Genomic DNA, 115343 nt, shown 5'->3' on the forward strand with positions numbered 1-115343 from the left:
TCCACTTGGAAACCTTTGTCCTCACACCGTGTCCTCGTCCTTGACTATGGACTTGTACAGGTTTTCCATTCAATTGCGCAACCAAAGGTTTTCCTCAAAGGATTAGCCGCGGGCTCTACCACGGAAAAGAAGGGCGTCTCACCGGCCAGCCGTGTTGTCGTTGAGGATAGCATGCAGGTTCTAGAATCTATCGGAGGTAGTCGCTGCGCCCCGGCCAGCGATCACGTCGCCGGTCGCTCGTTTTGGCACACGCCGGGCGACAAATCTCAAGGAGAAACGATCGGTTCCAGACCCAGATATCCTCTTCCATCCGGCACCCCATCGTGGATTTTGCATCGATAAGAACGCTCACAGGCGAATGCCGAGTTTTCCCGCATGCCGCGTGAGAAGAAGGCGGCCGTTCTTTTGGATTTGCCGCCCAATAACCATAAGCATCATCTAATATATGATATCTCTAAAATTCCCTATGGCTGCTTTGTTCCAACAAAGCAAACATAGGGAGACTTTATAGTGGCTCACGATCCAGCCCGCGGCAAACGCGTTCGAGAGGCTATATCTCGGCGTCAGATCCGGAAAGTACACGCGCTCGCCGCCGAACTAAATGTGTCCGTTGCCGCCGTCTCGCGTTGGCAGAATGGCGGCCATACCTCATTGGAAAGTGCTTGTGCGCTTGCCCAACTGCTGGATGTCTCTCTCGATTGGTTGCTACTTGGGCGCGGTACGATGGAGTGGCACAGGGACAGCACAATTTCCCAGACTGAGCTTCAATGGGTGCTCGCGCTCCGCAGCCGGTCCACGATGATACAGGCGGGCTTCATCAATCTGCTTCAAGCCATCCCACCAGAACAGCCTTACGCTGAGCGCAATTGTGCCCGCATTTTCACCTTCCGCTCAACAGCTTCAGGTTGATTAGATGATGAATATATAAGACATTTCTAATTAGGGTTTCAAACACAGCACCGGATGATCGGACGGAAAGCGTATTCGGCTTGTGCCGCGGGAGAGACCCTTTGCTTCACTCTCAACGCAAAAGGATTGTTGACCATGTCTACATTGCTGACCATCAACGTGAAGAACTACCAGCCGCAGACACAGAGCTTCTACTTCTTCCAGCAGCCGGCTATCTATACCGGCGGCGGGCAGGTCTACTCGAACAGCCTTTATTCGCAATCTCTCGGCAACTACGATGCAACCGGCGCGATCCTGACCTTCCAGGTCAATCTGCAATATTATGCCGGCATCCAGCAGGCGAACACGCCACCGCAGGTTGGTCAATCCTCGGGCTTCGCCTCCGCCAGCCGCGCAATCGACCTTGCCGGCGCCGGCAGCGGCGCGCCGAACGACTGGACGACCGCGACAGTTTCGCCGCTCGGCCTTTCCGCACCGATCAACGGCCAGGGCGTACAACCAGGCGCTTTCCGCATCACGACACCGAGCTTCACCTCGCCGCCCTATTACAATGTCGGCTCGGCGATCGCCGTCAACGGTGGCATCGTGCTCTCCAACTTCGTGCAGGCAAACCCGATGAACAACATCGATTGCCAGCCCATCCTCAAATACTTTGTCCAGACGGGGGCCTATACGCCGGGCAACGTCATGAACTTCTCGCAGTCCAGCGTGAACGCCGCCCTCTCCGATTTTACCGGCGGCTACACCATCTGCAACGTCAGCCTGCAAGCCAACGGCAACTGGAGCACCCAGCTCCAGTAAGCCCGGAGCGGCCGTGCGGGTGGAGAACCGCGCCTCCTCACCTTCACCCGCATGCGCCTGCCATCTGATGTTCGCCGCCAGCCAAGGCGGCGAACAACCTGAACCCAAATGGCCTGAAGCTTAAACGGGATTGTGGGAACATCATGAGCAGTTCGTCCTACCAAATCGTCGTTCGGAATCTCTCGCAGACGGCGCAGTATTTCTACGTCTTTCAGAAAAGAGCCGTGTTCGAGCCGTCCGCGGGTACCATCTACTGCTCTAGCCTCGGCTGCCAATATGTCAGCAATTACGACAACTCGGGCGCGCAGATAATCTTCGGCCTGGATAGACAAATCTACGCGGGCGCGATCAGCACTGCAGTGTCGCCGCCGCCACCGCCGCTGCCTACCGCATCGAACGCGTCCGGAACTTTGCGGCTCCTGGTCAGCAAGGCGACCGCAAAAAAAGCAATCTCGCTGACGACTGACACAGGCAACAATCCGCCGACCAATTTTACGGAATTGACGCTCAGTCCGCTGGGGTTTTCGCCGCCCACCTATCAATCGGGGATCTCGGTTGGAGCTTTTGGCGTCAAGGTGCCGCCCTATACGCCGGCTCCGTATCCCGAGCTCTTTTGCGGCGTCGCTGCATTGTACACAGGCGAGAGCGTTGTCCTATCGAGCTTCGTGGCGCCCGTGCCCAACGCCGTGATGAGTTGCGCGCCGGCGCAAGTCTTCTTCGTCAAGACAGGCTATCAGCCTATCGCGAGCCTCCTGGCCTATGACGAGAGCAACTCGGCGCGATGTGATTTCACTGCCGGCTTCGCCACGATCACCGCCACCTACAATTCAAACGGGACGTTTTCAACGACCGGTGGACCATAGGCCGAAGCTAGCCGGTTTGTCGGGAACGACTGAACGAGGCGCAAACTGCTTGCGCAAGACCACGGCGCGAGGCGCTGCCCCGCCGTTTGCCTGAATGCCCCGAGGCTGCCTACGGGCACCTCCCTGAACACTCACAGACACGGCGGACGGCACGAATTCGCTCACCGCCATACCAGGTCCGGCGGCGCGCGCTGTCGGTCAGCGCTCCCCGCATGCGGTGGGGAACGCTCATCTCCTCCTAGCGAAAAGGAAAACCGTCATGCAAAATACCAAACTACGCAGCCGCATCCTCGCCGCAACGCTCACCGCCCTCGTTGCGCTTGGCGCAACAAGCTCGGCGCATGCCTATTCCATCTATCGCAGTGTCACGGCCGATGCCGCAACGGGAATTGTCGTTTGGACAGCGGTCAACTTTGGCGTCAGTGGAAATCCGCCGACGTTGTCGTTCTACTATTATCCTAATGATGCGGCCGCCCTGCTTGCGATGCCGGGCGCCCAATGCTTCGTCAAGGTGGACCTCGGCAATCTTGTCAATCCTCCGCCCGGCACCCAGATTCCAATCGGAAACGGTATCCAGTTCAATGCGAATGCCGCCGATAATCCCAGGCCCTTCCCCTGGAATGTTGTCTTCGACAATGTACAACCCGGCCATTGGAGCATCGCAAAGACAGAGATCCAAAACCCGACATCGTCCAATAACGCGGCAAGCCGCGTGGCGGCGGTAGCCTTCCAGGCCCTTGCCACGACGGCCGGCTCTGGGACCACCGTCGTCAATGGACAATTGACCAATTGCGCTGCCCAATAGACTTTCCGTGAGAAGGCCCTAATGTTTAAAAACGCAATGATTTTCACCGCCGGTCTTCTTAAAAGTCCGGCGGCTTTTTCACGGGAGAATTCGACATGGCAGTGCTTCATCACGCGTTTCGCTGTGCCGTCACGCCAGGCTTCGAACGGACGGTTCTCGACCTATTGGCAGCATGGGAATCCGCTGACCGGGAAAGACTTTCCACCATGGCGGTTAGCCGTTACGCCGAGCTCGCACAGCGCGAAGATATTAACTCCGCCTTTTATCTCGGCCCGGACGGTGCTGCGTCGTCCTGGCTGCAGCCTGGATTCATCAGCCCCGGGCTTGCCGCCCTGGTGACGCTTGCCAAGGACTTCGTTCCAGTGCCTACCTTGAGCGCCAGCGACGATACGAACCACCATCGGCTGGCAACGCATTTGCCGGCGCTTGGCTGGTCGGCTGACGAGATCGACTTTCTCATCCATGGGCAGCCTATTGAAACGATGCTTCAGCCTTATGCCAGCTCCACCGATCAATTGAAGGAGGGTAAATTCCGCCACACGGGCGGCTGGACGCCTCCCGGCATGACACGAAAGCTGAGGGAGAGCATCGACCGCTTGATCCTTGCTCCGCCTTCGCAGGCCGACGAGGCGGTATGGGCGTGGAACCTACTGAATGAAAGCAAGGCTCTGGACGATGCGCGTGCAATGCTAGCCCCGCTGAACGACGATGACTGGCTCATATTGTCCATTACTCATTGAAAACATGCGTGAATGGCGATGCGAGCCTTGAGGCGAAGTTTCGAACGGGAGCTGAACCATAGCTGAGCGGAAATCGTAAGCGCCGATGCATGCCGTCCGCTCAACGAATACTCGCAGATTCAACCGCTGTTGCGATTATCCGAAGGATTGCGAAGCAAGGGCAAAAACGACCGGAGAACCTGTGTTCTGGCTCCCATAAGAGGCCGCTTCGGAAGAAACCATTGTCGTCACGGTGTCGAAGACGGACATGCCGCTTTGCTGGACAAAACCGGCGAATGAGCCCGTACCGAAATGGGTATCGAGCCGGAGAAAACTGCCGACATGCGCGGCGACATGCGGATGAACGACGGAAATTGCATCTTCCTCGCAATAAGCAACGACGGGGCCGACGACATGACCGCGGCCGAAGCGGCGCCGCATGGAATAAGCCATCAGCTTCCGACCATCATAAAGACCGTAGCAGATGGAGCTCTCGAACAATCGCAGCAGATGCTGGTAGCGTAGTGTGCCGAAAGCAGGCTCATCCAGGGCCGCGACGACATCCAGATCGCTGCGCTCGAGCCGCCGCAGCTGAAGCCCCGGTTTGATATTGCCGACTTCAGGCACGGATAGAACCTCACCCTGACACTGAAAGACCGTCTGTTGCGGTATGAACCCGAGCGTTGCGCACATCCGGCGCGCCGCCCTTGTCGCATTCAGCCTTAATCGTTCATGATGGCATTCGGCCAGCATCCGGTTAACAAGCCACTCCGCCGTACCATTCGTCTGCAGTCGCGGCGCGGTGATCAGCATGCCGAATGTGGCGAAATTCTCTCCGTGTGGAAACCACATGGTCGAGCCCGAAACCCTGCCGATTTCGTCAAGCGCCACGAAGCCGCGGCCGACATCGCGCAGGTGCTGCCAGTCCTGCGATCGATGCGGCCACCCGACCGACATCGAGAGAGCCTGAAGCTGTGACAGAGCGACCTCTGAGATGTCGGCAAAGCGCAGTTCGAATGCATCGACATGCAGTTTTTCGGGTACTTTTGTATCCATTCGTGGTCCAGCCGCCATCCGATCTTCCGGCTGCCATTCCCGCAAGCCGGCATCATGCTTGGCGACCTTAGCCGAGACCGCGCGAAACATTTCACTGCGTATGCAAACGGCGGCGCAAGAATTGACCGTATGCGCCGCGCTTTCGGCAGGTATTCTTCTGGCGGAGGCTTAACCTTCCTTTGATCGAAACCTCGCTTGCACAGGCGAGGATAGCAATCGGAGATTGGCAACAGCAATGCAGGCAGCGGACATTCTGGCAAAACTGGTCGGTTTCGATTCCGTCGTCGGAACGCCGAATGCTGAAATCGTGGAGTGGATCGGTGCCTACCTGAAGTCCTTCGGCGCCACGGTTGATATCATTAGAGGTCCCGAGGGCGACCGGTCGAACCTTTTTGCCACCATCGGTCCTCGCGGCGAGCCGGGTTATGTCCTCTCCGGTCACATGGATGTCGTGCCGGCCAACGAGGCGGGATGGGCGAGCAACCCCTTCGTGCTGCGGGCCGATGGGGAGAGGCTGTATGGCCGCGGCACCAGCGACATGAAGGGCTTTCTGGCCGCGTCTCTGGCGGCGGTGCCGATGCTCGCGGCGAGCCCCCTCAAGCAGCCAATCCATTTTGCCTTTTCCTATGACGAGGAAGCAGGCTGCCGTGGCATACCGTATCTCATCGCGCGCCTGCCGGAGCTTTGCGAAACGCCGCTCGGCGTCATCGTCGGAGAACCCAGTAACATGCGGGCTATCCTCGCACACAAGGGGAAATCAGCCGCCCGCGTCACCCTGAAGGGACGCTCCGGTCATTCGTCGCGGCCCGATCTCGGTCTCAATGCCATCCATGCCGCCGCCGAGGTTTTGCAGGCCGCCATTTCGACCGCACATTCTGTTGCCCAGGGGCCATTCGAAGCAGAGTTCGAACCGCCTTATTCATCGGTCTCGGTCGGCATTATTCACGGCGGGCAAGCCATCAACATCGTTCCGGATCTCTGTACGCTCGAGGTCGAAGCGCGGGCAATTTCCAGCGTAGACCCGGCAGCATTGCTCTTACCGGTGCGCGGGGCCGCTGCCGCGCTTGAGCATCGGGGCGTTCAGATGCAATGGGAAGAGCTGAGCTCCTATCCCGCCCTCTCCCTTCCGCGTGCAGCGCCTCTTGCCGATCTGCTGACGGAGCTGACCGGCATCGAACCACTCGCAGCGGTGAGCTACGGCACCGAAGCCGGGCTCTACCAGCGCGCCGGCCTCGAGGCGATCATTTGCGGTCCGGGCGATATCGGGCGCGCGCACAAGCCGAACGAATTCATCCTCATGGACGAACTCACCGCCTGCCAGGCCATGATCGAGGCTCTCGGCCGTCGTTGCATGGCGTGATACCCGCAAGACCGAAGGATGAATAGCCCATGACGTTCCTCTTCAATTCGGATGCCCGCCGCGGCCATATCTTTCAGCAGGCCTTCGCCCGGGAGCTGCCGGATATCTCGTTTTCCACGGATCCACTGTCGGTCGATCCAGACGCCGTGCGCTATCTGATAAGCTGGACCGTTCCGGACGACTTGCCACGCTACCGCAATCTCGAAGTTCTGTTTTCCATCGGCGCCGGCATCGATCAATTCGACGCGGCACAGATACCCGCTCACGTAAAAATCGTACGGATGGTCGAAGACGGCATCACACGCATGATGCAGGAATATGTGACGCTTGGCGTCCTCGCGCTCCACCGCAATCTACCGGCTTATCTCAGCCAGCAGCGCCGCCAGGTCTGGAATGCCTTGCCACAGGTTCAGGCCGCCGAACGCCGTATCGGCGTGCTGGGGCTCGGGAACCTCGGCAAGGCCGTGCTCGAAAGACTGAAGCCGTTCGGCTTTTTGCTTGCCGGCTGGAGCCGCAATCAACGCGAACTGGAAGGCGTTGCCTGCTTTGCCGGCGAAGCGGGACTCCAGGCCATGCTTTCCGAGACCGATATTCTGATCTGCCTTTTGCCGCTGACCGACGAGACCCGCGGTTTTCTCAACGCCGACCTCTTTGAGAAACTGCCGCAGGGCGCGGGCCTCGTGCATGCCGGCCGTGGACCGCAGCTCGTTTCGGAAGATCTCCTCGCCGCGCTCGACAGCGGTCGGCTTGCCGACGCCGTGATCGATGTCACCGATCCCGAACCGCTGCCGGCCGGACATCCGTTCTGGAACCATGAACGCATCCTGCTGACGCCGCATATCGCAAGCGTCACCCAGCCCCATAGCGCCGCGCGCGCCGTCATCGATAATATCAAGCGGATCCGGGCGGGTGTGGACCCGCTCGGCCTCGTCGACCGTCGCCGCGGCTACTGATTGCCAACCCGAAAGGAACCCGATGTCCCTCCTCAAGACGATTGACCCTAACCCTTCCTTCGCGCCGCGCGAAAATGTTGTCGCTGCCGAGCGGTTGATCTCTGGCGATCCGAAGCTCAAGACCTGGGCACAGGACGTTGCCCGCAACGAGACGGTGCACACCGGCGTATGGGAGGCCACACCCGGTGTCAGCCGTTCGATCAAGGGCGAAACCTTCGAATTCTGCCATATACTCTCCGGCGTCGTCGAACTGACGCCGGAAGGCGGCGAGCCTGTCGTCTATAGGGCGGGCGACAGCTTCGTCATGAAGCCGGGCTTCGTCGGAATATGGAAGACGATCGAAACGGTTCGGAAGATCTACGTGACCGTCACTCCCTAAGTTTTGCTGCCTCGGCACGGCTCCCGAGCCCCGCCCAATCCGGTCCGGCCAAAGAATACGCTGCCGGACCGCCCCAAAACGGGTTTTTCCGCCGCGCCGGCCGACGCGATCGGATCAAGCTACTTCACCGATCCTATAGCATCTCGGTAAATTGACCGGAGATATCATTATGGACCTGAGCTTCGATCCCGACAGTCTTTCGCTTCCCGTCGGGCATTTCATCGGCGGGCATTTCAATGCCGCGAGCGGTGTCATTCCGATGCACCGTCCCTCCGATGGCAAGGCCTATGCCGAATGCCCGATCGCGGACGCCACCGTTGTCGACCAGGCCGTTCAAACGGCCAAGGCCGCATTGAAGGAAAGTAATTGGGGCGGCGTCCGCCCGCGCGAGCGCCTGAATGTGCTGCACCGCTGGGCGGACCTCATCGAGCAGGAAGCCGAAACGCTCGCTCGGCTGGAGGCTGTCGCTTCGACGCGACCCGTCGGCCAGCTTGTCGATGGCGATATCGCGATTTCAGCGGAGCAGATCCGCTTCTTCGCCGAATTCGCCGACAAGGAAGGCAGCGACCTCGTGCCGACCGACGACGGCAATTTCGGCATGATCATGACGGAGCCCTATGGGGTGGTGGGCGCCATCACGCCCTGGAATTTTCCGATCAACATGGCCGCCTGGAAACTCGGGCCGGCGCTGGCCGCTGGAAACGCCGTCGTCCTGAAGCCGTCCGAAATGACGCCGTTTTCATCCATCTATCTGGCTGAGCTCGCCGTGCGTGCCGGCCTTCCCGCCGGCCTGATCAATGTCGTGCTCGGTGACGGCGTGACGACCGGCCAGGCGATCACCGGCCATCCCGATATCGCCAAGATCAGCTTTACCGGTTCGACCCGGGCTGGATCCGCCATCATGGAGAACATCGCCCGCACGGGTGTAAAGCCGATGACGCTGGAACTCGGCGGCAAGAGCCCGCAGATCGTCTTTGCCGATGCGGACCTCGACAAGGCGGCGGCGGCCATTACGGCCAGTATCATTGGCAATGCCGGCCAGGCCTGCGTCGCCGGATCGCGGCTCATGGTGGAAAAAAAGATAGCGGCCGGACTGATCGATGCCATCCGGAACCGGATGAAGGGTGTTGTCCCAGGTCCTACCTGGGATGCTGCGAGCCGGTACTCCCCCATCATCTCGGAAAAGCAGAGACAGCGCATCGATGCGATCGTCTCCGCCACTATCGAAGCCGGGGGAGAATGTCTTGCAGGCGGTACGCTCATGGACGCACCGGGCTATTTCTATGCCCCGACACTGATGGCCGGAGTCGATCAGAACTCTCCGGCTATTACCGAGGAGATCTTCGGTCCCGTGCTGACTCTCCAGACATTCGAGGACGAAGAGGAAGCCCTACGGCTCGCTGACCATCCGAGCTACGGGCTGGCGGCAGGCCTCTTCACCCGCGACCTCTCGCGCGCCATCCGGCTGACCCGCCGTCTGCAGGCGGGCACCATATGGGTCAACCGTTACAGCCGTTCCCGCGACCACATCCTGCCGACCGGCGGCTACAAGCAATCCGGCATCGGCAAGGACCTCGGCCGCGAGGCATTTCAGGCCAATCGCAAGAGCAAGAGCGTTTTGATCAATCTTTGAGGACAGCGAACATGAAAACCTACAAGATTGCTTTGATCCCGGGTGACGGCATCGGTCGTGACATGATCGCCGCCGGCTGGTCGGTTCTGCAAAAGGCGGCGGGCGCCGGCGGCTTTATGCTCGACGGCACCGAATTTCCCTGGTCCTGCGCCTTCTACAAAGAAACCGGCGCTATGATGCCCGCCGATGGCATCGCAACGCTGCGCGGTTTCGATGCCATTCTGCTCGGAGCCGTCGGCTGGCCGGCCGAAGTGCCGGATGCGGTATCCCTGCACGGGCTATTGCTGCCGATCCGCAAGAACTTCGTGCAATATGCCAATATTCGCCCTCATCGCCTGCTGCCGGGCGTCCAGGGGCCGCTCAAGGCGTCAGCCTTCGACATTCTCTGCATCCGCGAAAATACCGAGGGTGAATATTCCGGCGCCGGCGGCCGCATCCATCAGGGCACGCTCGACGAAGTCGCGGTCGAGACGTCGATCTTCACACGCAAGGGCGTCGAGCGCATCTTGCGTTTCGCCTTCGAGCAGGCAAGGACCCGGCGCGGCAAGCTCGCCTCGGTAACGAAATCCAATGCCCAGAAGCATTCGATGGTCTTCTGGGACGAAATCACCCGACAGCTCGCGCAGGATTACCCGGACGTCGAAGTCACGAGCTATCACATCGATGCCATGGCAGCCCGTATGGTCATGGCACCGGAAACCCTCGACGTCGTCGTCGCATCCAACCTCTTCGGCGACATCCTCACGGATCTCGGCGCAGCAATCCAGGGCGGTCTCGGTTTCGCGGCATCGGCCAATATCAACCCCGAGCGGAGCGCTCCGTCAATGTTCGAACCGGTGCACGGGTCCGCGCCCGATATTGCGCATCTCGGCATCGCCAACCCGATCGCAACGGTATGGTCCGGCGCCATGATGCTTCAACATCTGGGCGAGCAGGATGCGGCAAATGCCGTCATGGCAGCGATCGAAGCGACGACCGCAAGCGGCATCGGCACGGTTCCGGGCAAAGACCGGACCGATGCGATCACCGCAGCACTGCTCGCCGCAATCTGAAGTCTTATCGAGGATCCGAACATGCAAAATCTGAAAGTGCCATCTCTGTTCCGCCAGCAGGCGCTGATCGGAGGCGACTGGCTTCCCGCCCGCTCGGGCAAGACCGTTGCCGTCGTCGATCCGGCAACGCAGGCCATTATCGGAACGGTGCCTGATATGGGCGGCGACGAGACGCGGGCAGCGATCGAGGCCGCCGAGGCGGCCTATGGTCCCTGGAAGAAGCGCACGCACGCCGAGCGCGCGGCGCGGCTGGAAGCCTGGCATGATCTGATGCTCGAGCATATCGACGATCTCGCGCTGATCCTGACGATCGAACAGGGTAAGCCGCTTGACGAAGCTCGTGGCGAAATCCGCTACGGCGCCTCCTTCGTCAAATGGTTCGCGGAAGAAGCCCGCCGCATCGGCGGCCAGACCATCCCCTCACCGACGCCCGACCGGCGCATTGTCGTGCTGAAGGAACCGGTCGGCGTTTGCGGCATCATCACGCCCTGGAATTTCCCGAATGCGATGATCACGCGCAAGCTCGCGCCGGCGCTCGCCGCCGGCTGCACGGTCGTCGTGAAGCCTTCCGAATTCACCCCCTACTCGGCTCTAGCGCTCGGCGTGCTTGCAGACATGGCCGGCATCCCGGCTGGAGTCATCAATATCGTCACCGGCATGCCCTCCGAAATTGGCGCCGAGATTCTTGCCAATCCGACCGTGCGCAAGATTTCCTTCACCGGCTCCACACCCGTCGGCTCGCTGCTGATGCGCGGAGCCGCGGCCAGTATCAAGCGGCTTTCCCTCGAGCTTGGCGGCAACGCTCCTTTCATCGTCTTTGATGACGCGGATCTCGATCTTGCCCTGGAGGGAGCGATCATTTCCAAATTCCGCAACGGCGGCCAGACCTGCGTCTGCGCCAACCGCATCTTGGTCCAGGCCGGTGTCTACGATGCCTTCGCCAAGAAGCTCGCCGACCGCGTCGATGCCATGAAGGTCGGGCCGGGCACCGAAGCCGGCGTTGCGATCGGTCCGATGATCAACGAAGCGGCGATCGCCAAGATCAACCGCCATGTCGACGACGCGCTTTCGAAGGGCGCAACGATCGTCACAGCCAAGCGGGATCTGCCGACCGGCCCACAATATGCGGCGCCGATCGTCCTGACAGGAGCAACTGTTGCCATGCAGCTCGCCGCCGAGGAAACCTTTGGACCGGTCGCGCCGCTCTTCCGCTTCGAGACCGAAGACGAGGCAATCGCCATCGCCAATGGCACACCTTACGGGCTTGCGGCATATTTCTATACCGAAAGCCTGAAGCGCGCGTGGCGGGTGGGCGAAGCGCTCGAATTCGGTATGGTCGGACTCAATACCGGCTTGATCTCCACGGAGGTCGCACCGTTCGGCGGTGTCAAGCAATCGGGCCTCGGGCGCGAAGGCTCGCAGCTCGGCATCGAGGAATATCTGGAAACAAAGGCCTTCCATATCGGTGGCCTCAGCTGAACTCCTGCGTTTCAGGCTGAAAAGGGTCGCAAGCGAGACCCTTTTCTTTTTCGCCGATGATTTCGTCAAAACGCGCCGCCGGCTGATATCACTGAAATCTGTCGAGCGTTTTGTAATACAAGCCGACCAGGGGCAGGAACCACGGCTTGCCGAAATGGCCGGGAATAGCCGGCCAATCGAGCCCCTTGAGCGGATTGCGGTCGGGCCTTCCCAGAATCGCATCGGCAATGGTCATGCCGAGATGCGTGGAAAGCTGCGCGCCATGACCTGAATAGCCCATGGCGTACCAGATGCCATCATGATAGCCGGCGCGCGGATAGCGATCCTTGGTGATATCGACGAGACCGCCCCAGCAATAGTCGATCTCGACCCTGGCGAGCTGGGGAAATATGCGGGCGAGGCTTTCGCGCAATATCGCACCGCTCCTGGCGTCGGAACGCTGGTCCGACGTTGCGGAGAACCGGGCGCGCCCTCCAAAGATCAGCCGGTTATCGGGTGACAGGCGCCAGTAGTTGCCGATGTTCATCGTATTCACGCAGGTGCGGTTGCCGGGCATTGCCGAGGCAACTTCTCCGTCCGTCAAGGGCCGGGTCGCGACGATGAAACTGCCGACGGCCATGATGCGGCGGCGGAAGTAGCTGAAATTGGCTGTCGTATAGGCGCCGGTGGCGATCATGACCTGATCTGCCGTGACGGTGCCTCTACTGGTCTTGAGGACGTGCCGGCCGCCGACCTGGCTGCGTTCCGTCACGGCAGCGCCCTCCACGATGACCGCACCGCGTCGTTTGGCAGCCTCGGCCAGTCCGACAACATAGCGGCCCATATGCATCATGGCGCTTTTCTTCGAAAGCATCGCGCCATGGAACGGCGAACCGATCTCGTCCTTGAGATCGGTCGCTGAAAGCAGCGCGGTATCGGGATCGACCTCGGCATGCACTGCTTCGAAATTCCTGGCCAGGCTCTCGAAGTGCTGCGGCTTGGAGGCAAGCTTCAGCTTGCCCGCGCGACGGAAATTGCAGTCGATCCCCTCTTCCGCGATGATCGCTTCGAGCGTGTCGATCGAAGCATCGAATGCGCGATAGAGCGCGATCGCCCGCTCCTTGCCCAATTCCGCCTTTGCCGCGATGTAACTATGCGCCAGACCATTGTTCAGATGGCCGCCGTTGCGCCCGGAGGCGCCGAAGCCGACGGTTTCGGCCTCCAGAACGAGGACCTTCGCGCCCGCCATGGCGAGCTGGCGGGCGGCGCCAAGCCCGGTGAAGCCGCCGCCTACGACGACGACATCATAGTGCCCTTCGACGGGACCGGCAGCCGCACCCGCAAAGCGGGGCGCCGTATCGTGCCAATAAGAGAAATATTTCATCTGGCCGCCCCTTCTCAGAGCCCCACGACACCGGGCAGACCGGAAATGTCGGCGATTTCGACATAGCCGTAATAAGGATTGGCCGGTTCGTGACCGCGGTTGACCCAGACCTTGTTCTTGATGCCGAGATCATGAGCCGACATGAGGTCGTAGCGGAAGGAAGACGAGCAATGCAGGATATCTTCCGGGCCGCAACCCAGCATGTCGAACATGTATTCGAAGGCCTGGAAGCGGGGCTTATAGGCATTGGCCTGCTCGGCCGTATAGACGGCGTGGAAGGGCGCCCCGAGCTTTGCGACATTTGACATGATCTGGCTATTCATCGCGTTCGACAGGATGACGAGCGGAATTTCCTTCGCGACCTTGGCGAGACCAGCCGGAACGTCGGCATGCGGACCCCAAGTGGGTACGCGCTCATAAACCATCCTGGCGTCTTCTTCCTTGAAAGCGACACCGTTGCGCTTGCAGGTCCGCTCGAGCGAATTGTGCACCACGTCCGCATAGGGCTTCCAGTCCCCCATGATCTCGTCGAGCCGGTAAGCGGCAAAGTTCTTGATGAACTGCAGCATCGCCGGCTCATCGAGACGATCGCCATAGAGGTCGCGGGCAGCTTCCGCCATCTGGAAATTGGTCAGCGTGCCGTAGCAATCGAAGGTGATATATTTCGGGCGGAAGGTGGTCATGCGCTTCGTCCTTGCGTGCTGCCCCTCGAGGCGATTGGTGGAGAACAAGATAATAGGATTGCTTTCGGCACCGGAGCCCACTGATTTTGCGAGGTTCGGAGCAGAAAGTTTCGTATAGCGGCGTTCGTTTGGCATTTGCTTGCAGAGGCGATAGATAAAGACGCCTTTCGCTCCCCACCTTCGCGACCGCCGTCAGCGAGGTAACGGCATAAGATGCGGCAAGGGCGAGCAGCTACGGCGAAAGATACCGTCAAGGACATCGCCTTCAGATAATCTTCCGGCACCGACCCTCCGACACTTGGACAAAGAAATGCGAGGAGCGCCATGCAGGAGCGACAGATAGAAATCAGGCCTTTCGGTCCCGAACATTTGGACGTTGCGGTCCGCCTGTCCCAGGAGGCCGGCTGGCCTCATCGCCCGGATGACTGGAAAGTCGCCCTGGACCTGAGCAAAGGTGTCGTTGCGATCGGCGCTGATGATGAGGTCGTCGGCACCACGCTCCTAACACCCTACGGAACCGACTGCGCCACGATCAACATGGTGATCGTCGCTGAAAGCATGCGCGGCCGCGGACTAGGACGCCGTCTCATGGAGGCCGCGTTGGCTCTCGCGGATAATCGTCCCCTGCGCCTCATCGCGACCGCCGATGGTCTGCCCCTCTATGAAAAGCTGGGGTTTCGTCAGACCGGCGCCGTCCTCCAGCACCAAGGCCCTGTCGCGGCAACTGCGAAGCCGGGAAACACCGAAGCGGCGACCATGGCCGATATCCTGGCGATTAAAGCTCTCGACCGCGAGGCTTTCGGTGCCGATCGTTCCGCTCTCATCGCGCGGTTTGCGGATCTGGGTGAATTCGCGGTCATCCGCCGCGACGGCAAAGTCGCCGCCTTCGCCTGCCTTCGTCCCTTTGGCCGGGGCGAGGTCGTGGGGCCGGTCGTCGCCCCAGACATCGAAGACGCGAAATCGCTTCTGTCTCACTTCATGAGCCGGAAAACCGGCGCCTTCCTGCGCGTCGACACCGGCGCGGAAACCGGTCTTGGACCGTGGCTCGCCAGACATTCGCTCTCCCATGTCGGTGGCGGCATCACCATGGCGAACCCCGTTATCAAGCGCAGCAATGCCTCGACCGTCACCACTTTCGCCCTCGCCAACCAGGCGCTCGGCTGATCCGGAGAAGACCATGTACAGCAATTCCCTCATCGAGCTCGATCGTGCCCATCTGGTGCATCCGGTAGCCTCCTATCGCGGCCATGAGCAGCAAGGCGTACGGGTGCTTTCCTCCGCCAAGGGAGCGACGATTACCGATGCTCAAGGCCGCCAGTTGATAGATGGTTTCGCGGGGCTTTGGTGCGTCAACGCCGGCTACGGTCACGAAACGATCGTGGAGGCGGCGGCTCGCCAGATGCGCGAGCTTCCCTATGCGACGGCCTATTTCGGCCTCGGCAGTGAATCGGCCATCCGCCTTGCCGCCGAGCTCGCCGAACGCGCGCCCGGCGACCTCAACCACATCTATTTCACGCTGGGTGGCTCGGATGCCATCGACAGTACCGTCCGCTTCATCCGGTACTACTGGTTTGCGCGCGGCCAACCGCAGCGCGATCAGTTCATCTCGATCGAGCAGGGCTATCATGGCTCTTCGACGGTCGGCGCCGGGCTGACTGCCCTACCCAACTTCCATGCCGGCTTCGGCGTTCCGCTCGACTGGCAGCACAAGATTCCGTCGCCCTATCCTTATCGCAATCCCGTTGGGCAGGATGCAAACGCCATCATCCAGGCGTCTCTCGCGGCGCTCAGGGCGAAGGTCGACGCGATTGGAGCAAACCGAGTCGCCGCCTTCTATGCCGAACCGATCCAGGGCTCGGGCGGGGTGATCGTCCCGCCCAAGGGATGGATGAAGGCCATGCGGGATCTCTGCAAGGAGCTCGATATTCTCTTCGTTGCCGACGAAGTGATCACCGGCTTCGGCCGGACGGGCCCGCTTTTCGCCTGTTCCGAAGACGAGATCGTTCCCGATTTCATCACCACGGCGAAGGGGCTCACCTCCGGCTATGTTCCGATGGGTGCGGTCTTCATGGCGGATCACGTCTATCAGGTCATTGCCGATGGGGCGGGAGCCTCTGCCGTCGGTCATGGCTACACCTATTCCGCTCATCCGGTCAGCGCGGCAGTCGGGCTGGAAGTATTGAAACTTTACGAAGGCGGGCTGCTCGAAAACGGCATAAAGGCCGGCGCGAGGCTGATGGCCGGCCTCGAAAGCCTGAGAGATCATCCCCTGGTGGGCGACGTCCGCGGTCGCGGCATGCTGGCTGCGATCGAACTGGTCGTAGACAAGGCCGCCAAGACGCCGCTGCCGGCGGAGGCCCAACCGTCACGCCGGATTTTCGACCGGGCCTGGGAAAACGGCCTGGTGATCCGTGCCTTCGCCAACGGCGTGCTGGGTTACGCCCCGCCGCTTTGCTGCACCGACGCCGATATCGACGCGATCATCGAACGAACGGAAAGGACGCTTGATCAAACGCTCGAAGATCCCGACGTCCGCCGGGCGCTCAAGGACTGAACCCGCCAAGGCCCGGGACCGATATATCGCGAGCAGGCGTTTTTCAGAATTTTGTGCCGCATCGCTAGTCCGATTCGGCGCAAACAGCGCGGTCGAAGTGCCAAACTTATCCTTAATGAAGGTTCATCCCGGCAAATTCGGGAGCATCAGAAAACAAGTGGGCCTGGGAACAGCATAATCTTCCGCAAGGCGGCCGCCCGGCGCCGCCAGCAAGCAGACTGGGGTAAGACATGACCAAGTCATTGACAGAATTCAAATATATGAGCTTCGACGTTGTCGGAACGCTCATCGACTTCGAAGGCGGCCTGAAAACCTGCCTCAGCGAAATTGCAGCTGAGGCGAATGTGACGATCGACGGCGAGGAGGCGCTAGCGCTCTATCGAGCCGCGCGCTACGCCGACGATGCCGATCTGTTTCCCGATGATCTCGTGCGTGTCTATCTCGCCATCGCCCCGAAACTCGGTTTGCCGGCCGACGAGGTCTATGGTCAGCGCCTGCGCGATTCCGCTAGACAATGGAAAGCCTTTCCCGACAGCGCCGAAGCCCTGGCGCAGCTTGCCGGCAAATATCGGCTGATCGCCATGACGAACGCCCGCCGCTGGGCCTTCGAACATTTTTCGGCGGAACTCGGCCATCCCTTCCATGCTGCCTTCACAGCCGACGACACCGGCACTGAAAAGCCGGATCCGGCCTTCTTTCACAAGGTTTTCGACTTCGTGGCCGACGAGAATGCCAGCAAGGACGACATTCTCCACGTGGCGCAGAGCCAGTATCACGATATCGGCGTATCCCGCCAATTGGGGATGACGAATTGCTGGATCCAGCGCCGTCACGCACAGGCCGGATACGGCGGCACGATCGAACCGGCCGAATTCACCACGCCGGACTTCCACTTCAAATCCATGGCCGAACTCGCCGAAGCCGTGGGGGCGCCGCAGGCGGCCTAACCAGCCAGCACCATCATCGCATCCAATAAAAAGCAGACTGCCAACCAGAAAAAAGGGGAATGACATGAACGACAAGATCATGAACTGGACTGCCTCGGATGACGCAATGGTCGAAAATGCCATTCGCCGAGGCGCCACCCGCCGCGAACTTCTCACCATGCTTCTGGCCGGTGGCGTCGCCATGTCGGCGGGCGGCCTGGTGCTTGGCCGGGCATCGAATGCCGTTGCGGCCACGCCCAAATCCGGCGGCAATCTGAAAGCGGCCGGCTGGTCGTCCTCGACCGCCGATACGCTGGATCCCGCCAAGGCATCGCTGTCGACCGACTATGTGCGCTGTTGCTCGCTCTACAATCGCCTGACCTTCATCGATAAAGCCGGCGTGACGCAGATGGAGCTCGCCGAAAGCATCGAAAGCAAGGATGCCAAGACCTGGACGGTCAAGCTGCGCAAGGGCGTGACATTCCATGACGGCAAGGAGCTGACGGCCGACGATGTCGTCTTCTCGCTCAAGCGCCACCTCGACCCCGGCGTCGGCTCGAAGGTCGCCAAGATTGCCGCGCAGATGACCGGTTTCAAGGCTGTCGACAAGTCGACGGTCGAAATCACCCTGGCCGATCCGAATGCCGACCTGCCGACCATTCTCGCCCTGCATCACTTCATGATCGTCGCCAACGGCACGACCGACTTCTCGAAGGGCAATGGCACCGGAGCCTTCGTTCTCGAAACCTTCGACCCGGGCAATCGCTCGGTCGTGGTGAAGAACAAGAACTACTGGAAGTCCGGCCAGCCCTATCTCGACTCCTTTGAATTCTTTGCTATCAGCGACGATAATGCCCGCGTCAATGCGCTGCTTTCGGGCGACATTCACTACGCCGCTTCGATCAATCCGCGTGCCATGAAGCTGATCGACGGGCAGTCGGGCTTTACGCTGTCGAAAACGACCAGCGGCAATTATACCAATCTCAACATGCGTCTCGACATGACGCCGGGCAACAAGAAGGACTTCATCGATGGCATGAAGTCCCTGGTCAATCGCGAGCAGATCGTCAAGTCAGCCCTGCGCGGCCTTGGCGAAGTTGCCAATGATCAGCCCGTTTCCCCCGCCAATATCTATCACAACAACGATCTGAAGCCGAAGGCCTTCGATCCGGACAAGGCCAAGTTCCACTTCCAGAAGGCCGGCGTGCTCGGACAATCCATTCCGGTGATAGCCTCGGACGCGGCAACTTCGTCGATCGACATGGCGATGATCATCCAGGCGGCCGGCGCCGACATCGGCATGAAGCTCGACGTCCAGCGCGTTCCTTCCGACGGCTATTGGGATAATTATTGGCTGAAAGCGCCAATCCATTTCGGCAACATCAATCCGCGTCCGACACCAGACATTCTTTTCTCACTTCTTTATGCTTCGAATGCACCGTGGAACGAAAGCCAATACAAGTCGGAAAAATTCGACAAGATGCTTATCGAAGCGCGCGGTTTGCTGGATCAGGCCAAACGCAAGCAGATCTACGCCGAAATGCAGGTGATGATTGCTGAAGAAGCAGGGACCATCATCCCGGCCTATATCTCGAATGTGGATGCACTTTCGGGCAAGGTGCACGGATTGGAAGCCAACCCGCTCGGTGGCATGATGGGTTATGCAATGGCGGAGTATCTGTGGCTTGATGCCTAGCGGCCGTTGAACCTCCCCGGACGGCGAAGGCCGTCCGGGGGCTTCCGCCTTGCGAACGCCGTTCGTTTCACAGATCGCCGCAGGAGCATTGCCTTTGAGATCCGAGGTCTCCATTCTTGTCCTAAACCGGCTCTTCATCGCGGTCATCACCTTGCTGATCGTGTCGTTCGCCGTCTTCTTCGCAACCAGCATGCTGCCGGGAGACACCGCCTCCATCCTGCTCGGCCAGGCGGCGACGCCAGAAGCGGTTGCCGGCCTGCGCAAGGCGATGCATCTCGACGAGCCCGCGATCCTGCGATTCTTGCAATGGCTTTTCGGCCTGATGAGGGGCGATCTCGGCACGTCCTATGCCAACAATATGCCCGTTGCGGAGTTGATCGGTCGCCGCCTGGTGGCGACGCTGGAGCTTGCCGCCATCACGACGCTCGTCTCGGTCCCGCTTGCACTCCTGCTTGGCATTACCTCGGCCATGCTTCGCGGCTCCTATTACGATCGGATCGTCACGATCATTTCCATCGGCGTCATATCGGTGCCGGAGTTCATGGTCGCAACGCTTGCCGTACTGCTGTTCGCCGTTTATCTGCGCTGGCTTCCGGCACTGTCTTCCATCAACCAGGCGCATACGGTTTTCGATCTTCTGAAGATCTACGCAATGCCCGTCATCACGCTCACCTTCGTCATCTCAGCCCAGATGATCCGCATGACCAGGGCGGCTCTGATCGAGACGCTGAAGACACCCTATGTGGAAATGGCCCTGCTCAAGGGCGCCTCGCGCGGTCGTATGGTGTTCAGGCACGCATTGCCCAATGCGCTGGGGCCAATCGTCAACGCGGTCGCGCTGTCGCTCTCCTATCTCGTCGGCGGCGTGATCATCGTCGAGACCATCTTCAACTATCCCGGCATCGCCAAATTGATGGTGGACGCCGTAGCGACCCGCGATCTCCCGCTCATCCAGAGCTGCGCGATGATCTTCTGCCTCGGTTATCTCCTGCTGATCACCATGGCCGATATCGTCGCAATCCTGTCAAATCCGAGGCTGCGATGACCACGAACAGCTTGGCTTCCCGCACCCCTTCCCTTCTCGGCTATAATGTCAGCCTTGTAGGCATCGTGGCTTTCGCCATCATTCTTGGCTGGACGATCGTCGCATTGTTCGCACCCTATATGCTTCCCTATTCCGTCGGCGATATCGTCGACACGGACTATTTCGGCCCCATAAGCCGGCAATTGTGGCTCGGCTCGGACTATCTCGGCCGTGACATGTTCTCGCGCGTTTTGATGGGCGCCCGCTATACGGTCGGCATTTCATTGGCCGCGGTCGCGCTATGCTGCTTTTGCGGCGTGACGCTCGGCATGATCGCCGCTGTTGTCGGCGGATGGTTCGACACGATCCTGAGCCGGTTTCTCGATGCCCTGAACTCCATTCCAAGCAAGCTTTTCGGCCTAGTCGTCGTTGCCGCCGTCGGCTCGTCCATTCCGGTGCTGATCATCACTCTCGGCGTCATTTACACGCCCGGTGCCTATCGCTTTGCCCGCGCGCTCGCAGTCAACATCAACACGATGGATTTCATCACGGTTGCCCGCACCCGTGGTGAAAGGGTCGGCTACATTATCGGCTCGGAAATTCTGCCGAACATTATTCGCCCCGTTCTGGCGGATTTCGGCCTGCGCTTCGTCTTTGTCGTTCTGCTGTTGTCCGGTCTTTCCTTTCTCGGCCTCGGCCTGCAGCCGCCCTATGCCGACTGGGGAGCGCTCGTCCGCGAAAATATCGGCGGGCTGCCCTTCGCCGCGCCGGCCGTGCTCGTGCCCTCCTTTGCCATTGCCAGCCTCACCATCAGCGTCAACCTGCTGATCGACAACCTGCCGCGCAGGATCAGGGACAGGAGCGCATGACGATGGCCAATCTCGTTGAAATCAAGAATCTGAAGGTCGAGGCGACGACCGACTCCGGTCGCATCGTCGAGATCATCAAGGGCGTCAGCTTCAATATCGCCAAGGGCGAGATTGTCGCACTCATCGGTGAAAGCGGCTCGGGCAAGACGACAATCGCGCTGACGCTTATGGGACATGCACGCGAGGGCTGTCGCATCTCCGGCGGTACGATCGAAGTCGATGGGCAGGACATGGCCGCCCTCTCCGAAAGCGAACGCTCGAAGGTCCGCGGCACAACGGTCGCCTATATTCCGCAAAGCGCGGCGGCCGCCTTCAACCCGGCGACGAAGATCATGGAGCAGGTGATCGAGGTCACCCGCATTCACCGGCTGATGGCTCCCGAACAAGCGCGCCAGCGCGCGATCGAGCTTTTCCGCGCGCTATCGCTGCCGAATCCGGAGACGATCGGCGAGCGATATCCGCATCAGGTTTCCGGCGGCCAGTTGCAGCGGCTGGCAGCGGCCATGGCCCTGATCGGCGAGCCCAAGCTGGTCATTTTCGATGAACCGACCACCGCACTCGACGTGACGACGCAGATCGACGTGCTGAAGGCGTTCAAATCCGTCATCCGTGCCGGCGATATTGCCGGCGTCTATGTTTCGCACGATCTGGCGGTCGTCGCCCAGATCGCCGATCGCATCGCTGTACTGAAGGGCGGTGAAATCCAGGAACTGGCGGGGACGGAAACAATTCTTGCCCGGCCGAGCCATCCCTATACGCGCGAGCTGCTGGCAGCCTTCGAGCCGAAACAGGCCATTCGCGACAGCAAAACAGGCGGGGCGGCTGCATCTGTGCTGAGGATCGACAATCTCGTGGCGGGCTATGGCGATATCCAGGCCAACGGCCTACCGGCGGTCTGCGCGGTTCAATCCGTGAGCCTTGCGGTGGAGAAGGGTAGAAATCTCGGCATTATCGGCGAATCCGGATGCGGAAAATCAACGCTGGCGCGTGCGATCGCCGGTATATTGCCTGCGGTGGCCGGCACCATCGGCTTCAACGGCAGCGACATGAACCGCGCCGCGAAATTGCGCTCGCGCGATCAGCTGCGGGAGATGCAGATCGTCTTTCAATATGCCGATACGGCACTCAATCCAGCAAAATCGATCGCCGATATTCTCGAGCGGCCCCTGGCCTTCTATCATGGGATGGATCGCAAGGCTCGGGAGGCCAGGGTCGACGAATTGCTCGACATGGTGCGATTGCCGCGTGCTCTTCGCTATCGCTATCCGTCGGAATTGTCAGGTGGTCAGAAGCAGCGCGTGAATTTCGCCCGCGCGCTTGCCGCCGAGCCGCGCCTGATCATTTGCGATGAAATCACATCCGCTCTCGACACTGTCGTTGCGGCGGCGATCATCGACCTGCTCAAGGAACTGCAGCGTGAACTGCATTTGTCCTACATCTTCATCAGCCACGACCTGTCGGTTGTCGAAGCGATCTGCGACGAGATCGTCGTGATGTATGACGGCAAAAAAGTTGAACAGATTACGCGCGAAGCCGCAAATGCGCCCCGCCACCCCTATTCCCAGCTGTTGTTCGGATCCGTTCCGAAGCTTGATCCGACCTGGCTGGACAATCTCGTCCAGGATCCGGAACTCAAGCGTGAATATGGCCATGGCTAGCTGGAAATAGCTGAGACACTCGTTACATGGGAAACAGACTGGTCAGCGGCATGTGCGCCTTGACGATCGGCGACTTGAGCACCACGAAGCTGAAATACTTGTCGATGCCGATATCCATGTCGGTCAGGCGTTCCATGATCGTCTGGTATTCTCCGATACCGGCCGTTACGAACTTCAGCATATAGTCGTAGCCACCTGAGACGAGGTGGCATTCGACCACCTGATCGACCTTCTCCACCGCCGAGAGGAAGCGTGCGAAGTCGATCTGCCGGTGGTTCTTGAGCGTGACTTCCGTAAACACGGTCAGTGTCTGGCCCAGTTTGCCGATATTGATCTGGGCCGAATATCCCTCGATATAGCCTTCCTGCTGCAGCTTCTTGACCCGCATCAGACAGGGGCTCGGCGACAGGTTGACCAGCTCCGCCAATTCGACATTGGTGATGCGGCCGTTCTTCTGAAGTTCGTACAGGATCTTGATGTCGATACGGTCGAGCTTCATCGGCAAATCTTTCCCATATGAGGCAGCATTTTATGCTGCGAATTCTCCAAGATCGAGCATAACACCATGGTCCATCTTGTCTATTTCATTCTGCATGAACCGAGCCGGCACAATCAGCCGCTTGGTTCGTCATGAGCAGAATCTTATGCCGCGTGGCGCGGTTGTGCGGCAGCTTCATGTCCGATCATTTCGCTATGCTGTCGGCTCGATAGGAGACCCGCATCCATGCCTGCACCGCTCACCCTTGTCGAAAACTCTCCCGAATTGCCGGCCTCTGCCGATGTCGTCGTCATCGGAGCCGGGATTGTCGGCGTTTTTACGGCCTATTATCTGGCGAAACGGGGCCTCAAAGTCGTTCTCCTCGAAAAGGGCCGCGTCGGTGCCGAACAATCCAGTCGAAACTGGGGCTGGTGCAGGCAGCAGAACCGCGACGCCCGCGAGCTGCCGATGGCAACGAAAAGCCTCGAGCTCTGGGACCAATTCGCTGCGGAAACCGGGGAGAACACCGGTTTTCGCCGCTGCGGCCTCTTCTATCTGAGCAATCGCGAGGAGGAGCTTGCCGGATGGGCTCGCTGGCGCGACTTTGCCCGCGGTGTCGGCGTTACCACGCATATGCTCGACGGCGCTCAAGCCAGCGAGCGCGGCAAGGCAACCGGACGCAGCTGGAAGGGCGGCGTCTTTTCGCCGACGGATGGCATTGCCGATCCGGCCAATGCCGCTCCGGCGGTCGCTCGCGCCCTGATGAAGCTGGGCGGCTGCCTGCGCCAGAACTGCGCAGCGCGCGGCATAGAAACCGAAGGCGGAAAGCTCTCCGCCATCGTTACCGAGGAAGGCACGATCAGGACCAGGATTGCCATCCTGTCCGGCGGCGCCTGGGCCTCGTCCTTCTGCCGCCAGCTCGGCGTCCGCTTCCCGCAGGCGTCGATCCGTTCATCGATCCTATCGGTCAGCGCCGGCGACGGCGAGCTCCCGGATGCTCTTCATACCGCGTATGTTTCGGTGACGCGCAGAGGCGACGGCGGCCATACGCTGGCGATCAGCGGGCGTGGCCGCGTCGATCCCACGCCACAAAACATGCGGTTCGGGGCTCAGTTTCTGCCGATGTTCATTCGCCGCTGGCGCGCACTTTCCCTGGGCGGGTTCGAGGGCTTTCGCAGCGGCCATGAAAACCTGTCGCGCTGGCGCCTGGATCGGCCGACACCGATGGAGCGGATGCGCATCCTCGATCCGGCGGTCGACAGAGGCACGATCCAGCTTACCTATGACCGCGCGGTCGAATTGCTGCCTGCCATCGCAAGCCGCCGCATTACCGCAAGCTGGGCCGGCTACATCGATTCGACGCCGGATGGCGTGCCCGGCATAGGCGAGATCGCAACCATACCAGGCTTTGTGCTGGCCGCCGGTTTCAGCGGTCACGGCTTCGGCATCGGACCGGGAGCCGGCCACCTGATCGCCGATATCGTCACCGGTGCCGCGCCGATAGTCGACGCGAAACCCTATCATCCCGACCGCTTCCTGCAATCCGCATGGGGCAAGGTCGCCGACTTCTGAAATAGACCGTCCGTGCTAGACTTCGCCGACAACCGAACCAGACAACACGGAATTTCTTGATGCAGGCCCGTCAGCTCGAAGTCTTCTGCATGCTCATGCGATCTGGAACGGTGACCGGCGCTGCCGCCATGCTCAATATTACGCAGCCGGCGCTGAGCCAGATCTTGCTGCATGCCGAAGACCAGCTGGGGTTCAAACTCTTCAACCGCGTGCGCGGCAAGCTGGTCCCCACACGCGAGGCCGAAGAACTATATCCGGAGGCCGAGCGCATCTTTTCCGAGCTCGGCGCGCTTCGGCGCCGAACGACCGACATGCGCTTCGGGCGGACGGGGTTGATCAGGATCGCCGCAACAACGCCGCCTGCCATGTCGATCGTTCCCAAGGCACTTCTCGCCTTCAGGACCACCTATCCGGATATCGTCGTCCGCTCGCTGATCGCGCCGCTGATCAATGTCGTGGACATGATCCGCAATGGCGATGCCCCGCTCGGCATCGTCATGAACAACATTGCGCGCCCCGGCATCGATGTCGAAACGCTCGGATATGCCGAACTCATCTGCATCGTGCCGGAAGGGCACCATCTTGCCGCGCGCGACAGTATAACCTTCGCCGATCTTCAGAACGAGACCCTGATTTCCTACCGCGCCGACACCTTCCCTGGCCAGCTGCTTGCCAATGCCGCGGCAACCGAAAATCAGTCATTCAATCCCGCGATCGAGATCGATATCTCCATTACCGCCTTGCCTTTTGTCCGCAATGGCTTTGGTGTCGCAATCGTGGATGGCCTCCTGCCGTGGGAACAGTTTCCCGGTCTCGTGCGCCGGCCGCTGCTGCCGCGAAAGACGGTACCAATCGCGCTTTTGACCAGCCGGGACCGCCCCTTGACGGGCAGCCATCTTACGATGCGCGACTATCTGCGCCAGGCCTGTGCCGGCGTGCTGAAGGATGGCGACGCCGTGCCGGAGTAAAATCGCGCCCATATGATCAAAGCGAGCCTGGTCACTTCTCATTGATCCAGGGTCCGATCGGCAGCGGACGAACAGGCGCCTGCTCACGCAGGCGACCGACCTCGCAGACGGGGATTCCCGCACGCTCCGCAATCAGTTCGGCGCCGGCGAGCTGACAAAACCGTCCCTGGCATCGTCCCATACCCACGCGCACCATTGACTTCACCCGGTTTGCCTCACTTCCGGCATAGTCGACGCTTTCACGCAGATCGCCGGCGCTGATGCCTTCGCAACGGCAAACCATCGTTTCATCGGAAACGGAGCGGACCATGCCGGCGGGCCAGGGAAAGGCGCGGGCGATGGCGCGAGCAAAGCGTTCGTAGCGGGCGAGCCGCCGGAGATCCCGTGCCGGATTAGGATAAGGTAATCCCATATCGGCAAGGCAGGCGCTTGCGGCAAGCCGTCCTGCAACTTCCGCGCCATCGGCGCCAAGGATTCGCAGCCCGTCCCCGGCAAGATAGACGCCATCGGCAGACCGGCCCATTCGATCCGCCTGCGGCAGCCATTGGGCCCAGCCCGGATCGTAATCGAACCTGCATTGGGCTAGGCCGGCAAGTTGGGTTTCGGCCCTCAAATGCCAACCAATGCCGACCATATCGCATTCGGTGTGGTGGTCGAGCCCGCCAGCATCCCGCCAGCGAACGGCGGCCGGTCCGGTCTCGTCGCTAATGATATCCGTCAGCGTCACACCCGCGCGATATATCAGGCCGAGTTTCATCCGCATCGCCAGGCCCCGCAGGACCAGGACCGGCCTTGCCATCATGCCTGGAAGGGCAAGGATCTGGTTTCGAACGGAAGAGGTATCGAGAACGGCCGCAACATTCGCTCCAGCCTTCAGAAGCTGGATCGCAACGAGGGTCAGCAGCGGCCCGGAACCCGCCAGAACGATCCTTTGCCCCAAGGCGATGCCTTGCGCCTTCAGCGCGATCTGCGCGGCTCCGAGACTGTAGACGCCGGGCGCCTGCCAGCCGGATACCGGCACCAGACGGTCGGTCGCACCGGTTGCGAGTATCAGCCGGTCATAGACGAACTCCCGGCGACCGGCTGGCGTCAGCACCTGCAGCATATTGGCGGCGAGCGCCATCGCTGAGCTTTGCGGATGGTAGTCGACCTCTCCGCGCGCCACCATGCGATCGAAGAGAGAATGAAGGGCAAGGGCTTTGCCGGCCTCCGATCCATAGAGCTGCTCGGCCGACCGCGTAAAACCCTCCGGGGGACGACGATATATCTGGCCGCCCGCCCTCATCCCCTCATCGATGACGACGGGCCGGATACCGGCGGCCACCAGAAGCTCGGCTGCGCGTATGCCCGCCGGACCTGCCCCGACAATCACCGTTGCCTTCTGGTCATTCGCCACCGTCATGGCCAATCTCCCGGCGCCTGGGTCATCAGGGACATGCCGTTGCCGACGAGGGTCGAACAGGCGCGCAGGTGGGTTCCATCCTGTTGCCAGACCCAGCAGTCCTGGCAAGCGCCCATCAGGCAGAAGCCCGCCCGCCCTTCCGGCCCGAATTCGGATTGCCGAAGAACCGGCGAGAATGTCAGCATCGCCGTCAACACCGTATCGCCGACCAAGGCTTCCCGTTCCATGCTGTCAAGCAGGAAGCGGACGGGTTGCCGACCTTTCTCGGCGAGGCGGACGATACGCCCCACTTCTCCAGCCGGACGCTGACCCTTGCTCATTCGGCCGCCTCTTTGACCGGAAGACGAACCTCAGGCATTTCCGGGAACCGGGCGCGAACATCGGCAAAAGCCGCAGCAACGCCCTCACGTCCGGCACGTCCCTTCATTCGGCGAAAAATCTCCGTCTTGGTGAAGAACCGCCAGTGGATCGGAAGACAGGCTAGAATATCCGTGAGCAGGTTGTAGGCAGTGGGTGTCCACTGTGCCTCGTAACCGTCTCGCTCCGCGCCGTAATGGAAGTGGGCAGTCGGACCCGTGCGCGATGCCCTGAGACGGGACGTTTCGGCTTCATCCACTTTGCCGTCACGGATGACCACGCCGTAATCGCGCTCGGCGGCATCAAGGGAAACATAGCCGCGCTCCACATCCTGCAGCACACGCCAGGCCTCGCGCTCAAGCGGATTTCCGCGACCGCCGCCTCCGGCCGAGCGGATCTCAAGCACGTCTCCCGGCTGCAGGACGGCGGTATCGATATTGCCGAGCCGGCGATAATCCTCACGCCCCGGGTTCAGCACCATGTCGGACAGCCCCGCCGCCTTGCCGCCGAGCAGCCCCCAGGGACGGAAGAAACTGCGGTCGCGGTTGCGGGCCGTGATACGGCTTCCGGGCGCGAACACGCGGAACGCCATTTCGGTCGCAAGGCCCCCACGCCAACGGCCAGCACCACCGCTGTCTTTGGCAAGCCCGTATTTGACGAACTCGATCGGCACTTCTGTTTCCGTGATTTCGATCGGCGTGTTCTTCAAATAGGCGGCATCGGCACCCGAACCGTTGGTTCCGTCACGATGCGGCATCCCGCCGCCGCCGCCGACCACCGGATTGACGGCGGCGATTACGCTGCGGCCCGTCCGTTCGTCCGTGGTCATGACGTTGACGATGCAATTATTGCCGGCCGGTGCCGCAGGCAGCAATTCGGGAACCGCCTGACAGAAGGCGCCGAAGATCACGGACCGCAAGCGCGCGCAGGTCAGCGAACGCATGCCGACAGCCGCCGGTGATACCGGATTGAGAACGCTCCCTTGCGGCGCAATGCAGGTGAAGGGGCGGGTCAGCCCCGTGTTGAGCAGGATCTTGGGGTTCAGCGTGTAGAGAATGTAATAGACGCCGACCAGCAGCATGGTGTGGCGCGGATCGCCGCCCGACGGAACGTTCAGCGACGAGCCGAGCTGCGGATCGGATCCGGTAAAATCGAGGATCGCCTCATCGCCCCTGATCGTCAGCGTCAGCTTCAGGCGGCAAGGATTGGCCTCGACGGAATCCTCGTCGGCATAATCGGCGAATTCCCAAGTGCCATCCGGCATTGTCCGCAGGAGATCACGCGCCTGCGCTTCGGCGTGATCCAGAAGCACCTCTGTGCCTTCGAGAAATGCCTGCTTGCCGAATTTCTCGACCATGGCCAGGATCTTGCGCTCACCGGTGTTGAGCGCACCGACCAGCGCCTTGATGTCGCCGATGTTGAGATCGGGTTTGCGGACATTCGTAGCCATGATTTCCAGGATGTCGTCGTCGAAGACACCTTCGTTGACCAGCTTCATCGGCGGAAAGCGAATGCCTTCCTGGTGTATCTCCGTCAACGCGCGTGACAGGGAGGCCGGTACGGCACCGCCCATGTCGGTGTTGTGGATATGCCCGCCGGTCCAGGCGATGATCTCGCCGTCATAAAAAACGGGCTTCCAAAGGTGCGTATCCGGTGCGTGCGTGGCCACGAAGCAGGAATAGGGATCGTTGGTAAAAGCAACGTCGCCCGGCTTGTAGTCCCCGATCATTTCGATGGCCCGGGTATAGGTAAGTCCCGGATACCATGTTGCGCCAAGACCCATCGGAACGCCGAAGGTTTCACCCTTGCGATTGATCAGCATAACGGTGAAATCCTCCGTCTCTTTGACGAAGGCCGAATGGGCCGTCCGCTGCAGCGTATAGGCCATGTTTTCGGCGGCAGCCCTGGTATGGTTGGCAAACACTTGAAGGTTCGAACGGTCAAACATGGGCCGTTACTCCGAAAAGGTGAGATGAAGGTTCAGGTGGCGGTCGATCGTTACCTGTGTGCCGGCCGGAATGGCGAAGGTCGTGTCATCCTGGGCCACGACGGCAGGGCCGCTGAAGCGCCCGCCTGGATGCAACTGGTCCCGCCGGTATAGTCCGATCCATTCGAACGCCTTGCCGGTATAGACCGGTATTTCGCGCTCGGGTTCGGCCATGCCGGCAATCTCCTCGAGGTCGACGGTCGTCCGCAACGCCGGTCCGGCGCCGATGGCAGACAGACGGAGATTGACGATCTCGATCTTGCCGTCCGGGTCGGCAAAATCATAGAGACGGGCGTGCATGGCATGGAACGCCTCTTCCATTGCGGCAAGATCGCCTTCCGCCACCCAGGCCGCTCGCAGCGGAACCTCGATTTCAAAGCTTTGGCCGACATAGCGCATGTCGGCGGAGATCCGCAGTTCGGCAGGTCCTTCGTGCCCCTGCTTGATGAGCCAGCTTCGCCCTTCGGCCGACAGCGCCTCCGAAGCATCGCGCAGCAACGACACGGCTTCCGGCGACAGATGCGTGAAGACCGTTTTGATAAAGTCACCGCGCAGATCTGCGACCAGACCGCCGAGAGCCGATACCACCCCCGGACGCGGTGGCCCGATGACCTTCGCCATGCGAAATTCGCGAGCGAGGAACGCGCCCAGCATGGGGCCGCCACCGCCGAACGGCATGAGGGTAAACTCCCGCAAATCGACTCCGGCCCGCGATGCCAGCTTTTCCACCTCGACGAACATCTCCGAGATCGCAATATCGAGAATGGCCTGTGACACCTCTTCAACCGAGCGCCCGATACGCTCGGCAAGTTTTGCGACGGCTGCACGCGCCAGCCCGGCATCGATCCGTAGCTGACCGTAGGCCATCTCGCTGTGCCCCAACCAGCCGCAGACGGCCATGGCATCGGTCACGGTCGCCTGCGCGCCACCCCGGCCATAACAGGCGGGACCGGGCGTCGAGCCGGCCGATTCCGGCCCTACCCGCAGGACGCCATGGGCGTCGATGCTCGCAATGGAACCGCCGCCGATGCCGATGGAGCTCACCGAAACCGAGGGAATGTGAAGCGGGAACTCGCCGATCAATTCGCCCGTCCCGAATTGCGGCTCGCCATCGATGATCAACGCGAAGTCTGCCGAGGTGCCGCCGATGTCGAGGGTGAGAACATGCTTCTCACCGGCCAGGCGCGCCAGCCAGGCGGCGCCGATCACGCCCGAGGCCGTGCCGGAAAGCAGCATCTGGACGCAGGAACGCTTTCCTTCCGCCGCATTCATCACGCCGCCGTTCGATTTCGTTAGCAGGGCCGGCGCCTTCACTCCGCGCGATGTGAGCTTGTCTTCGAGAGCCGTTAGATAACCCGAAACCCTCGGATGGACATAGCCATTGAGGATCGCCGTCGTCGTCCGCTCGTATTCGCGAATGACCGGCCACACTTCCGAGGACGTGAAAACGAAGAGATCGGGTGCGAGCTTTTCGATTTCGTTCTTGACCGCCGTTTCCTGAGCGTCGTCGCGCCAGGAATGCAGAAAGGATATGATGATGCCCGCCGCACCCTTCGCCCTTGCTGCCGCCACGGCCGCGGTAACCGCCTTCATATCCGGCGCCTGCGCTTCGCTGCCATCGGCCCGCAACCGCGCGGGAATGCCGAAGATCATGTCGCGTGCGATCAGCTGTTCCGGCCGCGAGCAGAAGAGAGAATAGACGTCAGGCATTCGCAGCCGGGCGAGTTCGATGACATCTTCGAAACCGGCATTCGTCAGGAGCGCGAGCGACACACCGCGCCTCTGGATGACGGTATTGATACCGACTGTGGTGCCGTGAACGAAGCGACTGATTGCCTCCGGCTCCAATCCCTCGCGCTTGGCAAGCAACGAAAGCCCGGTCATCAATTCCGCGCCCGGATCATCGGGCGTCGTCAGCACTTTTAGCGACGCAACGCGACCGGAGCGGCTTTCCAGCGCGCAGAAATCGATGAAGGTGCCGCCGATATCGACGCCGATCTTCCAATCCTGCTGCGAAGCCCCTCGAGTTTGCCCTGTCGTGTCCGCCATATTCGTTCCTTTCCTTTGCCTGTCACGAAACTGGCATGGACGGATCGGCAAGGTCCAAGAGCGAAAATGCCAAAGGTCATAAGCCGGACTTATGCTCTGCCGATCGGCAACACCCATAGGCCGGACTTATAGGCGCAGCGTGATCCCGACTTTGACAGCGGCAAGCCGGCTCGGACAAGGTGGAGATTGTTTTCAGTCTCTGGAGATCCTCAATGGATGCTATCGTGCTGGGCGGCGGGCTCATGGGAGCCGCCTCCGCCTTTTTTCTCGCCCGGCGCGGCATCCGCGTGACGCTTATCGAACGCAATCGGGTCGGGAGCGGCGCCACGGTGGCGTCATTCGGCAACATCAGGCGAAGCGGCCGGTATATTCCGCAATTGCCGCTTGCTGACCGCTCGCTTGCCCTGTGGGGACAGGCCGAGGCCATGCTCGGGCGCGACGTGGAATTCCGCGCAACCGGCCACCTGCGGCTGGTGTTCAGCCAGGAAGGGCTTGCGGCGATGCGATCCTTCATCAAGGAGGCTCGACCGTGGGGACTGCAACTGGAAGAGCTGACCGCAAAGGAAGTGCGGTCGCGCTTTCCCGGCCTTGGCCCCGACGCGATTGCCGCATCCTTTTCCCCGAACGATGGAAGCGGCAACCCGCGTCTTATTGCGCCGGCTTTCGCAAGCGCTGCCCAAAAGCTGGGGGCTGCCATCGTCGAAAATGTCGGCATCGGGGCCATTAGAAGACGTGACTACGGATTTCAGGTCGAAACGTCGAAGGGCTCGCATGAGGCCTCGATGTTACTGAACACGACGGGTGCCTGGGGTGCGCGCGTCGCGGGCCTGTTCGGAGAGACGGTCCCGATTACAGCCAGAGGTCCGCAAATGGGAGTGACCGAACCTCTCCCCCATCGCATTCTCCCGGTCGTCGGCGTCTGGGCGCATGATCACGGCGGCGGTTACCTGCGGCAGGTGGAACGGGGCAACATCGTCTTCGGTGGCGGTGCCGAGCGCACCGACGTTCCACTCGATACCGGATATGCCAAGGCGGACCCGACTCGCTTACCGGGCCAGCTTCGTTCGCTGCTGCCGATTTTGCCGGCGCTGAAAGAGGTCGCCGTGATCCGTACCTGGTCGGGTTGCGAGGGCTATGTCGAAGACGGTCTCCCGGTGATGGGGCCGTCGTCGACGACAGCGGGGCTGTTCCACGCATTCGGCTTTTCCGGCCACGGCTTTCAACTCGGACCCGGTGTCGGCGACGTCATGGCCGAAATCATGGCAACGGGCCGAACGGATATCCCATTGCAAGATTTCCGCGTCGAGCGCTTCGCAAAGCCGAATCGCGGGTGCTTGACCGGGCCTTCAACTTAGCTGGAGATTTCACGATCAGGTCGGACGATGCGTAATTTTCTGCATCATCCGGATAGGATGCGCATTGTGGATGTCAATATTCCCATTTCCGTTGAAGCGTGAAAAAGCATAGTTCATGCGTATGACCACGCCTTGTCCGGATCTCAGCAATCAGAACGACAACAAAGTCGTTCTCGAGATTCAACTATCGACATCGCTCCGGCTTAGACCCGCATTTTGCGCAATAGATATCCAAGTAACGCAACAATCCGATCGAGTGACGACCCTGCGCTATGGGTTCGGGGAACACCAATAGATCATTAACATTTCACAACCACTCTAAAAGCTATTCGGAAGGGATGATCACGTAACAACAAGAATTTACAACCATCGGGGAAGCACGTGAAGAGCGCAGATAAGAATGCGGAAGTATTGCTATCGGAAGTTGGTAACTCGAATAGTTTGACAAGCAGCCTGTCTACATCGCTGTTTGGCGCACCCCTCATATTTCTTGGGCCTATTGCAGCCGCCGCCTTCTTGATGGCTTGCTTTCCACATGCATTCTCTCCCTCATGGACGCCCTTGGTCTTGATGGGCGCGAGTATTCCCATAATCGGCCTTGTTCTTTTGCAACGGCGGGAAGAACAGCGAAATAAAATCGGGTTCATGTTCAATCTGTCATGGATTGCTTGGGTCGTGATGAGTTTGGCTACCGTCTCTTACTGCCTGAACGCTGGAACCCGAGAGTTCGGCAACTCGCTGGTGCAACTCAATCCTGGATGGTTGACGCTGATGTTCGGGTGGTTCTTCGCAGCCGCCTGCGGTCGCGTGGCTTTATCAATCAGTAAATTGTTGTATCCATGACTGTCCCGCAACGCATAGGCGAGACGGCGCATAGACAATTTGGAATACATGGAAAGGGCGCCTCCATGTGGCAGATGTTCGACAGGGTTCGGCGATTTATGGCGGTACCGGTCGACAATCCGGAGCTGTTGAAAGCGCAATATCGCGCTTTCTCACGCCAGATGCCGATGATGTATTTCATACTGATGTCGAGCACTTGGGCGGTTGCCGCGACGCACATGATGATTGCGCCGACTTGGCTGACGATTGGAGCTCCTGTTGTCCTCACATTGGCATCCATATTCCGCGTCCGCCATTGGTGGCGGTCACGTCACATGGATCCAACCCCGAAGGTCGCGCTGCATGCTCTAAGGCGAACCAATCGGCTTGCTTTCGCAATCGCTTTTACCTTTACTGCCTGGTCGTTCCTGCTCTTTCCCTATGGCGATGCATATACCCGTTCGCACCTGGCCTTTTATATGGCCATCACGGTGATCTCCTGCATCTTCTGCCTAATGCATCTTCGCTCGGCGGCAATCACCGTAACCGCAATCGTCAATGGCGCCTTCATCATCTTCTTCTGTGCGACCGAACAGCCAACCTTCATTGCGACTGCGATCAACATCGCGTTGGTATCGATTGGCATGCTCGTCATCCTCAACATCAATTATCGCGACTTTGCGCGCATGGTGAATACGCAGACGGAAGCGCATCGACGCGAGGAGGCGCAAAGCCGTCTACTGCGGATGATCGATGACATGCCTGTCGCCGTGATGACGGTTGAGCCCGAGACGCTGATCATCAACTACGCCAACGAGACCTCCAAACACCTCATTCGCAAGATCGAGCATCTACTGCCGATCAAGGCAGACGAGCTGCTTGGCACCTCGATCGATGTTTTCCATAGGAATCCGGAGCACCAACGCCGCATTCTCGCGGATCCGGCAAATCTGCCTCACAATGCCCGTATCAAGCTCGGACCGGAAGTGCTCGATCTCAGGATTTCGGCAATCACCGCCGATGACGGAAGCTTTCTGGGGCCGATGCTCAGCTGGGCAATCGTCACCAAGGAAGTGGAAGCCGAGGGACGCATACGCCAGCTCGCGCATTACGACACGCTGACAGGGCTCGCCAACCGCACCACGTTCAATGCGCAATTTGACGCAAGCCTCGGCAAGGCGGAACATGGTTCCTCGCTATTATTCATAGATCTCGACGGCTTCAAGCTAGTCAACGATACCAAAGGTCATCGTGTCGGCGACGCCCTGCTGAAAGCGGTCGCCGATCGGCTGCGCGCCATTTGCGCAGCGCCGGCCATGACGATTGGCCGGCTCGGCGGCGACGAATTTGCCGTTCTTGTTCCATATGCCGACCCCTTGGGGGTGGCGCAGCTGGCCGGCCGGATCATCGATGCGCTCTCCGTGCCGTTTGATCTCGACCAGGCAAACCAGGTTCAAATCGGCGCATCGATCGGCATTGTGCACGCGCCAATGCATGGGGAAACGGGAGAAGCTTTGCTCGCACGGGCCGACATCGCCCTTTACGCGGCAAAGGCTGCCGGCAAGGGCGCATACAAGGTGTTTTCCGAAGAGATGGAAAATCGCATCCAGGAAAGCATACGGCTTCAAACGACACTGCGGGCGTCCTTGCGGGACGGCCGGGGATTGTTCGTCTTCTATCAGCCGATCGTCGATATCAACAGCAACAAGGTCACGGCACGCGAAGCATTGATCCGCTGGCATCACCCGCAAAGGGGCTGGATCTCACCTGTGGAATTCATTCCAGTCGCAGAGCAGAACGGATTGATCGAACAGCTTGGCGAGTTCGTCCTGAAGACAGCCTGTCGGGATGCCGTCCAATGGGAGGATGGTGCGCGCGTGGCCGTCAATGTATCGGCCTCCCAGCTCGGCAAGAACACGATCGTCTCCACGGTGTTGTCGGCCCTGGCCTCTTCCGGCCTGTCGCCGGAACGGCTCGAAATCGAGGTGACCGAAACAGCGATCTTCCACGATGAGCACGGGGGCATTGGAGATCTGCGGCGTATACATGACTTGGGGGTTCGCGTGGCCCTGGACGATTTTGGAACCGGCTACTCGTCCCTCACCCATCTGCGAGCCTTCCCCTTCGACAAGATCAAGATCGATGGTTCATTCGTGAGGGATGCCGTGAGGCGGCCGGAATCTGCCGCTGTCGTCCGGGCAATTGCCGATCTGGGCAAGCGGCTTGGTGTCACGACCGTCGCCGAGGGTGTCGAGACGGAAGCGCATCTTCAATGCGTTGTGACCGAAGGATGCAGCGAGGTCCAGGGTTATTTCTTTGGTCATCCGGAGCCGAGCCAGAAAGATGCCGATGCCGTCATGGCTCTCAACGCGGCTGCGGCAGGCACAAAAGTCTTCTCGGATGCCTAGCCCTTCCGCCAAAAGAGAACGATAAGCATCCCCCGGCAGATAAAGCTGTTAACGCAGCCCCACCGCTTTCGCGCGCGTATCGCTTGGGCTCTCTCCGAACGTGCTGCGATAGATAATGGAGAACCTGCCCGGATGAAAGAAACCCCATGTCGCGCAAACTTCACGAACGGATTGCCGATTCAATGGGTCGCGCAATTGATCGCGCGCAGCTTTCAGTCTGATAGTGCGCAGATAGGCGCCCGGCGACGTTTTTCTGAATGCCTTGAACCCCATCTGCAGGGCACGTAGCGAAACTCCGACATCATCAGCCACCATCGATATGGTGAAGGGCTCGGTGATATTGGCGTGCATATAGTCTATGGCACGGCGCACATGCCACGGCGCGACCATCGACACCTTGTCCTTGTTCAAATGGCAGGAAAGACGATGCTGGCCAAATCTGATGACGAGGTCGGCAAGCGTTTCGCTCATAGCCGACACGGCAAGTGGGGAGGATAAGAGCGGCCCGTCATTGCGCATGCCCTGGATGATCGTTTGTACCAGGTTGCCGATGAGCTGGCCGGCGGGTGTTGCAAGATCGAGAACGGGCTCCAGATCCAACGATTCGAGGATCGGCGTTTCCAGAAGCGAAGCCAGCATTCGCTTGACGATTGTCCAGTCCAGCACGAGAGCGTCCAGGCTATGCGGCTCGCCCTGAAGCAAGCGATCGCGAGCCTCATGGTTGTTCGCCATGAGAATGTGCCCCGCACCACCTTCGGCGACCCTTCTTCCAATGCTCAGCTGGAGCGAACCCGCGCGAGGTATGTAAAGCCCAAGATGTTGAGGGGTTTCGTCGAGCGTCTGGACTTCCCAGGAACTTTCATATGCCGAGTGGACCGCTGTAAGAGGCCCGCTTCGTCTCAGATCCGCCGCCCAGGCAAAACCCCGGTCCTTACCCAATGGCTTGGCGGCAAAGACGCCGTAGGCTCCTGAAAACGCCTCGACCATCGACTCGAAATCACTGCCCTTATGGGTTGGCGCGAAATCATAAAGTGACGCGTCATGAGAGCGCGCAACGTTGTCGAAGCTCAACGATACCATGCAGCTTGGCTCTTACTCCCCTTGTCTACTCGTCATTCGCGTACCGCATCTCGCCTGAGATTGTCGCACCACCGATATGACGCCCCGAATGCTCCGATGCTGCCTCTTTTGTCGGGCGGGATTGGCGCGATCTCCGCTGGCCGGGTCGATCTTGATGAAGTAAGCAGGACCGGCAAATCAGGGATCGGGTTTCTCAGCTTGACAAAAACAAGGCGCCCTCAAAAGATTCACACTTATAGTGTAAATTAAAATGGTCAGAAAATGAAGTATAATCCGCTAGACCATGTTGCCGTCCATTTTTTGCGGGATCTTCAACCTCCACGCGTAGCTTCCCGGAACGAACGGGACCTGCTGCGGCTGATCTGGAAGTCTCCCGGAATTGAGCGTTCCGAGCTGACCGAGCCGCTCGACCTCACTCAGCAATCCCTGCATCGAATTGTCGGGCGGCTGCATGATCGAGGCATGATTGTCTTTTCCACATCGGAAGCCCGGCGTCCCGGACCGCCAAGCCCTGGACTGACGCTGTGCAAAGACTGGTGCTTGACACTCGGAATCTCAGTGAATGTCGGCTCGATCGGCCTTTGCCTCATGGGTTTCGGAGAGCCTCTGGAAAAGGTGGAAATTCCACAGACGGGCTTCTCGCTTCCGGCAGAATTGGACCGAATCGAAGCCGCGCTCGAAGACCTTCTTATTCGCCGACGCGCCAAGCGCAGCGATATCCTCGGTGTGGGCTTGGCAGTCTCTGGCCACCGCATGCTGGAAACAGCCTTCAATTGTCCGCTGCCGCTGGCTCATTGGTCATTGATCGACCTGGCGCCGATCGTTGGCAAGCAGCTTGGCTTGCCGGTTTGGGCTGATAATGTTGCCAGGACCGCGGCCCTGGCGGAGGCGATCTTTGGCGTCGGTCGCGATGCTCCGGACTTCGCCTATATCGCGCATCTTCATGGTTATGGCGGCGGCCTGGTTTCCGGAGGCATGCCGTTTCGCGGCAGTTTCGGCAATGCCGGCGAATTTTCGGTTCTCTTCGAACGTCAAGGCTATGGCGACCGCCCGGCGCTTGGTGTCTTACTCGAACACCTTCGCACCAAAGGGTATCCCGATCTGACCCTGCGGGATCTCAAACGCGAGGAGCTGCTGAATTGGGATGACGTCGCCGAATGGGTCGATCGCGTGATGCCGGCACATAATCGCGCCATCAACGCGATCTGTGCGGTATTCGACCCCGCTTTGATCGTGCTCGGCGGCGAGCTTCCGCATCGGCTGGCGAGGATGATGATCGAACGGACTGAGATCAACAATCTGCCTCGCCACGGCGCGTTGCGAGACGTGCCTAAGCTCACCGTAGCAGAGATGACCGATTCCCCCGGTGCGATCGGCGCGGCATTGGTCCCCTTGTTCGAGACGGTGTTGTGATGGCCTCCTCGCGGCGATATCGCACGATATTCAAAGCGATCCACCCGAATATTGCGCAATGCCCTAAGTGCGCAGCCCAATGTCAGTAGTTTACCGGCGCTCATGAAGCGAGGCGCCTCCAACGATGGACAGCTCAAAAAAATTTCCGTCCCCTGTCGGAGTTTCCTTCGGTCGGCCGTCTTTGGAGTATCAACCGCTTTCAAACCGGAGGAACATCGTGGAAAATACTCAATCGACCTGGCAGACCGCCGCTATTCTTATCGCCCGCCTGATCTTCGCGGCCGTCTTCCTGATGGCTGTCTCATTCAAGTTCATGGACATGGGCGCGACCGCCGGCTACATCGCCGCCGCCGGCTTCCCGTTGCCGCTGTTCCTGGCCTGGTGTGCAGCGGTCCTTGAGGCGCTGCTGGTCGTAGCCTTCCTCAGCGGTGCTTTCTTCACCCCGGCGGCGATTATCGCAGCCGTCTATGTCATCTTCCTCGGATTCTCATTCCACGGTCCGTCGCACTGGGCGGGTAATCAAGCCGAATTCGGCTCCTTCGTCGATCACTTTGTTTTCGTGGCCGGCCTGCTCTTCGCAGCCGTGCATGGGCCGGGGAGCGTGCTTGCCGCCACGGTAGGCCGGCTGGGCCGAGAAACCGAGTAATCCTTCGTACTCAACGAAGAATAACATGCCGGTTTGCGAAGCGGTCCCAATCGTCAGGCCGCTTTTTCCGGCATGTTCGCCAATCGATAGGCGATCAAATCCTCGATCGTAACCAAAAGCAGACCACGTCGTTCTGCAAATATTTCGAGCTCCGGCAGCCGGGCCATCATACCGTCGTCGTTCTTCCGGATGTTGCCTCGGGGTTATCTCGCTGAAATAAAGCCGCTCGCCGTATCGACATTTCTTCCGAAGGCCGTTCCCGACAGTCTTTTCGGGATATCAACGCAATCTTTGCAACAAGGCCCCCCTCCGTGCAAATCAGCAGGTATGAGCGCCATAGCCTCGCAGGAACATGTCCACGCCCTGTCGTGCGGCAACCTCGATTTCCAGTTCGGTCGGCGTTTCGCCGAACAGAGTCGTCATCTGCAAGTCGGCATTGGTCAACGCGGTGAACTGACGGGCGGCAACGTCGCAGTCGGGAACCTTGAGGAGGCCTTGATGGTGGAGGCGGGCAAAGATGGCGCCGAGTGCCGTGCCGATCTTGCAGGGGCCCTGCTCACGCCAGGCTTCAAAGAGGTGAGGATAGCGAGAGGCTTCGGACTGGATGAGCTTGCGCAGGAACTTGCCGTCCTGATTGTAGAGGCAGTTACGGTTCAAATTGACCGCGAAAGCGATCAGATCTTCCCGCAGCTTCTCCGGCCTGTCGGGAAAGGCGGCAAATGCAGCAAAGACGGCAGCATTGGCCCGCGCGGTCACGTCGGCGACGACTGCGATGAACAGCGTCTCCTTCTCGCGGTAGTGATTGTAGATGGTCTGCCGGGAGACGCAGGCCCGCGCCGCGATTTCGTCGATGCTCGCGCCCAAAAAACCCTCCCGGCAGAAGACTTCGACCGCTGCATCGAGGATGGGGACGCGTTTCAGGCATTGGGCGGGTCTTGTAGATCTTGCCTGCAAGGCAACAGTGTTCCGGCTGTTCATGAAATGAAGATAATGCGCATTGACGATTTGGACAATAGCGTCTAATTTGACGCTTGTGTCCAAAAAAATGGACGAAATTGTTAAAGCCCAATTCTGGCCGTTTTCCTCCCAAGATCGCACGGCTTTCCGGTGGGAACATGGATTTCACTCCCTTCGAGGGAGATGCGGTGCGACGGCAATCCGGCTTTTGCACTCGGAACTTTTTGAAAGATCATCATGACGACGTCTTTCCTTCGCTATGCGATCATCCTCGGCCTGCTTTCGGCCATCGGTCCGTTTGCAATCGACATGTATCTCCCCGCTCTGCCCTCGATTGGCAGGGACCTTGCGGCGGAAAATAATGTCGTTCAGCTCAGCCTGCTGTTCTTTTTCATTCCATTCGCCGTCTTTCAGCTTCTCTATGGGCCGCTGTCGGACATGTGGGGCCGCAAGGCGCCGCTCTACATCGGCATCGGCCTCTTCGCGGTGGCAAGTGTCGGTGCCGCCATGGCCAGTAATATCGAGACGCTGATCGCCTTCCGTTTCCTGCAGGGCATCGGCGGGGCCGCCGGCATGGTGGTGCCGCGCGCCATTGTGCGCGACATGCACACCGGCGTGCAGGCGGCGCGGCTGATGTCGCTGCTGATGCTGGTGTTCAGCATCTCGCCGATTCTCGCGCCGCTGACAGGCAGTGCGGTTATTGCCTTCTATGGCTGGCGCGGCGTGTTCTGGGCGGTGACGGCTGCGGCCGGCATCGGCCTTATCCTGCTGTCCACGCAGCTCGAGGAAACCCGGACGAAGGATGAGCGCTCGGAAAGCGGCCTTCGCAGCGCCATGGCCGCTTACCGTCTGCTACTTGGCGACCGCAATTTCCTGACGCTGACCTTCATCGGCGGTCTCGGCATTTCAAGCTTTCTGGTTTATCTCGCCAACTCGCCCTTCGTGTTGATCGACCATTACCATTTGACACCGACGCAATACAGCCTTGCCTTCTCGATCAATGCCGTCTCCTTCTTCGCCGTGTCGCAGCTCACTGGCTGGCTGGGCGAGCGTTTCGGGCTGGTTCGGGTCATGCGGATCGCGATCACGGCCTTTGCCACCACCATGGCGGCGCTGGCGATCGTCATGAGCCTCGGCTTCAGCCAGTTGCCTGTGCTGGCGGTGTTGCTCTTCGTCGGCTACGGCTTCCTCGGCTTGGTCATCCCGACGACTGCGGTGCTGGCGCTGGAGGATCACGGTGAAATCGCCGGCACAGCCTCGGCGCTGATGGGAACGCTGCAATTCGTCACGGCAGCTGTCGCCATGGTCATCGCCGCCTTGTTTTTCGACGGCACGCCTTTGCCCATGGTTGCCGGCATCGCGCTATGCGCTGTTGCCGCCCTACTGCTGACGCAGGCGACCGTTGCCCGCCGACGAGTAGCCGAAGCGGCGGCGGAATAGAACCCATCCCCCATGAGCATGACCAAGGGATCAGCATGGAAATGCCGCAAGCTCGTTCCTGAAAGGGATCTCCGCATTGGCTGAGCTCAGCGCTCTTCGGCTTTCGTCGCCGTGCCGGGCAGAGCAAAAGCGAAGAGGAGGCTGACGAGAAGGCCGCCGGACGCAAGCCAGAGAGCGAGCTTGATGCCCTCTGCCGTCGCGGCTGCCGACGAGAGGCCGCTCGATCCGGCCGCATAACCGTTGGCTATGGCGATCAGGACGGCCAGCCCGACACAGTTTCCGACGCTTAGCGTCGTGGAAGCCATGCCGGATGCGACGCCCTGTTCATCGTGGTGTACGCCGGAAGCGGCGGCGATCCACATGCCGGTCCAGACGATGCCCTGGCCGATGCCTGAGACGATCAGGCCCGGCACGATGGCAAGATAGGGGCTGTTCACATCGGAGCCCGGAATGAGCAGCGCCGTGCCGACTGTGCCCACGACCATGCCAACAATTAGCGTCGCGCGGGTGGAAAGCCGCGTCGCCAGCCGCTCGCCTGCCTGCGTGCCCGCTGCGATGGAGATGGAAGGCACGAGGAAGGCCCATCCGGTCTGGAGCGCGGTCAGCCCCTGCACGTCCTGAAACAGGACTGTCAGGAAATAGGGCAGCACGCCGCAAGTGCCCATGTAGAGGAAGGTAATTGTCATGCCGGCGATGAGGCTGCGGTTGCGGAACAGACGCGGCGGCATCAATGGGTCAGAGCTGCGCGCCTCGATCATGGCGAAGGCTACGAGGAAGATCCCCGACAGGACCAGCGCCCCGATTACGCCCGATGAAGTCCAGCCGATTTCCGGTCCCTCCACCAGCGCGAAGACCAGCAACGTCGCGCCGGCCGTCACCGTCAGCGCGCCAGGCAGATCGAAGCTACGGCGCTCATGCCGTTGCGGATCCCGCGGAATGGCGAAGAAAGCGGCGATGATGGCGATGCCGGCCAGCGTAACGTTGACATAGAATACGGCCGGCCAGCCCCAGGTGGCGGTTAGAAAACCACCGGCCAGCGCACCAATGCTGAGGCCGCTTGCGCCCGCGCCACCCCATACGGCCAGGGCCCGGTTGCGTTCCGGCCCTTCGGCAAACAGGCGGTTGATGAGCGAGAGGGTGGCCGGAAACAAAAACGCCGCCCCGATGCCCTGCACCGCACGCGCTGCCACGATGACTTCCGGCGACCATGCAAGCCCGCCGGCGAGTGAGGATAGCCCGTATAGCCAGAGGGCGAAGATGAACATGCGCCGCTGGCCGATCAGATCGGCCGCCCGGCCACCGAACAGCAGGAAGCCGCCGCAGAACACCATGTAGGCACTCACGACCCATTGCAGGGTTTGGTTCGAGAAGCCAAGGCCGGCACCGATCTCCGGCAACGCGACGAAAACGATGTTGATATCCAGCGAATAGATGAGTTGAGCGAAGGCGAGCAGCGCGAGGGCGACACCCCTTCGCGCGCCAGTGCCCGATGCCGGCGCGAGGGCGGCATGATCCGATGCAGTCATGTCAAACTCCATTACGACGATTCTTTGTCAATCACTAAAGAATAAGGCCTTGCATCAGCCGGTCAAGCGAATTATTTGTTGATCACTCAATATTGGAGAAAGCGATGGCGGGACGCCCGCGCGAGTTCGATCGGGATGCGGCATTGGCCAAGGCGCGCGACGCCTTTTGGTCGCGCGGCTATGAAGGCGTGTCGATGGCCGATCTGGTGGAGACGCTGGGGATCGCCTCGGCGCGCATTTATGCGGCCTTCGGATCGAAGGAGGCCCTCTTTCGTGAAGCAATCGCGCTCTACGACGAAGGCGAAGGCGGCTTCGCCACGCGCGCGCTGGCGGAGGAACCGACAGCTGCCCGTGCGATAGAGCGCAGCCTGCGCGAAGCGGTCGAAACCTATACCCGCAAGGACCGGCCGCAAGGGTGCATGGTGGTATCAGCCGCGACCAACTGCGCGGCTGAAAATGACGGCGTACGTGAATTTCTAGCCGACTATCGCCGCCGCCGGACCGCCTCGCTTGTCGAACGTTTGAAGCGCGCGATGACGGAAGGCGAACTACGCCCGGATACGGATGCTCCGGCGCTTGGAGATTACTATGCCACCGTCCTGCACGGTCTTTCCGTGCAAGCGCGGGACGGCGTGTCACGAACGCGCCTGCTGGCCATGATCCCGGCGGCCATGCTTGCTATTCAAGCCGTTTCCTCATGACGTTCCGGATCGACATAGACGTTCATGCGCGTTCGGCTCGTCACAGACGTACCGAGGCTGGCCGGCCGACGTGATGTCAGCCTTGCTCGATATCGAGATTCGTCCCTCATGCATTTCCGTCCGGAGCGAAATTGCAGGGTCAAGAAGCGTAGCGGTCGCCTTGCAGGGATCGGAATGAGATTTGTTCCCGCAGATGCGCGGCTTGGCGTGACGGCGCCGCTTGATGCCGTCTGAAAAGGGCCGCTTCCCCATCAGCTTCGGGCTGACCGGGCCGATTAGCAAGACATTTTTCCAATGGCCTCTTTCACCCTCGCCACATTCGGACCTTCCGCTGCTCCCTCATAGTGAGACGCACTTGCGCGTGATCCTCGGCGATACCTGCCCTTTGCATAACGGCCTGCAATTGACCGAAGCGAGAGATCACCCGTTTTGACCTCTTAATACTTGCTGAATTTCCAAATGCCGGCAGTCCAAATGCTGACAGTTCTGCAGGATTCCGAGCTCCGATCATTTATGCAAGCCGCTATCGTTCGCGCTCCAACCAGGGCAAGCTCCGCGAAAAGTGTTCAGCAATCCAGTCAGCGAAGGCCCGCGTTTTGTTGGGAACGTGCTGTGTCGAGGGATGCACGATGTAGATTCCCCCCTCATCAGGCACCGGATAATTGTCGAGAACCGGGACAAGGCGGCCATTGCTGAGCTCACGGGTAACGAGCCAGTCCGTCGCGTAAAGCAATCCATGTCCGTTGACCGATGCAAGCACCAGAGCCTCGGCGTCATCCGATATAAACGGACCGGAAACCGGAACCGAAAGCTGATCGCCGCCGGGCATTATGAATTCCCAGAGGAACGGATTAGGCTTTCCAGAAAAAATCAAACAATCATGTCTCGCGAGATCACCCGGTGTCATGGGTGCCGGATGTCGTTCAAGATACGATCGTGACGCTACAATCATTCGCTTTCTGTCCGCGAGCTTGCGGCTCACGAGTCTCGAATCCGGCAACACCCCAAGGCGTATGGCAAGATCGAACCCCTCCCCGATCAGATCCACGAACCGATTCGAGAACGAAACATCAAGCGTCACGCCATCGTACGCGTCGAGAAACTCGACGAGCAATGGCATCAGCCACATCCGGCCAAAACTACCGGGCAAAGCCAGGCGAAGCCGTCCTCGCGGCTCACCATTCGAATATCGTTCTGCTTCTTGGCCCGCACTCATCAACCCTTGAAGCAGAGGCCGGATCTGCTGAAGGTAAATTTGCCCGACCTCGGTCAGTGCGATGCTGCGCGTGGACCGCTCAAGAAGCCGAACTCCGAGATGCTGCTCCAAGTTCTGCACACGGCGGGAAACCACCGTAGCATCACGTCCAAGCCGCCGGCCGGCCGCATTGAACGATCCGTCCTCGGCGACGGCCACAAACGCCGTTAAACTCTCGATGTCAGGGAGAAAAGATTGCTGCATAATATGCAGATATATACTGCAAATTGCCGGCATTCCATATATTTTCCACAGGAGCGATATTCGTGCAGGTCAAACTCCAAGAAAGGACAACGCCGATGCACGCAATTTCGCTAAATGGACCTTCCTTTGATCACCTGACGAGAACCGAAGTCCCCGACCCTCAGCCGCCGGGGCATGCCCAGGCATTGATCCGAATGCATGCCGCAAGTCTCAACTTCATCGATCTTGCCGTCGCGCTGGGAAAATATCCGGGCATCGATTATCCGCTCATTCCAGTCGCCGACGGCGTTGGCGAGGTGATCGCAATCGGGGACGGTGTCTCGGGCTTTGCTATTGGTGATCGTGTTGCTTTGCACCCGAAAGCTATCTGGTTTGCCGGGCAAGGAACGGCAGAAAGAGCTGGCGTAACCCGCGGTGTAACCTTACCGGGTTCCCTGATCGAGGTGGCAACGGCGGATGCCGGCTCACTCGTTAAAATCGCCGATCATCTGTCCTGGGAGGCCGCTGCAACCACTCCGATCGCGGCGACGACTGCGTGGAACGCACTGGTATGCGCTGATATCGGTCCTGGTTCCACCGCAGTTTTTCTCGGAACAGGCGGTGTCTCGCTTTTGGGTCTCCAACTGGCCAAGACCAGGGGCGCGCGGGTGATCGTCACCTCTTCCTCCGATAAAAAGTTGGAATTCGCGCGCAAGCTCGGCGCCGACGCAACAATCAATTACAGCCGCTCATCGGACTGGGATTTGCAGGTTCTGGAACTGACCAATGGGCTGGGCGCTGATCTCGTCCTCGATACTGTCGGAACTGACACATTCGTTCGGTCGCTTGCCGCAACCCGTTATGGGGGTGTCATCTTCACGATCGGCTTCGTTACAGGGACGAACCTGCAGATCGATCTGATGCCGATCATCGTCAAGGCTCTGCGGGTCCAAGGAAACAATACAGGATCGGCGGAGGACTTCGGCAAGGCTATGAAGGCGATCGACGCTGCCCAGATCGCACCGGTGGTGGCCCAAACATACAGTGTCAACAATGTCGCAGAAGCTTACCGTGCACAGTCCAAGGGGCCTCTTGGGAAACTCGCCATTCGACTGGACTGGTGAGACACTCACCTGTACGGCGGCTCGTTGCCTGGAGCAATCGCCTTTTGAGAATGACTTATGACCGAGACGGGACGATACTCGATCGCGATCCAATCTCGGCCATATAATGTTGCAAGATCTTATCGGTCACGCACGTCCACCGTACGGTAGTGGTGACCGCAGTGCCAATTCCTTAGAAGTCCACGGCCTTCGTGATATGCCTGCGCGCGGACTATAGGAATTTGCGTCCCTAACTCTGATCGCGAAGCGTGTCGGCGATCATTGCATCGAGGCTCTGCGCCTCGACACCAAGGATAGCCTCGGAATCAGAGGAATCAACGAGCAACGGGCTTTCGAACAGATAGCTCATCTCGACTAGCTCATGCATGCCGAATGCCTCCATCTGAGCATGCGAGTAAATGCTGATGTCGGGAAGCTCCTTGCCGAGCATTGCCGCAGTCCTCTGCATGAGTTCCCGAGGTGAGACATGCTGCGACGGAACGTGAAATGCGCGCCCCCACTCTCCGCTATACGAGGAAGCGGCCACCAGAGTCCTGGCTACGTCCTTCGTGAACGTCCAGGCGTGGTTTGCGTCGAGATCGCCCAAAAACGCAACGGGCTTCGAGTCGAGCAGGGAAGGCAGAGCGAGAAGCGAAAAGTAGGTGACCGCTCCGTATCCCAGATAATCGCTGGACCGGATTTCCAAGGCCGGGACGTCAGCACGCAGGGCACGCTGCCACATGATGGTTCGGACCGTTCCCTTGCGCGAGGTCGGATCGAGAGGCTGATCGAAGCGAAGCGGGACAGTGGCATTCGCGCCATATCCATAAACATTGCCAAGGACGAGGAGTTTTGCACCGACGATTTCCGCTGCGCGCACGACTCCGTCCATGATCGGGAAAAAATCAGTTGGCCAACGATGATAGGGGGCCATGGCGCACATGAAAATCGCCTCGGCGCCCTGACTGATCCGGGCTAGCGCTGCCGCATCCGTGGCGTCTGCCTGAACCGTGCGCACATGCTTGAGATCAATCGAGCCAACGCCACGGCTCGTAAGAACGACATCATGCCCCTCTTCCCCAAGGAGACGAGCCGTTTCAACACCCACCGGGCCGGCTCCCACAACAACATAGGTACTCATGTCAATCCTTTCGACAACCGCGATACAGTTCAGTTTGCGAGGCATCGCATTGAAAATCGCGCGGTAATCGCCAAATTGTCAGCATGTTCCGCTAAACATTGAGGCTCCCATGCATGAGCAGTCTGCTGTGCCCGAGGCCAAAGTCGTTACAGTCACGCCATTGCAGATTGAGGCAGGGAGTTTTCAGCTGCCTCGCGCAAATCGGCATCGCGTCCTCATTCACGCCAGCGCGGCGACGCGGTCCTACTGCGGCCAAGCTGGAAGATATTTCGTACGGCGGGCCGGCGACATCGATTTGGTACCAGCTGGCGAAGAGGGAGGATTTGAGGCGGAGACCCGGTTCAATACCCTGGAGCTTGGCCTCTCCTCCGCTTTGATTGAAAACGTCGCGACTGAACTGGGATCTGGACGCCTCGGACGGCTTGAAACGCGCCATCTTCTTCGCGATGAAAGGATTGAGCACCTCGCGCGCGCGCTCGAAAATGACTTCCGGATGGGGTCGCCAAGTGGATCGTTGTTCGCCGACAGCATCGGCGTTGCGCTGGCGGTTCGCTTGCTGGAACTTAAGGAAAAGGGGCCCGAGAGAAGCAGCCGTTTGTCCGATCTCCAGCTGAAGCGTGTACTGGACTTCATTGAAGCCCAAATTCAAACACCGCTTTCCTTGGATACGCTGAGTAAGGTTGCAGGCGTCAGCAATTCACATCTTAGGACCTGGTTCAAGGCTGCAACCGGGCTAACAGTCCATCGCTATGTGCTTCGCCGCCGGATCGAGAAGGCGCGGTTATTGTTGCTGTCTGGCGACTCCAGTATCAGCGAAGTGGCGCATCTGACGGGCTTTGCCCATCAGTCCCATCTGGCTCATTGGATGCGCCGCGAGCTTGGCGAAACACCCCGCAGTTTGAAGCGATCACGATCCTGAGCGATCGCAATCGAAGTCGCCTGACGTCGAATCCGCGCTCCAATGCAGACCTCCTTTATCACTGCAGGGCGCGCCTGGCGGCTCGATTGTCCCTAGCCATCGCCAAATCTCGGCACGGATGCGATGAGTTCGCGCGTATAGGCGTGTTGGGGGCGTTCGAACACGTCTTCGACCGAGCCGGCCTCGACGACAGTCCCGTGTTTCATGACGAGGATGCGATGGCTGACGTGCTGGATCACGCCCAGATCATGCGAAATGAAGATCATCGACAGACCGAGCCTTGCCTGCAGATCGACCAGCAGATCGAGAACTTGCGCCTGCGTGGTGACGTCGAGCGCCGAAATCGGCTCGTCGCAAATCAAAGTTTCGGATGGGCGGCAAGAGCCTGCGCGATCGACACGCGCTGGCGCTGACCACCGGAGAGGGCAGCCGGTCTTCGCCGTCGCTGTACACTGCCGTCGGCCTTGCCATTACACTCGAAATGCCCCGAAAGCCGGCGGGTTACGGCAGGACGGATGATCGAACCTAGAAATTTCAAACAATAAAGGAGCTTAGTAGGAAATTCGCCCATCGACGATAGGCGAGGGTCCCGAGGAAAATTGCTGTTTCAGCACCTGCCTTGCATCGTCGCTGACAATCGACATGGGAGCTGCGACCGCAACTTTTGCTGCGGAGCCCGCCAGGTCCGCCGTTCGGACGGCAGCCATGCCAACTCGATCTGCAAGCGAGACTTGTCCGGTGTCCAACGATTGTCCCGCCAACCGCCGTCCAAGCAGTTGGACCATATCGCGATTGTCCGCAAACGTATTATGGCCGAGCGCATCGTCCGGTTTGACGGAACTTGTATCGATGACCGTGATCCCGAGCTTGGCCAAATCCGCGGCATAGGGCGTCGAATCGAAGCCGCCGACGCGACTGACGCCGCCGGAGAGCCATTGGGAAACCTGCAGCGCCTTATCTTTGGTCGAGGAAAAGATCGTGAAGTGCGGACGTTGCGGCCCCATCTCGATCATCTGCCGGCGAAATACGTCGATATCGATGTCGGGTGATGCCAGGATGACGTTCTTCACCTTTGCCGGAATTGTCTTGTTGCGCATGGCAACGCCACGCAATGCCTCCGCCGTCAGCCAGGATCCCATTGAGTGGGCGAGGATCGTCACCTCCCCGACATCCGGACTTCTAGCGGCTTGCAGGATCAGATCTTCCAGCGCCCGCCGTGAGAAATTCGTACTCTCCTTGTCATAAAGATAGTCGAAGACATTGCCGCGCGAGGGCCAGGTGAAGAGGATCGGGGCAGCATCCGTTCCAGAATCATGCATGATCTGCGCGAAGCGAAAGACGGCATCGGAATAGGTGTTGTTGAAGCCGTGCACGAAAATGACGACCTGCCGCTTGGCGTTGCGGTTCTTGCTGAACCATTCAAAAATATCGCGCTCGGACGCCACCCTTCCGACCTTCATAACAGCGAATTCCTTCGCGGGATTGGCCGGCACATGCGATGGCCATTGCACCTCGCCGATTTTACGGTTTCGATCCGGAGGGATGGAAACGACAATATCATTGAAGGATATCGCCGTTCCGCGCTCGCCGGAATAGAGTTCGCCCGGTTTGTCGGTCGGCCGGCGAGTAGTGGCCGCCATGATATCAACGGTGCTCGCGTCCGGCGTGGCCGCTGCAAGCGGCTGGAGAACATTCTCCAGCCGCCCCGCACAACCCGCCACTACCGATAGGGTCATCAGCACGGCAAAGCCCGTTCTTCCAACCTTCAACATCGGATCCCCTCTTAGGGTTGCGCGCTGTCGCGGGGAATTCGGAACCAGGCAACATACAAGGCGGGGAGGAAGAGCAGCGTCAGGACCGTACCGACGACAATGCCGCCCATCATCGCATAGGCCATCGGTCCCCAGAATATCTCCCTGGAGATCGGGATCAGCGCGAGCGTTGCGGCAGCAGCCGTCAGCATGATAGGCCGCATCCGGTGCTCCGTCGCCTCGATGACGGCCTGCCATGGTGGCACGCCCTCGCTTCGAAGGTGCTCGATCTGCACGATGAGGATCACCGAGTTGCGGATCAGAATGCCGATCAGTGCCAAGACACCCAGGATCGCAACAAACCCCAGCGGCGCATTACTGAGCAATAAAGCCGCGACAACGCCGATCAATGCCAATGGTGCGACGGCGAAGACGAGGAACAGCCTGCTGAAGCTTTGCAGCTGGATCATCAGGATCGTCGCCATGATGAACAGCATCAGTGGTGCGACGGCGACGATCGGCCCCTGCGCTTTCGCGCTTTCCTCGACCGAACCGCCGTCAACGATTTGGTAGCCGCTTGGAAGGCTCTTGCGGAACTCGTCGACCTTCGGCTTCAGTTCGTTGACGATCGTCGCCGGCTGCGTCGATCCGACGACTGCGGCCTTGATGGTGATGGTCGGTATGCGTGTCCGCCGCCAAATCGTCGGCTGCTCCAATTCGTAGTGGAAATTCGCAACCGCAGACAATGGCACAGACTTGCCATTGGAGCCGCCAAGCTGCAGGTTCTGCAGCGTCTCGATCGAACCTCGCTCCGAGGTTTCGGCTCGGCCGATCACATCAACGAGATAGATGTCATCGCGGATCTGCGTGGCCGCGGATCCCTCGACGATGCTATTCAGCGCCGTTGCAATGTCCTGCGACGAGACGCCCAGTTGCCGTGCCTTGTCCTGCAGGACATCGACCTTGACGACTCGCGACGGCTCGTTCCAGTCGAATGTCATGTTGGACAGCAAAGGATGCTGACCGACGATGCCTGCAAATTGATGGGCAATGTCCCGGACTTTCTGGATATTCGGACCGCTGACCCGATATTGCACCGGCTTGCCGACCGGGGGGCCGATGTCGAGCAGCTTCACGAACGCGTCGGTTCCGGGGAAGGTCTTGGTCAAATAATCCTGCAGTTCGCTTTTGACCTTGTCGCGAACGTCGAGCCCCTTGGTGACGATCACGGTCTGGCCAAAGGAGACATCCGGTGTCTGCACGTCAAAGGACAGGATGAAGCGAGGCGCCCCTTGGCCGACATAGCTCGTCCAGTGATCGATGTCCTTGTTGTTCGCCAGCATCTCGCGTTCGAACCTAGCCATCTGCTTGTTCGTCTCCGAAATCGAGCTGTTCTGCGGCAGATTCCAATCGACGATCAGCTCAGGCCGGTCGGAGGACGGGAAAAACTGTTGCTGCACGAGGCTCATCCCGCCGATGGAGACGGCAAACACCGCCACTGTCGCGCCGATGGTTATCCAGCGCCAGCGCAGGGCCACACGCAGGAGCCACGCGAAGGCCCGTGTAAAACGCCCTTTCTGCTCATGATGTGATTTCATGGATTTCGGAAGGATCGAGACGCCGAGCAACGGCGTGAACAGCACCGCAACGATCCATGAAACCAGGAGCGAGACTGCGATGACTACGAAGAGAGTGAAGGTGAATTCGCCAGCAGCACTGGTATTGAGGCCGACGGGGATAAAGCCCGCGACCGTCACAAGCGTGCCTGTCAGCATCGGGAAGGCGGTCGAGGTATAAACATATGTCGCCGCTTTTCTCAGATCATCGCCCACCTCCAACCGGGCAACCATCATTTCCACCGCGATCATGGCGTCGTCGACGAGGAGGCCAAGCGCGATGATCAGCGCTCCGAGCGAAATACGCTGCATGGAAATGTCGCTATAGGCCATCACGAGGAAGGTGATCGCGAGCACGAGCGGAATGGAGATGGCAACTACGAGACCTGCGCGCACGCCGAGGCTGATGAAGCTGATCGCAAGCACGATGACGATCGCCTCGAACAGCGCACGCGTGAAGCCCGACACGGCCTCGTCGACGACGGCGGGCTGATCGGAAACGCGCTGGACGTCCACGCCGATCGGAAGATCGGCCGTGACCTGTTCGATCTCCTTGTCGAGCGCCTTGCCGAATTCGAGCAGGTTTGCTCCGGTCTTCATGCCGATGGCAAGCCCGATTGCCGGCTGGCCGTTATATCTGAACAACGACGACGGAGGATCCACATAGCCGCGTTTGATCGTCGCGACATCGGTCAACGGAAAGAAGCGGTCATTGACGCGAAGATTGATCGACCGAAGGCTCTCCTCGGACGTGAACTGGCCGCTGACCCGCAGGGCGATGCGCTCGGGACCGGCATCAACGAAACCGGACTGGGTAACGGCGTTTTGCGCCTGCAGCGTGTCGATGACGGATTGCTGGTTAAGCCCGAGCGCTGCGATCTTTCGCGTCGAAAATTCGAGATAGATGGCCTCGTCCTGCGCACCGATAATGTCCACCTTACCGATATTGGGAACCGTCAGCACCTTTGCGCGCGCATCCTCGACCAGATCGCGAAGCTGGCGCTGCGTCAGCCCATCGCTGGTGAAGGCGTAAATATTGCCATAGACGTCGCCGAAGCTGTCGTTGAAAAACGGTCCGACGACACCGCTTGGGAAATTCCCCTTGATGTCGCCGATCATGTTGCGGACCCGCATCCAGATGGCATTGACATCCTTGGCTTTGGTCGTCGGCAGAAGTTCGACGAAAATGGTCGTCTGGCCGGCAACTGTCTCGCTCTTGGTATAGTCGAGCGAATCCAGCTCCTCGAGCTTCTTTTCGATCCGGTCGGTGACCTGCTTGGTCACCTCCTCGGCCGATGCGCCCGGCCATTGCGCCTGGATGATCATCGTCTTGATCGTGAAGGCGGGATCTTCCTCGCGGCCGAGACTGATATAGGAAAACGCGCCGGCCAGAATGAAGACGATCATGAAGTACCAGACGAGCGAACGATGTTCGAGCGCCCAGTCGGACAGGTTGAATTTTTTCACGGGGGTATTTCCTTAATCCAGCCTGACGGCCTGGCCGTCGGCAAGCTTGTGAACTCCGGCAACGACGATGCGTTCGCCAGCGCTGATGCCTTCTGCGATCTTCACGGAACCGCCCTCGAGAAGATCTCCATCAATCTTGATCGCGCGAATGAAGACCTTGCGGGCCGTGGTATCGACCACCCAGACATTCGGCTTTCCGTCCTTCATCAAGATGGATGAAGAGGGCAGCAGGATCATCGGATCTGCAACGACAGTCGCGGTTGCGGTGACGACGGAGCCGAGACGAAACGCCGGCGGCGGATCGATGAGCGTGATTTTCGTGCGCCGCGTGCGGGTCGTCGCCTCGGCTTCTGGGGCGATCTCCCTGACGACGCCGCTCGCGCGGATGGTTGGATCCAGCTGGAGAGCGACCTCAAACGGCGACCCCACCTTGAGACCGTCGAAGCTGGCAACGGGTATATCGATGATGACGTCGCGCTGGTCGGGCCGGGCGACAGTGGCAATGCTTTGGCCCGCAGACACGACCTGGCCCACCTCGGCGGACGTTGCCGTCACGACGCCGTCGAATTCAGCCTTGAGCTGCGTGTAGCCCAACTGCTCTTCGGCCTTGTCCAAATTGGCCTGTGCTTTGGCAACCGAAGCACTGGCGCTTTTGCGCCCAAGTTCCGCCTCTTCATAGGCCGCTTCACTTCCCGATCTGCTCTCAAGCAGCGAGCGCTGGCGCTCTTCAGTGGATGCGGCATTCGCCAACTGCGCCTGGGCATTCGAAAGCTCGGATTGCGAGCTCTTAACCGCAAGCTCCAGCGACAGCGGATCGATGGCGGCAACGACATCGCCCTTCTTGACGATATCGCCGACGCTGACCTTGCGCGCTATGACCCGTCCCAGGACCCGAAATGCGAGCTGGGTCTCGATCTTGGCCTCGACCGTCCCCGGCAGGGTCAGCGCGGAAGCCGCGGTTGACTTGACGACAACGGAAAGCACGGGACGCGCCGGCTCGTAATGGACTTCCTCCTGTTTCTGGCAGGACGTCAGCAGCAGTGAGCCGAGGATCGCAAGGCCGGCTGTGATACGGATATTCATTTTGCAGCTTCCTTGTCGTATGTGACGGCTTGGCCGGATCGCAGGAATTTCGTGCCGTCGACGACGACGATCTCGCCCGGAGACACGCCCGTCCGCACTGCGAAGCGGCCTGTCTCATAGCTTGAGACATCGATCTGGCGCAGCGACACGCTCGATGAAGTGGGATCGATAATCCAGACGGCCGGCTTGCCGCTCTTTGAGGCCATTGCCGACCATGGCAATTCGATTGCGTCCCGCGCGGTGGACCGGAACAAGCCGACCACCGGAGCGCCAAGCTGCATGTCTGGAGCCGCTTCGAGCCCCACCTTGACCCTGATCGTCCCGGTTGAAGCATCGATCGTGGGCGAGATTTCGCGCACGGAAGCCTCCATCCTATGAGACGGCGCCGAAAGGGGACTGACGGCAACCTTGTTTTCAAGGTTTCGCCCGAGATAGAGGGATTCGAAGACGTTGAAGACAGCGTCGCGGGGGCCGTCATGTGCAAGCGTAAAGACCAGCTGCGCGGCTTGCGCGACCTGGCCCACTTCGGCGTTCCTGGCGGTGATGACGCCGTCGGCATCGGCGCGCAGCTCCGTATAGGTGAGCGCGTCCTGTGCCGTGTCGAGTTGAGCTTGCGCCGACTTCACGCTTCCCTGGGCAGTTAGCAGCGTTTCCTGGGCTTGATCGAGTGCGGCGCGCGTCGTCACCTGCGTCCTGAAGAGATTTTGCTGACGGTCGAACGCCAATTGGGCCTGTGTCTGCTGCGCGATCGCCGATTGCAGGTTCGCAGTGGCAACGTCGAGATCCGCCTTTTGTTCTTCGGCGTCCATGCGCGCAAGCACCTGCCCGGCTTTCACCGACGTCCCGACGTCAACCAGGCGCTCGACGATACGTCCGCTGACCCGGAAGGAGAGGTCGCTTTCGACGCGGGCACTCACCTCGCCGGTAATGGCATTGCTTTCGACGACCGGCACGACCTTGGCCACGACAGCTTCCACTTTCTTCGGCTTCGTCTCACTCTCGGCCTGCTTTTCGCATGAGGACAGCGCGACCGCGCTCGCACCCAGCCATGCGATGACAAGGATAGTTTTCATGATTTGACCTCTTGCATCCGTTGGCGAGACGAATATTATTGACTGACCCATTAGTCAATAGAATTTATCTTGACGTCGAACCGTCAATAACGCTCAAGGTGGACCATGACCGATCTAAAAAAGCTGACGCGCGCGGAGCAAAAGGCCCGCCGCCCCGTACAGATCCTGGATGCCGCGTTTGAGGAATTCGTCGAGCGCGGCTATGTCGCTACACGCGTCGAAGATATTGCCAGCAGGGTCGGCGTTACGAAGGGAACCGTCTATGTCTACTTCGAGACCAAGGAACAGCTTTTCGAAGCGATGATCAGGCACATTTCCGAGCCTCTCGAAAATCTGCTGGCAAGCGCAAACGAACTGAAAGGGACCGCCACGGAGCGGCTTCAGGGAAATATCGAGCTGATCTACGATTTCATAATCAAGGAGCGCAAATTACGGGAACTGATGAGGTTCGTCATCGCCGAAGGTTCGCGATTCCCGCAGATCGTCGATCGGCACCATGACACATTTATCGATCCTCTCGAGCGTCAGATGCAGTCGCTTATCGACGAAGGAGTAAAACTTGGAGAGTTCCGGCCTGCACCGGCGGCCTTCTCCGATGCAGTCGTGGCGCCCGCCATCGCCTTTCTATTCTTCAAGCTCCTTTTTGACGAGCGCCGGACTCTGGACAAAGCCGCCTATCTAAAAGCGCACATTGATCTTGTTACGCACGGCCTGCTGACCTGATCCATCGCTCTTGCCGAAGAAAAGGCTGGCAAATTCAGGAGCTGCCGTGGAAATCAGATACCTGCGTACCACTCGTATCCTCGATCTTCCCAGTAGCCGCCGTTCCCGCCCCATAGGCCTGCAAAGCTGTCGACGAGCTCGATGCGCATGATGTATTTCGCCTGCTTGTAACCGAGCTGCCGCTCGACCCTTAGACGCAGCGGAGCGCCATGGCCGACACTGAGATCTCGACCGTTCATCGCGTAGGCAAGAATGGTCTGCGGATGGAACGCATCGATCAGATCGATGCTCTCATAGTAGCGACCGCTCCCGTCCAGCGTCTTCTCGAGCTCGTCGGCACAATGGAAGACCGCGTAGCGCGCCGTGGGCTTAAGCCCGGTCAAGCTCAGAAGGCTTTTAAGGGGAACGCCTGTCCATTTGCCGATGGCGCTCCAACCCTCGACGCAGTCATGACGGGTGATCTGGCTGCGCGCCGGAAGCGTCTTGAGATCCGCGAGTGAAAACTCCCGCGGCCGCTCCACCAGACCGTCTATCTTCAATTTCCAGTTTGCGAATTTTCTCTCGGCCAGTTCAGCGTATTCGTCGCTGTCGGGAGCGCTTGTGCCATTCACTCGGAAGGACGGGGAAATATCGGGCTCGGCGAATTCGCGTGCCAAGGCATCACGCCCCTGAAGCAGCCTTTGAGCTTTCATCGTCAGCTGTTCGGCTGAACGAAGAACCGTGGCGACGTCGGTGTTTTGGTCCAATAGATCGCAGCCGGAAAGAGCGAGCGTACCAGCACCGAGTGTACTGCCAATCAGGAAGCGGCGGCGGGTAAAGAGTTGGCTCATGAATTCGGACCTTCTTCGCGGATTGCGTAGCGGCCGGTGATCATCGAGCGCATGTTGTTCCAGGTCCCCGACAGCACGACCATCGCAATGTGAACGACAACGAACAGCGCCAGAAGCGATGCGGTGACGAAATGGATGGTTCGAGCCGATTGGCGACCGCCAAAGACATCAACCAGCGCAGGAAAAGCGGCATCGATGCCGGGCGACATGGTCAGGCCGGTCAGGACCATGAGGGGCAGCAGGACAATGATCACGGCGAGATATGTCAGCTTCTGAAGGGCATTATAACGCTTGGCCTCTTCGCCTTTCGGGAAGCGAAGACGGGCGTGGTCGAGAACTTCGTGCCACAGATGGCGCAGCGAAAGCTCTCTCACCGTCGGCGCGAGGTCTTGCCGGAAATGGCCGCTCAGGAGGCTGAAGCCCAGGTAGAGGAAACCGTTGAAAACAAATAGCCAGGCAAAGAAGAAGTGCCAGCGGCGTCCTGCTGCAAGATCCTGAAACGACGGTATTGTGGCCCAACTCGGGAAAGCTCGCGGCGTGCGCTCACCGTCGACGTTCGAAACACCGAGAACGCCGGTCGTCGCAAATTGCATGCCTGCGATACGCACGAAACCGCGCGTTTCGTCTTTCTGTCCCTCGGAACCGATCGTCAAGACTGCAGGATCGCCGTCAGCACCGTAATGGCCCCAGTACAATTCGGGATGGGCATTGAAGATCTGCAGCCCGCTCAACAGGAGGAAACTCACGCACAGCGCGTTCAGCCAATGGGTGAACCGCGTAATGAGGGTATGGCGGCGGATGAAGATCGTCCGGGGATATCGAACATCCTCATCAATGGTATTCTCGTTCATAACGGCATCCTCCGTCCTTCAAATCGAAGGCCTCGGCCCAGACAGCATTTATGGGAGTCGCCGGTCGAACCGAAGGGGCGGCCCACAGCCGACCGGCGACGACGTGGTCACATAGGCGGAACCACGCCGTTCTTTCCAACGAGGATCTGATGGGCGATCGTGCCGGTCGCAGCCTTCTCGGCCGGGATGAAGACAGTCGCGCCGGGAACGAGATCATCCTTGGTCGCTGGAGCAAAGGTCACGACGGGGGTGCCGTCCGGGATAGAGATCTTCTTTTCCTTGCCGTGATAGGAGACGGTGACCGTCCGGCCGTCGACGCCTTTCACGGCATCCGCCACGGTAGCATTGGTCATGCTGCTATTGGGTTTAAGGTCCCAACCATAGCTGCCCTCGCCTGCTCCCTTCAGGGCCGGTGGGAAGATGAGCACTTCAAGAGCGCCATCGCCACCGCCTTCTTTCGGCAGGGACGCGATGCCGACGAAGTCGCCGGGCTTGATGTCGGTTACCTTTGCGTTTGCGACGCTCGAGACTTTCCAGCCGTCAGCAAGCGCGACGTCGATAGTCTCTCCTTCGCGCGTTTTCACCTTGAGGTTGGATCCACTGTAGTCGACGATGCTACCCCGGACATGGAGCTGTTCGGCCTTCATGTCGTCGGCATGGGCCGGCGAGGCCAGAACCATCGCCGAGGAGATGCCGGACAGCAGAAGCGCGGAGAGAATATTCTTGATCATGCTATATCTTCCTACTAGTTGGTAGTTTTTTGAGACGCGGTTTTTCCTGGGGCGGCTTCGTTCCGCCCCAAGCGTTTATCGAGCGACGGTCGAAGACAGCCGCTGCAAGGTCGGCGCCAGAATAGTGGCGAACACTTCAGGCGCTCCATAAGCTCGCGCCGAAAGCATGGCTCCATGGACGGAAGCCATGAATATCTCTGCCTCAACGCTGGGTTCGCTCGAGAGCTTCAAGGTCCCGTCGTTGGCGCCGCGTTCCATGACGGAGGTGAGCCATGTCGAGATAAAGCGGAAGAAGGCCTTCACCTCAGCCGCGACCTCCGCCGGCAGTGCCGGCAGTTCACTCGCAAGCAGGGCGCAAACGCAGAAAGGTCTGCTTGCATCCTCAATGCACTTCGACCAGTGGCCGGCATAGGTTTTGAGAAGCTCGAGAGGATTCTGCACATTGCTCTGCAGAGCCGCTACTCCTAGCTCTGCGTCCTCGCGATATCGAATGACAAGCGTGCGGACCAGGTCGGCCTTGCTCGGAAAGTGGTGATGGATACTGGCCTTGCGGATCCCAACCACGTCAGCGATATCGGCGTAGCTGAAGCCGTTATATCCTCCGCCCATGATCAGCGTCCGCGCGGACGCCAGAATTTCGTCGGATGTCGTTAAGAGATTGCTCATGCCATTTATCTACCTTCTAGTAGGAAGATCGTCAAGTGCGAAAGTCGGGATTCTTATTTTTTCGTTTGAGCGCAGTGGTGCGGCTCGACGCGACATAGCCGATCCACCCGCAAGCGGCGTGTGCTGCGGCTTCCAATGAGCTTCTGCGTCTCCCCTGCGTGCAAAGTCTCGGTCGTTGAGCGCGCATCTAACAACCGGCGGCAGCGCACCTGGGCAGTGATCGGTCGGGCGCTGGTCGCCTCACCGCGTTGGAACTCACCCGCCCCTATTCGATTATATGAGGAATATCGAGCTGGGCGGCATTCCATGAGGAGCGTGTTGTGAAATTTCTCATCGTCGCCCTGCTGCTTGCGCAGCATGACCTCCTGCTCGGACGATCAACAACAAACCGAACGCCAAGTTCGGGCGGTACTTTCCTGGAGCGCAACGGCGGGCACGATCCTGGAGGCACGCGCGAAAATGCTCGTGCTGGTAACCTGCGAGTGCGGGATCAATTCCGGATTGCATCTCCCAACCGCGAGGGCTTGATCTTACCGGATGTCATTCACCAATCGCAGCATTCGGATCGCGGCCACGATGATCAGCGCTGCCAATCATATGGAACGCTCTATGTCTGGACCTGCTTCAATGGCAAACGAATTTCGATCGCCAATCCGGGCCCCTGCTGATCGACGATAAGCGCCTCGCCGCCATGTGCTATAGCTATTCCGCGCACAACGGAAAGACCCAATCCTGAACCACCTAGAGCGCGTGTCCGGGATTCATCAGCGCGCCAAAATCGTTCGAAGGCGCGTTCACGGCCCGTGTCCTTCAACCCTGGCCCATTATCCGCGATCCGTATGAAAGCGTAATCCGACGTCTGCCCAGTGTGCAATTCGACCTTGCTGCCTGGTGCATATCGGCGGCAATTCTCCAGCAATGCCAACACGGCCTGCCGGATCTTGGTCCGATCAGCCGACGAGACTGCCGGCGCGAAATACCGCTCCAATGTTATTCCGGCGCGTCTCAGTTCCTCCGCGATGGATTCGAGTATGCCCCTCACCTCGCTTGGCAGATCAACCGTATCGAGTTCGAGATCCAATTTTCCGGCGCTACTCAGTGCCAGCGTGCGCAGTTCATCGACGATCGTGGACAAATCGTCTACGTGCGCGATCAGCCGAACGTAAAGATCCGAGCTCGGCTCGAATGTGCCGTCAAGTAAACCTTGCAGTCGGCCGCGAAGAATGGTCAGCGGAGTGCGCAGCTCGTGGGCAATGGACGAGTTGGAATATTTGAGCTCGGCTTCCGCTTTGCTCAAGCGCTCCGCCATCGAATTGAAGTCCTCGACCAAAGCGTGAGCCTCATGGAAAGCGGATCGGACTTTTGGTGCTCTCGTTGTGAAATCGCCCTCCGCGATCGCGCGCGCGGCAGAGGCAACGGCCTCCAGGGGCTCAACTATAGTCTTTGTAAGACGCCAGCCGGCAATGGAGGCCACCATGAGGCCAATCGCGAGAATTATGCCTATCAGGACGAAGTCACTGATCTGCCATTTAGTTTCATCAATATCGGGATAAAGCCATTGCTCGACCCAAACATAGTAGATGGTGATGCCTAGATAGGTGACGATGAAGGCGATCAGCGCCACGATGAGCATCGCCTTAACGATGTGGCCGTTCAGTCTCTTAATCATTACAATCACTCAGTTTGTCGGAAACCTGCGACGAAACAGTCGGACGTTGCCAACTGCCGTAGGTAATCCTGAGCACAATCAAAGGACAGCAAGGTATCGCGATGCCGGATGTCAAAGCCGTTCATTTATCACTTCAGCCGACCTTTTGTCTCTGTGATCGGCAGCATTTCTTTGCCGAGCGGGTCGCACCGTTCCACGAGATCTCCACGAATCGATAGCGCAACGTCCACAATTATCGCCTTAGCTGAGAATGAAGCTGAGTTGTCGATATGGTTCGTTTTTTGCCCGGAATTTTAATGGTCGCGATGCTGTGTGCCATCGTGTTTTCCATTCTCCTCGTTACATCGCAAACCCTCATAAACCAAGAGGGATTCCCCGCTCTGGAAAGGACCTGGCATGACTGAACACCCGCACAAAAGCGGCGTTATAAAATATCCGTTATCAATGCGAATTCTTCACTGGCTGCGTGCAGCTCTGATCTTGGGGCTGCTAGCATCCGGCTGGTATATGACCAGACTCCCACAGGACGACGTCGCGACCTCTGGCTTTTTGTATCCCAATCACAAGCAGTTCGGCGTTCTGGTTTGGCTACTAGCATTGGTACATCTCACCTTGCGTTGGCGATACAGGACCGTCATCCCCCATCCGCCTTCGAACCTCGCACCTTGGGAAAAGTGGCTCTCGCACCTCATCCACCGACTTATCATCGCGCTGACATTGATCACGCCATTGCTCGGTTATTCCATGTCGAGCAGCTTCACGCAGAGCGATGGCGTGCCGTTCTTCGTCATTTCGCAAATTCCGGAGCTCCTGCCCAAAAACGACGCGGCATTTGCGGTATTTCAGGCTCTCCGTAGATACAGCGCCTATACTCTATTGGCCTGCATCATTCTGCATCTCGCGGGAGCATTAAAGCATAGGCTGGAGGACAAGAATGGGAGCACGGACGTACTTCCACGGATGCTTTAGGAACGATTCCAGGAAAAGCGTATAGCGGTTTTCCGCTTGGAATTACGCAAAAACAAGAAGATAGAGCGTTTTCGCGTTTCGAAGAAAAGCGGAAATGCTCTAAGCAGGAAAGAGGCGATTGGTTCATCATCGCCGACCATCGCAGCCATCTCGCGCTTTCAGCCAAGTTCAAGAAGATTTGACGGATAGCGAAATGCGACGTGTCCGAGAAGCTTTTGAAGGTACTCTCGGCGTTCTGTCGAACCTCCGGTATGCGGAATACAGCCATCCCAGACCGCCCCTTGGATAAGCCAGCATGGCCGGCCTCTTTGGCCATGCTTGTCGTCTATGTTTCAGCTCGGCTGTCTCATCTTAGAACGCGAACGAGGACGCGTTGCCCGATGGCCAAGTGTGCATCGCGGGCGACGGTGATAATGCAGTTTGCCGCTCTCATATCGCTTCGCTCCCCGGAATTCTCCGTCGATTTCGCACGCGACAGCACCTTGGACACTCGACTGATGCGCCCCGGAACGATTTGTGACGTGCGTCCTTCGGGAACGATCTCCACGGTCATGCCGGGGCCGACAAGATCGAGATATTCCTCCGGAACGTCTGCTCGCACAATCTTCGGACCATCTGGCAGCAAGACAAACATCTCGCTCATCGCCTGTGCGGAAACGGCCTCGCCGGCCTTCACCGCCTGGCGCACGACGATGCCGTCGGCCGGCGCCTCGATCGAGCGCAGACTTACCTCACGTTTGGCTATTTCGAGACGCTCACGCGCGATGGTCAGAGCCGTCGCGGCGGAATTGGCTTCGATCACCTGCGTCTCATAAGCGTCGCGCGCATCTGCGAGCGCCTGATCCGACACGGCCATGCCGACGGCGGCGCGGCGCATTCTTTCATAGGTCTTTGAAAGGTTCTTCTCCTTGATTTCGAGGAGTTTATGGTGATCATCCGCCTGGGAAACCTCCTGTTCGGCGATGCGGGCAGCGGCTTCTTCCTGTCGGCTGTCCAGAGCGGCGAGCACATCCCCTTTGCGTACATAGGCCCCTTCCATCGCCCGAACCTCGGCAACGACGCCATCGCGGACGGCAGTTATTCGATAGAGCCCTCCTTCCACATCGACAGTCCCACGCGCGGCAGCCGCGATTGCCGGCATCCCTCGCTCGATCGTGTTCGGGCTTTCATCCGCATGCGGGACACCGACGGCCATCCATAAAAGGCCCAATGTCAGGGACGATCCCAACAAGCCGGTCACCCAAAGACGGCGGGAACGCTTAATTTGATCCATGCCAGTACTCTCGTTTATCAATGTTTCGCCCAGAGGCAGGCCGTTCATCATGCAGCAGGCGCCCGTCTTCCATCCTGAGGAGGCGATCAGCTTTCGAAAACAGGCGCGTATCATGTGAAACGCACAGAACAGCCGTTCCCAACAGTCTTGCTGTGTCTCGCAGGATCTCGACGATCCGCTGCCCATTGCTGGTGTCCAGCGCGCTTGTCGGCTCGTCGGCGAACAGGATGGCCGGCTCCTTGACGATTGCTCTTGCGATGGCGACACGCTGTTTTTCCCCGCCCGACAGATGCGAGGGCCGCAAATGCTGGCGATGCAGTAGGCCGACGCGCTCCAGCGCTTCGAGCGCTTTCGCACGAGCTTCGGCTTCAGGGATGTTCAGATAATCTAACGGCACCTGAACCTGTTCGAGAGCCGTCAGAGCAGGAAACAAATTGAAGCCTTGAAAGATAAACCCGCAGTTTTTTAAGCGAAAGGCATCCCGCTGTGCATCTGTCGACGACGAGAGATCGATCTCACCGGCGCGCAGACGTCCGCTGTCCGGCTTGGTCATGCCGCCGAGTGTTGCCAAAAGCGTGCTCTTGCCGCAGCCGGAAGGGCCGCTCAGCACCGTGAACTCACCGCGATAGATCTCGACGGAAATATCAATGAGCGCGTTCGAGCGCACGTTCTGGACGGTGAACGATTTATGGAGATTGAAGGCCGAGATAGCGGACCGCATGAGATCATCTCAACAACGAAGCGGGATCGGCCTGGCGCAGCCGATGAATTGCTAAAAGACAAGCGAGAATTGCCACGACGAGCACAACGAGCGAAGCAAGAAGGACAACGATGCCATCAAGCACGAAGGGAACCTTATAGAGCTGCGCAATAAGGGCTATGAGAAGGCTCAAGCCACCGCTTATGATCAAGCCGGAAATACCGACCCAAGCCGCCTGCTCGGCGACAATGGTTCTCAGGCCGCCAAACGGTACGCCAAGCGCTCGAAGCGTGGCATATTGCGGGAGAGCGCCTGCTACGGCAGCCATCAGGGTTTGGCTGGTTATGAGTGCTCCGATAGTGGCGGCAATAAGCGTCGCAAAGATAAAGGCGATGCCGGCACCGGAATCGAACAGCATATAGTTGGTCGACATGCTTGCCAGCTGTCCCGAAGGCCAGATCTCGAAACGTTCGACGGATGCTCTTCGATTGAGGCGCGTGACTACCGTCGATGGATCGCTGCCGGCCTTCACATTAAAGAGGAAGTAAGTTGCTGCGCCATCATCAGGCAGCGTCTGGTCAAGCATGCGCGCGGTATCGAGCGAACTGACGACATTCACCCCGCCCAGACCGCGAAGCCCGTCAATGAGGCCAACGACGCGCACAGTGTGGCCATTCACCTCCGCTCGATCGCCGGGCTTGGTGGAAAGTTTGTCGCTGTCCGAAGCATCGACAACCACGGCGCCAGGCTCGCGGAGCTGATTGCGTAGATCCGCTGGAACGACCCGGGCCAGTCCGACACTATCGGCTTGCGTATCGACACCCACGACCGTGACACTGACGCCGCCATTGCCCCCGGTCGCGCGCCAATCGCCCGATCCAAGCAGCAGCGGCTCGATATGAGAGACAAGGGGCTCCGAGTACAGGCTCATCAATACGCCAGCCTTGACCGTGCGCCCGAGTTCGACACTTTGAGTACCCGGAAAGCCGACCCAATAATTGGCGTCTGACTGGGACACGTAAAGCGAATTTGCGCTCACAATCCCCAACAGAAGTGCGCCCTGAGCCGTCATGAGCAACCCGGAAAACGCAACGGCCGCAACAGCCGGCAGAAAACGACGCCATTCATAGAGGAGGGTTTTTCGCGCGATCGGTACGGCCATGATCACATCCGCCTTTCCGACGCCCGTGAAGGAATGCCCTGCTCTACGGTGCCTACCGCCTTATGGAAGGCGATGAGGGCGCGAGCCTCGTCTTCGATGCTGTCGGTCAATGAGGCCCGCAGTTCCAGTAGGTCGAGCGCCCCCTTTATGGACTTCGATCTATCTTCAAGACCTTCGCGAACGAGAATGTCGGCGCCATTGCGGACCGTGGTAACGCGTTTCAACCGCGATCTCAGTTCCGCCGTTCTCTGTCGTGCGGCATTGAACTCACGCAGTGCCCTCGACGCTTCTTCATAGGCGACAAGAACGGCCTGCTGATATGCCAGGCCCGCCTCACGGAATTTCGCTTCGCTTGCCGCGACGACATCTTTGCGCCGGCCGAGATCAAATATCGGCATTTGCAGCGACGGCCCGCCGGCGACGCCAAACAACGAGTGACCGGCCGGAGCGCCAATTCCGATTGTTCCCGAAAGGCGCAATTTCGGATAAAGATCGCTTCTTGCAATACCCACCTGCGCCCCGGCCTGAGCGACTGCGAGTTCAGCCCGCACCAGATCAGGCCGCGAGCGCAAGAGATCGGCGGGGCGGCCTTCGATAAGGCTTGTCTGCACGACCGGTTGCGGTTGAGGCTTGAGAATGTCTGCGGCCGGAATGGAGGTTCCTTCCAGGGTCGCGATTTGCTGCGCTGTGATGGCGATCTCATTTTCCAGCTCGAGGCGCTTCGATCTCGCAGCGTCGAGGCTTAATTTCTGTGGTTCGGTTTCGATTGCCGTGGACAGCCCAACCTGCTCCTTGACGCTCGCAAGCTTTGAATTCTTCTCAAGCAACCCGATCATCTCAACGGTGTCGGCGTGACGTCTCTGAAGGGCCCGAAGGTGAACATAGCTGGCAGCAACTTCCGCCGTTACCGCCAATCTTGCTGCCGCCAGATCCGCATTCGCGATTGCCGCACTTAGGTCAGCCGATCTCTGCGTTAGTTTGTCCTGCCCGAAAAGTGCCGCCTCCCAGCTGGCCTCGAGGTTCAATTGCAGCGGACGTCGCGTGAAATCATTGTTCACGCGAGAGCCGGTCGAGGCGTTTGCAAGCGCGATGCCGCCGACCTCGGGGCGATAGCCTGCAATCGCCGAATGAGCCATGGCCCTCGCCGCCGCGAGATTCTGTCGGGCCTGTGCAACGGTCAGATTGCTATTGGCAGTGCGGGCAACAAGTGACGACAACGTCTTATTGTGGAAACTTTCCCACCACGCGGGGCCACCTGCTTCCGCGCGCGAGATCCCATGCGAGGCTCCCGCATAGGCTTCGGGCAAGCGAGGAGGTGTGGCGGGCGGAACTAAATCCATCGTTTGACAAGCCGGCAATATCAATGTGAGAGCCATGATCGACAAGAGATACAGCCACTTGCGCTCGCTATGCGATATATGATGAGCTTCCTCTTGGCCCATGCCGCGCAGTCGGTACGCAATACTGTAAGATCTGCCGATCATCATCTTGTCACTACGCGATTCATTTCGTGGCCCTGGCAGTCGCATAGGCTTCCAGCCGCTATGGCATCTCATCAATGTCTTGATTCGATCTAATATTCGTCGTGAGATTAATTGATGTTTCGCCAGTTCCCGATCTCGGTATAGAAGTAGGATTGCGAGTAGTTTCGAGACCAGTAGGAATCGATGTCGAAGGAAACGACGGCGATACCTGATCTTTCCGCGATGTGAATGTAGCGTGATATCGGCACTCGTTGATGGTTGTATTCGACGTCGATATCGGCGGCAGGCATCCATCCGCTTCGCCCCGAAACGGTGACATCGCACCATCTATACTCTCTTGTGCATCCGGACATATGAACGCGGGAGCCTGTCATCACCATTCCGACGGCGGGGAATCGGTCGTTTGGTCCCGAGCGAAGCACCACATCGGTCTTCGAATACTCGATTGCAGCTGCATGAACGACCATCGGACATGCAGCCGACAGAACGCTCGCGAGCAGGATCTGCTTTACTTCGGCCCGGAACTTCATGTTTCGATGGCATCCTTCTCGACCATTTTGCGGCTGCCCCACATCTATGACCCTCATGGCCGGGAATGTTCCGCAACGATTGCCGGCGATATAGCCCGTTTTTGTGCAGGTTCTGTGGAGGTCGCATGCAGGTCGAGTGAAGACGGCACGGAAGAGTGAATATGCGCCTTCCCGTCATGTCAGATGTATGGACAGGTACAATTTGCTGGCAGCAGCGGCTTGCCTGCTGACGATCCGCCGCTTCGCAAATTCTCAAGCAAACGTCCACGCAATCTCCACGCAATCATGCTGAGTTTGCGAACGCCTATTACACGACAGACGCTATTGGACAGGAACATGCAAACGCCGGATGAATCCGATCTATTGAAGCTCCTCAGGAGAATTCTTCGTGACGGCATCTATGAGGTTGCTAATTTTGCAGATGTCGATCGCAAGACGACAAGATTGCTGGCACAAGCGCTCAGTCTCCGAGTGATCAGAGAGGATAGCGCGGGCTGGAACAATGGCGCGCGCTATGTGCTTACAGATGATGGCCGCCGTGCCCTTGGTTTGCAAATAGACTGGTGGATGCCGGAAGATTTGCGGCGAACGATCTCTCCGGAAGCGGAAGCCTTAAACATTCAAGGTGGTCAGGCACGCCCCTGCCAGCCAGTAACCGCGATGCGTTCACAGGGAAACAGAGTTGTACGCACCGTCCTTGAGTGTACGCCGGCAATCTGCCTCATTGCCGTGATCTGTGGCATCATTCTTGTCACTATGGTCGGCGGCCGCCTTGTTTCCCATTAATGCGAGCACTTCACCGCTCCGATGGGAGGCGATATCGGGTAGGCTGCCGATTGAGGCTGTTGCTAACCGAAATCGCCAAGGCGGTATCCCACTCCCCTGACGCCGTTGAGGAGATCGCCGACGCCGGCGGCATCCAGCTTCTTGCGCAGCTTGCTCATATGGCTGTCGACGGTTCGGTCGAGCGCATCGCCCTCGGGCAGGCAGGCATCGACGATCTCGCCCCGCTCGAAAGCCCTGTTGGGAAAGCCCGCCATATATTCGAGGATGCGGAACTCGGTCCGCGTCAGGCTCAGCGGAACGCGGCTCTTGCCGTCCTCGACCACCACCATATGCGCCACCGGATCGATCGCCAGCCTGCCGATCCGCAAGACCTTGTTGCTCGCATTGCCCGAACTGCGTCTCAGAACGGCGCGCGCCCGCGCCACCACCTCGACGGGATTGAACGGCTTGACCACATAATCGTCGGCGCCGGAGCGCAGCCCATGCAGCTTGTCGAGGTCGTCGGCAAGCGCGGTCACCATGATGACCGGCGTGTCGCCGCGCTGGCGGATGGTGGCCAGCACCGTGTGGCCGTCGAGCTTCGGCAGCTTGACATCGAGGACGACCAGATCCGGTCTCAGCCGCTGGTGATGCGAGAGCGCGATCTCGCCATCGGCCGCCGTCAGCACGCGAAAACCCTCGCGCTCGAAATAGCGCTCGAGAATGTCCGAGATTTCCGCCTCGTCCTCGACGATCAGTATCAGTGCATTTTCCATCCAAGGCTCCTTCCCGAAGAAGAAACGCCAGACAGGGCCTCCGCGTCAACGCTTGCGCGCCCGCCTTCACGAAACCTCCACAAAACGTCGACCAAAGGCCAACAGTGCAGATGTTTTCTTAGGCTCGGACGACCTGCCCCTGCGGCTCGCAATGAGCGCTGAATCGGTTTTCTTCAGAATAGGTTTCTGCCGTCAAGGCGCGGCGACCTATTCGCCCTGTTACGGTCAATTGGGAATACATCTATGCGATCTGCATTCGAACTGCCTTGCTGGAAGGCACTATTGGCGGCGACAGCCATGCTCGCGCTGGTTTCAAGCCAGGCGCGCAGCCAGGAGAGCAGCGAGGTGCCTCCTCCTGCCGTCGGCGTGCTCGAAATCAAGGCGCATCCGGTCCCGGTCATGAGCGAGCTTCCCGGGCGCATTGCCGCAACCAGGATTTCCGAGGTGCGCGCGCGCGTTTCCGGGATCCTGCTGGAGCGCGTCTTCGAACAAGGCAGCCTCGTGCACCGGGGCGACATCCTCTACCGCATCGATCCGAAGCTATTCCAGGTCCGCGTCGCAAGCGCCAACGCGGCACTGCAGAAGGCGAAAGCAGTGCAGGCCAATGCCAAGCAGCAGCTTGAGCGCCAGCGTTCGCTGCGCGAGCGTAATGTCACAAGTGCGGTCGATTACGATACGGCCGCCGTCAATCTCGCCCAGGCCGACGCCGATGTCGCGGCACAAGAAGCGGCTCTCGACGAAGCGAAGATCAATCTCGATTATACCGAGGTGCGGGCACCCATCACCGGCATCATCGGCGGCGCTCTCGTGACAGAAGGAACGCTCGTGACCGCCGAGGGTGCGTCCAACCTGGCGCTCATTCAGCAGATCAATCCCGTCTATGCCGACTTCACGCAGTCGGCGCAGGATCTCCTCACATTGAAGCGCGCCGTCAGCGAAGGCAAGCTGCAGAGCCCGGCACCCGGACAGGCAAGCGTCGAACTCGTATTCGACAGCGGAAAAGCCTATGGCAAGCCGGGCAAGCTGTTGTTTTCGAACGCAAGCGTGGATCCCAATACGGGTCAGGTGACGCTGCGCGCGGAATTCCCCAACCCGGAAGGTGATCTCCTGCCGGGCATGTATGTGCGTGTGCGCATCGAGCAGGCCGTTCAACGGGGAGGCATTACCGTTCCGCAAAGAGCCGTGACACGCGATGCCGAGGGAAAACCTCAAGTGCTCGTCGTCGTCGCCGACCAGACGGCTCAAGTGCGCAACGTCGTTCTCGGTGCGGCTCTCGGCCCCGAATGGATCGTCCTCTCCGGACTGCAGGACGGCGAAACCATCATCGCCGACGGCATCCAGAAAGTCACGCCGGGGAGCAAGGTCGTCGCCGAACCCTGGTCGCCGCAAAAGGCCGATCAGAGCATCTCAGACCAGGCCGCAAAGTAAATCACACATGGCACAGTTCTTTATCAAGCGCCCCGTTCTCGCATGGGTCTTCGCATTCTTCATCATGATCGCGGGAATCATTACGATCCCCCTATTGCCGGTCGCGCAATATCCCGCCGTCGCCCCTCCGCAGCTTTCCATCTCCGCCTCCTATCCCGGCGCTTCGCCGCAGGAAATCTATCAGGGCGTCACCCGCCTGATCGAGGAGGAGCTCAATGGCGTCCACGGCATCGTCGATTTCGAGTCGACGTCGGACAATTCCGGCTCCGTGAGCATCAACGCCACATTCCGTTCCGGAACGGATATCGGCAAGGCGACGGTCGACGTGCAGAACGCGGTTCGCCGCGTTGAAGCGAGGCTCCCGCAGACGGTCAGGACCCGAGGCATCCAGGTCGAAGAGGCCAGCGCCGGCTTCCTGCTGATCGCGGCTTTGACCTCCACCGACGGCAAGATCGACGAGATCGCGCTCGGCGACTACGTCAACCGCAACATTCTCGGCGAACTTCGGCGACTGCCGGGTGTCGGCCGGGCGCAGCTCTTCGCCTCGCAGCGGGCGCTGCGCGTCTGGATCGACCCGGATAAGATGGTCGGTCTTCATCTGACGGCAGCCGATATCAGCGCCGCGATCACCGCGCAGAACGCGCAAGTGGCCGCGGGTCAGATCGGCGCAACTCCGAATCCGGTCGGCCAGGATCTGACTGCAACCGTCATCGTCGAAGGGCAGCTCAGCAGTGCAAAGCAGTTCGGCGAGGTGATCCTGCGGGCCAATCCGGACGGCTCGACGGTTCGCCTGCGCGATATCGCGCGCATCGAGGACGGCGCGGAAAACTATTCGACCGCAAGCCGGCTCAACGGCAATCCGAGCGCCGGCCTTGCCATCCAGCTTTCCTCGACGGGCAACGCTGTCGCGGTTTCCAAAGCCGTGAAGGCGAAGATGGACGAACTGTCGAAGTTCTTCCCCAAGGGCGTCGAGTATTCGATACCCTACGACACCAGCCCCTTCGTCAACGCCTCGATCGAGAAGGTCGCGCACACGCTTTTGGAGGCGATCGCGCTCGTCTTCATCGTGATGTTCATCTTCCTGCAGAACTTGCGCTACACGCTCATCCCGACGCTGGTCGTACCGATCGCGCTGCTCGGAACCTGCGCGATTATGTATGCAACAGGATTCTCCATCAACGTCCTGACCATGTTTGCCATGGTTCTAGCGATCGGTATCCTTGTCGACGACGCGATCGTCGTGGTCGAAAACGTCGAGCGCATCATGGCGGAAGAGGGTTTGCCGCCGAAAGCCGCAACGCAGAAGGCGATGAAGCAGATAACCGGCGCCATCCTCGGCATTACGCTGGTGCTTTCCTGCGTCTTCATTCCGATGGCATTCTTTCCGGGCGCGTCCGGCATCATCTATCGCCAGTTCTCGCTGACCATGGTCGTCTCGATCATGTTCTCCGCCTTCCTGGCGCTGTCGCTGACGCCGGCGCTCTGCGCTACGCTCCTGAAACCGATCAACGGCGGCCATCATGGCAGGGAGGGGCTCGGCGGCTGGTTCAATCGCAAGTTCGACGGGATGACCGCCAGCTACACCAAGACCGCCGCCGGTCTTGCGCGGCGGTCCTGGCGAATGATGGCCGTCTACCTCGCGCTCGTCGTGGGCCTCGGCTATCTTTTCGTCAACCTGCCGGGCTCCTTCGTGCCAGAGGAGGATCAGGGCATCCTGATCGTCGACATACAAGGGCCGCCGGAGGCGAGCGCCAATCGCACGATCGCCTCGCTGAAGCAGATCGAGGCCATCTTCAGGGCCGAACCCGCCGTCGAAAACATCTTCGCCGTCCAGGGCTTCAGCTTCTCGGGCAACGGGCCAAACGCAGCCATCGCCTTCGTGACCCTCAAGGATTGGAGCGCACGGCCTGCAGGCAGCTCGGTGCCGGAAATCGCCGGACGCGTCAATGCACAGCTTGCTGGCCTGAAGGACGCCACCTCCTACGCGCTTTCACCGCCGCCGATCGAAGGCTTCGGTACGACGAGCGGCTTCTCCTTCAGGCTGCAGGACCGCGCGGGGCGCGGACAAAAGGCACTTAAACAGGCCGGAGAAGAGCTGATGGCGAAGGCAACACAGAGCAGCATGGTCACGAACGTGCGCCTGGAAGGCATGCAGGAGGCCGCACAGATCAAGCTTGCCATCGACCGCGAAAAGGCAAACACGTTCGGCGTCAGCTTCACCGACATCAACGAAGCCATCACCGCGAGCCTCGGCTCCTCCTATATCAACGATTACCCCAATGCAGGGCGCATGCAGCAGGTCATCGTGCAGGCGGATGGCCGCAGCCGTATGCAGGTAGAAGATATGATGAAGCTGAATGTCCGCAATGCCAGCGGCGGAATGGTTCCGCTCTCGTCCTTTGCGACCGCCAACTGGCGCAAGGGCGATCCTCAGATCGTCGGCTATAACGGCTATCCGACGATCCGCATCACCGGGCAAGCGGCCGAGGGCAAGTCTTCGGGCGCGGCCATCGCCGAGATGGAACGCCTTGCCGCAGAACTTCCGCAAGGTTTCGGCTATGAGTGGTCCGGCCAGTCGCGCGAGGAAATTTCCTCCGGCAGCCAGGCGCCGATCCTCTTCGGTTTCAGCATCCTCTTCGTCTTCCTGCTGCTCGCAGGCCTCTACGAGAGCTGGTCGATCCCGTTATCAGTCATGTTGGTGGTGCCGCTCGGCATTATCGGCTGCGTGCTGGCGGCAATCCTTCGCGACATGCCGAACGACCTCTATTTCAAAGTCGGCCTGATCGCAATCATCGGCCTGTCGGCAAAGAACGCCATCCTGATCGTCGAATTCGCGAGGGATTATTATGCCGAGGGCAGGTCCCTTCTTGAAGCGGCGGTCGAGGCGGCGCGCATCCGCTTCCGTCCGATCGTCATGACGTCGCTTGCCTTCACGCTTGGCGTCGTGCCACTGGCGACCGCCAGCGGACCAAGTGCCGCCAGCCAGAACGCGATCGGCACCGGCGTCCTCGGCGGCATGATCTCGGCCACAATCCTTGCAGTCTTCTTCGTCCCGGTCTTTTTCGTCTTTGTGCTGTCCCTCCTCCGGACCAAAAGACCGGTCGAAGAGAAAGGTGCGGGTGCTAACGTCCCGCCCGCACCGACCGCCCATCCCTGATCCGGATGGGCAACGCCTGCCCGGTGACGGGCATGCGTCAAACGTCCCAATCTCAGCGAACGAGACAATCGTTCCGAGACCATATATCTAGGTGTCCCATGCAACCGAATCCCTGGCTCGTTCTCGTCGCGGTCATCGCGGCCTTCGTACCGGTGGTGGTGGATATGACGATCCTCCATATCGCCATCCCCTCGCTGACCGTTGCGCTGGAAGCGTCCGGAAACCAGGTCCTCTGGATCATCGACATATATCCGCTTGTGATGGCCGGCCTTCTCGTCCCCATGGGCACGCTTGCCGATCGCGTCGGTTACCGCAAGATGCTGCTGCTCGGCCTCGGCATCTTCACCATCGCCTCCATCGCCGCGGCATTTTCACCGAACGCTCCGGCGCTGATCGCGGCTCGCGCCGCTCTCGGTATCGGATCGTCAATGATCATGCCCTGTGTCCTGGCGCTCGTTCGGCAGGCGTTCGACGACGACGCCGAGCGGGCGACGGCACTCGGCATCTGGAGCGTGGTCGGCACGGCGGGCGCTGCAATCGGCCCGCTTGTCGGCGGCCTGCTTCTCGAGCGCTTCTGGTGGGGCTCGGTCTTTCTCGTCAACGTTCCCGTCATGGCGGCAGTCATCCCGATGGTCGCCGTGCTGGTGCCGACGCAGCGGGGTAACCGACAAACGGCCTGGAATCCATGGCAGGCGCTGGTGCTGGTTGCCGGATTGATCCTGACCGTCTTCGGCATCAAGTCCGGCGTCAAGGACGGGCTTCACGCATCATCCGCAGCTGCGCTGATCGGTGGCGCTGCAATACTTGTCTGGTTCGGGTGGATGCAGGTCTCTTCCCGGAACCCGATCCTCGACCTCTCGCTGCTAAGAAAGCCCGCCATCGCCGTCGGCCTGCTGATGGCCTTCATCGCCAGCGGATCGCTCGCCGGTTTCGAACTCGTGCTCGCGCAGGAGCTGCAGTTCGTTCTCGACAAGACGCCTCTGGAGGCTGGCGTCTTCATGCTGCCGCTGGTCGGTGCCGCCGCCGTGGGCGGCCCGCTCGGGGGCCGGCTGGCGAGCCGCTTCGGTCTTCGCGCGGTCGCATCGCTATCGATGGCGGCATCGGCCGCGTCGCTGCTCGCGATTTCGTTCACTGATTTCGGGCGGCACGACTACCTCGTTGCCTTCCTATTGGCGATTTTGGGATTTGCGCTGGGTGTCGGCCTTCTGGCTTCTTCGATCGCGATCATGGGAAGTGCGCCGAAGGAAAGTGCCGGTGCTGCCGGCGCGCTTGAAAGCACAGGCTACGAGTTGGGTGGCGGCCTGGGTGTCACCATGTTCGGCGTTCTCGTAAACTCGATCTACCGATCTTCCTTTTCAGGACCGTCCGCTGCGCCACAGGGCGCAACGCATTCGATCGGCGAAGCAATGGCTGCAGCAAAGGATCTCGGCGGCGATATGGGCACGTCAATCGCAGATGCAGCCAAGACGGCCTTCCTGCAGGCTCACGGATCAGTATTGATCCTCGTGGCGACAATGATTGCCATCCTCGCCCTCGTTGTCTTCATCGCACTTCGAGGAGCGCCCGCCGCCGATCATCACTGAGGCATGTCGCGCAAAAGAGCTGCGGAGTTTTGCGCGACATGTCCTAACAAAAGACATGGGCAGCATCCGGATCGAACTCCAGGTGCACATTGTCACCACGGCTGAGACCGGAGATGGCCTCGTGGCCGAAGGGCAGCCGCACGGAGAGGGTCTCACCGGCGGCGATCCGTGTCGTCACATGCACATTGTTGCCAAGGAAAGTGATGTCGTTGACGGTCGCGCTGAGGCCATTGCTTACGCCCGCTTTGCGCCCGAGGCGGATGCGTTCCGGCCGCAACATCAGGGCCGCACGGCTGCCCGATGTCGGCCGTCCGTGAACCGGAATGCTCTCGAAAACAGTCTTGTCACCGAGCGAGATCGTCGCTTGCCCATTGTCCGAGGACAGCAGATGGCAGGAGATGAAATCGCTGTCGCCGATAAACTCGGCAACGAAGCGGGTGCGCGGATTGGCGTAAAGTTCCGGCCCCGTTCCGATCTGGTCGATGACGCCCTTTGAGAAGACGGCGATGCGATCCGAAAGCCGCAGCGCCTCCTCCTGATCATGCGTGACATAGAGGATCGTCACTTCCGTCTGCTGGTGGATACGCCGGATCTCGTGCTGGATCTCCTCGCGCAGCTTCTTGTCGAGCGCCGACAGCGGCTCGTCCATCAGCAGCACCGGCGGATCATAGGCGAGCGCTCTCGCAAGGGCCACGCGCTGCTGCTGGCCGCCCGACATCTGCGCGGGCTTGCGATCCTCGAAGCCTTCGAGCCGGACGAGACGCAGCATTTCCTTAACGCGGCTGTCGACCTCGGCCTTGGACTTGCGGCGAACCTTCAGCGGAAAGGCGATATTCTCTCCGACAGTCAAATGCGGAAACAATGTGTAGCGCTGAAACACCATGCCGATATTGCGCTTGTGCGACGGCGTCGACAGCAGCGTCTCGCCGTTCAACTGAATATCGCCCTTGGTCGGGTTTTCGAAACCGGCGAGGATATAGAGCGTCGTGCTCTTGCCCGAGCCGGAGGGGCCGAGAAAGGTCAGGAATTCGCCGCGCTTAACCTCGAGATTGACGTCGTGGACTGCGACGACAGGCCCGTATTCCTTGCGGATGCCTTTGATCTTCAGGAAGGATTCGCTCATGATTTCAGAACCTTGCGTACGATCGCGGCCAGTGTCATCAACATGACCGTCAACAGAATGAGAAGTGTGGAGGCAGCAGCGACGACCGGGGTCAGATCCTGCCTGAGCGTCGCCCAGACTTTCACCGGCAGCGTCTGCAGCGTCGGGCTCGCCATGAAGATCGCCACGACCACCTCGTCCCAGGATGTCAGGAACGAGAAGACGGCGGCCGAGAACAATCCGTGGCTGATGGCAGGCAGCGTGACCCTGATCTTCGCCTCGATCGGGGAAGCGCCACAGAGCACGGCGGCATCCTCGATCGACTTGTCGAAGCCTTCGAGCGCGCCGGAGATCGACAGGATGGAAAAAGGCAGCGCCAGGACAAGATGGGACAGCACGAAGCCGATCAAGGTGCCCCCCAACCCGATCCGCAGGAAGAAGGCATAGAGGGCGACGGCGAAGACGACGACGGGGAGGATCATCGGCGTCAGGAACAGCGCCTTCAACGCGTCGCGAAACAGGAATTTTCCGCGCACGAGGCCGAAGGAGGTCACGAGGCCGAGCAGCACCGAAAGCACGGTGACGATCGCCGCGATCCTGAAGCTCGTCCAAGCGGACGCCAGCCATTGCGGATCGGAAAGCAGTTCCGCGTACCAGCGCCATGTCCAACCCGGCGGTGGAAAGATCAGCCACTGCGACGAGCCGAACGACAAGGCCGCAATGAACAGGATCGGCATGAGGAGAAAAGCCGCGGTCAGGACCGTGATCGCTAGAAGCACATATTTCCACCAACCAAGGCGATCGAAATTCAACAGCATCTCAGCGCCCTCCCGTATTCTGGACGCCGAACAGCCGCAGCTGCACGGCATAGAGCGACAAGGTAACGACAAGCAGGACGAAGGCAGCCGCCCCGCCCATGCCCCAATTGACCAGAGATTGCACGAACTGCGCGATGAGCTCCGCCAGCATCATGTTCGCCGTGCCACCCAAGAGCGAAGGCGTCACGTAGTAGCCGAGCGACATGACAAACACCATCAGGGCACCCGCCATCATGCCGGGAGCGGCAAGAGGCAGCAGGACGCGGGTGAGGCACTGCAATCGGTTCGCCCCGCAGAGGGCTGCCGCCTGCAACACGGCCGGATCGATCTTCCTGATGACGCCGTAGAGGGGCAGGATGATGAAAGGCAGCATGATATAGGCCATGCCGATCGTCACGCCGGTGAGATTGTTGACGAGAGCGAGCGGCTTGTCGACGAGGCCCATGCCGACGAGCATCTTGTTGATCAATCCCGTACGCTGCAAGAGCACCATCCAGGTATAGGTGCGGGCAAGCAGGTTGGTCCACATCGACAGAAGGAGGATCGCAAAGATCAGGGAAGCCCACCTCGACGGCATGATCGCCAGCGTCCAGGCGACGGGAAAGCCGATCAGCAGCGATATGACGGTGACGAGGCCCGACACGATGAAGGTGTTCGCGAAGATCTTCAGATAGGTCTCGGAGCCCAGCAATTCGGCATAATTGCCGAAGCCGAATGTCGGCTCCAGCACGCTGCGCAGGAGCAGCGCGATGACCGGAAATATGAAAAAGATCGTCACGAAGGCGAGAGCCGGCGCCACCTGGGTAAATCCGGTGGGCTTTGCCGCCTTGCGTGCCGGAGCGGCCTCGTCCGCAACGTCAATATATGTCGACATGGCAATTCCTTCCCACCAGGGGCGCAGCGGGCAGCGATCGCCGCCAGCAGGCCCGGACCTCGCATTGCCCCACCGCGGACCTTAATCCGCGGTGGCGTAGTCGGCTCTTACTTTGCCTGCCAGGCGTACCACCTCTTGCCGATGGCATCGCGGTTTTCGGCCCAGTAGCTCATATTGGCATTGACTTGGCTTGCCGTCTGCTGGTCCGGCAGGGTCTTCGCCGTCTCCGGATCCATCAGTTTTGTCGAGTCGAGATTGATCGGCGCATAGCCCGTGGCCTTTGCCAGATCGGCCTGCGGCTGTGCCGAGGTCGCAAGCGCGATGAATTTCATCGCCGTCTCGAGGTTCTGCGCACCCTTGGGGATGACGAGAGAATCCGCCGCCGTAATGTTCTGGCTCCAGGAGGTCTCCGTCTTGACGCCGCTATTGGCAAGCGCCGTCATGCGGCCGTTCCAGAGACTGCCGAAGGGGGCCTCTGCCGACGCCAGAAGCTGCTGCGACTGCGCGCCGCTCGACCACCAGACGATATCCGACTTGATCGTATCGAGCTTCTTGAAGGCGCGGTCGAGATCGAGCGGATAGAGCTTGTCGGCGGGAACGCCGTCCGCCAGCAGCGCGGCTTCAATCACGCCCGGGGCGGACCATTTGTAGAAGGTGCGCTTGCCGGGGAATTTCTTTGTATCGAAGAGATCGGCCCAGGTCTTCGGGCAGGCGCTCACGGCATCGGCATTGCATCCGATGACGAAGGAATAATAGAAGCTGCCGACCGAATAATCGCTGACGAAACGCGGATCGAGCTTCGACTTGTCGATGACGGAGAAGTCCAGCTTTTCGAGCAGGCCGTTCTTGCCGGCCTGCGCGGCGTAGTCGCCCTCGACGTCGACGACGTCCCAGCTGACCTGGCCGGCTTCGACCATCGCTTTCAGCTTGCCATAGTCCGTCGGGCCGTCCTGCATGACGCCGATGTTGGTCTTTGCCGTGAACTGGTTGGCCCAGGCGACCTTCTGCGCATCCTGCGTCGTTCCTCCCCAGCTCGTGAAGACCATGGTATCGGCCTTGGCGGGCACGGATGCGGCTATCATTGCGGCAAAGGCCGCGAGTGCAATTCTTGCTTTCATGTTCCCTTGTCCTTGTTTTTCAGTCTTTGGAGGCATGCCTTATGCGGCCGGCCGCTTATCCCGTTGGAGAAAAACCGGCAGGCTTCATAATCTTGTTTTCCGCTACCTCGATCAGATCGCGGATCTTCGGCAGGAAAGCCTGCCACTGAGGGTCGGCCGCCAGTCGCTGGCGCCGCGTCTCGCGATCATCGAGGCTTGCATAGGCCCAGATGTGGACGATCTCGTTGATGACACCGATTTCGGAGTAGAAGTAACCGACGAGATTGCCGAGATGCGCCTTCTGGATGGCAATCCCTTCTTCCTCCACGACCTTCAGATATTGCGGGATCGTGCCGTTCTTCAGCCGATAGGTGCGGATCTCGTAAAACATCGGCGTTACCTCATGACGAAGGGATCGGGGATCGGATCATCGGATGTACGCAGCCAAATGGTCTTAGTGCGCGTGTAGTCGAGCGCAGCCGCAAGCCCGCCTTCCCTGCCGTGACCGGAGAGGCCGAAGCCGCCGAAGGGCGCGATCGGCGACACCGCGCGATAGGTATTGACCCAGACGACACCGGCGCGAATGCCTTTCATCAGGCGATGGGCGCGCGTGAGGTTCTGGGTGAAGACACCGGATGCCAGTCCGTAGCGGGTGTCGTTTGCAAGCCTCAGGGCTTCGGCTTCCGTCTCGAAAGACACGACGGATAGGACCGGCCCGAAGAATTCGTCGGTCAGGGAAGGCGAGTTGACGCCATCGCAATCCAGGATTGTCGGCGGAAAATAATAGCCGACGCCATCAGGCCTTTGCCCACCGGTGACGAGCCGGGCACCGCTCCTTATGGATTTCTCGACAAGAGCGGCCACATGATCCTGCTGGCGCTTCGTGGCAAGCGGGCCGACCTCGGTCATCATGTCGAGCGGCGAGCCGATGCGTATCGCCTCGGCCTTACGCTTGAGGATCGACAGGAAGGCTTCCTTGATGCTGCGCTCGACGATCAGGCGAGAGCCGGCAACGCAGCTTTGGCCTGTCGCCGCGAAGATGCCCGCGACCTGCGCGTTGGCGGCGCTTTCGAGATCGGCATCGGCGAAGACGATAAAGGGCGATTTGCCCCCCAATTCCAGCGACGTCGAAGCAAGATTTTCGGCCGAGTTGCGCACGACATGGCGTGCCGTCTCTGGCCCACCGGTAAAGGCGATATGCGCGACCTTCGGATGCCGCCCGAGTGCCGCGCCGCAGGCAGGGCCGAAACCGGTGATGATGTTGACGACGCCGGCCGGAAAGCCGGCCTCATGGACCAGCCGCGCGAATTCCAGTAGCGGTGCCGGTCCATCCTCAGATGCCTTGACAACCATGGTGCAGCCGGCGGCGAGTGCCGGCCCGATCTTCACCGCCGACAGGAAGAGCTGGCTGTTCCAGGGCACGACCATGGCGACGACGCCGATTGGCTCGCGACGCAGCCAGACGTCCATGTCCGGCTTGTCGATCGGCAAATAGGAGCCCTCGATCTTGTCAGCGATGCCGGCATAGTAGCGATAGTAATCGGCGACATAGGCGATCTGCGCAGAAGTTTCGCGAATGATCTTGCCGGTATCTCGCGTTTCCAGTTCAGCAAGCTTCTGCGCGTTGGCCGCAATGAGATCGGCGAGCTTGTAGAGAAGCTTGCCGCGCTGCGTCGCTGTCAGTTTCGCCCATGGGCCTTCGTAAAGCGTCCTTTCGGCGGCATTGACGGCGCGATCGACATCGGCCTCGCGGGCTTCCGGCATCTCGGCCCAGACGTTACCGGTCGCGGGATCGATACTCTGGAAACGGGCCTCCCCGTCCAGAAACTCACCATCGATATAGTACTGGAAGCGCTGCATGGCGTTTACTCCGCAAATGCCGGCATGACCTCGGCGATGAAGCGTTCGAGCGAAGCTTTCTTGCGTTCGAACGACATGCCGGTGTCGATCCAGAAGGAATATTCGTCGTAGCCCATTGCCTGATAGATCTTCAGCCGGGCAATCACGGTCGACGCATCGCCGACGACATTGTTGCTGCGCATGACCGCATCGGACAGCATGGCGTTGGCGCGAATGTCTTCTTCCGGAATGCGTTCGATCAGGCCTTGATGGATCGGCTTCTCGTTCTTGAACCAGGCAAAGAAGTAATTGTAGTAGACGCTGAGCTCATGGGCGGCCCGTGCGATGTCATCCGGGGATGAACCGACATAGGTATGGCGCAGGAGCATGATCTTCGGCCGCTCAATATGCGGGTTCTTCGCGCAAGCGTCGTTGAAGCGGCCCATCAGTGCCTCGACTTCATCGTCGCCCTGCCAAAGCGGCGTCACCTGGACATTACAGCCATTGGCGACGGCAAATTCGTGCGAATTCGGGTCGCGCGCCGCAACCCATATCGGCGGGTTCGGCTGCTGCAGCGGCTTCGGCGCCGAAGTGGTCGACGGGAATTTGAAGAACTCGCCCTCGTGGGCGTAGTCCCCCTGCCAGATGCCTTTGACGGCCGGGATCAACTCGCGCATGCGCTGGCCGGCACCCCATGCATCGAGACCCGGCAGCAGCCGTTCATATTCGAAGGAATAGGCGCCGCGGGCAATGCCGATATCGAGCCTGCCGTCGCAAATGATGTCGGCCATCGCGGCCTCGCCGGCAAGCTTGATCGGATGCCAGAACGGCGCGATCACCGTTCCCGTACCCAGCCTTGCCCGCGACGTACGCCGCGCCAGATCGGCGATCGTCACAAAGGGGTTGGGCGCGATGGTGAAATCCATCCCGTGATGCTCGCCCGTCCAGATCGCATGCATGCCGCCCTTGTCGGCAATCTCGCAGAGCGCGACGAACTCCTCATAGAGGCTCTTATGGGTCTGGCTCGCGTCGAGGCGCTCCATGTGAACGAAGAGAGAGAATTTCATGCTTGCACCGCCTTCCCCGAGACCGGGCGCACCATGCCGGAGGTCTCGTCGCCAAAATAGACTCCGAAATTGCCGATCTGGCTTTCCAGCGCGAAGCGGGAGACGATATCGGCTGTCGAACTGGTCCTGAAGCGCGCCGTCTTCAGCGCATCCGGTTTCAGGAACCTGCCCTCGCGCGGCTCGCCTGGCGAGGCGAAGGCGCGATAGACGATGTGATGCTTGCCGTCGCTCTTGCCTTCATAGACCGAATAGAGGAAGCCGACGGTTACCGTGAGGCCGGTCAGCGCCTGCAGGTACCGACCAAGAATGTCGGCTGGGCTTCCTTCGCTGCCCTCGCAATCCGGAAGAGCAAGGACATCATCGCCGAGCAGCAGGATCTCGCCGTCGCGCTCGAGAACAGCAGCCAGCTCGATATTGCCTTCCGCGGCAGCGGAGACCGCCTTGCTCGCCAGGATCGGCGTGAAATAGCCGCCGCGGGCATAGCCGAGGCCATTGCGGCCGCTATTGTCGAACGAGACGATGCGTCCCATCAGAACAACGTGATCACCGGCTTCGATCACTTCGCTCATGGCGCATTCGAACCAGGCAGCGACATCGGAAAGGATCGGACAGCCATCCGCACCCGAATTCCACTCGACGGCGGCGAACCTGTCTTCGACGGGGCGCGCAAAAGTGTTGGAAACGGCCTTCTGCGTCTCCGACAGCACATTGATCGCAAAATGCTTGGCGCTGGTCATGGCCTCGAAATTACGCGAGGTCTTGGCCAGGCAGACAAGAAGAAGCGGCGGCTCAAGCGACACCGACGTGAACGAATTTGCCGTAAAGCCGATCGGCAAACCAGCCTGATCGCGCGCGGTCACGACCGTGACGCCGGTCGGAAATGCGCCGAAGGCGTCTCGCAATGCTCTTGGGTCGAAGTCTTGCGTCGTCATCTTGCGTCCTCCCCGCACGAAAGCCACTCGGCGAGCAGCTCATTGACGATATCTGGTGCCGTAAGGTTCACCATATGGCGGTGCCCCTCGACGATCCGCACCCAGCCTCTGGGTGCCGCCGCCGCCATCAGTTCGGCCATCGGCGGCGTTGAATTCGGATCGTCCGAGCCCGTCAGGAACAGAGCCGGCGCCATAACAGCATGCCAGCGATCGGCATAAGTCTCATCGCCGCCGGCGAAAGCGGCATAGGTCGTGGCATAGCCTTGCGGATCGACAAGACTCAGCCAGTTACGGGTGAGTTCACGCGCAACCATGCTTTGAGCATCATCGCCAAACCAGCGGCGCAGCGGTCCTTCCTTATCAACGCCGATGAGCGGTATCGCCGCTGCGCGCGCAAGCACCGCCGCCTTGGCCTCAGGGTCGCGGCGATAGACGCCATTGAGATAGGCGATCCGCTTTATCCGTTCGCCAAAGGTGGCGGCAGCCCCGCCGGCGACGAGCGCACCCATCGAATGGCCGGCAACATTGACCTCGCCAAGCTCCATCTCGTCGAGGAAACCGCCGAACCAGGCGACGAAGGCCTCCAGCTTGCTGCCGGTAGGCAGGGCAGCGCTTTCGCCATGGCCCGGCATATCGACGGCAATGACGCGATGGCTTCGGGAGAAAGCTGCGATCTGCGGCGACCAGGCTTCAAGCCGCATGCCGACGCCGTGGATCAGAACCAGCGGCTCGCCTTCGCCGACCTCATGAAAGGCAGTCCCGCCCACCGTGCGCTTGCGGGGCAGGCTTTCCGAATTCAGACGATCGGCCTTGTTCTGATCTATGGTTTCCATCGCCGGCATCCGGACGCTCGATCTCTTACACGCCGGCCGGATTGGCGACATCCTGTCCCAGATCCCTGAGGTCCTGGTAACGGTCGCCGATGCGATGATGCGGCCGGCCACCGATCGAGGCGCCGAGCGCAACGACGATTTCGTCGGCGGCCGGCGCATCCGGTATCGACGTCTGGATCGTCAGATAATGCGAGCGGCGACCTTCATCATTCTTGTCCATGAGCGGGATCATGACCGGCGCATTGGCCGGTCCGCGCGTATTGCAGAAGGCGAGATAGGACTTGGCGCCGACGGCGTGGCGATAGTGATTGCCGAAGCGCAGGGTGTGGATCAGCGCGGATGCATGTTCGATCTCGCCGTCGAGACCGACGACGGCCGATTTGCCATAGGCTTCGACTGCTTCGCCCGATCCCACCGCATCGATGATCATCTTGGTGAGCAATTCGCCGAGGACGGGAGCGGCGGCATCAATCTCCGGCTTCAGATCCGCGACAAAGCCACGACCGGCCCAGGGATTTTTGACGATCGCGCATGCCGAGAAGAGCTTCAGCGGCACCGCCGCTGCCTTGCCTCCTTCAACAAGTGTCGTTTCGATCTGCAGGACAGTTTTTCGGATCTGAAGGCTCATGGCTCGCTCCCTTTAGGATTATGTATGATGGTATGCCATAATACATGGCTGTCAAGCTGCTTTGAGCGAGCGGATGAAAAAGCCGCAGCACCATGGAGAAATAATAGTTATAACAATGGCTTATTGATATGCAGCGAAGAGCGTTCGCCGTCGCGATGCTTGTTCGCCACATATCTTCAGCCATCTGGCGGTCCGATTTTGTATTAGTTATTATGGTATACCGTCATATTGAGCATATGAGAAAGTCAACCCGGCATCTTCAGCGAGTCGCAATCTGATGCGGCATGATGCTCTTCGATACTGCCTGCCTCTCGACGGTGGATGAGACCTGGCAAGCCGACATGCTCGCGGGACGTCGACGTCGGTTGGGTTCAAACCTGCCGCACGATGGCGCCTATCGCGTTGACGACAATGCGCGCCGCCGTGAGGGCCGACATACCGTCGACATCGGCGGGAGGATAGAGCTCCACGAGATCGAAGCCCGCAATCTTCGCTCGTCCGCCGAGGCCTGCAATCAGATCGATCACCTGCGTATAGGTGAGGCCACCAGGTGTCCGCGCCGCGACGCCGGGCATGATGCCGGGATCGATGCTGTCACAATCCAGGGTGACGACGACGCGCGCTCCCTTCGGAATATGCCGGAGAGCAGCGCCTACCCCCTGGGCATGTATCTCGCGGGCCTCCACGAAATGGCTGCCGTAGCGCTGCGCAGCTTCGATATCTGCAAGACGTGCGCTGCCTACCCCGCGAAGACCGACCTGCACCATTCCGGCAACATGCGGCATCTCACTTGCCCGGCGCATCGGGCTCGAATAGCCGTAGCGCTCGCCATGCACCTCGTCGCGCCAATCGATATGGGCGTCAATCTGCAAAACCCAGACCGGCCCGTGATCGGCAAAGCCGGCGATGAAAGGCGTGGTTACCGAACAATCACCGCCGAGCAGGATCGGTACAACAGGCAATGACAGCATCTCGCGCGTCTTTGCCTCGATCCGAGCCCGGTTCCCCTCATTGTCATGCATGATGGTCGGAATATTGCCGGTGTCGATGCAGCACGACGGCTTGTCGTCGAACAACGGTCCGCCAAGATCAAAATCCCAATGTTCGACGAGTGCGGCATCATCCTGGCTTGCGGCACGGATCGCGTCAGCGGCGGGGACATAGCCGCTGCTGTCCTTGCCGGGATAGGTACTGCCATGACCGGCCCCGAAGATCGCCACGCGCGGCAAAAGGGCATCATCGAGGCGATCCGGAAAGCCGAGAAAGGAAGGTGAGGCTGTCATTTCCTGATGGCCTTGATGATGGTTTCGCCGAGGGCTCGATGTAGACGTGTCGAAATTAATCGGTCGACTGCCGCCCGGAAAGCACGGCCTGGGCAATAGCGCTCGCACTTGCGACATGCTCCATTGCTGCCTTATGGGCGCCCTCGCCGTCACCGCGCCGGATGGCATCGACGATGCGAGCCATTTGAGCCGGCCCCTGGACATCGCGATTCTGCGTCTTGATCGTCATGGAACGCAGGTGATTGATGCGCACGGTCAGAAGGTTGACGACGCCCCACGCCACATGGCGGTCGACCATGCTGAACAGCGTCTGATAGAAGGAAGACGTATGGGCGAGCACGCCGGGCATATCCTTCTCTCGATAGCTGCGCTTTATATCCTCGAGCGACTTGTCGAGGGCATCGGCGATCGCGGGATTGTTCTGCTCGGCGCAAAGCCGCGCCGCCATTCCTTCGAGAGCACCGCGAATCTCGTAGATCTGCTTGGCTTCGTCATGATTGAGCTGCGCGACGATCGGTCCCTTGTTCGGGAGATTGGCGACAAGGCCTTCGGATTCGAGGTGACGCAGAACCTCGCGCACGATCGTGCGGCTAACGCCGAGCTGAGCGCAGAGATCGCGCTCCACAAGGCGATCCCCCGGCCGGAAATAGCCGTTGATGATCGCTTCCCGCACCTTGTCGAGGGCGAGTTCACGCAACGTCTTTGCCGGACGCTCCACGCGAATTGCGGCGCTGTGCGCATCGTCATTCATTCCCGCACCCCGATTCCCGGATACCATATTATGGCCTACCAAGATCATCCATTGTCGAAATGAAGTCAATGGAGCAGAGAGCGCCTCGGCGCAAGGCCTGTTGCCGAATGCCGAAATGCTCCTTGAGCCCCTTCCGGCCTTTTGGTGTAACGTCGACGGCACGAGAGACGGTCGGCAAGATGATGCTGTCGCTCTGTTCGTTCGAGACATTGCCTGGCCACCATGGCGCATGGGCGTGATAGCGGCTCCGGTCAATGCACGGGCGCCGGCTCCGCGTCGGACGCAGCCTGCTTGTGATGGTCGGCGGCGAGCAGCATGTAGACGGCGGGCACTACGAAAAGCGTGAACAATGTCCCGATGGCGAGCCCCGCCGCGATCACAAGGCCCATGTTGAAGCGAGCGGATGCGCCGGCACCGGTCGCCAGGATCAGCGGCACGACGCCTAAGACCATAGCACCGGTCGTCATCAGGATCGGACGCAGACGAATGCCGCAGGCACCCTCGATCGCCTCGCGTTTGGTCTTTCCGGACGCCTGCAGCGTATTCGCCACCTCGACGATCAGGATACCGTGCTTGCTGATCAGCCCCATCAGCGTCACCAAGCCGACCTGCGTATAGATGTTCATCGTCGCGCCGCCGATGCCGAGGCTGATGAAGGCGAGCGCGCCCGCGATCGACATGGGCACCGACACAAGAATGATCAGTGGGTCGCGGAAGCTGTTGAACTGCGCCGACAGCGCCAGGAAAACGATGATCAAGGCGAGAGCGAAGGTAGTAGCCATGCCACTGGATTCTTGCACATATTGGCGTGACTGGCCTCCGTAATCGACCGAGTAGCCCTGTGGCAGCGTGCGCGCCGCGATCGACTTGAGGGTTTCCAGGGCATCGCCGACAGCGACGCCCGGGGCCGGCACGCCCGAGATGGTGGCCGAATTCAGCTGCTGGAAATGCGCAACCGAACGCGGCGTCGCTTGAAGCTTCGCCGTCGCGATCGCCGAAAGCGGAATCTTGTCGCCGTTCACGGTTGCGATTGGATAGTTCATGATCTGATCGATGGTCTGGCGCGAGCGCTGTTCCACCTGCGGTATGACCTGATAGGAACGGTTGTCGATACTGAAATAGTTGACGTAGCCGCCACCCAGCATGGCTGCGAGCGCCGAACCGACGTTGTTCATCGACAGGCCGAGAGCCGATGCCTTGCTGCGGTCGATCTGGATCGAATATTGCGGATTGTCGACGTAGAGATCCTTCGTCAGGAAGATGAATTCACCGGATTTCTGCGCTTCCTGCAGGAAGGTGTTGGATACTTCGTTGAGCTGGTCGAAGCTGCCGGTGCTGCCGATAGCGAACTGCACCGGCAAGCCGCTGGCACCGGGCAGCGGCGGTATCTGGAAGACCACCGCCTGCCCGCCGGCGATCTTTGCGAGGTCCGCCTGCACCAGCGGCTGCAGTTGATCCGCCGTTCGGTTGCGCTGGTCCCACGGCTTCAACACCATGCCCTCGAAAGACGTGCCGGGCACCTCCACCTGCAGGGTATGGTCGGTTTCGGGGAAGCTGGCGAAGACCTTGTTGACGTGATCGGAGTTGAGTAGCTTTTGGTCAAGCGTCGCGTTCGGGGCATTCGTCATCTGCGCAGCGAGGAATCCCTGGTCTTCGTTGGGAGCCAGTTCGGTCTTAGCGCTGGTGTAGAGGAAATAGATGCTGCCAAGGACGATCACGGCAAAGACCAACGCCACCGGCACGGTATTCAGGCTGCCGTGCAGCATGCGCACGTATGGCCTGTGGATTTCGGAGAAGCGGCGATCGATGAAATCGGAGATGCGCTCCTCCCAGCCGCTGCGATCGGTCAAATGCGGCTTCAGGATGCGCGAACACATCATCGGCGTCAGCGTCAGCGCGATGATCATGGAAACGGTGACGGCGCCCACCAACGTAAAGGCAAATTCCGTAAATAGAGCGCCGGTCAGGCCGCCCTGAAAGCCGATCGGCACATAGACGGCGACCAGCACGACGGTCATCGCGAGGATCGGCCCCACCAGTTCGTGCGCCGCAGCCAGCGCCGCTTGCATCGGCGGCGCCCCTTCCTCGATGTGACGGTTGACGTTCTCCACGACGATGATGGCGTCATCGACCACGAGGCCGATCGCCAGCACCAGGGCAAGCAACGTCAGAAGATTGATCGAGAAGCCAAAGATCAACATCATCGCGAAGGTGCCGACCAACGATAGCGGTATGGCGACGATCGGAATGGCAACCGATCGCGGTGAGCCGAGAAAGGCGAACACGACGAAAATGACGATCACCAGAGCCTCGATCAGGCTCTTGACCACCTCATCGATCGACGTGGTGACGAAGGTGCTGGAGTCATAGACGATATAGCCTTCGAGCCCCTGCGGCAGCTGCGCCTGGATACTCGGAAACACCGCGCGTACACCAGCGATCACGTCGAGCAGGTTTGCCGTCGGCGCAATTTGGATACCCATGAACACGCCATCCTGCGCATCGAACCGGATCTGGACATCTGGATTTTGCGATCCCAGCACGACGGTAGCGACATCCTTCAGCCGAACGATCGTGCTGTCGATCTGCCTGACCACCATCTCCCTGAATTCGTCAGCCGAATGCAGATCGGTCTGTGCCGTCAGCACCGTCTGAGTCATCTGGCCGCGCGTGGTGCCAACACCGGAAATATAGTTGTTGTTTGCGAGTGCCGTCGCGACATCCCCGGCTGTCAATCCGTAGGCCGCGAGTTTATCGGGCTTCAGCCAGGCTCTCAAAGCAAAGGTTCGCGCGCCAAGAATTTCCGCTGTCTGAACGCCGTTGACCGCCTGCAGCTTGGGCTGAACCACGCGCGTCAGATAGTCGGTGATCTGGTTGCTGGCCAGGACATCGCTGCGGAAGCCGATATACATCGCATCGATCGACGTGCCGATGGAAACCGTCATGATGGGCTGCTGCGTGCCGTTCGGCAGCTGGTTGAGCACCGAGGATACCTTGGCGTTGATTTCCGTCATCGCCGCGTCGGCGCTGTAGTTAAGGCGCAGGTTGACCGTGATTGTCGACGTGCCGCTGGTGCTCGACGAGGTCATGTAATCGATGCCGTTGGCCTGGGCGATGGCGTTTTCGAGCGGCGTCGTGATGAAACCCGCGATGACGTCGGGCGCAGCACCGGGATAGGTGGTTAACACCGTGACCACGGCATTCTGGGTCTGCGGATATTGACGGACGGTGAGCGAACGGAACGACTGGTAGCCGATCACGATAATCAACGCGCTGACCACGAGAGCAAGAACGGGGCGCTTGATGAAGATATCGGTGATATTCATCGCTACACCTCAGTTGGGGTTTGCCGGATTTGCGTTGGGATCGTTCGACGGCTGAACGTCATTGTTGATGATGACAGGCGAGCCGCTATTGAGCTTCAATTGGCCGGAGGTCACCACGACTTCGCCCGCGTTTATGCCTTTGGTCACCGCGATCTGGTCACCGCGCGCTTGCCCGGTGCTGACGAACTTCTGACTGGCGACAAGCTGCGGCTTTCCATCCGACGCGTTGCCTTTATCGGTCACCACATAAACGACGTTGCCATAGGGATTGACGGTGACGGCAGTCCGCGGCAGAGCGATATATTCTTTCGGTTCACCCACCACCACAGAAACACTGCCGAACATGCCGGGCAAAAGCTTGCGGTCGGCATTAGGAAACGTTGCACGGATGGTGATGTTACGGCTCTGAGTGTCGACCAGCGGGCTGATTGCGGTGATCTTACCATCGAAGGTCTGGTTGCCATAAGCGTCGACGGTCGCCGTCACCGCTTGGCCGACCTTCAGCTGCGACAGGGCCTGCTGCGGCAGCGAGAAATCAAACTGGATCGGGTCGAGCGACTGTAGGGTGACGACCGCCGTTCCAGCCGCCAGATATTGGCCGAGGCTCACCAGTCTGATGCCGAGGTGTCCGTCGAAAGGCGCGCGGATCGAATATTGATCGATCAGCGCCTGCTGCGACGCGACCTGTGCCTGCGCAGCCTTCCATGTGGCCAGATCGCTGTCGACCTGGCTTTGTGCAATGGTATTTGCCTTGATCAGCTTGGAATCGCGCTCATAGGCGATCTGCGCGTTTGTCGCCGATGCCTGGTATTGCTGCAGCGTAGCGATCTGCTGATCGGCAAGCAGCTGGACGATGAGATCGCCCTTCTTGACATCCTGGCCGTCCTGAAAGCCGATCTTCTGGACGATGCCCTGGACCTGGGCCGAGAGATTGGCGCCTTCGACCGCATTGAAGCTGCCTATGGATTGCAGCGTGGTTTGCCACGGGCTCGTTGCCGCCGTCATTGTGGAGACCGTCTGAGGTGGCGCCTTGAGATTAGCCAGATACGCCGCGATCATGCGGTTCTTGAATGCCTGGAAGCCGAAAATCCCGCCCAGGATCAGGCCTATGACGATCAGCATGATCACCATGCGTTTTATCATGACTGGTAACTCTATTTTTCGGGAACAGGTCGCTGAGAATTCTGATGGTGTCGGCTCCGGCAAGGTTCACGAGAGACCTTCCGCGCCAAAGTTGCCGCATTCTTTACTGGCGCCTGCGATCGGCGCCTACCTTGAAAGCCATTTTGTTCGGAACTGGCGGGATCGCGGGAAACCGCGCCCTTGCGGCGATGACCGCCGCTGAACGACGCCTTTCGGCCGCCGGAGGCAGCATCAACTTCGCCATGATTGAAGCTGGTGGCGTCCAAATCGGCCGTCCTCAGCAAACAGACCAGTCAAACGTCATTCGCACGCCTCTGCTTCTGATTCAGCACGAGTTTTTACGATCCGAATTACGATAGGCAATTTGCTATGTCCGAACCATATTTAGTAGAGTCCTGAATAAAGGCAATAATGGTACCGAAACTATCATAGCTGGGCGAAACGAACTCATTCGCCCGATCAATATTCCGTGCAATCTGGCGAAGCTTCCCAGCCGGTGTCGCAGAGAGCCGAGCCTATCTTATCAGACCGAGCCGAATGGCGATCGCGATGGCATTGGTTGTATTTTTTGCTTCGAGCTTGTCGCGAACCGAGCGCAGATGCTTTTCGGCGCCGTGATGGGTGATGCCCATCCGCACCGCGATCTCATGATCCCGCAAGCCATCCGCTGCCAGTTGCAGCGCGCGTCTTTCCCTGAGCGAGACGCCCTTCAGCAATGGAAGCTGATCCAGTTCCCTGAGCTGGAGGGCACGATCCACGGCAAAGGTCGCCAGCAATTGCAGACCGCCGCGCTCCTGCTCCCTGATTTCGAGATGCTCACCGCCGATGGAAAAACCTATCACGGTTCCATCGAAAGTCTGCAGGGCGATGGTGAAACCCTCGCGCAGGCCAAACTCCCCGGCTTCCCCCATGACATCGCGCGCCGTCGCATTCTGCAGTCTCTGGCCTTCTATGTCCCGCCAGAAGAACGGCGCATGCTGCTCCCTGACCATGCGTATCGTCGGATCGTGGCGCAGATAGTCATTGCTGAAATAACGGGAGATCCAATCGGTCGGCCAGGCATTGAGAAGAATATGGCCGACTTGCTGCCTCTTCGTGTCGCCGATCGGCGGCATTGTGCCCGCCAGCACATTTGTCGCGCCGAAGCGTCCGATATAGACGAGCACCAGCCGCAGGATATCGGCTTCGGTCTGTGCTGCCTCCATGGCCGTTATCAAGGCCGTCGTTTCTTCAAGCAGATGCGCCGGCATCGTTTCCGCGGAAGGTGACGAGGAATGCGTCTTCATACTGATCTCACAGACTATTCGAAAGCTGAGAAGGATTGTTTATATTAAACATTCCTCAATTATTATGAATGCCTCAATGGACGGGAAATTGGAAGGGCCAAACCTGCCTTCGATATCTCCCAATATGCGGCAATTCACTGCTGGAGGGCGCTCCGGCGGGATGCTTCAGGCGCTCCGGCACGAGGCAGATGGCGCATGCCGCTAAAGCATCCCATGACATCCTATCTAAGCCGCGCGACGGCGCAGGTCCGTCTTCAGGGAGCGAAGCTTCGCCAGCGTACGCTCATCGAACGATGCGGTGACAGCCACGACATCCTCTCCTGAAATCGACTGCGGCAATCCGAGCGCGCTGACCCGGAAATGAAGCTGCAGCAGCCGGAGGATCCAAAGCGGCTGCATTTCGATGATCACGGTATTGATACCGTTTTCCAAACCCCATTCGACAAATCCCGAAAGCAGCGTGTTGGAAACCGCGCTCAAGGCACGGCCATGTTCTCTGTAGGCCGGCTCGACACAATAGCGCGTCCATTCCCATATGTGCCGGCCGACGGGTCTTTCCTGCTCGCAAAGCTGCGGCAGCACCTCGGACAGAAGGTGGGGTTCGGTCGAGGGCAGCATTCGCTGATATCCAAGAACCTCGCCTTCATTGATGAAAAGCATATGCACGGCATCCGCCGTATCGAATTGGTCGATCTCGCGACCATCGGCGCGCGTCAGATCATTCCATCCGCGCTCCTCGACGAATACGCGGTGCCGCAGGCGAAATGCCTGATCCATTTCGTCCTGATAGTCGTGCATGTTCCGGTCGGTGATAATGTGAAGCATCTCTGCAGCTCTCCTGTTTGGGCAAGCTGATCATCGGTTCGTTTCACGATCACCACAGGTACGGAAAAGCGTACCTCACGAAATCAGACCCTTTCGCAGAGCAAGGGCAATTGCGTGATTTGTATTGCGCGAACCAAGCTTTTCGCGGCAGGAGCGCATGTACTTGTCGATGGCATGATCGGTGATTCCAAGGCGGGAGGCGATCTGCCGCTCCTTCCAGCCTTCGGCCGCCAGCTGAAGAACCTCGCGCTCCCGTGCCGTCAATTTAAGGACGCTGCTGTTTTGCTGAGTGTGCCGGATCCGCAAGGCACGATAGACAGCAAAATTCGCAACAAGCGCCAGATTCTTCTTGTTTTCCGGCGAGAGCTCAAGCCGTTCGCCGGCAATCGAAAAGCCGACATGTTCAGGCCCCAGGCTCGGAAGCGTCATGGTGAAACCCTCCGCAAGGCCGAACTCCTTGGCCTCGCCCATGACCCGCATACCGGACCGAAGCCCGACGACTTCGTCCTCGTTCCAGAAAAAGCTTTCAAGCCCTTCGCGTACCAGCGTGATCGTCGGATCCTTGAAGACATAGTTCTGAGAAAAATAACGAGCCGACCAATCATTCGGCCAGGCATTGATCAAGATATGACCTATCTGCTGGCGTTTGGTCGCGCCAATCTGAGGCATGGTGCCAACCAGAACATTGGTCGCGCCGAACGGCTCCACATATCGAATGACGACCTTGGCCAACTCCTCCTGAGTTGTGCAGGCCTCAAGCTCAGCCAGAAAATACTGTGTTTCCTCAAGGGTGCGAGCCGGAAAAATTGGATTGCCGGGCAATATCCAGTGGTTTGACATAACGACGATCTTCGAAGTTTCACGATGAAGCAGGAAACATGGCCACGACACCGGCCAGAAACTTCGGCAGTGCATTGGTGATTATTTGCACATATATTCAACGATGTGGTCTGATCAACACGACCACGCCAGACCGGCGTCCCGCAACGCGCCTGACGCAGCAATGCCGAAGTATTTTTGCTTACTATACACTTTGCTCAGTCGCTTGACGACCGGCGCCGACGCAAATGAAATATGCGCTGAACCCGGAAACCGGCGTCCGTTCCGTCAGCCTCACGGAGGGCGGCCGCAGCTTATTGCCGTCTTGCGGGCTTGGAGCATGATGCGGAAAAGGGTAAGTGATTTTCGGACGATATCGGGCTTTCTCTATATGAATTCGCGCTAGGCATCCTTCCATTTGGAAAATGTAGCGGCCTGCCCGCGCAAAGTCCCGTCGCGATCCACGAGCTGCCAGACAATGCCGTCTTCGATCCAGAAACGACGCCCGGATTTTGCAATCCGCAGCCCGCGATAGTCGGAAATAAAGCCATCGCGCGTCACCGCGTCCAACAGCCGTTGGCGCTCCGCACGATCGGGAAGCTCCGCCGAAAGGCGCGAAGGAAGCGTCACGAACTCGTCCCACGGGTATTCGAAGCAATTCTGCGCAGCCTTGTTGGCGTAGACGAAACGGGGATCGGCATCCGTATTGTGAGCGACGACCACGAAGGGCGCATCGCGATAGAGCCAATCCGGCCCGGATCCTTCATCGACGAGAGCAACGCCGACGATGCGACGAAAACTGTCCGTCAGAAGGTCGAAGAACGCATCATCGACCGATAAATCCACTGCCTTGCCGTCAGCTTCGCCTGCCATCAATCCCATCCTGTTAATCGGTGCATCGACGGTGCGATACTTAGCAGAATGCCATGAAGATCAAGAGGCGACGGCCGGTCCTTTATGGGCCGGCTTGTGGATTGTCGGCGCAGGTCGCTCAGGGACAGATCGAGCGCCGACAGAAATCGGTGACAACGTCGACCAGTTTCTGCCGGTCGACTACCGATCCCTCGGCCAGACAGTCATCGACGGCGCTGTGCATGGCATTAAAGAGCATGACGGCCGAAAGCCGGGCATCGATGAAGGAGAAGGCTTTGGCTTCCTGCCCTTCGAGCAGGAAGGATGAAAGGCGTGTCACCAGCGAATTGGCGCGTTTCATGCTTCGTTTGGGTGGGTGGAATTCACGGAAAACCAGATCGTGCAGCGCGACCTCATCGAGATAGCCGACCACGCATGACCCTATCCAGACATCGAGCCGATGCATCCAGCTGCCGGAGGACGCCGCTGCGGCGGCAGCGTCGATCTTTTCGCAAAAGCGTTCGATGAAGCGCGCCTTCAGAGCAGCAAGAACATCTTCTTTCGTCTGGAAATAAAGATAGAAAGTGCCCTTGGCGACATCGGCAGCCTCGACGATTTCCGCAACGCTAGTCGCGGCAAACCCCTTCTCCAGAAACAGGCGCTGCGCGGCGTCCATCAGTTCCTCCCGGCGGATCTCCGGGGGCTTGGTACGCGGGCGCGGGCGTTCTGCGGTGGTCACGGGCTTTTCCTCATCTACAGGCTATCAATGGCAAGGCCCGCCGGCGCGAGAATGGAACAGCATAGCCATTCCGCAGCGAGCGGAGCCTTGTTGAAGATTTCTAGCGGCATATGGAGCGGAAGACGAGCAAGACTTTGCCGCACGCCGTCAGCCGTCGCCGCCGGAACAACGACGGCAATGCCGAGAAGAAACCGATGGAGCGCCTCGCGGGCAATCCCGATCCGCTGCGCCACCATAGCCAGTATGGCCGCATCGTTCGCAAGCGGCGGTCCGTATGCCGAAATCAACAGAAGGGCAAACGGCTTTTCGTGCGCCAGCCAGCGCTCGACGGTATCGAGACCTAATCGCACCCCATCGGCACCCAGCCTTGCCTCCGCGACCACAATGGCCAGCGGCCAATGCGTCTCGTCGCAATCAGGGAGCAGCGTTTTGAATGCCATCATGACGGCCTGCACAAATCGGTCAGGCTCCGCAGCACATGTCCCATGTGCACCGGCTTTCCGCGCACCGCAGAAACCGAGGCGAGCCACATCGTCGCCTCGTTGACCTCATCGAAGATCTGCGCGGGGCCGCCATACAGCTTTTCGGTATTCATCCGGCTCATCTCTTCCACCGCACCGGCCGGCACGACGGTCGCCATGCCGATCACGAGCCGCTTGATCCGCTCGCCATTGGACTGAAGCCAGGCCTTTGCCTCCCCTGCATCGCCTTCGGGGCGCTTGGTTGCGTCGACATCCGTCAAGACGCGCAGGGTCGAAAAGGGTTCGCCGCGGTCCAGCCACGACGTCCAGTCGGAGAGGAAAGCAAGCTGTTCTTCGGGCGACATCGAACCACGGGCGGCGGATAGCACAAGCGGCCATTGGCTAAGATCGTGACGGATCATGACGGGATTTCTCCTAAGCGAACGAGAGGGGACAGATGCCGGTCCGCGCCGACGCTTCCAACCCAAAAACAAGGACAACCATTCGACCCTCTCCAGATTCCGACTGGAGTGGAATATATGACTGACCGTCGGTCATTTGTAAAGAGTGGGGTTGGACGACTAACAATTTCGTCGGAGGTTTCCCTGTACGGCTTGTCCGCAGCCGCGAGCGATGGGGGTCGACCAAAGGCTACTATGCCGCGCCGCTATGCGGGAACGTATGTCAACCTAATCACGTCTTTACCAATGCGATCGCTCGCCACGAAGCGCAGCGGCGGCCGTGGCCCGGCGAAGAGCGGCTTTCCGCGACCTAGCACGACGGGATGGAGATAAAGTCTATATTCGTCAACAAGACCAAGGTCGGTCAGACTTCTCGCCAGCTCAGGCCCGGAAACTTCAATCTCCCCATCCAGTCGTACCTTCAGCCCGCGTATCGTCGCCTCGATATCATCCGCGACCAGAGTGGCGTTCGGGCCGACTGATTTCAGCGAGCGCGACACAACCCATTTCGGCTGGCTCCGCCACGCCGCCGCATAGTCGCGTTGTTCCTCGTCCCACTCAGAGTGATCGTCGTCCCAATACCGCATCACCTCGTACATGCGGCGACCGTACACGCTGCCGGCGAGACCGCGCACGTCGTCGATGAAGTGACGAAAGAGCGCGGGGTCTGGTGCAAATTCCGTATGATCGACATAGCCGTCCAGAGACTGGTTCAAAGCGAACACAAGCTTCGCCATGCAGCAGGACCTCCCCAAAAATTCGTCAAAAACGCGTGAGCCGATGCTAGGCGGAAACGGCGTTGGTTACAATCTGACCGCCGCTCCGGTGACGAGATCAGGAAGATCTGGAGGGACCGGCGGATTGTCGATGCTGACGCTAGCGATCACCCGTTCGTGCATAGTGTGGCTGTTGGCCTCTTCCCTATCGTTGCTTTTATAATTGACTGACCGGTCGGTCTATGCAAGAATTTTCCCCGGTCGCCATGGGAAGGGCGATGGGGAGGAAACATGTCCGATTCCGACACCATTCTGTCGGCACTAGCCGATGGCGTTTTGAGCCTCACGCTCAATCGACCCGACAAACTCAATTCTTTCAACGAGGAAATGCACCTGGCGCTGCGCGCCGGTTTCGAACGCGCTCACAAGGATGCGCAGGTGCGTGCGGTTCTCCTGACAGGAGCCGGCCGCGGCTTCTCAGCCGGCCAGGATCTCGGCGACCGTGACCCGCGCAAGGGAACGCCGGATCTCGGCCATACGATCGAGACCTTCTACAATCCGTTGCTCCGCCTCATCCGCAGCCTGGAAAAGCCGGTCGTCTGCGCCGTCAATGGCGTGGCGGCCGGCGCCGGCGCCAATATCGCTTTTGCCTGCGACATCACGCTTGCCGCCCGTTCGGCCCGCTTCATCCAGGCTTTCGCCAAGATCGGCCTCGTGCCGGATTCCGGCGGCACCTGGAGCCTGCCGCGACTCATCGGCGAAGCCCGCGCCAAGGCGCTGGCGCTGACCGCCGAGCCTCTGGACGCGGAAACGGCGGCCAGCTGGGGCCTGATCTGGCGCGCGGTTGATGACGACAAGCTGATGGACGAAGCAAAGGCTCTCGCTATCAGGCTCGCTGCCGGTCCGACGAAAGGCCTTGGTTTGACGAAGCGCGCCATCCAGGCGGCGGCGACCAACTCGTTTGACGAACAGCTCGACCTTGAGCGCGACCTGCAGCGCGAGGCCGGCCGCAGCGCCGACTATGCCGAGGGTGTCACCGCCTTCCTCGATAAGCGCAAGCCGGAGTTCAAGGGAAAATGAGCACAGCCGACAGCATTGCGCCGCAGTCGCTCGCGAAAGCCTGCGCCAGAGCCATGTGGGACGAAGATAACGCCACCCGTCATCTGGGCATGGAACTGCTTGCCGTAGCCCCCGGCGAAGCGAGCCTTTCGATGGCGATTACCGAGGCGATGACGAACGGTCATGGCACCTGCCACGGCGGCTACATCTTCACTTTGGCGGACTCGGCCTTCGCATTCGCCTGCAATACCTACAACCAGCGCACCGTCGCCCTGCATTGTTCGGTGACCTATGTCGCGCCGGCTTTCAAGGGCGACCGGTTGACGGCGACGGCACGGGAGGTGTCGCGCCGTGGACGAGGCGGCATCTACGACATCGCGGTTACCAATCAGGAGGGCGAGCAGATCGCGGAGTTTCGCGGCCACTCGCGAACGGTGAAGGGCGCGCTTCTGCCGGACTAGGGTTCACGCCGGTAGCATCCAGAGCATTTCCAGGAAAAGTGCCCAGCGGTTTTCCGTCCGGAATGCGAGACGAGACAAGAGGATAGAGCTTTTCGCGGTTCGAAGAGAAGCGAAAACGCTCGAGCATTTCTGGAGGAGACATTCATGGAAAACCTTTCCCCGCGTGCCGGCGAGCTCGAGGCGATCGAAACGGCCTCGCGCGACGAGATTTCCGCGTTGCAGCTCGAGCGCATGAAGTGGTCGCTCATGCATGCCTATGAAAATTCGCCCTTCTACAACAAGCGCTTCGACGAAGCGGGCGTGCATCCCTCCGACCTGAAGACATTGTCGGATCTAGCCAAATTCCCCTTTACGACGAAGAAGGATCTCCGCGACACCTATCCTTTCGGCATGTTCGCCGTGCCGCGCGAAAAGCTCGTCCGTATCCACGCCTCTTCCGGCACGACCGGCAAGCCGACCGTCGTCGGCTATACGGCCAGGGACATCGATACCTGGGCGAGCCTCGTTGCCCGCTCGATCCGCGCCTCCGGCGGTCGCGCCGGCGATCTGGTGCATATCGCCTATGGCTATGGCTTGTTCACCGGCGGCCTCGGTGCACATTACGGTGCGGAGAAGCTTGGCTGCACGGTCGTACCGGTCTCCGGTGGCATGACGGAGCGCCAGGTCGCGCTGATACAGGATTTCAAGCCGCGCATCATCATGGTGACGCCTTCCTACATGCTCTCGATACTCGACGAATTCCGCCGCCAGGGCCTCGACCCGCGCGAAAGCTCGCTCGCCGTCGGCATTTTCGGGGCCGAGCCGTGGACCAATGCCATGCGCGAGGAAATCGAGCGCGCCTTCGACATGCATGCTGTCGACATTTACGGCCTGTCGGAAGTCATGGGTCCGGGCGTTGCCAGCGAATGCGTCGAGAGCAAGGATGGGCTGCACATCTGGGAGGACCATTTCTATCCGGAGATCATCGATCCGGTCACCGGCGCGGCATTGCCAGATGGCGAGATCGGCGAGCTGGTCTTCACGACGTTGACCAAGGAAGGCCTGCCAATCATCCGTTACCGCACGCGCGACCTGACGCGGCTGCTGCCCGGCACGGTTCGTTCCATGCGCCGCATGGAAAAGGTGACAGGCCGCTCCGACGACATGATGATCCTGCGCGGCGTCAACGTCTTTCCGACGCAGATAGAGGAGCAGATCCTGAAATGTCGCGGGCTCGCGCCGCATTTCCAGATCGAACTGACGCGCTCCGGCCGCATGGACGACATGACCGTTCATGTGGAGTGCACGTTGGGGGCAGCGGACGAAACGGCGCGAAATGTTTCGGCAAGGGAACTGACCCACCATATCAAGAGCGTGGTCGGTGTCTCGACGAAGGTCATAGTGCATCCACCGGGCGGCGTGGCACGTTCCGAAGGCAAGGCGAAACGCATCGTGGACAACCGTCCGAAAGAATGATCGGACATCCGGCGGGATAAAGCATGTCGCGCAAAAGTGTGCAGCGGTTTTGCGACAACGACATGGTCAAGGACTTAAAGCGCGAGAAGCGAAGCTGAAAGATCGCGACGCGCTTTAGTCTGACAAGCAGTTGATTGTATATAGCAAGGATCGGCCGAGAGGTACGGTCAAGTCAACCGGAAATGAGCAGAGCAGGATTACATGGCACGCACGCGCGCAGTTGATTTCGAGGAAAAGCAGCGTGGGATCTTGGCAAGTGCCGCGGCGGTATTCGCCGAGATGGGCATGGAGAAGGCGTCCATGTCGATGATCGCTTCGTATGGCAACGTCTCGAAAGCCCTGCTCTATCACTACTATCCCGGCAAGGACGCGCTGATCTTCGACATCGTGCAAACACACCTGACGGAGCTGGAAAACGCGATCGATGCGGCAGACCGCACCGATGTTACGCCGCAGGAGCGGCTGCGTCTGCTGGTGAAAGCTGTGCTGAAGAACTATGAAGGCGCCGACAACGAACACAAGGTGCAGCTCAACGGCACGCATGCCCTATCGCAGGAGCAACTAGCGGAATTGCGGACGATCGAACGGCGGATCGTCCGGCGCTTCTCCACCGTCATCGAGGACCTCAACCCGGACCTCAACAGGAACAGGCCATTGCTGATGCCGGTCACCATGTCGCTCTTCGGCATGATGAACTGGGTCTATATGTGGTTCCGGCCCAATGGGCCGATCACCCGCGACGAATATGCCGACATTGCCACCACTCTCATCCTCGAAGGGGTCAAGGCCGTCCGTTAACGCAGCCGGTCAATCGCCGAGCTTCATCCTTTCAAGGATAAGCGGATCATATTCCGGCGCGCGAATGCGGCGGCGATCCGGCTCCGGAACAGTCAGCGGCTCGACGGCCATCAGCTTCTCCTTTGCCTCGAGCGCCAGGCGCTGATAGATAGCGGTGCCCTGGCGCTTCCAGGCAATCTCTTCCGGCGTCAACTCACGCACGACGCGCGCCGGCGATCCCAGAGCGAGGCTGTTTGCCGGAATTTCGGCGCCCGCCTTGACGAAGGCCATGGCGGCCACGATGGCATTTTCGCCGATGACGGCCTCGTCCATGATGACGGCATTCATGCCGATCATCGCATTGGCGCCGATGCGACAGCCATGCAGCACCGCGCCGTGGCCGATATGCCCTGCCTCGCCAATGACGACCTCGAGATTCGGGAAACTATGGACGACACACGTCTCCTGCACATTCGAGCCGCGCTCGAGCACGATGCGTCCGAAATCACCCCGCAGCACGGCACCCGGCCCGACATAGCAGGCCGGGCCGATGATGACATCGCCGATGACGGTTGCGGCCGGATGCACGAAGGCTGCCGCATCGATGACCGGGATCACGCCGTCATAGGAATAGATCTGCGCCATTCAGTCGCTCCCCAATCCCTCGACGTCGCGTCCGGTTTCCGCCACCGCATCAAGCCGCTGCGCAAATTCACGGCGCAACGTCCGGCGAAGCTGGGCGGCCGTGTGCCGGCGGATATCGGCCGGCGTTTCCGGCACCAGCTCGGGCACACGAACCGGGCGGCCGGCCTCGTCGACGGCAACCATGGTGAAATAACAGGAATTGGTGTGGCGGCGCTGGCCGGAACGGATATTTTCCGCCTCGACCCGGATGCCGACTTCCATCGACGTGCGCCCGGTATCGTTGATCGAGGCGCGGAAGGTGACGAGTTCACCGACATTGATCGGTTCCTTGAACAGCACCTGATCGACCGATAGCGTCACCGCATATTGCTTGGAATAACGCGAGGCACAAGAAAAGGCGACGCGATCTAGCAGGTTCAGAAGGGCGCCGCCATGCACCTTGCCGCTGAAATTCGCCATATCGGGCGTCATAAGCACGGTCATTTCCAGGCGGTGCGGGTCTTGCTCGATTGTCGTCATGCGCTCACTCTCTCGTTTTCGCCACCATCGTCAGAACGTCATATTGCGCGACGACGGCATCCAGCTGGTTGGTTACCTTGCAATCCCAGCGCACCTCGCCATGCTCGGCATTGATGCGGGGATTGATCTCCTTGCAGGTCAACTGCACCTTAAGCGTATCACCCGGATTGACCGGTGTCAGGAAGCGCAGATTGTCGACACCGTAATTTGCGAGAACCGGGCCGGGAGCCGGATCGACGAAGAGGCCGGCGGCGAAAGAGACGATGAGATAGCCATGCGCCACGCGGCCCTCGAAGAACGGATTGGCCTTGGCGGCCTCCTCGTCCATGTGGGCGTAGAAGGTATCGCCGGTGAAATGGGCGAAGTGCTCGATGTCGTCGAGCGTGACTGTGCGCGTGGCGGTGACGAGCTGATCGCCAATCTTCAGCTCGGCGAGCGACTTGCGGAAGGGATGCTCGCTGCCGGTATGCGCATCCGCGCCATCCATCCAGCGTCCCGTAGCAGCCGAAAGCAGGCGCGGAGTGCCCTGCACGGCGGTGCGTTGCATATAGTGCTTCACGCCGCGAATGCCGCCGAGCTCCTCGCCGCCGCCGGCACGGCCGGGGCCGCCGTGAACAAGGCCCGGCAGCGGTGAACCATGACCGGTGGAGCTTTTGGCGCTGGCGCGATTGCCGATCATCACGCGGCCATGGAACGGTGCAAGGCCGAGAACGACGTCCTCGGTGAAATGCGGGTCGTTGGTGAAAACGGAGGCCACTAGACTGCCCTTGCCGCGCCGCGCCAGATCGACAGCCTCTTCCGCCGTATCGTAGGGCATCACGGTGCTAACCGGGCCAAAGGCCTCGACATCGTGAACGGCACGCGCCGAGCCTGGCTTGTCGCAATAGAGCAGGACAGGATTGAGGAAGGCGCCGGCGCCGGCATCACCGGACATGACACTTGGATTATCGGGATCACCGCCGACGATCTCGGCATCGGCAGCAAGGTCGCGGATACGTGCCCGCACCTCCTCGCGCTGGCCGAGGCTCGCTAGTGGCCCCATGCGAACCGTCTCATCAGCCGGATTGCCGATCACCGTCTTGCCGAGACGATCGTTCAAGGCGGCAATGAGCGCTTCGCTATGGGCGCGGGGCGCGATGACGCGGCGGATGGCTGTGCATTTCTGGCCGGCTTTTACTGTCATCTCACGGGTGACTTCCTTGACGAAGAGGTCGAACTCCTCCGTGCCGGGTGCCGCATCGAGCCCGAGGATGGCCGCGTTGAGGCTATCGGCCTCCATGGTGAAGCGCACGGAATTTTCGATAATCGCCTTGTGTGTCTTGAGACGCTGGCCGGTTGCCGCAGACCCGGTGAAAGTCACGACATCCTGGCCTTCAACATGATCGAGGAGGTCACCGACCGAGCCGCAAACAAGCTGCAACGCACCTTCCGGCAAAAGGCCGGTTTCGATGATGCGGCGAACCATGAGTTCAGTCAGGTAAGCCGTCTGGCTTGCCGGCTTGACGATGGCGGGAACGCCGGCAAGCAAGGTCGGCGCGACTTTTTCCAGCATGCCCCAGCAAGGGAAATTGAAGGCGTTGATGTGAACGGCGACACCCTGGAGCGGGCTCAAGATATGCTGCGCGGAAAAGCTCTGATCCTTGGAAAGCTGCTCGACATCGCCATCGAGCAGCACGCGCGCATTCGGAAGCTCTCTCCTGCCCTTCGAGGCGTAGGAAAGCAGGGTTCCGATGCCGCCTTCAATATCGACCCAGCTATCCGCTCGCGTGGCGCCGGTTGCCGTCGAGAGCGCGTAGAATTCTTCCTTCCTCTCGAGCAGCGCCTGCCCGAGCGCTTTCAGCATCGCAGCGCGTTCATGGAAAGACATCCGCCGCAGTGCCGAGCCGCCCTTGTCGCGACCATGGGCCAGCGCCTGCTTGAAATCGATGCCCGAGGAATCGATAAACGCGACCGGTGCGCCGGTCGAAGCGTCGAGCAGAGGCATGCCTTGCTTGGCGCCGGCGACCCAGGCGCCACCGACATAGCTTTCAAGCCGACGCGGCTGGTTTGCCATGATGTTCATCCGAATTTCCTTCCTTCATCTTTTCCAGCAATGCCGAACGGAAAGCCGCCATGCACTTTTCCTGGGATTGCTTAAACCAATCCGAGCGCAGACAGCTGCGCATCGACATCGGCCCGCCATTCGGCCAGCAAAGTTTCGTTGGGCGTATGGCGCAGGCCAAAGCGCGACAATGTCTCGAAGCGGGCCGAGCCGGCGTGACCGAAGCTCGCCGCAACACGGGGATACCAATAAGCGACCGATGCGCGCGCCTTTGCCCGCCCCTCATCATCGGCGACGATGCGGGCAAGCCCGGCGGCGCCGAGTTCGGCATGCCGCTTTTCGCGCGGCAGGATAGCGCGGAAGACCTCGGCCAGCGGCTGGTAGGAAACGCGCGCCATTTCCTTCAGCTGTATTATGCTGGCAGCACCCATCAGCACATTCATGACGACAGCATCCACCCAGCCCTCAAGCGGATAGTGGAAGACGGAAAGCCGCATGTCGCCGCCCTGTCTGACAGCACCAATATCGGCGCCGCGGGAAAGCCGCACCGCCCAGGGATGGTGGACGGCATAACGGCCGCCATCGACGCCGAAGGTCTCCATGACCTTCAGGACCTGGCCGGCATGATCGGCCTTTTCCAGCACAATGCGTGCCGCAGAAATGCGCTCCTGAATCCCTGGCGCATCATTGATGATATCGGCAAAGCCGGCGGAACCGGCCAGTTCGCTATCGACGAAGCTCGCCATCAGGCGCAAGAGCTCGCCGCGATAGCGAGGCGGCACATTGTCGGGCGAGGAGAGCACACCGCCCTTCTCCAGATATTGCTCGATCGGCATCATCTCGGACATCTCGTTCCTCCCTTCGATGCGGCCCTACTGGTCGTAGCTGACGACGATGCGGTCAGTGAGCGGGTGGCACTGACAGGTCAGCACATAACCCTGACGCACCTCGTAATCCTCGAGCGCGTGGTTAACCTCCATCTCGACCTCACCTTCGAGAATCTTGGCGCGGCAGGTGGAGCAGACCCCGGCCTTGCAGGCGTAAGGCACGTCCAGTGCATTTTCGAGCGCGGCATCGAGCAGGCATTGGCCATGCTTGGGAAACTTGAAGACACGCGTCGCGCCGTCGAGCGTGACGGTCGCCTCGCAGCTCGTTTCATGATCGGCAGCGGCGATGCTCTCCACCTTGCGGCGAGCGCGGCCGGGCTGCGAGGAGGCGAAAAGCTCGAACTTGATCTGGTCGTCGCGCATGCCGTGCTCGCGGAGTGCTGCAGCGATCGCCAACATCATCGGCTCGGGACCGCAGATAAAGGCAGTGGCGACGGATTTCACATCGATCCAGCTCTTGAAGAGCGCCTTGCATTTTTCCGCGTCGATCCGCCCCGTGAAAAGATCGATCTCCTGCGCTTCGCTTTCGAGAATATGCAATATCGACAGGCGGCCGAGATAGAGGTTCTTCAGATCATCGAGCTCTTCGCGGAACATGATCGAGCTGATCTGCCTGTTGGCGTAGACCAGCGTGAAGACCGAACGCGGCTCGCGCGCCAGCACGGTCTTGATGATCGAAAGAACCGGCGTGATGCCGCTGCCACCGGCAAAGCCCAAATAGTGCCGTGCCACGTCCGGCTCGATCGCAGTGAAGAAGGCTCCCATCGGCGGCATGGCTTCCAGCGTGTCGCCGGCTTTCAGATTTTCATTGATCCAGGTCGAGAAGCAGCCGCCATCGACGCGCTTGATGCCGACCTTCAGCACGCCTTCGTCCTTGCCGGCGCAGATCGAATAGGAGCGACGCAGCTCCTCGTCATCGAACTTGCGGCGGAAGGTGAGATATTGGCCCTGCGTGAAGTCGAAGACGGCCCGATCCTCCTCGGATGGCGCAAGCGTGACGACAACCGCATCGCGCGTCTCGCGGCGTACGTCGGTGACGGTCAACGGATGGAAACGTGCCATGAATGCGAGCCTCGTCCTGTCGGGTCAAATGCATTTGAAGTAATCGAACGGCTCTAGGCAGTCGGCGCAGCGATAGCTCGCCTTGCACGGTGTCGAGCCGAACTGGCTGATCTTTTCCGTAGTTGTCGATCCGCAGCGCGGACAGGCGATAGTAAGGTTGGAGCGGCCAGAAAGCCGGTCGATACGCTTCATTAAGATGCCGTCAGCGGCCGTGCCATCGATCGGCGGGGCGATGCCGTAGGCGCGCAGTTTCTCGCGCCCCTCGGCACTGATCCAATCTGTCGTCCAGGCGGGCGACAGCTGGCGCTTGAGGCGTACCCGGTCGAGGCCCTTTTCGGCCAGCGCCCGCTCGATATCGAGATTGATTACCGTTGTGGCGGGACAGCCCGAATAAGTCGGCGTCACCGTGACGACAAGCGTATCGTCCTGCCAGCCGACGCCGCGGATGATGCCGAGATCGGTCAGCGAAATCACCGGGATTTCCGGGTCCGGCACCTCCGACAACCAGTGCCAGACCTCGTCGACCGAAGGATGCGGTGCGGTCGCCATGTCAGCCTCCTACCAGGTTGCGCCCGGATAGGCGCGCTGCAGGAACTGCATCTCGGTGAGGATATAGCCGAGATGCTCGGTATGAACGCCGCGCCGGCCGCCCTTGTGCATGTAACCATCCATCGGGCGCTCAAGCGTCGCTTCGGCCAGCGCATCGGAAACGATCTCGTCCCAGCCAGGTTTGAGGCTTTGCGGTTCCGGGATCACCCCGGCCTGTGCCAGTGCCGCATCAGCGGCATCGCCGACGAACATTTCGCCGGTGAAGGCCCAGAGATCGTCGAGAGCATCTTGCATGCGGCGATGGCTTTCCGCCGTGCCGTCGCCAAGGCGAATGATCAGGTCTCGGCTGCGGTCGAGATGATAGGAGACTTCCTTGAAGGCCTTTTCCGCGATTTCGGCGATGCGCCGGTCGGTCGAACCTTTCAGCGCTTTCAGCAAGAGATAGTGCCAGGCGTCAAAGAGAAATTGCCGCATCAGAGTCTTGCCGAAATCGCCGTTGGGGCGCTCGACGAGCAGGATATTGCGGAACTCTAAACCATCGCGCAGATAGGCGAGATCATCCGCCGAGCGGCCCTTGTCTTCCACCTGTCCCGCCAGACTAAGCCAAAGCTGCGTCTGGCCGATGAGGTCGAGCGCGGTATTGGCGAGCGCGATATCCTCCTCCAGCGCCGGCCCGCGGCCGCACCATTCAGAAACGCGATGGCCGAGGATCAGCGCATTGTCACCAATGCGCAGGAGGAATTCGAAGAGAACGGCCCGGTCGACCGCCGGCTCAAGGGTAGCGGTCGCCATCACATATGCCCCACTTCATCGGGAATGTCGAAGAAGGTCGGGTGACGATAGACCTTCGAATTGGACGGATCGAAGAGCGGGCCTTTTTCTGAAGGGGCGCTGGCCGTGATCTCGGAAGACCGCACCACCCAGATGCTGACGCCTTCGTTGCGGCGCGTATAGACGTCGCGCGCATTGTTGATCGCCATCTCTGCATCGGGCGCATGCAAGCTGCCGACGTGGCGATGGTTAAGGCCGTGCTGACCACGAATGAAAACTTCCCAAAGCGGCCATTCACTGGACATGTTTCTCACTCCCTAATCAGCCTGCTCACCTATTCGGCGGCAACCCTTGCGGCCGCGCGGCGCTCGGCTGCTTTCTCGGCATGCGCCGTCAGGCCGTCGCGGAACCACGCACCATCGTCCCAGGACTGCTTGCGGGCATTGAGGCGCTCCGCGTTGCAGGGACCGTTGCCGGCGATTACGCTGAAGAATTCCTCCCAGTCCGGCTCACCGAAATCGTAGCCGCCCTTTTCTTCGTTCCATTTGAGATCCGGATCGGGAACGGTCAGGCCGAGATATTCGGCCTGGGGCACGGTCTGGTCGACGAATTTCTGCCGCAGCTCGTCGTTGGAATTCTGCTTGATCTTCCAGGCCATGGACTGAGCCGAATGCACGGAGTCATCATCCGAAGGGCCGAACATCATCAGCGACGGCCACCACCAGCGGTTCAAAGCATCCTGCACCATGGCCTTCTGTGCCAACGTGCCCTTCACCATCTTCATCAGGATGTCGAAGCCCTGGCGCTGATGGAAGCTTTCTTCCTTGCAGATGCGGATCATGGCCCGGGAATAGGGGCCGTAAGAACAGCGCTGCAGGGGAACCTGGTTCATGATGGCAGCGCCATCGACCAGCCAGCCGATCGCGCCGATATCGGCCCAGGTCAGCGTCGGATAATTGAAGATCGAGGAATATTTGGCCTTGCCGGAATGCAGCTGCTCATACATCTCGTCGCGGCTGATGCCGAGCGTCTCGGCCGCGCAATAGAGATAGAGGCCGTGGCCGGCTTCGTCCTGCACCTTGGCAAGCAGGATCGCCTTGCGCTCCAGCGTCGGGGCGCGGGTAATCCAATTGCCCTCCGGAAGCTGGCCGACGATTTCGGAATGGGCGTGCTGGCTGATCTGGCGGATCAACGTCTTGCGGTAGCCTTCCGGCATCCACTCCTTCGGCTCGATCTTCTGGCCGGCATCGACGCGTTCCTGAAAGGCGCGCTCCTGTGGATCCATCTCGTCGAGGGAACGGATGCGGGCGACATCGGTTTTCACCATCTGTGCATACATTGATCTTCCTCCGTCCCAGCGCGTCCGACGCGCTCAAAAATGAGCGCAGACCTACGGTCGCCTTGAAGAACTCAATCAAGCTGAGGCTTTATGGCTTCACCAGTATAGGCCTGTTTCACGCCCTCCTCCACGAAACATCGATCCGACGACGAGCGCATTAACCGACCGATCGGTCATTGTATTAGCATGCGACATGTCACAATACAAATGAATTTTTTTAGTTTTCTGTGACATTTAATATCGTGAAAGCACACTGCGAAGAGAACTCGCACGCTATGTGCCTGAGCGGATTAATCTTTCAGCGGGACTTGAGGTGATCGAGCCGAGCCTGGCTTGCCGGCGTCGTCTCTTGAAGCTTGCCCGACTCGTTCAGGAAACGGCGACCGACATAGTCGTCGGCCTTTTTTGACAGACGCAAATAAAGTTCAGCAAACAGGCGCCGCGCCTTCTCACCCGGCCAATCGGCCGGCAGGGCGGACTTGGGAAGATGCGGCTCGCGCAGCACGATCAGGCGGTATTGGTGGACGAGGAGCAATCGCGCGATCAGACAATCGAACGGCGACAGGCCCACACAATCGCCAATCTCTCGCGAAAACGCGCCGAAGCGGGCGGTGAATTCGCTATAAGCTTCCGCAAAGTGCTGTAGGTTCCAGGCCTCTTCCGCAAGTTCCTTCAAGGCGCCGTTCTCGGTCGCAACCTCGGCGTTGAAGATAACGACGCGATCCGGCAGAGGTGGCGCGGGATGCGTGCCCATCGCAAGACGCGGGCTCAGCCTGGCGAAGCCGTCCCGCTCAAGGCCCTGCATGATCTCCTCGGGAGAGGGGCCATTGATCAAAACGAACTGCCACCGGACGGCAGGCTCCGGCCCATAGAAGAGACTGGCGGCTTCGGCGAATTCCGCTTGGGCCGCGTCCGTCAGCCGATAGTAGCTGCGGCGCCCTTCCCGCTCTCCGGCAAGCTGGCCGGCCGTAACCAGTCGCGACACCGCGGTGCGCACCAGCGTTTCGGTGATCCCAACGCTTTTGCATATCTCGATGAGATTGCCGATCCAGACGACGCCGCCCCGCGGCTCGATGACATCGCCATAGATCGTGACGATGAAACTCGCCGCCTTGATGGGCAGATCGACGAGAAGCGCTGCGACCGCGTCGCTCAAATCATCGCCGAGTTTGACGTTATCAGCCGACAATCCAACCCTGCTCCGCATCTGCAATCGTTAGGGTCTATTAGCGTGAGATGCTCATAATGTTCAAGGAGAGCGCAGCCAGAGGCCTCTATCGTGTGACATTCGTCGGCAACGCCGTCGTGTATTTGACGCATTTCAGCGAGAAGTGCGACGACGAACTCAGCACGGCTTCATGGGTCAGGATACCGCGCATCAAAAGCCCTTCATATTCCCGGACATCGGCAACGACTGCGCGGATGAGATAGTCCCATTCGCCCGACATGGAATAGCATTCGAGCACTTCGCGATAGCTCGCGATGAATTGTTCGAAATCGCGGCGGGTTGCGGGATCGTGGGTCTTCATCTTGACCTGACAGAAGACATTGAGGCCTTTGCCGATCTTGTCGGGATCGACAAGGCGGACCGTCCTGCCGAGCACGCCAGCGCTCTCCAGCGCCTTTATTCTTCGCCAGCAGGAGGCAGGCGATGCGCCCACCTTCTCGGCCAGCGCCGCTTGGGCGATATCGCCTTCTTCCTGCAGCACGCGAAGGATCGCCCTGTCGACGTGATCAAGGTTGAAATCTTCCATTCAAAAATACGCCATTTATGAAACAGATAAATCAAATACTAGGTCAATTCCCATGAGATTGAAAGGAATAACGCGGCCACTTTGAATTAGAATCATGCGACCGGATGCAGGAGGAGCAAATGGTCCAACTGGCGATGAGAAAGCATGAGCGCACCGCGCCCGACGACCGTATCGACTGGCGCAAGGTCGCCCGCCTCGTCCACCTTTCAAGAGCCCTCGATGAGCTGGAAGAGAAGCGTCTCGTTCCGGAAAAGAAGATCCTTTATCAATTTTCCGCCCGCGGCCACGATATGGCGCAGATCCTTCTCGGCACGCAGCTGACTGGCTTGCACGACGCGACGTGCGGCTATTATCGCTCGCGGCCGCTGCTCCTTTCGCTCGGGGTCGACCCGGCCGATGCGCTCGGCTCGGCCATGGGGCGTGCCGGCGGCTATTCCGACGGGCGCGATATCGGCGTCGTCTTCAACTATCCCAACCTCTCCGGTGCATCGGCGCTGCCCATGTGCGGCGGCGTCGGCGCCCAATATACGCCGACGGCCGGTTGGGCGCAGGCGATGAAATACTATGCGACCACTTTGGGGCGCGAAGAATATGCGCGGGATATCGCCGTCGTCCTCGGGGGCGACGGCTCGGTCGCCTCGAACGGCTTCTGGGCAGCGCTGAGTGCCGCAACGACGCAAACATTGCCGATGCTGTTCTACATCGAAGACAATGGCTTCGGCATCTCGGTTCCTTCAACTGTGCAGACCCCAGGCGGAAATATCGCGGCCAATCTGGCAAGCTGGAGAAACCTCGCAATATTCGATGGCGACGGCTGCGACCCGGCCGAGGCTGCACATCTCGTACAGGAGGCCGTCTCCTTCGTCCGCGAAAAGCGCAAGCCCGCGCTGCTGCGGCTGACGGTTCCCCGGCTCGAGGGCCACAGCTTTCAGGACACGCAGACCTACAAGAGCGAGGAAACCGTGAAGCGCGAATGGGAGCGCGATCCGCTACCGCGCCTGAAGGAATTTCTCGTTCCCGCCGTCATGTCGATGGAGGAATGGACCGCCTGTGAAAGCGAAGCGCGCGAGATAGCCGAAAGCGCCAGCGCAGCCGCCGAGGAACGGCCGGTTGCCGACCCCTCCTCGGTGACCCGCCATGTGTTCTTCGATGGCGACATGCAGACGATGGGCGGCCAGCATGCCTTCGGATACGTGGCTCCGGCGACAACGGATGAACCCGAGATCGCCGGCCCGCGCATCAACATGGTCACCGCCATCCGCAGAACGCTCGAACACGAGATGTCGATCAATGAGCGCGTCGTCATGTTCGGCGAGGATATCGGCCCCAAGGGCGGCGTGCATGCCGTGACCCTTGGAATGCAGGAAAAATTCGGCAACGAGCGGGTTTTCGATACCTCGCTGTCCGAGGAGGGGATCATCGGCCGCGCCGTGGGTATGGCGCTGGCCGGCCTCGTCCCCATCCCCGAAATCCAGTTCCGGAAATATGCGGAACCGGCCACCGAACAGCTGAACGACTGCGGCACCATCCGCTGGCGCACCAACAACCGCTTTGCGGCTCCCGTCGTGGTGCGCATGCCCGGCGGTTTCTTCAAATGCGGCGATCCCTGGCATAGCCAGACCAATGAAGTGGCCTTCGTCCACCAACCCGGCTGGAAGGTCGCCGTTCCTTCGAATGCCGAGGATGCCGTCGGCCTGCTGCGCACTTCGATGCGCGGCAACGACCCGGTCATCTTCTTCGAACACAGGGCCATGCTCGATCATGCATGGGCGCGCCGCCCCTACCCCGGCGACGATTTCGCGCTGCCCTTCGGTAAGGCAAAGCTGACACGGACCGGCAGCGACATCACCATCGTCACCTGGGGCGCCATGGTGCACCGCTGCGAGGAAGCGGCAGAAGCTATCTCCGCCGACGTCATCGATCTCCGCACGCTGATGCCCTGGGATCAGGAGGCTGTACTAACATCGGTCGCCAAGACGCACCGCTGCCTCATCGTCCACGAGGATCTCGAAGCAGCAGGTTTTGGCGCCGAGATTGCCGCTGTGATCGCAGACAAGGCCTTCACGGATCTCGACGCCCCGGTCTCCCGCCTGACCATGCCCGATATTCCGAGCCCGCATAATCCCGTCCTGTTGGAACGGGCCGTGCCTTCGACGGAACGGATTGCCAAGCGCATCGCCGAAATCCTGGAGTTTTGAGAATGACGAATACCGTCGAGATCACGTCACCGATCGAGCAGGAAGGCACGAAGGCAGTCGTCCGCAATTGGCTGAAGCAAATTGGCGATCATGTCCGCGAAGGCGATGCGCTCGTCGAACTGGAAACCGACAAGGTGACCCAGGAGATACCGGCGCCTTGCGATGGCATCTTGAGCGAAATCTCCATGACGGATGGCGATGACGCCGTACCCGGGGCGATCCTGGGGCGAATGAGCGTCGAGGCGATCAGCATTGCAGCAGAAGCGGCCGCTACTCCGCTGCCGATGCAGCAGCCGGCCCCGACAATGACCGCCTCCAGTTACTACTCGCCTGCCGTTCGCAGCGCTGCCAAGGAATATGCGATCGATCCCGCTTCCCTGAAAGGCAGTGGCAAGGGCGGGCGGGTCACGCGCGCCGACATGGATCACGCGCTCGAAGCCGGCAAGTCCCATCCAGCCGCTTTGATATCGCAACAGGCGACCGGCCAGCCTTTCCCGGTAACTTCGGTTGAAGGGAAGTCCCGGAGCGTGCCCCATTCCGCCATGCGGCTTGCGATTGCAAGGCACATGGCCGAATCCCTTGCGACGGCACCGCAGGTCACCGCGGTCTTCGAGGCGGACTTCACGGCGATCATGCGCCATCGCGACCGCCACAAGGACCGCATGAAGGCCGAGGGCATAAACCTCTCCTATACCGCATACTTCGTGGCGGCGTCTGTCGCAGCCATGAAGATCGTACCGGAGGTCAACAGCCGGTGGCACGATGATAGTCTTGAAGTATTCGAGGACGTCAACATTGGGGTCGGCATCGCATTGGCCGACAAGGGCTTGGTCGCACCGGTGATCCGGCAAGCGCAGGATCTTCCACTGGAGACCATTGCCGCCCGCTTGCAGGATTTGACGAACAGGACACGATCCAACGCGCTTAAGGCCGACGAGCTGAAGGGAGGAACCTTCACGATCTCCAATCACGGCGTCTCCGGATCGCTGGTCGCTTCCCCCATCATCATCAACCAGCCGCAATCGGCCATTCTCGGCATCGGCAAGCTGGAAAAGCGTGTCGTCGTTCGGGAGGTCGATGGGGTCGATACGATCCAGATCCGCCCGATGTCCTATGTGTCCCTGACGATCGACCACCGTTCCCTGGACGGCCACCAGGCGAACGCGTGGTTGACGGAGTTCGTGCGGGTTCTGCAGGATTGGCCTTAATAAGTGGAGGGAGGTACCAATGAACAAGACGGCGTTTTTCGATAGTCTGACAGAGCAGAAGCCCGATCCTCTGCTGGAATTGATTGCCAAGTTCGCCGCCGATGCGAGAGCCGGAAAAATCGATCTTGGCGTCGGCGTCTATCGCGATGAAACGGGCCGCACCCCTGTCATGCAGGCCGTCAAGGCGGCCGAGCACCATCTCTGGGAAACGCAAGGATCCAAATCCTATATCGGCCCGGAGGGAGACCCAGCCTTCCTGCGGGCGCTGGCCCTCGAAGTTTTCGGTGAGCGCCACGGCGGCAGGCGGCTCGCCGGAATTCAAACGCCGGGCGGCACCGGCGCACTGCGTCTGGCTGCGGAACTGCTTGCGCGAGATCGGCGGCGGAAGATCTGGATCGGCACGCCGACATGGGTCAATCACCGGCCGATCTTTGCCGCGGTCGGCCTTCAGGTCAGAACCTATCGTTTCTTCGATATCGGCAAACAGGCCATTCTGATCGACGACATGATGACGGCCCTACGGAACGCCACACCCGGCGACGCGGTGCTGCTGCAAACGAGCTGCCACAATCCCACGGGCGCAGCTTTCTCGCCGCAGAATTGGCGAGATATTGCCGACGTCGTCGCTGCCAAGGGATTGCTTCCCCTCTTCGACAATGCCTATCAGGGCCTCGGGCGCGGCCGGATCGAAGATGCGGCCGGCATGATGACGGTCATTGAAGCTGTCGGCGAAGCCATGGTTGCCGTATCCTGCTCGAAATCCTTTTCGCTCTATCGGGAACGCACCGGCGCGGTCTATCTGTTCGCGGATCAGCAGGCATCGTTGAACAAGGGCATAGGCAATCTCGCAGGCTATGCGCGCACCAGCTACTCCATGCCGCCCGCACACGGGGCGGCCATCGTTGCGGCAATCCTCCAGGAGCCGTCCCGCCGCCAGCTCTGGGTGGATGAACTGAACGACATGCGCATCCGCATAACGGAAATCCGCCGCGCGGCCGGAGAGGCCTTTGGTCGATTTCTTCCGGAGCTCGCCCACATGAGCGCCCAGGAGGGCATGTTCTCCCTGCTGCCGATCTCTCCCGAAAATGTCCTGAAGCTCCGGGCCGAACACGGCATCTACATGCCGGACTCCGGAAGAATCAATGTTGCGGGCATGCGGGTCGAGGACGTGGCGTCCGTGGCCGAATGCATCGGCCCCTACCTGGCTTGAAGATGGGCCGAAGTGGTCAAGCGTTTCAGGCGAGCGCTCGACTGCAATGTTCTATCTTTTTGTTTTTACGCAATTCCAAGCGGAAAACCGCCATACGCTTTTCCTGGAATTGCACTATCGAACCGCGACGTCGGAATTGCGTCCGCCGGCAACGATCTCTTCGAGAGCCATCGCTGCACCCAGCAGCCGTTCATCCTGGTTCTTCGGCGCCGACAGCAGGAAGCCGACCGGCATGCCTGCTTCACCCATGCCGCAAGGCAGGGATACGCCGCACCAATCGAGAAAATTGCCAATCGCTGTGTTCCGCAGCGTCCTGCCATTGATCTTTACGAACAGCTCGTCATCAGCTTCCAGGGGGCCAAGCGCCGGCGCAACATGGGCAACCGTCGGATAGGCGATGAACTCGTTCGGCCCAAGCATGCCGGCAACTTCCTTGACCAATTGCTCGCGCACTTTGAGCGTTTCCAGATAGCCGACCAGCGTCGTCTTCTCTCCGAGACGCGTCCGCGCCACGACACGCCGGTCCATGGAATCGGCTTCCGGTCCTGCCAGACGGCGGTGATGCAGCACGAAGGCCTCGGCAGTAACCAAAGGCCCATACTCGGCCATCAGCTCAAAGAGCCTTTCGAAAGCCGGAAATGCGGCTCGCCGGATCTTAACGCCAGCGGCACTCAACCTCGCCAGCGTCACCTCGAAAGCTGCAAGAACACCATCCTGCGCATCAT

107 protein-coding genes and 2 pseudogenes (2 of these 109 running past the window's edge) are annotated in these 115343 nt (G+C 59.9%); 44 read left to right on the forward strand and 65 right to left on the reverse strand.

Annotation, left to right across the window (positions count from 1 at the left end; genetic code table 11):
* Positions 1–85 carry the beginning of a hypothetical protein gene (locus FP026_RS04720; RefSeq protein WP_149633462.1) on the reverse strand. 371 nt of this gene lie to the left of the window's left edge, so only the first 85 of its 456 coding nucleotides appear in the window; the start codon lies at positions 83–85; its stop codon lies off the left edge, out of view.
* A gap of 425 nt (positions 86–510) precedes the next feature.
* Here FP026_RS04720 and FP026_RS04725 point away from each other — a divergent pair, with 425 nt between their 5' ends.
* The 5 genes from FP026_RS04725 (at position 511) to FP026_RS04745 (ending at position 4118) form a co-directional block, all read left to right on the forward strand.
* The gene (locus FP026_RS04725; protein WP_149633463.1) at positions 511–909 is read left to right on the forward strand and encodes a helix-turn-helix domain-containing protein; all 399 of its coding nucleotides are present in this window, start codon (positions 511–513) and stop codon (positions 907–909) included.
* Between the two features lie 135 nt (positions 910–1044).
* Positions 1045–1710, forward strand: a complete 666-nt coding sequence (locus FP026_RS04730; RefSeq protein WP_149633464.1) for a hypothetical protein — start codon at positions 1045–1047, stop codon at positions 1708–1710.
* Positions 1711–1853: 143 nt separating this feature from the next.
* Positions 1854–2573 (forward strand): hypothetical protein, encoded by a 720-nt coding sequence (locus FP026_RS04735; protein ID WP_149633465.1) that lies wholly within the window; start codon positions 1854–1856, stop codon positions 2571–2573.
* A gap of 259 nt (positions 2574–2832) precedes the next feature.
* Entirely contained in the window at positions 2833–3378 is a 546-nt protein-coding gene (locus tag FP026_RS04740; protein ID WP_149633466.1) for a hypothetical protein, read from the forward strand.
* A gap of 95 nt (positions 3379–3473) precedes the next feature.
* The gene (locus FP026_RS04745; RefSeq protein WP_149633467.1) at positions 3474–4118 is read left to right on the forward strand and encodes a hypothetical protein; all 645 of its coding nucleotides are present in this window, start codon (positions 3474–3476) and stop codon (positions 4116–4118) included.
* 135 nt (positions 4119–4253) lie between these two features.
* Here the strand turns inward: FP026_RS04745 and FP026_RS04750 are convergent, their stop codons facing one another.
* Positions 4254–5153 (reverse strand): GNAT family N-acetyltransferase, encoded by a 900-nt coding sequence (locus tag FP026_RS04750; protein WP_149633468.1) that lies wholly within the window; start codon positions 5151–5153, stop codon positions 4254–4256.
* Positions 5154–5388: 235 nt separating this feature from the next.
* On the opposite strand from FP026_RS04750, the gene argE reads away from it, so the two are divergent.
* From argE to FP026_RS04780, 6 genes are all read left to right on the forward strand, one after another.
* Positions 5389–6513 (forward strand): acetylornithine deacetylase, encoded by a 1125-nt coding sequence (gene argE / locus FP026_RS04755; protein ID WP_149633469.1) that lies wholly within the window; start codon positions 5389–5391, stop codon positions 6511–6513.
* 29 nt (positions 6514–6542) lie between these two features.
* The gene (locus FP026_RS04760) at positions 6543–7466 is read left to right on the forward strand and encodes a 2-hydroxyacid dehydrogenase (RefSeq protein WP_149633470.1); all 924 of its coding nucleotides are present in this window, start codon (positions 6543–6545) and stop codon (positions 7464–7466) included.
* A 22-nt stretch (positions 7467–7488) separates the two neighbouring features.
* Positions 7489–7845: a cupin domain-containing protein gene (locus FP026_RS04765; protein ID WP_149633471.1), complete on the forward strand. Its 357-nt coding sequence runs from the start codon at positions 7489–7491 to the stop codon at positions 7843–7845.
* A 169-nt stretch (positions 7846–8014) separates the two neighbouring features.
* Positions 8015–9478: an aldehyde dehydrogenase family protein gene (locus FP026_RS04770; protein WP_149633472.1), complete on the forward strand. Its 1464-nt coding sequence runs from the start codon at positions 8015–8017 to the stop codon at positions 9476–9478.
* A gap of 11 nt (positions 9479–9489) precedes the next feature.
* Positions 9490–10530 (forward strand): tartrate dehydrogenase, encoded by a 1041-nt coding sequence (locus FP026_RS04775; RefSeq protein ID WP_149633473.1) that lies wholly within the window; start codon positions 9490–9492, stop codon positions 10528–10530.
* 21 nt (positions 10531–10551) lie between these two features.
* Positions 10552–12009: an NAD-dependent succinate-semialdehyde dehydrogenase gene (locus tag FP026_RS04780; protein ID WP_149633474.1), complete on the forward strand. Its 1458-nt coding sequence runs from the start codon at positions 10552–10554 to the stop codon at positions 12007–12009.
* A gap of 88 nt (positions 12010–12097) precedes the next feature.
* On the opposite strand, the gene FP026_RS04785 is transcribed toward FP026_RS04780, so the two are convergent.
* Positions 12098–13372, reverse strand: coding sequence for an NAD(P)/FAD-dependent oxidoreductase (locus FP026_RS04785; protein WP_149633475.1), 1275 nt, complete (start codon positions 13370–13372; stop codon positions 12098–12100).
* A 14-nt stretch (positions 13373–13386) separates the two neighbouring features.
* On the reverse strand, positions 13387–14055 hold the full coding sequence (locus FP026_RS04790) for a haloacid dehalogenase type II (protein WP_149633476.1): 669 nt from the start codon (positions 14053–14055) through the stop codon (positions 13387–13389).
* Positions 14056–14379: 324 nt separating this feature from the next.
* Here FP026_RS04790 and FP026_RS04795 point away from each other — a divergent pair, with 324 nt between their 5' ends.
* The 7 genes from FP026_RS04795 (at position 14380) to FP026_RS04825 (ending at position 22782) form a co-directional block, all read left to right on the forward strand.
* The gene (locus tag FP026_RS04795) at positions 14380–15219 is read left to right on the forward strand and encodes a GNAT family N-acetyltransferase (RefSeq protein ID WP_149633477.1); all 840 of its coding nucleotides are present in this window, start codon (positions 14380–14382) and stop codon (positions 15217–15219) included.
* A gap of 13 nt (positions 15220–15232) precedes the next feature.
* Entirely contained in the window at positions 15233–16609 is a 1377-nt protein-coding gene (locus FP026_RS04800; RefSeq protein WP_149633478.1) for an aspartate aminotransferase family protein, read from the forward strand.
* A gap of 230 nt (positions 16610–16839) precedes the next feature.
* Positions 16840–17556: an HAD-IA family hydrolase gene (locus tag FP026_RS04805; protein ID WP_149633479.1), complete on the forward strand. Its 717-nt coding sequence runs from the start codon at positions 16840–16842 to the stop codon at positions 17554–17556.
* Positions 17557–17620: 64 nt separating this feature from the next.
* Complete coding sequence (locus FP026_RS04810; RefSeq protein ID WP_149633480.1) at positions 17621–19231, forward strand: ABC transporter substrate-binding protein; 1611 nt, start codon at positions 17621–17623, stop codon at positions 19229–19231.
* Positions 19232–19325: 94 nt separating this feature from the next.
* Entirely contained in the window at positions 19326–20276 is a 951-nt protein-coding gene (locus FP026_RS04815; RefSeq protein ID WP_149633481.1) for an ABC transporter permease, read from the forward strand.
* A complete protein-coding gene (locus tag FP026_RS04820; protein ID WP_149633482.1) occupies positions 20273–21124 on the forward strand; it encodes an ABC transporter permease in 852 nt (283 codons plus the stop codon). The genes FP026_RS04815 and FP026_RS04820 overlap by 4 nt, the downstream gene beginning before the upstream one ends.
* 2 nt (positions 21125–21126) lie before the next feature.
* Positions 21127–22782, forward strand: coding sequence for an ABC transporter ATP-binding protein (locus FP026_RS04825; protein ID WP_149633483.1), 1656 nt, complete (start codon positions 21127–21129; stop codon positions 22780–22782).
* Positions 22783–22804: 22 nt separating this feature from the next.
* Here FP026_RS04825 and FP026_RS04830 read toward each other — a convergent pair whose 3' ends face one another.
* Positions 22805–23281, reverse strand: a complete 477-nt coding sequence (locus tag FP026_RS04830; protein WP_007536030.1) for an Lrp/AsnC family transcriptional regulator — start codon at positions 23279–23281, stop codon at positions 22805–22807.
* Between the two features lie 225 nt (positions 23282–23506).
* On the opposite strand from FP026_RS04830, the gene FP026_RS04835 reads away from it, so the two are divergent.
* Entirely contained in the window at positions 23507–24832 is a 1326-nt protein-coding gene (locus FP026_RS04835; protein ID WP_149633484.1) for an NAD(P)/FAD-dependent oxidoreductase, read from the forward strand.
* Positions 24833–24891: 59 nt separating this feature from the next.
* The gene (locus tag FP026_RS04840; protein ID WP_149633485.1) at positions 24892–25800 is read left to right on the forward strand and encodes a LysR family transcriptional regulator; all 909 of its coding nucleotides are present in this window, start codon (positions 24892–24894) and stop codon (positions 25798–25800) included.
* 31 nt (positions 25801–25831) lie between these two features.
* On the opposite strand, the gene FP026_RS04845 is transcribed toward FP026_RS04840, so the two are convergent.
* From FP026_RS04845 to FP026_RS04860, 4 genes are read right to left on the reverse strand one after another with little or no spacing between them, the layout of a single operon-like run.
* Positions 25832–27202, reverse strand: coding sequence for an NAD(P)/FAD-dependent oxidoreductase (locus FP026_RS04845; RefSeq protein WP_149633486.1), 1371 nt, complete (start codon positions 27200–27202; stop codon positions 25832–25834).
* The gene (locus FP026_RS04850; RefSeq protein WP_149633487.1) at positions 27199–27522 is read right to left on the reverse strand and encodes a (2Fe-2S)-binding protein; all 324 of its coding nucleotides are present in this window, start codon (positions 27520–27522) and stop codon (positions 27199–27201) included. The genes FP026_RS04845 and FP026_RS04850 overlap by 4 nt, the downstream gene beginning before the upstream one ends.
* Positions 27519–29507, reverse strand: a complete 1989-nt coding sequence (locus FP026_RS04855) for a hydantoinase B/oxoprolinase family protein (protein ID WP_149633488.1) — start codon at positions 29505–29507, stop codon at positions 27519–27521. The genes FP026_RS04850 and FP026_RS04855 overlap by 4 nt, the downstream gene beginning before the upstream one ends.
* A 6-nt stretch (positions 29508–29513) precedes the next feature.
* Entirely contained in the window at positions 29514–31595 is a 2082-nt protein-coding gene (locus tag FP026_RS04860; RefSeq protein WP_149633489.1) for a hydantoinase/oxoprolinase family protein, read from the reverse strand.
* A gap of 212 nt (positions 31596–31807) precedes the next feature.
* On the opposite strand from FP026_RS04860, the gene FP026_RS04865 reads away from it, so the two are divergent.
* The 3 genes from FP026_RS04865 to FP026_RS04875 all read left to right on the forward strand — a co-directional run bounded on the left by FP026_RS04865 (position 31808) and on the right by FP026_RS04875 (position 36180).
* Entirely contained in the window at positions 31808–32950 is a 1143-nt protein-coding gene (locus FP026_RS04865; protein WP_149633490.1) for an NAD(P)/FAD-dependent oxidoreductase, read from the forward strand.
* Positions 32951–33331: 381 nt separating this feature from the next.
* The gene (locus tag FP026_RS04870) at positions 33332–33793 is read left to right on the forward strand and encodes a hypothetical protein (protein WP_149633491.1); all 462 of its coding nucleotides are present in this window, start codon (positions 33332–33334) and stop codon (positions 33791–33793) included.
* A gap of 65 nt (positions 33794–33858) precedes the next feature.
* Entirely contained in the window at positions 33859–36180 is a 2322-nt protein-coding gene (locus FP026_RS04875; protein WP_246665237.1) for a putative bifunctional diguanylate cyclase/phosphodiesterase, read from the forward strand.
* Positions 36181–36228: 48 nt separating this feature from the next.
* On the opposite strand, the gene FP026_RS04880 is transcribed toward FP026_RS04875, so the two are convergent.
* A complete protein-coding gene (locus tag FP026_RS04880) occupies positions 36229–37260 on the reverse strand; it encodes a helix-turn-helix transcriptional regulator (RefSeq protein ID WP_149633492.1) in 1032 nt (343 codons plus the stop codon).
* Between the two features lie 261 nt (positions 37261–37521).
* On the opposite strand from FP026_RS04880, the gene FP026_RS04885 reads away from it, so the two are divergent.
* Positions 37522–38673 (forward strand): ROK family transcriptional regulator, encoded by a 1152-nt coding sequence (locus tag FP026_RS04885; RefSeq protein ID WP_149633493.1) that lies wholly within the window; start codon positions 37522–37524, stop codon positions 38671–38673.
* Positions 38674–38890: 217 nt separating this feature from the next.
* Entirely contained in the window at positions 38891–39319 is a 429-nt protein-coding gene (locus tag FP026_RS04890) for a DoxX family protein (RefSeq protein WP_188112498.1), read from the forward strand.
* 53 nt (positions 39320–39372) lie between these two features.
* On the opposite strand, the pseudogene FP026_RS04895 reads toward FP026_RS04890, so the two are convergent.
* Positions 39373–39501 (reverse strand): annotated as a pseudogene (locus FP026_RS04895) (3,4-dihydroxy-2-butanone-4-phosphate synthase); the annotation flags it as partial.
* A 136-nt stretch (positions 39502–39637) separates the two neighbouring features.
* Positions 39638–40183, reverse strand: a complete 546-nt coding sequence (locus FP026_RS04900; RefSeq protein WP_432444089.1) for a TetR/AcrR family transcriptional regulator — start codon at positions 40181–40183, stop codon at positions 39638–39640.
* A 330-nt stretch (positions 40184–40513) separates the two neighbouring features.
* On the opposite strand from FP026_RS04900, the gene FP026_RS04905 reads away from it, so the two are divergent.
* The gene (locus tag FP026_RS04905) at positions 40514–41716 is read left to right on the forward strand and encodes a multidrug effflux MFS transporter (RefSeq protein ID WP_149633497.1); all 1203 of its coding nucleotides are present in this window, start codon (positions 40514–40516) and stop codon (positions 41714–41716) included.
* An 86-nt stretch (positions 41717–41802) separates the two neighbouring features.
* On the opposite strand, the gene FP026_RS04910 is transcribed toward FP026_RS04905, so the two are convergent.
* Positions 41803–43242 carry an MFS transporter gene (locus FP026_RS04910; protein WP_149633498.1) on the reverse strand — a complete coding sequence of 480 codons (1440 nt, stop codon included), beginning with the start codon at positions 43240–43242 and terminating at the stop codon, positions 41803–41805.
* A gap of 104 nt (positions 43243–43346) precedes the next feature.
* Here FP026_RS04910 and FP026_RS04915 point away from each other — a divergent pair, with 104 nt between their 5' ends.
* Positions 43347–43943: a TetR/AcrR family transcriptional regulator gene (locus FP026_RS04915; RefSeq protein WP_149633499.1), complete on the forward strand. Its 597-nt coding sequence runs from the start codon at positions 43347–43349 to the stop codon at positions 43941–43943.
* Between the two features lie 523 nt (positions 43944–44466).
* Here FP026_RS04915 and FP026_RS04920 read toward each other — a convergent pair.
* Complete coding sequence (locus tag FP026_RS04920) at positions 44467–45435, reverse strand: LysR family transcriptional regulator (protein WP_246665238.1); 969 nt, start codon at positions 45433–45435, stop codon at positions 44467–44469.
* Positions 45436–45464: 29 nt separating this feature from the next.
* On the opposite strand from FP026_RS04920, the gene FP026_RS04925 reads away from it, so the two are divergent.
* Positions 45465–46505 (forward strand): zinc-dependent alcohol dehydrogenase family protein, encoded by a 1041-nt coding sequence (locus FP026_RS04925; RefSeq protein ID WP_246665239.1) that lies wholly within the window; start codon positions 45465–45467, stop codon positions 46503–46505.
* Positions 46506–46734: 229 nt separating this feature from the next.
* Here the strand turns inward: FP026_RS04925 and FP026_RS04930 are convergent, their stop codons facing one another.
* A complete protein-coding gene (locus FP026_RS04930) occupies positions 46735–47625 on the reverse strand; it encodes an NAD-dependent epimerase/dehydratase family protein (RefSeq protein WP_149633673.1) in 891 nt (296 codons plus the stop codon).
* A 109-nt stretch (positions 47626–47734) separates the two neighbouring features.
* Between FP026_RS04930 and FP026_RS04935 the strand changes: the two genes are divergently transcribed.
* Entirely contained in the window at positions 47735–48544 is an 810-nt protein-coding gene (locus FP026_RS04935) for an AraC family transcriptional regulator (protein WP_149633500.1), read from the forward strand.
* Positions 48545–48636: 92 nt separating this feature from the next.
* On the opposite strand, the pseudogene FP026_RS04940 reads toward FP026_RS04935, so the two are convergent.
* From FP026_RS04940 to FP026_RS04960, 5 genes and pseudogenes are all read right to left on the reverse strand, one after another.
* A pseudogene (locus tag FP026_RS04940) lies at positions 48637–48983 on the reverse strand (ATP-binding cassette domain-containing protein); the annotation flags it as partial.
* 112 nt (positions 48984–49095) lie between these two features.
* Complete coding sequence (locus FP026_RS04945) at positions 49096–50316, reverse strand: alpha/beta hydrolase (protein WP_246665240.1); 1221 nt, start codon at positions 50314–50316, stop codon at positions 49096–49098.
* Between the two features lie 11 nt (positions 50317–50327).
* On the reverse strand, positions 50328–53378 hold the full coding sequence (locus FP026_RS04950; protein WP_149633501.1) for an efflux RND transporter permease subunit: 3051 nt from the start codon (positions 53376–53378) through the stop codon (positions 50328–50330).
* 12 nt (positions 53379–53390) lie between these two features.
* Positions 53391–54461, reverse strand: coding sequence for an efflux RND transporter periplasmic adaptor subunit (locus FP026_RS04955; RefSeq protein WP_149633502.1), 1071 nt, complete (start codon positions 54459–54461; stop codon positions 53391–53393).
* On the reverse strand, positions 54458–55534 hold the full coding sequence (locus FP026_RS04960; RefSeq protein ID WP_149633503.1) for an efflux RND transporter periplasmic adaptor subunit: 1077 nt from the start codon (positions 55532–55534) through the stop codon (positions 54458–54460). Before FP026_RS04960 ends, FP026_RS04955 begins: the two co-directional genes overlap by 4 nt.
* A gap of 105 nt (positions 55535–55639) precedes the next feature.
* Here FP026_RS04960 and FP026_RS04965 point away from each other — a divergent pair, with 105 nt between their 5' ends.
* On the forward strand, positions 55640–56257 hold the full coding sequence (locus FP026_RS04965; protein ID WP_149633504.1) for a TetR/AcrR family transcriptional regulator: 618 nt from the start codon (positions 55640–55642) through the stop codon (positions 56255–56257).
* A gap of 53 nt (positions 56258–56310) precedes the next feature.
* On the opposite strand, the gene FP026_RS04970 is transcribed toward FP026_RS04965, so the two are convergent.
* The 4 genes from FP026_RS04970 to FP026_RS04985 form a co-directional block, all read right to left on the reverse strand.
* A complete protein-coding gene (locus tag FP026_RS04970; RefSeq protein ID WP_149633505.1) occupies positions 56311–57087 on the reverse strand; it encodes a molybdopterin-binding protein in 777 nt (258 codons plus the stop codon).
* Positions 57084–57938, reverse strand: a complete 855-nt coding sequence (locus FP026_RS04975) for a cytochrome b/b6 domain-containing protein (RefSeq protein WP_149633506.1) — start codon at positions 57936–57938, stop codon at positions 57084–57086. The genes FP026_RS04970 and FP026_RS04975 overlap by 4 nt, the downstream gene beginning before the upstream one ends.
* 107 nt (positions 57939–58045) lie before the next feature.
* On the reverse strand, positions 58046–58669 hold the full coding sequence (locus tag FP026_RS04980) for a hypothetical protein (RefSeq protein WP_149633507.1): 624 nt from the start codon (positions 58667–58669) through the stop codon (positions 58046–58048).
* A 75-nt stretch (positions 58670–58744) separates the two neighbouring features.
* Positions 58745–59335, reverse strand: a complete 591-nt coding sequence (locus FP026_RS04985; protein ID WP_149633508.1) for a TetR/AcrR family transcriptional regulator — start codon at positions 59333–59335, stop codon at positions 58745–58747.
* 320 nt (positions 59336–59655) lie between these two features.
* Between FP026_RS04985 and FP026_RS04990 the strand changes: the two genes are divergently transcribed.
* Positions 59656–60003 carry a hypothetical protein gene (locus FP026_RS04990; RefSeq protein WP_149633509.1) on the forward strand — a complete coding sequence of 116 codons (348 nt, stop codon included), beginning with the start codon at positions 59656–59658 and terminating at the stop codon, positions 60001–60003.
* Here FP026_RS04990 and FP026_RS04995 read toward each other — a convergent pair.
* Complete coding sequence (locus FP026_RS04995; protein ID WP_246665241.1) at positions 59943–61004, reverse strand: ATP-binding protein; 1062 nt, start codon at positions 61002–61004, stop codon at positions 59943–59945. The two genes, FP026_RS04990 and FP026_RS04995, sit on opposite strands and share 61 nt — an antisense overlap.
* A gap of 396 nt (positions 61005–61400) precedes the next feature.
* On the opposite strand from FP026_RS04995, the gene FP026_RS05000 reads away from it, so the two are divergent.
* On the forward strand, positions 61401–61973 hold the full coding sequence (locus tag FP026_RS05000; RefSeq protein WP_149633510.1) for a cytochrome b: 573 nt from the start codon (positions 61401–61403) through the stop codon (positions 61971–61973).
* 346 nt (positions 61974–62319) lie between these two features.
* On the opposite strand, the gene FP026_RS05005 is transcribed toward FP026_RS05000, so the two are convergent.
* Genes FP026_RS05005 through FP026_RS30910 form a run of 5 tightly spaced genes read right to left on the reverse strand, consistent with a single transcriptional unit; the run spans position 62320 to position 67179 of the window.
* Positions 62320–63246 (reverse strand): efflux RND transporter periplasmic adaptor subunit, encoded by a 927-nt coding sequence (locus tag FP026_RS05005; protein WP_149633511.1) that lies wholly within the window; start codon positions 63244–63246, stop codon positions 62320–62322.
* The gene (locus FP026_RS05010) at positions 63233–63967 is read right to left on the reverse strand and encodes an ABC transporter ATP-binding protein (RefSeq protein WP_149633512.1); all 735 of its coding nucleotides are present in this window, start codon (positions 63965–63967) and stop codon (positions 63233–63235) included. Before FP026_RS05010 ends, FP026_RS05005 begins: the two co-directional genes overlap by 14 nt.
* A 4-nt stretch (positions 63968–63971) precedes the next feature.
* The gene (locus FP026_RS05015) at positions 63972–65108 is read right to left on the reverse strand and encodes an ABC transporter permease (protein WP_149633513.1); all 1137 of its coding nucleotides are present in this window, start codon (positions 65106–65108) and stop codon (positions 63972–63974) included.
* A gap of 2 nt (positions 65109–65110) precedes the next feature.
* Positions 65111–66664: a TolC family protein gene (locus FP026_RS05020; RefSeq protein ID WP_432444094.1), complete on the reverse strand. Its 1554-nt coding sequence runs from the start codon at positions 66662–66664 to the stop codon at positions 65111–65113.
* 35 nt (positions 66665–66699) lie between these two features.
* Complete coding sequence (locus FP026_RS30910; protein WP_149633514.1) at positions 66700–67179, reverse strand: SH3 domain-containing protein; 480 nt, start codon at positions 67177–67179, stop codon at positions 66700–66702.
* Positions 67180–67458: 279 nt separating this feature from the next.
* On the opposite strand from FP026_RS30910, the gene FP026_RS05030 reads away from it, so the two are divergent.
* Positions 67459–67908: a hypothetical protein gene (locus FP026_RS05030; protein WP_149633515.1), complete on the forward strand. Its 450-nt coding sequence runs from the start codon at positions 67459–67461 to the stop codon at positions 67906–67908.
* Positions 67909–67970: 62 nt separating this feature from the next.
* Here FP026_RS05030 and FP026_RS05035 read toward each other — a convergent pair whose 3' ends face one another.
* Positions 67971–68663 (reverse strand): response regulator, encoded by a 693-nt coding sequence (locus tag FP026_RS05035; RefSeq protein WP_149633516.1) that lies wholly within the window; start codon positions 68661–68663, stop codon positions 67971–67973.
* Between the two features lie 243 nt (positions 68664–68906).
* On the opposite strand from FP026_RS05035, the gene FP026_RS05040 reads away from it, so the two are divergent.
* The 3 genes from FP026_RS05040 (at position 68907) to FP026_RS05050 (ending at position 74831) form a co-directional block, all read left to right on the forward strand.
* Entirely contained in the window at positions 68907–70091 is a 1185-nt protein-coding gene (locus FP026_RS05040; protein ID WP_149633517.1) for an efflux RND transporter periplasmic adaptor subunit, read from the forward strand.
* Positions 70092–70098: 7 nt separating this feature from the next.
* Positions 70099–73248: an efflux RND transporter permease subunit gene (locus FP026_RS05045; protein WP_149633518.1), complete on the forward strand. Its 3150-nt coding sequence runs from the start codon at positions 70099–70101 to the stop codon at positions 73246–73248.
* A gap of 98 nt (positions 73249–73346) precedes the next feature.
* A complete protein-coding gene (locus tag FP026_RS05050; protein ID WP_149633519.1) occupies positions 73347–74831 on the forward strand; it encodes an MFS transporter in 1485 nt (494 codons plus the stop codon).
* 43 nt (positions 74832–74874) lie between these two features.
* On the opposite strand, the gene FP026_RS05055 is transcribed toward FP026_RS05050, so the two are convergent.
* From FP026_RS05055 to FP026_RS05120, 14 genes are all read right to left on the reverse strand, one after another.
* Positions 74875–75954, reverse strand: coding sequence for an ABC transporter ATP-binding protein (locus FP026_RS05055; protein WP_149633520.1), 1080 nt, complete (start codon positions 75952–75954; stop codon positions 74875–74877).
* Positions 75951–76751: an ABC transporter permease gene (locus FP026_RS05060; RefSeq protein WP_149633521.1), complete on the reverse strand. Its 801-nt coding sequence runs from the start codon at positions 76749–76751 to the stop codon at positions 75951–75953. The genes FP026_RS05055 and FP026_RS05060 overlap by 4 nt, the downstream gene beginning before the upstream one ends.
* A gap of 1 nt (position 76752) precedes the next feature.
* A complete protein-coding gene (locus tag FP026_RS05065; protein WP_149633522.1) occupies positions 76753–77625 on the reverse strand; it encodes an ABC transporter permease in 873 nt (290 codons plus the stop codon).
* 107 nt (positions 77626–77732) lie between these two features.
* The gene (locus FP026_RS05070; protein WP_149633523.1) at positions 77733–78743 is read right to left on the reverse strand and encodes a polyamine ABC transporter substrate-binding protein; all 1011 of its coding nucleotides are present in this window, start codon (positions 78741–78743) and stop codon (positions 77733–77735) included.
* Positions 78744–78798: 55 nt separating this feature from the next.
* A complete protein-coding gene (locus FP026_RS05075; RefSeq protein WP_149633524.1) occupies positions 78799–79113 on the reverse strand; it encodes an NIPSNAP family protein in 315 nt (104 codons plus the stop codon).
* 5 nt (positions 79114–79118) lie between these two features.
* A complete protein-coding gene (locus FP026_RS05080; protein WP_149633525.1) occupies positions 79119–80582 on the reverse strand; it encodes an aldehyde dehydrogenase in 1464 nt (487 codons plus the stop codon).
* A 5-nt stretch (positions 80583–80587) separates the two neighbouring features.
* On the reverse strand, positions 80588–81628 hold the full coding sequence (locus FP026_RS05085; RefSeq protein ID WP_149633526.1) for an LLM class flavin-dependent oxidoreductase: 1041 nt from the start codon (positions 81626–81628) through the stop codon (positions 80588–80590).
* Complete coding sequence (locus FP026_RS05090) at positions 81625–82560, reverse strand: flavin reductase family protein (RefSeq protein WP_149633527.1); 936 nt, start codon at positions 82558–82560, stop codon at positions 81625–81627. The genes FP026_RS05085 and FP026_RS05090 overlap by 4 nt, the downstream gene beginning before the upstream one ends.
* Positions 82557–83402 (reverse strand): alpha/beta fold hydrolase, encoded by an 846-nt coding sequence (locus FP026_RS05095; RefSeq protein ID WP_149633528.1) that lies wholly within the window; start codon positions 83400–83402, stop codon positions 82557–82559. The genes FP026_RS05090 and FP026_RS05095 overlap by 4 nt, the downstream gene beginning before the upstream one ends.
* A gap of 16 nt (positions 83403–83418) precedes the next feature.
* Positions 83419–84021 carry an amino acid synthesis family protein gene (locus FP026_RS05100; RefSeq protein ID WP_149633529.1) on the reverse strand — a complete coding sequence of 201 codons (603 nt, stop codon included), beginning with the start codon at positions 84019–84021 and terminating at the stop codon, positions 83419–83421.
* Between the two features lie 371 nt (positions 84022–84392).
* A complete protein-coding gene (locus FP026_RS05105; protein WP_149633530.1) occupies positions 84393–85304 on the reverse strand; it encodes an agmatinase in 912 nt (303 codons plus the stop codon).
* Between the two features lie 55 nt (positions 85305–85359).
* Positions 85360–86055: a GntR family transcriptional regulator gene (locus tag FP026_RS05110; RefSeq protein WP_149633531.1), complete on the reverse strand. Its 696-nt coding sequence runs from the start codon at positions 86053–86055 to the stop codon at positions 85360–85362.
* Between the two features lie 251 nt (positions 86056–86306).
* On the reverse strand, positions 86307–89381 hold the full coding sequence (locus tag FP026_RS05115) for an efflux RND transporter permease subunit (RefSeq protein WP_149633532.1): 3075 nt from the start codon (positions 89379–89381) through the stop codon (positions 86307–86309).
* A gap of 9 nt (positions 89382–89390) precedes the next feature.
* A complete protein-coding gene (locus FP026_RS05120; RefSeq protein ID WP_246665243.1) occupies positions 89391–90512 on the reverse strand; it encodes an efflux RND transporter periplasmic adaptor subunit in 1122 nt (373 codons plus the stop codon).
* Between FP026_RS05120 and FP026_RS30130 the strand changes: the two genes are divergently transcribed.
* Positions 90490–90726, forward strand: a complete 237-nt coding sequence (locus FP026_RS30130; protein ID WP_188112509.1) for a hypothetical protein — start codon at positions 90490–90492, stop codon at positions 90724–90726. The two genes, FP026_RS05120 and FP026_RS30130, sit on opposite strands and share 23 nt — an antisense overlap.
* Positions 90727–91039: 313 nt before the next feature.
* Here FP026_RS30130 and FP026_RS05130 read toward each other — a convergent pair whose 3' ends face one another.
* The 8 genes from FP026_RS05130 to FP026_RS05165 form a co-directional block, all read right to left on the reverse strand.
* Complete coding sequence (locus tag FP026_RS05130; RefSeq protein WP_149633535.1) at positions 91040–91810, reverse strand: helix-turn-helix transcriptional regulator; 771 nt, start codon at positions 91808–91810, stop codon at positions 91040–91042.
* 225 nt (positions 91811–92035) lie between these two features.
* Entirely contained in the window at positions 92036–92635 is a 600-nt protein-coding gene (locus tag FP026_RS05135) for an acyl-homoserine-lactone synthase (RefSeq protein ID WP_149633536.1), read from the reverse strand.
* A 75-nt stretch (positions 92636–92710) separates the two neighbouring features.
* Positions 92711–93367, reverse strand: a complete 657-nt coding sequence (locus FP026_RS05140; protein ID WP_188112500.1) for a helix-turn-helix transcriptional regulator — start codon at positions 93365–93367, stop codon at positions 92711–92713.
* 489 nt (positions 93368–93856) lie between these two features.
* Positions 93857–94327, reverse strand: a complete 471-nt coding sequence (locus FP026_RS05145; protein ID WP_149633538.1) for an MEKHLA domain-containing protein — start codon at positions 94325–94327, stop codon at positions 93857–93859.
* A gap of 118 nt (positions 94328–94445) precedes the next feature.
* On the reverse strand, positions 94446–95045 hold the full coding sequence (locus FP026_RS05150; protein WP_246665244.1) for a TetR/AcrR family transcriptional regulator: 600 nt from the start codon (positions 95043–95045) through the stop codon (positions 94446–94448).
* 14 nt (positions 95046–95059) lie between these two features.
* Positions 95060–95488 (reverse strand): hypothetical protein, encoded by a 429-nt coding sequence (locus tag FP026_RS05155; protein WP_149633539.1) that lies wholly within the window; start codon positions 95486–95488, stop codon positions 95060–95062.
* Complete coding sequence (locus FP026_RS05160; protein WP_149633540.1) at positions 95485–95928, reverse strand: hypothetical protein; 444 nt, start codon at positions 95926–95928, stop codon at positions 95485–95487. Before FP026_RS05160 ends, FP026_RS05155 begins: the two co-directional genes overlap by 4 nt.
* A 245-nt stretch (positions 95929–96173) precedes the next feature.
* Complete coding sequence (locus FP026_RS05165) at positions 96174–96704, reverse strand: dihydrofolate reductase family protein (RefSeq protein ID WP_149633541.1); 531 nt, start codon at positions 96702–96704, stop codon at positions 96174–96176.
* A 270-nt stretch (positions 96705–96974) separates the two neighbouring features.
* On the opposite strand from FP026_RS05165, the gene paaG reads away from it, so the two are divergent.
* From paaG to FP026_RS05190, 4 genes are all read left to right on the forward strand, one after another.
* A complete protein-coding gene (paaG, locus tag FP026_RS05170) occupies positions 96975–97763 on the forward strand; it encodes a 2-(1,2-epoxy-1,2-dihydrophenyl)acetyl-CoA isomerase PaaG (protein ID WP_149633542.1) in 789 nt (262 codons plus the stop codon).
* Positions 97760–98203, forward strand: coding sequence for a hydroxyphenylacetyl-CoA thioesterase PaaI (gene paaI, locus FP026_RS05175; protein WP_149633543.1), 444 nt, complete (start codon positions 97760–97762; stop codon positions 98201–98203). The genes paaG and paaI overlap by 4 nt, the downstream gene beginning before the upstream one ends.
* 144 nt (positions 98204–98347) lie before the next feature.
* Positions 98348–99658: a phenylacetate--CoA ligase PaaK gene (gene paaK, locus FP026_RS05185; protein ID WP_149633545.1), complete on the forward strand. Its 1311-nt coding sequence runs from the start codon at positions 98348–98350 to the stop codon at positions 99656–99658.
* Positions 99659–99859: 201 nt separating this feature from the next.
* Entirely contained in the window at positions 99860–100456 is a 597-nt protein-coding gene (locus FP026_RS05190; protein ID WP_149633546.1) for a TetR/AcrR family transcriptional regulator, read from the forward strand.
* A 9-nt stretch (positions 100457–100465) separates the two neighbouring features.
* Here FP026_RS05190 and FP026_RS05195 read toward each other — a convergent pair whose 3' ends face one another.
* The 11 genes from FP026_RS05195 to FP026_RS05245 form a co-directional block, all read right to left on the reverse strand.
* Complete coding sequence (locus tag FP026_RS05195) at positions 100466–101080, reverse strand: transferase hexapeptide repeat family protein (RefSeq protein ID WP_149633547.1); 615 nt, start codon at positions 101078–101080, stop codon at positions 100466–100468.
* Positions 101081–101599, reverse strand: a complete 519-nt coding sequence (locus FP026_RS05200) for an acyl-CoA thioesterase (protein ID WP_149633548.1) — start codon at positions 101597–101599, stop codon at positions 101081–101083. It lies immediately after the preceding gene.
* 4 nt (positions 101600–101603) lie between these two features.
* A complete protein-coding gene (paaZ, locus tag FP026_RS05205; protein ID WP_149633549.1) occupies positions 101604–103661 on the reverse strand; it encodes a phenylacetic acid degradation bifunctional protein PaaZ in 2058 nt (685 codons plus the stop codon).
* A 71-nt stretch (positions 103662–103732) separates the two neighbouring features.
* Complete coding sequence (locus FP026_RS05210) at positions 103733–104488, reverse strand: Phenylacetic acid catabolic protein (RefSeq protein ID WP_149633550.1); 756 nt, start codon at positions 104486–104488, stop codon at positions 103733–103735.
* A 24-nt stretch (positions 104489–104512) separates the two neighbouring features.
* A complete protein-coding gene (gene paaE / locus FP026_RS05215) occupies positions 104513–105589 on the reverse strand; it encodes a 1,2-phenylacetyl-CoA epoxidase subunit PaaE (protein ID WP_149633551.1) in 1077 nt (358 codons plus the stop codon).
* A 24-nt stretch (positions 105590–105613) separates the two neighbouring features.
* Positions 105614–106138: a 1,2-phenylacetyl-CoA epoxidase subunit PaaD gene (gene paaD / locus FP026_RS05220; protein WP_149633552.1), complete on the reverse strand. Its 525-nt coding sequence runs from the start codon at positions 106136–106138 to the stop codon at positions 105614–105616.
* A 9-nt stretch (positions 106139–106147) separates the two neighbouring features.
* Positions 106148–106930, reverse strand: a complete 783-nt coding sequence (paaC, locus tag FP026_RS05225; protein WP_149633553.1) for a 1,2-phenylacetyl-CoA epoxidase subunit PaaC — start codon at positions 106928–106930, stop codon at positions 106148–106150.
* The gene (gene paaB / locus FP026_RS05230) at positions 106930–107214 is read right to left on the reverse strand and encodes a 1,2-phenylacetyl-CoA epoxidase subunit PaaB (protein WP_069061017.1); all 285 of its coding nucleotides are present in this window, start codon (positions 107212–107214) and stop codon (positions 106930–106932) included. Before paaB ends, paaC begins: the two co-directional genes overlap by 1 nt.
* Before the next feature lie 29 nt (positions 107215–107243).
* Positions 107244–108248, reverse strand: a complete 1005-nt coding sequence (gene paaA, locus FP026_RS05235) for a 1,2-phenylacetyl-CoA epoxidase subunit PaaA (protein WP_149633554.1) — start codon at positions 108246–108248, stop codon at positions 107244–107246.
* A 298-nt stretch (positions 108249–108546) separates the two neighbouring features.
* On the reverse strand, positions 108547–109437 hold the full coding sequence (paaX, locus tag FP026_RS05240) for a phenylacetic acid degradation operon negative regulatory protein PaaX (RefSeq protein WP_149633555.1): 891 nt from the start codon (positions 109435–109437) through the stop codon (positions 108547–108549).
* An 85-nt stretch (positions 109438–109522) separates the two neighbouring features.
* Positions 109523–110002, reverse strand: a complete 480-nt coding sequence (locus tag FP026_RS05245; protein ID WP_149633556.1) for an Lrp/AsnC family transcriptional regulator — start codon at positions 110000–110002, stop codon at positions 109523–109525.
* A gap of 119 nt (positions 110003–110121) precedes the next feature.
* On the opposite strand from FP026_RS05245, the gene FP026_RS05250 reads away from it, so the two are divergent.
* Genes FP026_RS05250 through FP026_RS05260 form a run of 3 tightly spaced genes read left to right on the forward strand, consistent with a single transcriptional unit; the run spans position 110122 to position 114618 of the window.
* A complete protein-coding gene (locus tag FP026_RS05250) occupies positions 110122–112200 on the forward strand; it encodes an alpha-ketoacid dehydrogenase subunit alpha/beta (protein ID WP_149633557.1) in 2079 nt (692 codons plus the stop codon).
* A 2-nt stretch (positions 112201–112202) separates the two neighbouring features.
* On the forward strand, positions 112203–113408 hold the full coding sequence (locus tag FP026_RS05255) for a dihydrolipoamide acetyltransferase family protein (protein WP_149633558.1): 1206 nt from the start codon (positions 112203–112205) through the stop codon (positions 113406–113408).
* Between the two features lie 19 nt (positions 113409–113427).
* Positions 113428–114618, forward strand: coding sequence for an aromatic amino acid transaminase (locus tag FP026_RS05260; RefSeq protein ID WP_149633559.1), 1191 nt, complete (start codon positions 113428–113430; stop codon positions 114616–114618).
* 114 nt (positions 114619–114732) lie between these two features.
* Here FP026_RS05260 and FP026_RS05265 read toward each other — a convergent pair whose 3' ends face one another.
* Positions 114733–115343 carry the final stretch of an amidase gene (locus tag FP026_RS05265; protein ID WP_149633560.1) on the reverse strand. It continues 775 nt past the right edge of the window, so 611 of the gene's 1386 nt are visible here — the last part of the coding sequence; the start codon falls outside the window, past its right edge; its stop codon occupies positions 114733–114735.

Source organism: Martinezella tropici (assembly GCF_008370325.1).
GTDB classification, from domain to species: domain Bacteria; phylum Pseudomonadota; class Alphaproteobacteria; order Rhizobiales; family Rhizobiaceae; genus Rhizobium; species Rhizobium tropici_B.

What these genes read in the sequence shown, in the direction of transcription:
- FP026_RS04910 (WP_149633498.1), bottom strand. Translation starts at nt 43,242, where the DNA reads ATGACTGCATCGGATCATGCCGCCCTCGCGCCGGCATCGGGCACTGGC.
- FP026_RS04770 (WP_149633472.1), top strand. Translation starts at nt 8,015, where the DNA reads ATGGACCTGAGCTTCGATCCCGACAGTCTTTCGCTTCCCGTCGGGCAT.
- FP026_RS05030 (WP_149633515.1), top strand. Translation starts at nt 67,459, where the DNA reads ATGCAAACGCCGGATGAATCCGATCTATTGAAGCTCCTCAGGAGAATT.
- FP026_RS04845 (WP_149633486.1), bottom strand. Translation starts at nt 27,202, where the DNA reads ATGACGGTGGCGAATGACCAGAAGGCAACGGTGATTGTCGGGGCAGGT.
- FP026_RS04810 (WP_149633480.1), top strand. Translation starts at nt 17,621, where the DNA reads ATGAACGACAAGATCATGAACTGGACTGCCTCGGATGACGCAATGGTC.
- FP026_RS04960 (WP_149633503.1), bottom strand. Translation starts at nt 55,534, where the DNA reads ATGAAAACTATCCTTGTCATCGCATGGCTGGGTGCGAGCGCGGTCGCG.
- FP026_RS05100 (WP_149633529.1), bottom strand. Translation starts at nt 84,021, where the DNA reads ATGAGCCTTCAGATCCGAAAAACTGTCCTGCAGATCGAAACGACACTT.
- FP026_RS05035 (WP_149633516.1), bottom strand. Translation starts at nt 68,663, where the DNA reads ATGGAAAATGCACTGATACTGATCGTCGAGGACGAGGCGGAAATCTCG.
- FP026_RS04780 (WP_149633474.1), top strand. Translation starts at nt 10,552, where the DNA reads ATGCAAAATCTGAAAGTGCCATCTCTGTTCCGCCAGCAGGCGCTGATC.
- paaB (WP_069061017.1), bottom strand. Translation starts at nt 107,214, where the DNA reads ATGTCCAGTGAATGGCCGCTTTGGGAAGTTTTCATTCGTGGTCAGCAC.
- FP026_RS04830 (WP_007536030.1), bottom strand. Translation starts at nt 23,281, where the DNA reads ATGAAGCTCGACCGTATCGACATCAAGATCCTGTACGAACTTCAGAAG.
- FP026_RS05010 (WP_149633512.1), bottom strand. Translation starts at nt 63,967, where the DNA reads ATGCGGTCCGCTATCTCGGCCTTCAATCTCCATAAATCGTTCACCGTC.
- FP026_RS05045 (WP_149633518.1), top strand. Translation starts at nt 70,099, where the DNA reads ATGGCACAGTTCTTTATCAAGCGCCCCGTTCTCGCATGGGTCTTCGCA.
- FP026_RS04785 (WP_149633475.1), bottom strand. Translation starts at nt 13,372, where the DNA reads ATGAAATATTTCTCTTATTGGCACGATACGGCGCCCCGCTTTGCGGGT.
- FP026_RS05120 (WP_246665243.1), bottom strand. Translation starts at nt 90,512, where the DNA reads ATGGTGATCATGCTGATCGTCATAGGCCTGATCCTGGGCGGGATTTTC.
- FP026_RS04860 (WP_149633489.1), bottom strand. Translation starts at nt 31,595, where the DNA reads ATGGCGGACACGACAGGGCAAACTCGAGGGGCTTCGCAGCAGGATTGG.
- FP026_RS04855 (WP_149633488.1), bottom strand. Translation starts at nt 29,507, where the DNA reads ATGTTTGACCGTTCGAACCTTCAAGTGTTTGCCAACCATACCAGGGCT.
- FP026_RS05115 (WP_149633532.1), bottom strand. Translation starts at nt 89,381, where the DNA reads ATGAATATCACCGATATCTTCATCAAGCGCCCCGTTCTTGCTCTCGTG.
- paaK (WP_149633545.1), top strand. Translation starts at nt 98,348, where the DNA reads ATGGAAAACCTTTCCCCGCGTGCCGGCGAGCTCGAGGCGATCGAAACG.
- FP026_RS04750 (WP_149633468.1), bottom strand. Translation starts at nt 5,153, where the DNA reads ATGGATACAAAAGTACCCGAAAAACTGCATGTCGATGCATTCGAACTG.
- FP026_RS05060 (WP_149633521.1), bottom strand. Translation starts at nt 76,751, where the DNA reads ATGCTGTTGAATTTCGATCGCCTTGGTTGGTGGAAATATGTGCTTCTA.
- FP026_RS04840 (WP_149633485.1), top strand. Translation starts at nt 24,892, where the DNA reads ATGCAGGCCCGTCAGCTCGAAGTCTTCTGCATGCTCATGCGATCTGGA.
- paaE (WP_149633551.1), bottom strand. Translation starts at nt 105,589, where the DNA reads ATGGCACGTTTCCATCCGTTGACCGTCACCGACGTACGCCGCGAGACG.
- FP026_RS04980 (WP_149633507.1), bottom strand. Translation starts at nt 58,669, where the DNA reads ATGATCAAGAATATTCTCTCCGCGCTTCTGCTGTCCGGCATCTCCTCG.
- FP026_RS04945 (WP_246665240.1), bottom strand. Translation starts at nt 50,316, where the DNA reads ATGTTGAAGGTTGGAAGAACGGGCTTTGCCGTGCTGATGACCCTATCG.
- FP026_RS04865 (WP_149633490.1), top strand. Translation starts at nt 31,808, where the DNA reads ATGGATGCTATCGTGCTGGGCGGCGGGCTCATGGGAGCCGCCTCCGCC.
- paaZ (WP_149633549.1), bottom strand. Translation starts at nt 103,661, where the DNA reads ATGAACATCATGGCAAACCAGCCGCGTCGGCTTGAAAGCTATGTCGGT.
- FP026_RS05070 (WP_149633523.1), bottom strand. Translation starts at nt 78,743, where the DNA reads ATGAAAGCAAGAATTGCACTCGCGGCCTTTGCCGCAATGATAGCCGCA.
- FP026_RS05095 (WP_149633528.1), bottom strand. Translation starts at nt 83,402, where the DNA reads ATGCCGGCGATGGAAACCATAGATCAGAACAAGGCCGATCGTCTGAAT.
- FP026_RS04885 (WP_149633493.1), top strand. Translation starts at nt 37,522, where the DNA reads ATGAAGTATAATCCGCTAGACCATGTTGCCGTCCATTTTTTGCGGGAT.
- FP026_RS04740 (WP_149633466.1), top strand. Translation starts at nt 2,833, where the DNA reads ATGCAAAATACCAAACTACGCAGCCGCATCCTCGCCGCAACGCTCACC.
- FP026_RS05255 (WP_149633558.1), top strand. Translation starts at nt 112,203, where the DNA reads ATGACGAATACCGTCGAGATCACGTCACCGATCGAGCAGGAAGGCACG.
- FP026_RS04875 (WP_246665237.1), top strand. Translation starts at nt 33,859, where the DNA reads ATGTGGCAGATGTTCGACAGGGTTCGGCGATTTATGGCGGTACCGGTC.
- FP026_RS05055 (WP_149633520.1), bottom strand. Translation starts at nt 75,954, where the DNA reads ATGAGCGAATCCTTCCTGAAGATCAAAGGCATCCGCAAGGAATACGGG.
- argE (WP_149633469.1), top strand. Translation starts at nt 5,389, where the DNA reads ATGCAGGCAGCGGACATTCTGGCAAAACTGGTCGGTTTCGATTCCGTC.
- FP026_RS04760 (WP_149633470.1), top strand. Translation starts at nt 6,543, where the DNA reads ATGACGTTCCTCTTCAATTCGGATGCCCGCCGCGGCCATATCTTTCAG.
- FP026_RS05040 (WP_149633517.1), top strand. Translation starts at nt 68,907, where the DNA reads ATGCGATCTGCATTCGAACTGCCTTGCTGGAAGGCACTATTGGCGGCG.
- FP026_RS04735 (WP_149633465.1), top strand. Translation starts at nt 1,854, where the DNA reads ATGAGCAGTTCGTCCTACCAAATCGTCGTTCGGAATCTCTCGCAGACG.
- FP026_RS05005 (WP_149633511.1), bottom strand. Translation starts at nt 63,246, where the DNA reads ATGGATCAAATTAAGCGTTCCCGCCGTCTTTGGGTGACCGGCTTGTTG.
- FP026_RS04820 (WP_149633482.1), top strand. Translation starts at nt 20,273, where the DNA reads ATGACCACGAACAGCTTGGCTTCCCGCACCCCTTCCCTTCTCGGCTAT.
- paaG (WP_149633542.1), top strand. Translation starts at nt 96,975, where the DNA reads ATGTCCGATTCCGACACCATTCTGTCGGCACTAGCCGATGGCGTTTTG.
- FP026_RS04730 (WP_149633464.1), top strand. Translation starts at nt 1,045, where the DNA reads ATGTCTACATTGCTGACCATCAACGTGAAGAACTACCAGCCGCAGACA.
- FP026_RS05020 (WP_432444094.1), bottom strand. Translation starts at nt 66,664, where the DNA reads ATGAGATGCCATAGCGGCTGGAAGCCTATGCGACTGCCAGGGCCACGA.
- FP026_RS05085 (WP_149633526.1), bottom strand. Translation starts at nt 81,628, where the DNA reads ATGAAATTCTCTCTCTTCGTTCACATGGAGCGCCTCGACGCGAGCCAG.
- FP026_RS05015 (WP_149633513.1), bottom strand. Translation starts at nt 65,108, where the DNA reads ATGGCCGTACCGATCGCGCGAAAAACCCTCCTCTATGAATGGCGTCGT.
- FP026_RS05245 (WP_149633556.1), bottom strand. Translation starts at nt 110,002, where the DNA reads ATGGAAGATTTCAACCTTGATCACGTCGACAGGGCGATCCTTCGCGTG.
- FP026_RS05260 (WP_149633559.1), top strand. Translation starts at nt 113,428, where the DNA reads ATGAACAAGACGGCGTTTTTCGATAGTCTGACAGAGCAGAAGCCCGAT.
- FP026_RS04995 (WP_246665241.1), bottom strand. Translation starts at nt 61,004, where the DNA reads ATGATTAAGAGACTGAACGGCCACATCGTTAAGGCGATGCTCATCGTG.
- paaD (WP_149633552.1), bottom strand. Translation starts at nt 106,138, where the DNA reads ATGGCGACCGCACCGCATCCTTCGGTCGACGAGGTCTGGCACTGGTTG.
- FP026_RS05200 (WP_149633548.1), bottom strand. Translation starts at nt 101,599, where the DNA reads ATGACGACAATCGAGCAAGACCCGCACCGCCTGGAAATGACCGTGCTT.
- FP026_RS04955 (WP_149633502.1), bottom strand. Translation starts at nt 54,461, where the DNA reads ATGAATATCCGTATCACAGCCGGCCTTGCGATCCTCGGCTCACTGCTG.
- FP026_RS05110 (WP_149633531.1), bottom strand. Translation starts at nt 86,055, where the DNA reads ATGAATGACGATGCGCACAGCGCCGCAATTCGCGTGGAGCGTCCGGCA.
- FP026_RS04985 (WP_149633508.1), bottom strand. Translation starts at nt 59,335, where the DNA reads ATGAGCAATCTCTTAACGACATCCGACGAAATTCTGGCGTCCGCGCGG.
- FP026_RS05195 (WP_149633547.1), bottom strand. Translation starts at nt 101,080, where the DNA reads ATGGCGCAGATCTATTCCTATGACGGCGTGATCCCGGTCATCGATGCG.
- FP026_RS05155 (WP_149633539.1), bottom strand. Translation starts at nt 95,488, where the DNA reads ATGATGGCATTCAAAACGCTGCTCCCTGATTGCGACGAGACGCATTGG.
- FP026_RS05075 (WP_149633524.1), bottom strand. Translation starts at nt 79,113, where the DNA reads ATGTTTTACGAGATCCGCACCTATCGGCTGAAGAACGGCACGATCCCG.
- FP026_RS04745 (WP_149633467.1), top strand. Translation starts at nt 3,474, where the DNA reads ATGGCAGTGCTTCATCACGCGTTTCGCTGTGCCGTCACGCCAGGCTTC.
- FP026_RS04790 (WP_149633476.1), bottom strand. Translation starts at nt 14,055, where the DNA reads ATGACCACCTTCCGCCCGAAATATATCACCTTCGATTGCTACGGCACG.
- FP026_RS05050 (WP_149633519.1), top strand. Translation starts at nt 73,347, where the DNA reads ATGCAACCGAATCCCTGGCTCGTTCTCGTCGCGGTCATCGCGGCCTTC.
- FP026_RS04825 (WP_149633483.1), top strand. Translation starts at nt 21,127, where the DNA reads ATGGCCAATCTCGTTGAAATCAAGAATCTGAAGGTCGAGGCGACGACC.
- paaI (WP_149633543.1), top strand. Translation starts at nt 97,760, where the DNA reads ATGAGCACAGCCGACAGCATTGCGCCGCAGTCGCTCGCGAAAGCCTGC.
- FP026_RS04970 (WP_149633505.1), bottom strand. Translation starts at nt 57,087, where the DNA reads ATGAGCCAACTCTTTACCCGCCGCCGCTTCCTGATTGGCAGTACACTC.
- FP026_RS05130 (WP_149633535.1), bottom strand. Translation starts at nt 91,810, where the DNA reads ATGAAGACGCATTCCTCGTCACCTTCCGCGGAAACGATGCCGGCGCAT.
- FP026_RS04905 (WP_149633497.1), top strand. Translation starts at nt 40,514, where the DNA reads ATGACGACGTCTTTCCTTCGCTATGCGATCATCCTCGGCCTGCTTTCG.
- paaA (WP_149633554.1), bottom strand. Translation starts at nt 108,248, where the DNA reads ATGTATGCACAGATGGTGAAAACCGATGTCGCCCGCATCCGTTCCCTC.
- FP026_RS04935 (WP_149633500.1), top strand. Translation starts at nt 47,735, where the DNA reads ATGCATGAGCAGTCTGCTGTGCCCGAGGCCAAAGTCGTTACAGTCACG.
- FP026_RS05090 (WP_149633527.1), bottom strand. Translation starts at nt 82,560, where the DNA reads ATGACGACGCAAGACTTCGACCCAAGAGCATTGCGAGACGCCTTCGGC.
- FP026_RS04800 (WP_149633478.1), top strand. Translation starts at nt 15,233, where the DNA reads ATGTACAGCAATTCCCTCATCGAGCTCGATCGTGCCCATCTGGTGCAT.
- FP026_RS05165 (WP_149633541.1), bottom strand. Translation starts at nt 96,704, where the DNA reads ATGGCGAAGCTTGTGTTCGCTTTGAACCAGTCTCTGGACGGCTATGTC.
- FP026_RS30130 (WP_188112509.1), top strand. Translation starts at nt 90,490, where the DNA reads ATGACGATCAGCATGATCACCATGCGTTTTATCATGACTGGTAACTCT.
- FP026_RS05135 (WP_149633536.1), bottom strand. Translation starts at nt 92,635, where the DNA reads ATGCTTCACATTATCACCGACCGGAACATGCACGACTATCAGGACGAA.
- paaC (WP_149633553.1), bottom strand. Translation starts at nt 106,930, where the DNA reads ATGGCGACCGCTACCCTTGAGCCGGCGGTCGACCGGGCCGTTCTCTTC.
- FP026_RS04795 (WP_149633477.1), top strand. Translation starts at nt 14,380, where the DNA reads ATGCAGGAGCGACAGATAGAAATCAGGCCTTTCGGTCCCGAACATTTG.
- FP026_RS04880 (WP_149633492.1), bottom strand. Translation starts at nt 37,260, where the DNA reads ATGGTATCGTTGAGCTTCGACAACGTTGCGCGCTCTCATGACGCGTCA.
- FP026_RS04915 (WP_149633499.1), top strand. Translation starts at nt 43,347, where the DNA reads ATGGCGGGACGCCCGCGCGAGTTCGATCGGGATGCGGCATTGGCCAAG.
- FP026_RS05000 (WP_149633510.1), top strand. Translation starts at nt 61,401, where the DNA reads ATGACTGAACACCCGCACAAAAGCGGCGTTATAAAATATCCGTTATCA.
- FP026_RS04930 (WP_149633673.1), bottom strand. Translation starts at nt 47,625, where the DNA reads ATGAGTACCTATGTTGTTGTGGGAGCCGGCCCGGTGGGTGTTGAAACG.
- FP026_RS04765 (WP_149633471.1), top strand. Translation starts at nt 7,489, where the DNA reads ATGTCCCTCCTCAAGACGATTGACCCTAACCCTTCCTTCGCGCCGCGC.
- FP026_RS05080 (WP_149633525.1), bottom strand. Translation starts at nt 80,582, where the DNA reads ATGCAGCGCTTCCAGTACTATATCGATGGTGAGTTTCTGGACGGGGAG.
- FP026_RS04975 (WP_149633506.1), bottom strand. Translation starts at nt 57,938, where the DNA reads ATGAACGAGAATACCATTGATGAGGATGTTCGATATCCCCGGACGATC.
- FP026_RS05210 (WP_149633550.1), bottom strand. Translation starts at nt 104,488, where the DNA reads ATGTCCGAGATGATGCCGATCGAGCAATATCTGGAGAAGGGCGGTGTG.
- FP026_RS30910 (WP_149633514.1), bottom strand. Translation starts at nt 67,179, where the DNA reads ATGAGGGTCATAGATGTGGGGCAGCCGCAAAATGGTCGAGAAGGATGC.
- FP026_RS05105 (WP_149633530.1), bottom strand. Translation starts at nt 85,304, where the DNA reads ATGACAGCCTCACCTTCCTTTCTCGGCTTTCCGGATCGCCTCGATGAT.
- FP026_RS04965 (WP_149633504.1), top strand. Translation starts at nt 55,640, where the DNA reads ATGACCGATCTAAAAAAGCTGACGCGCGCGGAGCAAAAGGCCCGCCGC.
- FP026_RS04835 (WP_149633484.1), top strand. Translation starts at nt 23,507, where the DNA reads ATGCCTGCACCGCTCACCCTTGTCGAAAACTCTCCCGAATTGCCGGCC.
- FP026_RS05160 (WP_149633540.1), bottom strand. Translation starts at nt 95,928, where the DNA reads ATGATCCGTCACGATCTTAGCCAATGGCCGCTTGTGCTATCCGCCGCC.
- FP026_RS05065 (WP_149633522.1), bottom strand. Translation starts at nt 77,625, where the DNA reads ATGTCGACATATATTGACGTTGCGGACGAGGCCGCTCCGGCACGCAAG.
- FP026_RS04920 (WP_246665238.1), bottom strand. Translation starts at nt 45,435, where the DNA reads ATGCCGGCAATTTGCAGTATATATCTGCATATTATGCAGCAATCTTTT.
- FP026_RS04850 (WP_149633487.1), bottom strand. Translation starts at nt 27,522, where the DNA reads ATGAGCAAGGGTCAGCGTCCGGCTGGAGAAGTGGGGCGTATCGTCCGC.
- FP026_RS05190 (WP_149633546.1), top strand. Translation starts at nt 99,860, where the DNA reads ATGGCACGCACGCGCGCAGTTGATTTCGAGGAAAAGCAGCGTGGGATC.
- FP026_RS04805 (WP_149633479.1), top strand. Translation starts at nt 16,840, where the DNA reads ATGACCAAGTCATTGACAGAATTCAAATATATGAGCTTCGACGTTGTC.
- FP026_RS05145 (WP_149633538.1), bottom strand. Translation starts at nt 94,327, where the DNA reads ATGGCAGGCGAAGCTGACGGCAAGGCAGTGGATTTATCGGTCGATGAT.
- FP026_RS05250 (WP_149633557.1), top strand. Translation starts at nt 110,122, where the DNA reads ATGGTCCAACTGGCGATGAGAAAGCATGAGCGCACCGCGCCCGACGAC.
- FP026_RS04775 (WP_149633473.1), top strand. Translation starts at nt 9,490, where the DNA reads ATGAAAACCTACAAGATTGCTTTGATCCCGGGTGACGGCATCGGTCGT.